A 114,337-nucleotide genomic window follows, 5' to 3' on the forward strand; every position below is an offset into this window, starting at 1 on the left:
GTCCAGAAACAGGGAGGATGTTGCATCCATGGCGGTGCCATTTGCCTTGCCGTGAGAAAGCGGGGAAGACGTTTCCCCGTAGGCAAACAGTTGGGGCACCGGAGCGCCCGCGCCCAGACCTGCTGGTGGCGCACCCCGCAAGGAGAATGGCGCGGAAAATCATACGATCAAAAGGTGTGCCGGGCGCTGCGGCCGACCGGGCGGAACCCGGCGAAGGGGGTGGTACGCCCCGGTGCCGGCACCCCCAAAGACGGCAGAAATCCGAACGATGGGAGGGGGATGGAAGGATGGAGGGGGGCGGAGGGATGGCACCTGCTCCATCCCCCCGGCGGATGAGGCGTCAGGCGTTACCCTCGTCGGCGCGTGTGCGGGCCAGCGGGATGCCGAACAGTTCCAGGCGGTGGCCCACCAGCTCGTATCCCAGGTCGCGGGCGATGGCGTGCTTGAGCTTTTCCAGCTCCTCGTTGGTGAACTCCACCACCTCGCCGGTCTGCAGGTTGATCAGATGATCGTGATGCTCGTCGCGCTTTTCCTCGTACCGGGCGCGGCCGTCGCCGAAATCGAGCCGGTCGATGACCTGCGCCTCTTCGAACAGGCGCATGGTGCGGTAGACGGTGGCGATGGAAATGCGCGGGTCGATGATGACCGAACGGCGGTGAACCTCCTCAACGTCGGGATGATCGGTGGCCTCCGACAGCACGCGTGAAATGACGCGGCGCTGGTCGGTCATCTTCAACCCTTTTTGGATACACAGGTCTTCGAGGCGGGAACTCATGCAAACCTCTTCAAGGGCGATGCCGTTTTTGTGATGGCGGCAGGTGGGTCGCTCGTTGTTTCCTCCGGTGGCAGGCCGAAGGATACCGTGTTGATAGCAGAGAACGGAACTAAACTAATATAGGGCCGTTGCGCACAGGCGCACGCCCCAGCCCCCGATAATTCCGCCCGCCCCTGCCCCCACGGCCACGCCGCCACCGTCCCCGGAGCCGCCATGACGATCCTCGAGGTCAGGCACACGACCATCTACCGCTATTCCCATCCCGTCCGCTTCGGTGAACACCGGCTGATGTTCCGCCCGCGCGACAGCCACGACATGCGCCTGCGCGAAGCGCTGCTGACCATCAGCCCGCCGCCGGCATCCATCCGCTGGCTGCACGACGTGTTCGGCAACTCCATCGCCATCGCCTCGTTCGACGCCATGGCCGAGGAGCTGCGGTTCGAAAGCGTGATCCGGCTGGAGCCGTTTCCCATCGACGGCCCCGAATTCCCCATCGAGGAGTACGCCCGCGCCTACCCCTTCAGCTATTCGGCCGAAGAGATCCCCGACCTGGGCCGCACCACCGAACGCCATTACCCCGATCCCGAGCACAAGGTGGACGCCTGGGCGCGGGATTTCGTGGTCAACGCCGGCCAGCCCGCCGACACCCTGGCCGTGCTGGCCGCCATGACCGAGGGCATCCGCAACGGCTTCACCTATGCCGCCCGCGAGGCCGAGGGCACCCAGACCCCCGTCGAGACCCTGGAATCCCGCAGCGGCACCTGCCGCGACTTCGCCCTGCTGATGATGGAAGGGGTGCGAAGCCTGGGGCTGGCCGCGCGGTTCGTCACCGGCTACCTCTACGATCCCGCCCGCGACTCCGGCCCGGGCGGGGCGGAGGAGGGAGACGCACCGCCCACCGTCGGCGGGGGGGCTACCCATGCGTGGGTTCAGGTCTATCTTCCGGGGGCGGGGTGGGCCGAATTCGATCCGACCAATGGTATTATCGGCAGCCGCAACCTGATCCGCGTGGCCGTCACCCGTGACCCGTCACAGGCGGTGCCGCTGGCGGGTTCGTGGATCGCCGAGAGTGAGGAGGCCCGCTTTCTCGGCATGACGGTCGATGTTCAGGTTAACAGTGCACCGGTTTGTGAGTAAGCTTGTCTTCTTTTCATGGTTGACGTTGCAACACATCAGGCCGGTGCCGTGCGGCTTGAGGGGCTGGTTTCCAGCAAGGGGCGGAACCCGTGACGCTGCAGGAGCCGTTGGAGTGCGCGATGGGCGGCGGTGACAGTGCCGCTCCCCAGGGGGGGGCGTCTCCCGTCGCGCGGCTGGCCCGGCCCGAACCGCCCGTCTCGCCCGAGATGTGGGGCATGGACGTCTTCGCCCGCTTCGAATCCGACCCCGCCCTGCCCGCCGTCGCGGTGACCGAGGGGGGGCGGATCGTCGGGCTGGTGGAGCGCGCCGCCCTGACCGCCACCTTCGCCAAGCCGCTGATGTCCGACCTGTACGGCCGCCGCCCGGTGCGTCTGGTGATGGACCCCGCCCCGCTGCTGGTGGAGGCCGCATCCACCCTGGCCGAGGTGGGGCTGCGCATCGCGTCGGAAAAGCCCGCGGCCATGGCCGGCGGCTTCATCGTCGTGCGCAACGGTGCCTATGTCGGCGTGGCCTCGGCCATCGACCTGATGACCGCCACGGTGGAGGAGACCGAGCTGCGCTCCCGCCAGTTGGAGGAGGCGCGGTTCCAGGCGGAAAAGGCCAACCGGGCCAAGACCGCCTTTCTCGCCAACATGAGCCACGAGATCCGCACGCCCCTGAACGCCATGATGGGGTTCGCCGACCTGCTGCACCAGGAGGTGCTGGGGCCGCTGGGCAACGATCTCTACCGCGACTATGCCGGTGACATCGTGGCCAGCGGGCGGCACCTGATGGACCTGATCAACGACCTGCTGGACCTGTCCAAGGCCGATGCGGACCGGTTGGAGCTGTTCGAATCCACGGTGGACGTGCACCGCGCCGCCCTGGTCTGCACCCGGCTGCTCAGCGAGCGGGCCATGCGCGCCAACGTCACCGTGCGCTGCGCCGTGCCTCCCGGCATTCCCGCCCTGCAGGCCGACGAACGCAAGCTGCGGCAGATGCTGCTGAACCTGCTGTCGAACGCCGTGAAGTTCACCCCCACCGGCGGCACCATCACGCTGGACGGGGCGGTGGACGCCGGCGGCGCGCTGGTGCTGTGGTGCCGCGACACCGGGATCGGCATGACCCCCGCCGACATGGAAAAGGCGCTGGAGCCGTGGGGGCAGGTGGACAGCGCGCTGGCCCGCACCCACATCGGCACCGGCCTCGGCCTGCCCCTGACCAAGGCGCTGGTGGAGGCCCACGGCGGGGCGCTGGTGATGGACAGCGCGCCGGGCCAAGGCTCGGTCATCAGCCTGCGCTTCCCGCCCGAACGGGTGCTGGCCCCGGTGCAGGACGCCGATTCGGCCCCGGTGCGCTGGACGGGGGACGGGGCCTGACATCCCGTTTCCCCCGGCGGTCTCAGAACGCCTTGCGCTTCGGCCCCTCCTGGGTGCGCTGTTCCAGCAATTCGACGAGCTGCATCAGGTCTTCGCTCTTCCAATAGCGGGAGCGGCCCAGTTCGGTGCGGGCGGTTTCCAGGAAATCCGCGGTCAGCATCTCTTCTTCCGGGTCCATGGCGGCACCGCTCTGGATGCGGTGGGTGATCAGCCGCACCATGCTCTGGCTGGTCGGGCCGATCCAGGCCGTCACCCGCTGGCCGAAGATGCCGCACAGCCGGTTGATGCGCAGCACGTGCGCCATGCGGCCGTCGAGCGGATCCTCCGCCCCGATCTTCATGGCGCGGTTCAACTGGGCCTGCATTTCCTCCAGGAAATGCTCGCGCCATTGGCCCATCTCCAGGGTGGAGCGGGAAAAGCGCTGGGCCATGGCTTCGAACGACGCCATGAAGTTCAGAAGCCATACCGTCTCGTCGCCGTCGGTGGGAAAGGACCGCCGGGCGCCCGCGGCCACCGCCGCCCGTTCCAGCGCCACCTCGGCCACCTTGCCGGTCACCGCCTTGTCCAGCGCGCTCCAGGCCAGGGAAAAGGCGGGCTCGGTGTGGCGGTTTTCCAGCAGGGTGCCGGCCTGGGCCGCCTCCATGATGGTTTCCACCCGCTGGCGCAGGGCGTCGATCTGCGCCATCTCCCGCGGCTTGGGCCGGATGGGGGAGCCGGGCAGGCGCTCCTGCAGCGCCAGAACCCGCCCCAGCACCGCCGCCAGCGCCCGGCAGGCGCCGACGAAGTGGGCGGTGAGGGCCGCGGCCACCGGGGCGCCCTGGGGGGTGGGGATGCCCTGGTCGGTGACGTAGAGCGACGCCGCGCCGTAAAGCTGCCGGCGGTGCATGGCCAGCAGCGGCAACAGGTGGGCCACCCCCTGCGCGCCCTCGGCGCTCAGGGCGGCCACGTCCTCGGCCAGCGCATCGGCGGTTTCCTGCCAGCCGCCGGTGCCGCCGCGGGTGGGCAGATGGTCCAGCCGTTCCAGCACCAGCGCCAGCGGGTGGTCGCCCGCGGCCAGCACATCCCGCGCCAGGCGCAGGGTTTCGGGATCGAAGGCGGGCGGGCGTTCCACCGCCGCGTCGGTCAGGGCCTGGCGCCGCAGCCGGCTGCGCGACAGGGCGGCCAGGAAGGCCGACGCCGCTTTCGGGCTGGCGTGAACGCCGTCCAGATGGCGCAGGGACGCCTCGCGCATGCGGGCGCGCAGGCCGTCGGCCAGGGGGGAGCGCATCACCCGGTCCAGCGGCTCGTCGCGGGCGGCCTCGTCCAGGGATTCCTGCGCCTCCACCGCCAGCAGGGGGAAGGCGTCGCGGCTCAAGACCTCCCACAGGGCGCCGGCGTCGGCGCGCTGGATCATGCCCGGCACCGGCAGCCCGGCGTGATAGAGCACCGGGTCGTCGATCAGCACCGCGTCGAACAGGGTGGTGAACAGGCGCCGTGCCCGCTGGATCCGCTGGCGGTTGAGATGGTCCACCACGAACCGCCGCACCAGCCGCAGCCGGGCCGGCGGCTGCCCGGCCATATCCTCGATCTCGCTGAGCAGGCTGTAGACCAGGGTGGGGGGGAGCCGGGCCACCAGATCGTTGATCTTGGCCCGGATATCCGCATCGCCCGCGCCCGGCTCGTGTCCGGCGGGGGGGCTGTCGGGTGGGGGCGGGGACCGTTGCGGCATGGAAACCCTGGTCGGTGAGCACCGGAAAAAGGCCGGCCCCCTTCCTTTGCGCCGGAAAGGGTTAAGGCCGCGGTAATGCCCCAGCCTATCACACCCGCCCCCGTGCCGGGTGGACGGTTCGTCTTACTTGTCCCCGCGGGTGCGGCTGACGATGGGCTGGGCGTATTGCAGCTCGATGTCCCAGGGGAACTGGATCCAGGTGTCCTGGCTGACCTCGGTGATGAAGGTGTCCACCAGCGGGCGGCCGGCGGGTTTGGCATAGACGGTGGCGAAATGGGCCTTGGGCAGCATCTTGCGCACGATGATGGCGGTCTTCCCGGTATCGACCAGATCGTCGATGATCAGCCAGCCTTCGCCGTCGCCGCCCTCGGTGCCCTTCAGCACCATGGATTCGCGCTGGTTCATGTGGTCGTAGGTGGACACGCAGATCGTGTCGATCAGCCGGATTTCCAGCTCGCGGGCGATGATGGCCGCCGGCACCAGCCCGCCGCGGGTCACGGCCACGATGCCCTTCCACGGTCCCTGATCGACCAGACGCCACGACAGGGCCTTGGCGTTGCGGTGCAGTTCGTCCCACGAAACGGGGAAGTGACGGGTGTACGACGCGGGATCGGCCATGGCCTGCCCTTTCCTAATAAGGCGTGTTGCTAAGAAGGGGATGTGAGGATGGGGCGCCTTATAGCCCACGCCAACGTATAGGGCAATGGGCGGGCATTCCTTTGTCGCATGCCTGTCATGCCCGTTTCCGGCCGGGAAGATGCGGCAAAGCCCTTGCGTATCTCCGGCGCTCTGGCTAAAAACCGCGCCACCCCGGCGGCGACGCCGGTGGTTCGGAGAAGCGCCCGTAGCTCAGCTGGATAGAGCATCAGACTACGAATCTGAGGGCCGGAGGTTCGAATCCTTCCGGGCGCGCCATCCTCCCCGATAAAAAGCAGGAACATGGAAGCGGGCGGCCGGTTGGCCGCCTTTGTCGTTTCCGGGTTTCCTTCGGTATCCCCCCGCGCGCTATCGGCTCCGGGACCGGCCTGCACGAGGACCGGCCCGCGCCCCTCCCGCCAGAACGGGGCGTCGTACCGAGGCTTGCCGATCTCGACGATCGGGCCGGACACGGTGACCTTCTGGCCCAGTTCCTCGAGCGTCGTCTGCCCGCGCGGCGGGCTGGGGAGGTTCAGCGTCATTGGCCGGCACAACGGGCGCGGCCTGCCGTGGCGTGGGAGCTTCTCCATCCCGATGGCTGCCCGGTGGGAATCATGAGGGAGATGCCGGCGTTCCCCCCAGGAGCATCACGGCATCCGTTCCAGCCCGATCCGCCAACGTCCGGTCGAAGGTGACCAACCGGGCTGCCTTGGCCTTCCCGGCTTCGAACAGGATCACCCCGTCGGCGAAATCACCCCCGGCCTCCAGCAACCGAAGCCCAGCCTCCGCCGCGACCCTCACCGCTCACCCGGTTTTTCGATGGCGGCCTGCATCTCTTCCAGGGATATCGGCTTTTGACCGGGGCGCCGCAGAACGCCGCGGAGGCCAGCCAAACCGGGCCGGGCGCCGGCGGGGCGCAATTCGGCCCGGCCATCGGGCAGCAACTCGACATCGACGCGCTCGCCCGGCTTGATGCCAAGATGGTCGAGCACGGCCTGCCGCAGCGTGATCTGGCCCTTGGAGGTCACCGTCAGCTCCACTCTCATGGCGTTGCCTTGCAGTAAGGATTGATCGGCCTTACTTCAAGGTGATGCCGTGTGGGATGGGGAGCCGCCAGCCCCCACCCTCGGGTCGATGACCCTCTCAGGCCCCTTCCATCCCCTCTTGGGTATGATAAGGGTCGGCCTGTCCGGCATCGCCGCGGGGACGGCGTCCACCCCCACGCGATGCCGGAACACGGCAGGCAGCCTCAATAGACCTCCGGCACCCAGTTCTGCTTGGACTTCTTGGGCCGGGTATAGCCGTCGTCGTTCTGCCGCGGCGGCAGTTCCAGTTCCACCGGGGCGATGTCCTGATAGGGGATCTGCTGAAGCAGGTGGCGGATGCAGTTCAGCCGTGCCTTCTTCTTGTTGTCGGCATCGACGATGTACCAGGGCGTCAGCTTCTTGTCGGTGTGCTCCAGCATGGCATCCTTGGCCTTGGAGTACTCGACCCAGTGCTTGCGGGATTCCAGGTCCATCGGGCTGAGCTTCCAGCGCTTGATGGGGTTGCGCATCCGCTCGGTGAAGCGCTTTTCCTGTTCCTCGTCGCTGACCGAGAACCAGTATTTGATCAGGATGATGCCGGACCGGACCAGCATCTCTTCGAACAGCGGGCAGGCGCGCAGGAACTCGTGATATTCCTCGTCGGTGCAGAAGCCCATGACATGCTCGACCCCGGCGCGGTTGTACCAACTGCGGTCGAACAGCACGATTTCACCCTTGGCGGGAAGCTGGGAAACGTAGCGCTGGAAGTACCATTGCCCGCGTTCCTTCTCGGTCGGGGTGCCGAGCGCCACGATCCGGCACACGCGGGGGTTCAGGCTTTCGGTGATGCGCTTGATCACCCCGCCCTTGCCGGCGGCGTCGCGGCCCTCGAACAGCACGCAGACCTTCAGCCCGTTGACCCGGACCCATTCCTGCAGCTTGATCAGTTCGAACTGCAGCCGGGCCAGCTCGTCGATGTATTTGACCTTCTTGCCGTCCTTGGGCCGCTTGGCGCCGTTGCCGACGGCGCTCCAATGATCCTCGATGGCGGCGGCCTCCCGGGCGTCGCGCAGGATCTCGCCGCCGGTGACCGGCGCGCCGAGCCCGAGGTCTTTCAGTTTCGGCGCCTTCTTCTTTTTCTTCGGCTTGTCGTGTGCCTCGGCTCCGGCCGTCTTGACCTCGCTCATCGCAGCATCCTTTGCGTGTCGTTTCCCCAACCGTCCGACGCTAGGGGAAGCCGGCGCCTCAGGCAACCGCCCGTGCGGGCGGTCTCCGCGACGAAGTGACCGGGGTGGCCGGCGAAGCCTTGCAAGGTCGGTTCAAGCGTTCGCCGGCATCATCCCTCCTTGCCGGCCCAGGCCACGCGCCACACGGCGCCGAAGCTGTCGGCGATCAGCAGGCTGCCGTCGCCGGCCGCCGCCACGCCCGCCGGGCGGCCCCACACGCGGGGACGCTGGCGCGCCGGGGTGGACAGGTGGAAGCCGGCGGCGAACACCTCGTACCCGCCGGTGGGTTTGCCGTTCTCGAAGGGGACGAAGGCCACGTGGTATCCCGTGCCGCTGGACCGGTTCCACGACCCGTGCATGCCGACGAACGCCCCCTGGCGGTAGCGCTCGGGAAAGCGCAGGCCCTGGCCGAAGGTCAGGCCGATGGGGGCGGAGTGCGCCTCGAACAGCACGTCGGGGGGGATGGTGGCCTTGACCTTGGCGGGGGCCTTGTCGGCGAACCGCGGCTGCGGGTGGGGGCCGAGATAGGCGTAGGGCCAGCCGTAGAATCCCCCGTCGCGCACCCGCGTCAGGTAATCGGGCACCAGCCGGTCGCCCAGCCCGTCGCGTTCGTTGACCACGGTGTAGAGGTCGCCGGTGCCGGGCCGGACGGCGATGCCCACCGGGTTGCGCAGGCCCGCGGCGAACACCCGCCCGCCGCTGCCGTCGCTGTTGAACCGCAGGACCGTGGCCCGCGGCTCCGGCTCCACGCCGATGTTGCCGCGCGACCCCACGCCCACATACAGGAAACGCCCGTCGGGGGAGATGGCGAGCGAACGGGTGGAGTGTCCCTCCGCCGGTCCCAGCGCACCCGGTGGGGTCACCCGCTGCCGTTCGCCCGTGGTCCGGTCCGCGCCCGGCGTCCAGGGCAGCCGCCAGATCCCCTCCACATCCCCCACCCACACGGCATCGCCGTGAAAGGCCAGACCGAAGGGCCGGTTGAAATCCACCGCCCACACCGACCGGTCGTCGGCCTGCCCGTCGCCGTCGCGGTCCACCAGCCGGGTCAGCGTGCCCGGACGCTGCTGCGCCACCAGAACGCTGCCGTCGGGCAGGGGCAGCAGGTTGCGCGCGTTGTCCACCGCGTCGGCGAACAGGGTGGCGGTGAAGCCCGGCGGCACCGCCAGCGGCATGCCGGCGGGCCGGTCCACCCGCTGCGGCGGGTTGGACGCGGCGGGTTCGTCATAGGGTTTGGGCAGATCCTGGAACCGCACATGCAGCTTCGTGCCCACGGGATGCCCGGCGGTCTGCGCCCACGCCGGTGGGGCAAGCACCGCCGCCAGAGCCAGCGCTGCGGGGATGATCCAGGGCGAGGATCGGTGCAAGACGGGTGATTTCACAGGACAAGCCCCCAGTCTGTTGCCAACCGCGTCGTCGGCACATGGGAAGCCGGGAAGGGGATGCCAAGGGGAAACCCGAAAGGGTGCGGGCATGAAAAAATCCGGCCAGGGCCGGATTGCAGCCCCCGGAAGGGGGGAGGATGGCGCGCCCGGAAGGATTCGAACCTCCGGCCCTCAGATTCGTAGTCTGATGCTCTATCCAGCTGAGCTACGGGCGCTTCATCGTATGGTCCGCCGCACGCTGTGTGGCGGGAGCCGTCTTGTAGCGGAACCGTGGGGGCGGTGCAAGCCTTTTCGTCATCGTTCCGTCACCCGCGCTCCGCCACCGTCGTGCCGCTGGTCTGCACCGCGCGGCGGTAGAGGTCGGGGTGGGTCAGCAGACGGCGGGCCACGCTCTCGTCCTGGGACGATTCATGCTCGCGCCACGGGCACACGGCGCGCAGGCGGGCCAGCGTGTCCTCGTCCTCGGCCGCACGGGTGCGCAGGGCGGCGTTCTGCACCGTGACCGTCGTGCCGTTGCGGTTCAGCTCGTCCAGCGGGTCGGCGCCGTCCAGGCTGGTGCAGATCACCGGCAGCACCCCCTGACGGTGCAGGGTGTAGCCGGCGGGCGTGACGATGCGGCTCCAGGTCAGGAACAGCTCGCCGTCGTTGGGCAGGCGGCTGACCGTCTGGACGCTGCCCTTGCCGTAGGTGGTCGCCCCCACCACCACCCCGCGCCCGCTGTCCTGCAGCGCCGCCGCCACGATCTCGGCGGAGGAGGCGGAGCGGCTGTCCACCAGCACGGCCAGCGGCAGCCCCTCGGCCACGTCCTCGGGCGTGGCGTCGAAACGCTGATGGCTGTCGGGGTGGCGCCCCTCGGTGGTCAGGATGCGGCCGTGGGTCATGAACAGGTCGGCCACCGCCACCGCCTGGTCCAGCAGCCCGCCGGGGTTGCCGCGCAGGTCGAGGATGATCCCCCGCAGCCCCGACGTGCCGCGGGCCAGCAGCAACGATTCGCGCAGGTTCGCCGTGGTGGCGGCGTTGAACCGGTCCACCTTCAGCACCGCGATGCCCTCGGCCACCGTCAGGGTGACCGTGTTGGGCACCATGCGCTCGCGCTTCAGCGGCAGGAACCGGGGCAGGGTGCCGTCCTTGCCCACCGTCAGCACCACGATGGACCCGCTGGGGCCGCGCAGCAGGTCGCGGATGGCCGATTCGTCCAGCGGCCCCGCCGGGGCGCCGTCGATGGCCACCAGAATGTCGCCCGGCTGGATGCCGGCACGGAACGCCGGGGTGCGGGGCAGCACGTCGCCCACCAGATAGCGGTCGCCCATGCGCGTCAGGGTCAGGCCGATGCCGCCGTACCCGTCGCGCTGGGCGCGTTCGCGGGTGGCGCGCTGGGCGCCGGTGTAGCGGGAAAAGCTGTCGAGGCCGCCGGTCACCCCGTCCAGCACCGCCTGATAGAGGCGTTCCGCCGGTGCGCTGCGCAGGGCCGTGGAGCGGACACGTACGGCGGCGATGGCCCGCGCGGTCAGAGCCGCCCAGCCCACGGCGTCGGTGGTGGGGGGCAGGGCGTACTCCCCGGCCAGCGATCCCGACACGTACACCCGCAGGATGGGGCCGGTCCGTTCCACCGACACCGCCGGGTCGATGGTGCGCAGGCCCCGCAGCCCGTCCACCCCCAGCCGGCCCAGGTCCACGGGCGTGAAATAAGCCTCCACCAGCCGGGAATAAGCCACCCCGAACACCTGTTCGTTGACGATGGTGGTCTGGGGGGGCGCCGGCTGGGCCGGGGCGGTGTGGGGGGCCGTCTGGGACGCCGCGGTGCTGGAGTGGGTGTCGCGGGCCTGGGCGCCGGAAAACGCCGTCATCAGGGCAAGGGCGTACACCCCCGCACGGAGCGGGGCCGCCCATCGGCGCCCGCCCATGCCGAGCACCGCTTTCCGGCTGCGAATCAGCGAAACGGCCCTCATTCCACCCTACCCGATGCGCTCACGCCCGGCCATGCCCGCGGCCCGTCGGCGGGATCTCTCAAAACGGGGTGGAACCGCGATTGCTGCCCAACCGAAACGGTTTTCCCCCGGCGGCTCTAGACATAGCATCACCGGGGCTGTGCCCGGTGGGACAATCTGCGTCTTTTTTTCGCTTGTTGTCTATTTCCCACGCAATGTTGCTTTTCTGCCTCTGTGCTTGTCCTTGCGGCTTTTCTTGGTTTCACCACGCCCGCCGACGGGGGCGTTGCCGGATTGCCACGGTATGTCGGCCCCCTCGGGCGCGTCCAGGCGGAACAGGGTGCTGCCGGTCAGCGGATCGGCCTCGGCCACCGTCACGGCCACCGCGGCCCCCAGGCGATAGACGCGGCCATGGCGCTCGCCCACCAGCGCGTGTTCGTGCTCGCGGTGCTCGTAGCGGTCGTCGGGCAGGGTGCTGGCCGGCACCAGCCCGTCGGCCCCGCTCTCGCTCAGCCGTATGAACAGGCCGAAGCGCGTCACCCCGGTGATGCGGCCCGACAGACGTACACCCACCCGTTCCGACAGGTACGCCGCGGCGTAGCGGTCCAGCGCGTCCCGCTCGGCGGCGGCGGAGCGGCGCTCGGTCACGGACACATGCTCGCCCGTGACCTCCAGCCCCGCCATCTCCTCGTCGCCCAGGCCCCCCGGTCCCAGCCCGTGGGCGCGGATCAGCGCCCGGTGGACCACCAGATCGGCATAGCGGCGGATGGGAGAGGTGAAATGGGCGTAGCGTTTCAGTGCCAACCCGAAATGACCCAGGTTCTCCGGGCTGTAGACCGCTTGCGCCTGGGCGCGCAGGATCACCTCGCTCACCAGTTCCGCTTCCGGGCGGCCGTGGGCGCGGGCCAGGATGCCGGTGAACAGCGACGGCGCCACCTCCGCGGTGCGCGGCAGGGTGTAGCCGATGCCGCCCAGGAATTCCCGCAGCGACTCCATCTTGTCCAGCGACGGGCGGTCGTGCACGCGGTAGAGCGGCGGCACCCCCGCCTGTTCCAGGCTTTCCGCCGCGGCCACGTTGGCGGCGATCATGAATTCCTCGATCAGCCGGTGGCTGTCCAGCCGGATGCGCGGGGCGATGGCGGCGATGCGCCCGTCCTCCCCCAGCCGCACCAGCCGTTCGGGCAAGTCCAGGTCCAGCGTGCCCCGCCGCCCCCGCGCCGCCCACAGGCAGGCGAAGGCGCCGTAAAGAGGGGCCAGCACCGGTTCCAGCAGCGGCCCCGTGGTGTCGTCGGGCACGCCGTCGCGGGCCGCCTGCACCTGTTCATAGGTCAGGCGGGCGGCGGAGCGCATCAATCCGCGCACGAAACGATGCCGGATCAGCCGGCCCTTGGCGTCGATCCACATCTCCGCCGCCAGGCACCCGCGATCCTCGCCGGGGACCAGGGAGCACAGGCCGTTGGACAGCGCCTCGGGCAGCATGGGCACCACCCGGTCGGGGAAATAGGTGGAGTTGCCGCGCTCGAATGCTGCCCGGTCCAGCGGGTCGCCGGGGCGGACGTAATAGGCGACGTCGGCGATGGCCACCAGCAGGTGCCAGCCGCCGGGGTTGGCAGGGTCCGCATCGGCCTCCGCCCACACGGCGTCGTCGTAATCGCGGGCGTCGGCGCCGTCGATGGTGACCAGCGGCACAGGCCGCAGGTCGGCGCGGGTGCCCAGCCCCGGCACCTTGGCGCGGGCGGCCAGGGCCTCCGCCGCCGGGGGGAAGGCCGTGGGAATGCCGTTGGCGTGGATGGCGATCAGGCTGGCCGACCGCGGTTCGGCGGTGGGGCCGATCACGTCGGCGACGCGCGCCTGCGTCATTCCCTGGCGGGCGGCGGGCAGGATGTCGGCCAGCACCAGATCGCCGTCCTGCGCATCGCCGGTGTTGAGCGGCAGCACCGCCATCTCGCCCTTGGCCCGGCGGTCGGTGGGGATCAGGCGCCCGCCGTCGGCGGTGCGGCGGAACACCGCCAGCACCCGGCCCGCGGCCCCGTCGATGCGGCGGATCAGGCGCGCCTCGTACAGCCCGTCGGTGACGCGGCTCAGCTTGCACAGCGCCCGGTCGCCGGGGGACAGCGCCGGGTGCCCCTTCGCCTCCCCGGTCAGGACGATGCGGGGCGGCGGGACATCGGTGTCCCAGGTCAGGGGCCGGGCCATCACCTCGCCGTCGGTGTCGATGCCGGTGACCTCCAGCACGCCGACGGCGGGCAGGGCGTCGGGCGGGGCCACCCGCTTGCCGCGCCCGCGCTCCACGGCGCCGTCGGCCTCCAGCTCCTTCAGCAGGTCTTTCAGCCATTCCCGCCCGGCGGAGCCGCTGAGACGGAAGGCACGGGCGATCTCCCGCTTGCCCACCGGGGTGGTGCTGGAGCGGATGAAGGACAACACCGCTTCCCGCGAGGGGAAAGCGGCGGACGGCGCGGTCGGTTTGGTCACGGGCGGGGAGGGGCGTCACGAAGATGAGGATCGACAGAAGATGGCGGCCCGCGGCGCCGATGCCAACCCATTCGTGAGGATGGGGCGGTTATGGCGGCTCCGGCGCGGACTGGGGGAACTGCTCCGCCCCGTCGGTGATGGCGTAATAGTCGGGTTTGCTCGCGGTGTGGATGTGGCGCACGGTGGTCAGGTCGGTGGGCTGGTCCAGCGCCCCCGCCGCCACGTCCATCAGCGGCCCGCCGTCGCCGCGCCAGAACAGCGACGACCCGCAGCGCCCGCAAAAGCCCCGCTCCGCCCCCGGCGACGAGCGGTACCACGTCAGCGTCCCGTCACCGTCCATCACCACCGCGGCGCGGGGCACGGTGATGTAGGCACCGGTGTGACCGTGGAACCGCCGGCATTGGGAACAGTGGCAGTCCACCACGCCGAGCGGCCGCTCGGTGACGGTGAAGCGCACCGCCCCGCACAGGCAGCCGCCGGGAAGGATGGCCGGGGCGTCACTCATCGATCGGCACTCCCGAGGCGTTGGCGGGATCGGTGCTGCGCAGGCGCGGCAGGCCGTCGTCGCCGATGTCGTAATAGTCGCCCTTGAACTCCACCCAGATATGGCGGTCGGCGTGCAGGCCGGTGGGGGCGTCCAGGCTGCCGGCGGTCACGTCGAACCGCGGCTCGCTGACGGGATCCCAGAACAGGGCGGTGCCGCAGCGGGTGCAGAACCCCCGCCGCGCCCGCTCCGACGAGGCGTACCAGCCCAGCGACTCGGTGCCGGTGATGGTGATGGCCGCGCGCGGGAAGGTGGTGTAGGCGCCCACGTGGGAATGCAGCCGCCGGCACTGCCCGCAATGGCAGAAGGAGATGGCCGAGGGTCGGGTGGCGATGGAATAGCGCACGGCGCCGCACAGGCACCCGCCCGTCCAGACGCGGTTCGGTTCGGCGGCGGTGTGCGGTGCGGTGTCGCTCATGGCTCACCCTTTCCAGAACGGCTTGGTGGCTTCGTGGTCGGCGTCGGCGCGGGACAGGCCGATGTCGCTCAGGATGTGGTCGGGCAGCGCTTCCAGCGCCAACCGCTGCCGGCGGCGTTCGTTCCACGCCCCCAGCGTGTCCATCATCCGGGTCAACAGCGCCAGCGGGGTCGGGCGCGTGCCGGCGGGGCGGGCGGTGGTGGTCCGGGTGTGGGAAAGATCGCTCATGGCCGCTGTCTCCCAGGGCTTGTGATCGGAATGTTTTTGGTTGTGATTGATGAGGGGATGGTGAGCCACCCGGTCCTTGCGCGCAAACGACGAATTCTCATAGAATCCATTAGGAAAACTAATCGACAGCAACCACGGGGACGGGGCCGCCCGCCATGAGCCGGAACCTGCCGCCGCTGAACGCGCTGCGCGCCTTCGACGCGGCGGCGCGCCACCTGTCCTTCACCCGCGCCGCCGCCGAACTGAACGTGACCCAGGCCGCCGTCAGCCACCAGATCAAGGGGCTGGAGGAGTGGCTGGGCACGCCGCTGTTCCGCCGGGTCAACCGCGCGCTGCTGCTGACCGAGGCGGGGCAGGCCTATGTGGTGCCGGTGCGCGAGGCGCTGGGCCTGATCGCCGACGCCACCGCCCGGCTGTTCCGCCAGGACGACGGCGGGGTGCTGACGGTCAGCACCATGCCGTCGTTCGCGTCCAAATGGCTGGTGATGCGGCTGGGGCGGTTCCAGGCGGCCAACCCGGATCTGGAGGTGCGGCTGCACACCTCGTCCCAGCTTGTGGATTTCACCGGGCGCAACGCCGATGTGGACGTGGGTGTGCGGCTCGGCCCCGGCCAATGGCCGGGGGTCGTTGCCGAGCGGCTGATGACCGAGGACGTGTTCCCCGTCTGCACGCCGTCCTTGCGCGACGGGCCGAAGCCGATCCGCACGCCCGCCGACCTGCTGCATCACACGCTGCTGCACGACGATTACATGATCACCTGGAGCACATGGTTCGCCGCCGCCGTGGCCGGGGGCGCCATGGCGGCGGCGGCGGTGCCGCCGGGGACCGAGGTGGACCGCGGCCCGCGCTACACCGACTCGGCCCTGCTGCTGCAGGCGGCCATGGGCGGGCAGGGGGTGGCGCTGGCCCGGCGGGTGCTGGTGGCCGACGATCTGGCCGCCGGGCGGCTGGTGCGGCTGTTCGACGTGTCCCTGCCGGGGGAATACGCCTATTACGTGGTGATGGCCCCCCACAGCCGCACCCGGGCCAAGGTGCGGCTGTTCCGCGACTGGCTGTTCGCCGAGGCGGCGGCGGACGCGGCGGCCGGCGGCTGAGGCAAAAGCCTCACGCCGTTTCCAGCGTCTTCAGGCGTTCGATGTCGTGGCGGATGGCGGCCACCCGCTCCGCCTGATCGCGCAGGCTGGACAGGCTGCGGGTCACGTCGGCGGACGCGCTGTCGGCGTCGTGCATCACCTGCGCCACCTCCGCCAGCATGCCCGCCACCTCGCCCGCCGCCTGATCCATGCGGCTGCCGGTGTCGTCCAGCTTGCGGCCCACGTCGCTGACGCAGCGCACCACCTCGCCGATGGCGCGGCGGGTGTTGTCCAGGGTGTTCTTGGTGTCGTTGGCCAGCTTGCGCACCTCCGCCGCCACCACGGCGAAGCCCTTGCCGGCTTCGCCCGCGCGGGCCGCCTCGATGGTGGCGTTCAGCGCCAGCAGGTTGGTCTGCCCGGCGATGCCGTCGATCACGCCCAGCACGTTTTCGATGCTGCGCACCACCTCGGTCAGCGAGCGGAAGTCGCGCATCAGCTCGTCCTTGCGCTCCGCGTGGCCGTCGAAGGAATGGGCGTGCTGCTGCAGGCTCTGCTGGATGGCGGCCAGCGACTGGGCCAGCCGCTGCTGGAACGCCGCCGTCTCCCCCACGTCGCCCGACATGCCGGCAAAGGCGGTGGCGTAGCTCATCAGGTGCTCGGCCACCCCGCGGCGCATGCGGTTCAGCTCGGTCATGCGGTTCAGCGCGCAGGCGGTGAAGCTGTTGCGGAAGGCGGCGTAGTGGATGGGGAAGCGGTCGGTGAAATCGTCAACGAAGCTTTCCCCCGGCGCCACCCGGAAGAACAGCAGCGCCGACAGGGTCTGGTTGATGTTGACGCCCAGAAGCTCGCCGAAGGTGGAAAAGCCGGCCATGGCCATGCCGTCGAACACCCGCAGGCCCCCAAGCTGGTCCTGGTTGTTCAGCCGGCGCAGGATGCAGTCGTTGAGGATGCCGCCCACCGGCTGCGGCTTGCCGCGCATGAAGGCGGCGAAGTCGTCGGTGGTCTGACGCACGAAATCGGTGGGATCCACCAGCCGCAGATCCTCCCCCGGCGCGATGTCGCAATAGAACGACACGTCGCCCGTCCCGTCGTTCACCCCGGCGACCGAGCGGACGAACATTTCCCCGTCGATGTCGATGGCGAAGGAGGATTTGCCCATGCGCGCCGTCACCTCGTCCGGGCGGCAGCGGTAATGGGCGGCCAGCGCGTCGATGAAGCGCACCGTCTCCATGGTCTTGGGATCGATGACGCTGCGCACGGTGCGCCGTTCGGGGTTGGCCTCGATCACCGTGAAGACGGTGGCGGTGGGGCGGAAGTTCTGCGACTTGAACACGCCGTAGCGCACGCCGGGCGCCAGCTTCAGGAACGCCACGACGGCCACGTTCTGGTGCACCCGCCCGCCGTCCGACAGCCAGGTGTCCTTGAAATCGAACGTGCCGCCCGCCGACCCGCCGATGAACAGGCAGGGGAAGCGGCGCGACTGGTACACCGCTTCCATGAAATAGCTTTCCGACGCCGACAGCCCGTCGATGAAGGTCAGCGCCACCGTGTCGCGGGCGTCGATGGCAAAGGGGGGCTGGGCGCGCTCCAGCTCCGCCGCGATGGCCGCCACCCGTTCGGCCCGCGGGGTCACCGGGCCGGGGCGGCGCAGGTCGGCGTTGTGCAGCGGGATCACCCGCAGGTCGATGGCGGAGAACAGCGATGCGTCGAACGCCTGAAGCACCACATCGTCCCAGCGGGTGCCGGTGGGGCGGTACAGCCCGCCGGTGCCCCCGCCCCCGCCCGCGCACAGCTCGCCCGCGGTGGACACCACCAGAACCTTGGTCGCGGGGGGAAGCGCCCGGCGCACGTCCTGGGCGGCGGCGGCGAAATCCACATGCGGCGACACGAATCCCACCACCAGGGCCGGCGGCTGTCCGCCCGCGGCCAGCTCCGCCGCGGCACGGGCCACCCCGGCGGCGGTGGTCACCGCGGTGCGGATGGCGGCGGCACCGGCCGGACCCGGCCCGGCCTCCAGGGCCGGCCCGGTTTCCGGGACCGCGGCGTGAGCCGTGGCCATGATGCCGTCGGACGGGGGCCGCGTGCGGAACATGTCGAGAAAAGCCATCGTCGATCCCCCCTTCATCCCGCCACGGTTCAGCCCGTGCGGTGTTGATTCATGTTCGGGAGCAGCATCACGGCAGTGGTTTGTTGTCTATACAATTAAACAAAAGTATTATAGCAAAGAACACCCTTTGCCGCATAGATCTGAAATCTTGCGAACTCTAAGGAAGCCGCCGGTATCCGGCTTTTGCCGGCATGATGTGGGTGCGCAATTATACATTGGCCGGCCTTTTCCAGCAAAGCCGAAGGTAGGGGGGTGCCGTCCGGGAAAGGCTCGTGCGGCAATTTTAACTGGTGCCGGAAAAGTTCGCTTTGGCAGTAAGGGTGGGGAAACGGTACTCTGACGCCGCTGTTTCCCGTTTTCCCGCCCCGGTGCCTGCCCCCATGGCCGACCAGCCATCCCGCGTGATGTCCTTTCTGCGGCTGCGCAATCTGCACGCCCGCATCCTGTTCATCGTTCTGGCGGCGCTGGTGCTCCCCCTGGCGGCGGCGCTGCTGTACCTGACCCAGCGGCTTGAGGCGGAGGTGGCGGCGCTGGGCGATCAGGCCACCTTGCTGGTGCAGGAGGGGGTGAGCCGGCAGGACAGCCTGATCGAGGAGGCGCGCAGCCTGCTGAGCATCCTGGCCAAGGTGCCCGACATCCGCTATGCCGAGGCGGGCGACACCGACGCCTGCGTGGCGATCATGAAGGAACTGCCCCGCCAGCGCCACTGGACCACGGGCGCCTGGATCACCGATCCCAAGGGCAACATCATCTGCGACACCTCCGGCCCCGGCGCCGGCATCAGCCTGGGCGAGCGGGAGTATTTCCAGCGCGCCATCGCCGAGCGGGATTTCGTCCTGAGCGGCTACATCGTGGGCAAGCGGTCCAACACCCCGATCATGCTGGGGGTGATGCCGGTGATCGAGAACGGCGAGATCGTGCGCATGATGGGCATCTCCATCTCGCTCGACTGGTACGGCGATCTGATCCGCACCACGGTGCAGGGGGGCGCCAGGGTGATGGTGCTGGACGGCAACGGCACCGTGCTGGCCCGCACGCCCGACACGGAAAAGCTGGTGGGCAAGAATCTGATCGGCCTGCCGCTCATCCAGCGCATCGTGCGCGAGGACCGCGGCACGTTCGAGGCGGGGGGGATCGACGGCCTGCGCCGGATGTGGAGCTTCCAGACCCTGCGCGGCACCGACACCACCTTTGTCATCGGGCTGCCGGTGGAGGAGCTGCGGGGCAAGGCCCGGCGCGACATGCTCCAGGGGGTGGGCGTGATGGCGGCGGCGCTGATGCTGGCGCTGCTGGCCATCTGGGGCATGATGCGCGTGTCGGTCCTGCGCTGGACCGGGGTGCTGCGCGATGCCGCCGAACGGCTGGGCGCGGGGGAGCCGGACGTGGCCATCGACACCCGCGGCGCGCCCGACGAGATCGTGGCCGTGTCCACCGCCTTCAACCGCATGGCCGAGCGGCTGGCCATCCGCGAGCACGAACGCGACGAGGCCCGCCACATCGCCGAAGAGGCCGAACGCCAGACCCGCGAGGCGTCGCAGCGGCTGAGCACGGTTTTGGAGGCCACGTCCGATCAGGTCTACGCGCTCGACCGCAACTGGCGCTTCCTCTACATGAACCGGCGGGCGGCGGCGCAGCTGGGCCAGAGCGATGCCGTGACCGGCGCCACCTTGTGGGAACGGGTGCCGGAGCTGCACGGCTCGCCGTTCGAAGCCGGGTTCCGCCGCGCCATGGACCGCCACCAGCCGGCCACCGTGACCGAGGTGTGGCCCCGCAACGGCGGCTGGTTCGAGGCGTCGGCCTATCCCTCGCCCGAGGGGATCGTGGTGTACGTCCGCGATGTCACCGCCGCCAAGAACGCCGAACAGGCGCTGGTCAACGCCAACCGCGAAAAGACCGAACTGCTGGCCCAGCTCAACGCGCTGCTGGAAAACGCGCCGGTGGGCTTCGCCTTCTTCGACCGCGACCACCGCTACGCCCGCATCAACGACACGCTGGCCGCCCTCAACGGCCTGCCCGCCGCCGACCATCTGGGCCGCCCGGTGTCGGCGGTGCTGCCCGCGCTGGGGGGGGCGTGCGACCCGCTGATCGAACAGGTCTTCACCAGCGGCGAGGCCATCGACACCACCGAGATCGTCGGCGGCACCCCGGCCCGGCCCGGTCTGGACCGCCATTGGCTGACCGGCTGGTTCCCGGTGGTGTCCAAGGACCGGGTGCTCTATGCCGGGTCGGTGTTCATGGAGATCACGGCCCTGCGCGAGGCCGAGCGCAAGCTGAAGGACGCCATGGCCGCGGCGGAGGCCGCCAACCGCGCGAAGTCGGAGTTCCTGGCCAACATGAGCCACGAGATCCGCACGCCCATGAACGCCATCCTGGGGCTGGTCCACCTGCTCCAGCAGACGGAACTGACCGGGCGCCAGGGGGAATACGCGCAGAAGATCCGCGCGTCGGCCCGGTCGCTGCTGGGCATCCTGAACGACATCCTGGACTTCTCGAAGGTCGAGGCCGGGAAGATGGATCTGGAACAGGTGGAATTCCGCCTGGACGAGCTGCTGGACAACCTGGCCACCATCCTGTCGGCCTCGGCCCATGAAAAGGACATCGAGGTTCTGTTCATGATCCGGCCCGAGGTGCCGCTGGGTCTGGTCGGCGACCCGCTGCGGCTGCAGCAGATCCTCATCAATCTGGCCGGCAACGCCATCAAGTTCACCGAATCGGGCGAGGTGGTGGTCACCGTCTCCGCCCGCCCGCTGGCCGGCGGACAGGTGGAGCTGGGCTTCTCCGTCCGCGACACCGGCATCGGCATCGCGCCGGAGCAGAAGGAACGGCTGTTCGACGCCTTTTCCCAGGGCGACAGCTCCACCACCCGCCGCTACGGCGGCACCGGGCTGGGGCTGGCCATCTGCATGCGGCTGGTCACCCTGATGGGCGGCGCCATGGAGGTGGACAGCGAACCCGGCAAGGGCAGCGATTTCCGCTTCACCGCCCTGTTCGGCACCGCCCGCTCCGCCCCCGACCGCCGCCTGCACGGGCGGGCGCTGCCCCGCGGCCTGCGGGTGCTGGTGGTGGACGACAACGAGGTGGCGCGCGAGGGGCTGTCGGTGCTGTCCCGCGGCTTCGGCTGGCACTGCGCCGCCGTGCCGTCGGGGGAGGAGGGCATCGCCGAGCTGGAGCGCGCCGCCGCGGCGGGGCAGGCGTACGACGTGGTGCTGATGGACTGGCGCATGCCGGGCATGGACGGCATCGAGACCAGCCGCCTGATCCGCCGCAACACCGGGCTGACGGCGCCGATCATCATCGTGGTCACCGCCTTTGGCCGGGACCGGGTGTCGCGGCTGGTGGCCGACGCCGGGCTGGACGGGCTGATCGTCAAGCCGGTCACCGCCTCGGCCCTGCTGGACGCGGTGGCGGCGGCCTATGCCCATTCCCACAACGGGCCGGCGCCCCAGCCGGCGGCGCTGCGCGCCAACCGCCGCTATCCCCTGGCCGGGCGCCGCATCCTGGCGGTGGACGACAACGCCATCGGCCGCGACGTGGTGCGCGAGGTGCTGCGCCGGTCGGGGGCCGAGGTGGAAACCGCCGACAGCGGCGAAACCGCCATCGATGCGGTGACCGGCACCGGGGTGCCGTTCGATCTCGTGCTGATGGACGTGCAGATGCCGGGCATGGACGGGGTGGAGGCCACCCGCCGCATCCGCGCCCTGCCGGGCGGCGACCGGGTGCCGATCATCGCGCTGACCGCCAGCGCCCTGCCCGCCGACCGCCAGCGCTGCCTGGACGCCGGCATGAACGACCACATCGCCAAGCCGCTGGACAGCGACCAGCTCATCGACACGGTGAGCCGCTGGCTGTCGCGCATCGCCGCGGGCGGGGAGGAGGAGGCCCTGCCGGCGGATCACGACCCGATCGTGCTGTCCACCGCCGCCGCCCCGCCGGGCGGCGGACGGCGGGCCGAGCCCAAAGGCGGCCCGGCTGCGGGCGGCCTGCCGCCCCTGCGCGGCATCGACACCGCCGATGCGCTGCGCCGGCTGGGCGGGGACGAGGCGCTCGTACGCCATTTCATCGTCAGCTTCGCCGATTCCTATGCCGGGTGCGCCGACGCCATCACCGACGCCTTCATGGCCGGCGACCTGCACCGCGCCGGCCAGATCGCCCACGATGTGAAGAGCGTGTCGGGCAACATCGGCGCCCGCCGCCTGTCGGCGGTGGCCGATGCCCTGCAGATCGCCGCCAAGCAGGGCCAGCGCGCCGCCGCCGAGGCGGCCCTGCCCGAGCTGCGCGCCCAACTTGAGATGGTTCTGGACAGCGCCCGGCAACTGATGGCTGAGGATGCGGCCGCGGCGGCCGCGGCGGCCGCCCCGCCCCCCGCGTCCCCGGCGCAAGCCCCGGCGGACGTGGCGGCGCTGGACGCGCCGTTGCGCCGCCTGCTCGACCTGTTGGCCGACAGCAACTTCGCCGCCGCCGAGGAATGGCCGGCGCTGGGCGAGGCTCTGGCCCCGCTGGTGGAGCGGCCCCGGTTGATGGGGGTGGCCGCGGCCATCGATTCCCTTGATTTTCCCCGTGCTCTTGCCATGCTTCGGCGAATTTCCGATGATCTCGGAACGGCTGAAAGCGGATCGTGACGGTATGTTTCACCAGCGCCCCAAGATCCTGATCGTCGATGACGTGCCCAGCAACATTCAGGTGCTGAGCCATATTCTGAAGGACGATTACGACATCTACTTCGCCATGGACGGGGTGAAGGCATTGGAACTTGTGGTTGCGCGCCAGCCGGATCTTGTTCTTCTCGACATCATGATGCCGGGCATGGACGGGTACGAGGTGTGCTCGCAGATCAAGGCCAACCCGCTGACCTGCGACATCCCGGTGATCTTCGTCTCCGCCCGCGGCGAGGTGGAGGACGAGACCCGCGGGCTTGAGGCCGGGGCCATCGACTTCATCACCAAACCCATCAGCGCCCCCATCGTGAAGGCGCGCGTGCGCAACCACCTGCTGCTCAAGCATCAGGCCGACCTGCTGCGCCGCCTGTCGTTCCTGGACGGGCTGACCGGCATCGGCAACCGCCGCCGCTTCGACGAGATCTTCAGCCGCGAATGGCGCCGCTGCATGCGCTCCAACCAGCCGCTGGCGGTGATCATGGTCGATGTGGACCATTTCAAGGCCTACAACGACCATTACGGCCATCATTCCGGCGACGAATGCCTGCGCGCGGTGGCGGCGATGCTGGACGCGGTGGCCCAGCGCCCCGGCGATTTCGCCGCCCGCTACGGCGGGGAGGAGTTCGTCTGCCTGCTGCCCGAAACCGACGGGGACGGGGCGCGCATGGTGGCCGAGCGGCTGCGGGAAACCGTGACGGCCCGCGCCATCCCGCACGCGGCGTCCACCACTGCGCCGTGCGTCACCATCAGCATCGGCTATGCCGCCGTCGTTCCCACTGAGAAGGCTGATCCTTATACCCTGCTGGCCGACGCGGACGAGGCGCTCTACGGCGCCAAGAAGTCGGGCCGCAACCGCGTTTGTGGTGCCGATATGGTGACCGAGACCGTGGCGGGGTAACCCGCCGCCGGTCCGGGGGACGGGGGGAAGTACCCGCACCGCGCCCCGTCCTGACGTCTTGCGCCGCTGCCCGCCGCCCGCCGCCCCGTGTTTCATGGGGCAGTGATGGATTTCGGCGGTGGACGGTTCGATGACGCGTTCTTTCCTGGACACCCTTCCCCCCCTGGATCCCTGGCGTCCGGCAACGTTCGAGGCGGCGGGCGTGCCCCTGCCCCTGGACGTGCCGGGGCTGGCCGGGGCGCGGGTCCGTCCCGCCGGGGGGGGCGCCGGTGCCGGGGGGCTGGAGGTGGTGGTTCCCGGCTGGTCCGGGGGCGCCGGGGTGCTGGTGCTGGCGTGGCCGTCGCTGCCGGTGCTGGGGCAGATGAACGCCGCGGGTCGGGCGCTGCACCGCGACGTGGCGCGCATGGACAATCCCACCCCCGAACGCATCCGGCTGGCTGCCGCCGTGCTGGCGCTGACCGCCCCGGTCACCGGCCCCGGCCGTCCCTTTTACACCGCCGCCGCCCGCGCCGCCGCCCGCCGCCGGGTCACCCGCGCGGCCATGGGCGAGGTCACGGTGCGCTATGCCCTGATGATGCGGCTGCTGCGGGCCGGCGGGGTGGCGCCGTTTCAACTCGACCCCGCTCCCGACCTGGAGAGCGTGGCCGGCAGAGCCCTGGTGCGGGATGCGTTCGAGGCGCTGGGCCGCCGTCTGGCGCTGGAGCCGGGCACCGTCCACGACCGGGCGCTGCGGCTGGGCAGCCTGCTCCAGCCCCTGGGCTTTCCCGCCCGCGGGGAGGAGGGGCGCCTGCGCCGGCAGATGGCGGTGGTGGAGGAGGTGTGGCGGGAGGCCGCCGCCGGCAGCTTCGGCCCGCTGTCGGCGCTGGTGGAGGGATCGGCGGCGGCCACCCTGGGCCGCGCCCGCCGTCTGCTGGTGGATCTCGACCGCGACCTGGCCGACCCGGTGGGGCTGCTGGCGGCCTGGGGGCCGCGGGCCCTGAGCCTGCGCCGCGGCCTGGACCGGCTGGGCTGGCTGCTCGACGGGTGGGAGGACATCCGCGCGCCGTGGGGGGAGGAGGAGGGGGACACGCCGCCCCGCACCCCGGCGGCACTCCTGGCCCGCCTGCCGCTGTTGCCGCGGACGGCGGAACCGGACCGCGGCCCGGCCTTCTCCGCCGCCCCCAGCCGCCGGGTGGGGGCCTGCCGCGACTGGCGCACCGGGCGTCTGGACGAGGAACTCGCCCGCCGCATGGGCTATCCCATCCCCGACGACCCGCCGTCCGCCCGGCCCGCCGACACGCCGGGCGAGCCGCTGTTTCCGGGGACGGTGCAATAGGGGCGGGGCAGAGGTTACTCCGCCGCCACCAGTTCCCCCATGCCCGTCATCGCCGCGGACCCATGGGGGCGGGCGCGGATGTGCTGGATGGTGAAGGGCGCGCGCACGCCGCCGCTGAACAGTTCGGCGCATTCCAGCGCCCGGCGCACCCGTTCTTCCGCCGACAGCCCGGCGGTGGAGGCCAGCGACCCCAGCGCATAGTCGGCGCCGCAGCCGATGGCGTGGTAGCCGCGCATGGCTTCCCCCACCTGATAGTCGGACTGGATGGCGAACAGCCGCCCCTCCGCCGCCACCAGGAACGTGCCGCCGGTTTCCACCTCGTTGGATTTGTGGGCGTAGCCGCCGTCTTTCAGCACCTGCCGCACCGCGTCCACGAAATCGATCACCATGTAGCGGAACAGATCCTGTCCCGGCTCGCGCGGCGGCGGCACCAGGCGGTGGGCCAGAAGCTGGCCCATGCGGAAGGAGTTGGTGAAGCCGATCAGCAGCTCCCCGTTGCGGAAGACCTTGGTGTCGGCGCGCACGGTGATATCCAGCCCCGATACCCCGGCGCTGTCGCCGCCCATCCACACCCGGTCCCCGTCAACCAGCCCCACGATGCAGGTCATGAACGCACCCCTTGTCCCTGTGTGCCAAGAAAACCGGGGACCAGCGTGCCGGGGTATGGTTAACGGTGTTTTGACGGGGCTGTGACCTTTTGCGGATCAGGAACCCGGGGACGCCAGCCCGGCGGCCAGGGTGCGGGCCAGGGCGGTGGCCACCTGCCGCAGCCGTCCGGGATCCTCGTCGAACACCACCTGATTGAGGAAGCCCATGCCGAAGCTGAGCGTCGCCAGCCCGGCGGCCAGCGCCGGCAGGTCGGCGGCCCCGTCGATCATCCCGCGCTCGCGGAAGCCTTCCAGCCGCTTCAGGATGCAGGGAATGCGGCTTTCCGACAGGGTGCGCCCCATCTCCGCCGCGATGGCCGGGTCCACCAGGGCGCGGTTCAGCACCACGCGGGTGAAATCGCGGCAGACCCAGGCATGGGCGATCTGCGTTTCCAGAATCGCCACAAGATCGTCCTCCAGCGACTCACCCGGCGGCGGCAGGGCGCAGCCCTGGCCCTCCGCAAGGCCGTAATGCTCCATCACCGCCAGAAGCAGGCCGTTCTTGCCGTTGAAATAGCGCTGGATCAACTGCTCGTTCACGCCCGCCCGCGCGGCGATCTCGCGGGTGGTGGCGGCGTCGAAGCCGCGTTCGGCAAAGGTGAATTTGGCCGCCTCCAGCAGAGCCGCCGTCGTCGCCTCCCGGCTGCGGCGGCGGGGGGCGGTGTCGTCCATGGTCATATCGCTGCTCCCTCCCCTCGATAATAAGGAGCCACGAGCGGGCTTGACAAGAGCGGCGGACGGGTAAAGTATGTACTCACATACATACAACGAGCGCAGGGAGCGTTCCCCTCATGACCACCGCCGATCTCTTCACCCCGATCCGCCTGGGCGATGTCGAACTGCCGAACCGCATGGCGATGGCGCCCCTGACCCGCAGCCGCGCCGGGGCGGGCAATGTGCCGACGCCGCTGATGGCGGAATACTACGCCCAGCGCGCCACCGCCGGCCTGCTGATCACCGAAGCGACGCAGGTCCACGCCACCGGCCAGGGCTACACCAACACGCCGGGCATCCACACCGCCGAACAGGCCGCCGGCTGGCGCACCGTCACCGACGCCGTGCACGCCAAGGGCGGGCGGATCTTCATGCAGATCTGGCACGTGGGCCGTATTTCGCACACCCTGTTCCAGCCGGGGGGGGCCGCCCCCGTCGCCCCCTCGGCCATCACCGCCCGCGGCGAGGTGTTCACCGGCGACGGCATGAAGCCCTTCTCCGCTCCCCGTGCGCTGGAGCTGGATGAGATTCCGGGCCTCGTCACCGCCTTTGCCGAGGCTGCCAAGCGCGCGGTGTTCGACGCCGGGCTGGACGGGGTGGAGGTCCACGGGGCCAACGGCTACCTGATCGACCAGTTCCTGCGCGACGGCACCAACCACCGCACCGACGCCTACGGCGGCCCGGTGGCCAACCGCGCCCGCTTCCTGCTGGAAGTGACCGAGGCGGTGGTCAAGGCGGTGGGGGCGGGCCGCGTCGGTGTGCGGCTGTCGCCCAACGGCGTCTTCAACGACATCCGCGACAGCGACCCGGCGGCCACCTTCGGGTACGCGGTCGAAGCGCTCAATCCCTTCGGCCTCGCCTATCTGCACATCATCGAGGGCAAGGACGGCACGCCGATGGCCCCGCCCGCCGGTGCCGCCCGTCTGGCCGGCGCCCTGCGCCGGGCGTACAAGGGCACCTTCATGCTGAACGGCGGCTTCTACACCCGCGCGGCGGCCGATGCCGCGCTGGCGGCGGGCGAGGCGGATCTGGTCAGCATCGGTATCCCCTTCATCGCCAACCCCGATCTGGTGGAACGCTTCCGCACCGGGGCGGCGCTGAACACGCCGGACCAGACCACCTTCTACGGCGGCGACGCCAAGGGCTACACCGATTACCCCGCGCTGGAATCGGTGACCGCGTAAGAAAAAAGGGCCGCATCCTTCGGGATGCGGCCCTTTTTCTTGTCCATGGGGGATCAGAAGATCACCTTGACCCCGCCGTAGAAGGCCCGCGGGGCGGACGCGCTGATGAACCGCGGGTTGGAGGCACCGGGCGCCTCGGCCAGCGGAACCTCCCGCACCCCGCCGAAGGTGCCGAAGGTGGCGTGCTTGTTGTTGGTGGCGTTCTGCACCAGCCCGAACACCTGCACCGACGGGGTGACGCGGTAGCTGGTGTTCAGGTCCACCGTGGCATAGCCCGGCACCTTGCCCGCGCTGCCCGACGGGTCGCCGGTGTAGGTCTGGCTGGTGTAGGCGCTGAGCGTTCCCCCCACCGTCCAGCCGTCCAGCACCATGTAGCTGCCGCCCAGCTTCACCCGGTGGGCCGGCACGCCCGGCAGCCGGTCGCCCGGATGGGCGGTCACGGTGCCGGTGGTGCGGTTGCGGTTGGGGTTGTCGGGGCTGTTCAGCACCAGATCGCTTTCGAACGTCGCCTCGACGAAGGCATAGTCGATGAAGGCGGTCCAGCCGCTGCCCGACAGGTGCGCCCCCGCTTCCACCCCCTGGCGGCGGGTGTCGCCGGCGTTCTGGAAGTACCCGCGCCCGCGCACGCCCGACGCCACGTTCAGGATGTCGTTGCTGAGGTCGGTGCGGAACAGCCCCAGCGACCAGTTCAGCCGCGCGTCCGCCGACAGCGCCACGCCGGACCCGCGCAGCCCGGTTTCCCACGTACGGCCCACCACCTGCTTCAGCGGCGGGTCGGACAGGAAGAAGTTGGTCAGGGTGCAGGGCCGGCTGGGGTCGGCGCACGACAGTTCCGCCGCCGTCGGCACCCGGTTGCTTTCGGAATAGCCGCCATAGGCGGTCAGCCCCTGGGTGACCTTATAGGTGGCGCCGGCGGCGGGGTTGAAGCGGGTGAAGTGGTGATCGCCGTTGAGCGCGGTGCCCAGCTTGTCTTCCATCTTGATGTGGGCGACGTTCAGCCGCCCGCCCACCGTGACCGCCAGCGCGTCCGTCACGTCCACCGTGTCGGAGACATAGGCCCCCACATAGGTGTTGGTGGCGCGCAGCGACACCGGCGCGATTTCCCCGTCCGGCTGGGCGATGACCAGCCCGATGGGGGCCACCGTGCGGTCGGGGGTCAGGGTGCCGATTTCCGAACTGGCGCTGAAGCGGGTCACGCCGTAATCCAGGCTGGCGCCCGCCACCAGGAAATTGCCGTGCCCGGCCAGAGGCTCCTTCACCGTCGCCTGCACCGTTCCCCCGCCCGAGGTGGACGACGTGGCCGTCCGGTTGAGCACGCCGCCGCGGGTGTCGTTCAGGAAATCGTCGATGGGCTGGCCATGGCTGTCGAACAGCACCGGGCCGGTGTCGTTCAGGCACAGGCGCCCGGTGCGCAGGGAAACCCGCTGGCCGGTGCGGTCGTCGGTGCCGTCGCGGTTGCGGTCGGTGGATTCGCAGGCTTCCGCATCCACCGTGTCGCCGTTCAACGTGTTGCGGCGGTAATGGCGGACATAGCCCATGGCCTGAAGCGACACGGTGTCGGTCACCTCCACGGTGGCGTTCACCGACGGCATGATCAGCCGGTTTTCCGTGCGGTCGGGGTAGGTGAAGACGTGGGACCGGGCCGCGGCCACCAGTTCCACCGGGGCCGGGCCGTTGCCGGTCAGGCTGTTGTCCGCCGCCGTCAGGTTCAGGTGCGCCTCGCCCCGGCTGCCGCGCCAGCCGATGTCACCGTACATCTGCCGCAGGGTGGAGGGGGAATGCTGGCGCCACCCGTCCTCGTGCAGCGCCTGGACGGCGGCATAGGCGGCGACGTTGCCCACCTGCTGTCCATATTCCGCCGCCCCCTGCCACCGCCCGAACGAGCCGCCCTGCAGCACCAACTGGCCGCCCTGATTGGTGAACCCGTCCTTCATGTGCAGGTTCAGCGCACCCCCCAGCGCGTTCAGCCCGAACGCCGGGGTGTTGGACATCACGTCGGTGTCGGCGATGGCGATATCGGGGATCAGGTCCATGTTGACCGTATCCCCGAACACCTCGTTCACGCGCACGCCGTTCTGATAGACGGCCAGCCCCTGGGCGTTGCCCACCAGCGGCGAGGCGGTGAAGCCGCGGAACTGCACGTCGGGCTGGAAGGGGTTGTTCTGCGCCTCGTTCAAATTCACGCCCGGCACGCGGCGTTCCAGCGTGCCCAGCAGGTCGGGCGCGCCCCGGGCGGCCATGTCGGCGGCATCCAGCCGGCGCAGGTTGACCGGCACCTTGTCGGCCTCCACCCCCGGCCCGGCCAGCGGCGCCGCCGTCACCTCCAGCCCCGGAAGCTCCACCGCCCCCGCGTCGGCCAGCACCGTTCCCACCGGGCAGGCGGCGGCACAGGTGCCCGCCACCCATGCCCCCAGCACGCCCCGGCGCCCCAGACGCCGCCCCTGTCTTTTCTTTGCCATTGTTTCCCCCCAGATCCAGGAATCGAAGGGGATATGACCGGGAAAAACAGGGTGGAACAATTCCACCATGGGCGGACGAGAAACCGGGACATGAATCGGGAATTGTTCCCGAATTTATCGGGAAAAATCGGTAATGCGCCGGGCAAAAGAAAAGGCCGCATCCCGAAGGATGCGGCCTTTTCGTTTCGGCGATGGGACGCCGGAACCGATCAGCGCGAATAGAATTCGATGACCAGGTTCGGTTCCATCTGGACCGGGTACGGCACGTCGGCCAGCAGCGGCACGCGCACGAAGGTGCCCTTCAGCGCCGAGGTATCGACGTTCAGGTAATCGGGGATGTCGCGTTCGCCGGACGCGATGGCTTCCAGCACCAGGGCCATCTGCTTGGACTTCTGGCGCACTTCGATCACGTCACCGGCCTTCACCTGGAAGGACGGGATGTTCACGCGGCGGCCGTTGACCAGGATGTGGCCATGGTTGATGAACTGGCGGGCGGCGAACGGGGTCGGCACCAGCTTCATGCGGTAGACCACGGCGTCCAGGCGGCGCTCCAGCAGGCCGATCAGGTTTTCGCCGGTGTCGCCCTTGCGGCGCACGGCTTCCTGGTAGATCTTGCGGAACTGCTTCTCGCCGATGTTGGCGTAGTAGCCCTTCAGCTTCTGCTTGGCCATCAGCTGCAGGCCGTAGTCCGACGGCTTCTTGCGGCGCTGGCCGTGCTGGCCGGGGCCGTATTCACGCTTGTTCAGCGGGCTCTTGGCGCGGCCCCACAGGTTGACGCCAAGGCGGCGGTCGATCTTATACTTGGACTCTTGACGCTTGCTCATATCGCCCTCGATCTGATGCGAGTGGTGTTGTCCCGGTAGTTCCCTGGGCAAAACCCAAGGACGGGGCGTTGACACGAAGGCACGCCCGCCTTCCCGGAAGTAAGGCCGCGCACTATACCCGCCGGACACGGTTTGTCAAACCGGAAGACGGACTTTTACACAAGGAGAGCGTCACGCCCATGAATGAAAATCAATGGATGGCCCTGACCGGGCTTTTGATGGCGGCGGTGCTGGTGGTGCCGGTGGCGTTGCGCCGCAACCGCGGGCGCATCCTGATCAACGCCGCCCTGTGGCTGGCCGCGGCGGTGGGGCTGGTGTGGCTGTACCAGAGCTTTGGGCCGTTCTGACACCGGCGAACGCCCTTCAAGCGTTCGCCGCCCGCCGCGACTGCGGCGGCGCGCCCACATGGGCGCGGGAAAGCCTGCGTGGCGTTTGAACGCAATACGTCACGCCCGTCATTGGCGTGGCGGTATCAGAGTCATTCCTCATCCCCGCTCAGGGTCATGACGCCGATGGCGATGGCGGCGCTGCCGAAGGTGACGATCAGCCCGCCGAACAGCATCAGGGTGGCCATCAGCCAGGAATCGCTGGTGCTCATCAGCGTGCGCAGGCTGGCGATGTCGAGGACGAGGATGCCGATCCCCACCACCACGCCCCCGGCACTGCCGGAGGCCAGATGGCGGAGCAGAAACCCGATCAGCGCCCGTTCGCATGGCAGCAGAGAGTGGAACATCCCGGTTTCCTCCCAAACCAAGGAATTGGGAGGGGCGGACGATCCGGCAATTCGGCATTCCGCCGTACGGCGGGAGTGGGAGCGGGGAAAAGTTCCGTCGGCTATTCGGCTGTACCGATGGTGACGGTGGGCGTCCCGCCCAGCGCCGTGACCATGCCGGCCACCTCGGCCGCCGCCGCTTCCACCGCGGATTCGTCGGTGCCGCGCAGCACGAGGCTGACGCCGAAGAAGCCGTTGCGGAAATAGGGGTAGCTGCCGATATCCACCGTGGGGAACCGGGCCTGGATGTCGCCCAGATCCTTGGCGATGGTGCCTTCGCCCAGCGAACAGCTCACCGTGCGGGCGTGGATGGCGGGTCCGCCCTGAAGCTTGGGCAGCAGCCCGTCGAGCATGGCCTGCATGATGCGCGGCACGCCGGCCAGCACATGGACGTTGCCGATGCGGAACCCCGGCGCCTGGCTGACGGGGTTGTCGATCAGCACCGCCCCGGCGGGAATGTCGGCCATGCGCAGCCGGGCCTCGTTCAGCAGGGCGGGGTCGTTGTAATGGCGCTCCAGCCGGGCCACCGCTTCGGCGTTGCGTTCCAGCGCCACCCCGAACGCCTTGGCCACGCAGGCCGAGGTGATGTCATCGTGGGTCGGGCCGATGCCGCCGGTGGTGAAGACATAGGTGTAGCGATGGCGCAGCGCGTCCAGTGCTGCGATGATCTCCGCCTCCACATCGGGGACCACGCGGGCCTCGCGCACCGGCACGCCGATGCCGGCCAGGGTGGCCGCGATGTGGGAGAGGTTGGCGTCCTTGGTACGGCCCGACAGCACCTCGTTGCCGATGACCAGAACGGCAGCGGTGGGGCTGGCGGCGGGGGCGTCCGTCATGGTGTTTCCTCGAAAACCGCGTTGGTCTTGGTGGCGGCGATTGTCGCCCCTTCGCGCGGCGTTGGGAAGGGGGTGGCGTCGATGCGGAAGTATGTGCCGCATGGAGCTTGACGGCGCCTGTTCCGCGAGCGACATAAGATGTGTTTCACTTATGGTCGGAAAAGTTCTCTGACGCCGAAGACCGAGGCCCGCTGTCTGCTACCAGCGGGCCTCAATTTTTTCAGGGTGTGTTGGGGTGCCCCCCGTCCCGGCATCACCGCTCTTGCCGTCCCCCGCATCCGCGTCTAGGGTCTGCGCCCATGCGCTTTCCCACCCCCCTGATTCCCGGCCGTCTCGTGCGGCGGTACAAACGGTTTCTCGCCGATGTGGAATTGGCGGGGGGCGAGACCGTGGTGGTTCATGTGGCCAATTCCGGCGCCATGCTGGGGCTGAACGCGCCGGGGTCGCCGGTGTGGCTGTCGGTGTCCGACAACCCCAAGCGCAAGCTGGCCTATTCGCTGGAACTGCTGGAGGCGGACGGCGGTCTGGTGGGCATCAACACCGGCCACCCCAACCGGCTGGCGGAGGAGGCGATCCGTGCCGGGGTGATCCCCGAACTGGCCGGCTATGACCGGCTGCGGCGGGAGGTGAAGTACGGGCGCAATTCCCGCATCGACATCCTGCTGGAATCCGGCGACGGGCGCCCGCCGGCCTATGTGGAGGTGAAGAACGTCCACCTGCGCCGCGGGGCCCCGGTGGCGGAATTTCCCGATTGCGTCACCCAGCGGGGGGCCAAGCATCTGGTTGAGTTGGCCGATATGGCGGCGGCGGGGGCGCGGGCGGTGATGCTGTATCTTGTCCAGCGCATGGATTGCGACCACTTCCGTATCGCCGGGGATCTCGATCCGGGGTACGAGGCGGGATTGGCCCGCGCCCTGGATGCGGGGGTCGAGGCGCTCTGCTGGGCTTGCACGATCAGCCCGGAAGGGATTGACTTGGACAGGCCGCTGCCGGTCATCAGGCCGGGCACGCAAACGGCGGCGTAACGGAAAAGGCACAGAACGGTGGAACACAACGACGTCGATTCCCATCGCATCCGCCTGCACGGGCCGGAGGGGTTCGAGGGGATGCGGCAGGCGGGCCGTCTGGCCGCCGAAACGCTGGACTTCATCACCCCCCATGTCCAGCCGGGCGTCACCACGGACGAGCTTGACCAGCTCTGCGCCACCTACATCCGCGACCACGGGGCGATTTCGGCGCCGCTGGGCTACCGCGGCTATCCCAAGTCGGTCTGCATTTCGATCAATCACGTGGTCTGCCACGGCATCCCCAGCGACAAGCGGCTGCGCGACGGCGACATCCTGAACATCGACGTGACGCCCATCGTCAACGGCTGGCACGGCGACGCCAGCCGCATGTATCTGTGCGGCGAGGTGGGCGTGAAGGCGAAGAAGCTGGTGGACGTCACCTATGACGCGCTGATGCTGGGCATTTCCAAGGTGAAGCCGGGCGCCACCCTGGGCGACGTGGGCTACGCGATCCAGCAGTTCGCCGAGGCCCAGCGGTTCTCGGTGGTGCGGGATTTCTGCGGTCACGGGGTGGGACGGGTGTTCCACGAACCGCCGTCGGTGCTGCACTATGGCCGTCCCGGCCAGGGGGTGGTGCTGAAGGAAGGGATGATCTTCACCATCGAGCCGATGATCAACGCCGGCCGGGCGGATGTGAAGATCCTGGGCGACGGCTGGACCGCGGTCACCAAGGACAAGTCGCTGTCGGCCCAGTTCGAACATTCCATCGGCGTCACCGCCGAGGGATGCGAGATCTTCACCCTGTCGCCCAAGGGTTTCACCAAGCCGCCCTATCCCGCAGCATAAGACGCCGGCAGTGTAGGGAGACAGGAAAGGCGCGCGGGGCCAGCCCGTGCGCCTTTTTTACTGGCTGGCCCAGATGATGCGGGCCATCCACGCCATGTCGGCGCGGGGGATCACCCGGTCGGGGTGGGCGCGGTTGATGGACATCAGTTCCACCCGCGTGGCGGTTTCCCGCGTCAATTGCTTGGCCATCACCTCGCCGTCGCGGGTGCGCAGCACCACGCGGTCGCCGCGGCGGATCTGGGCGGCGGGCGACACGATGATGGTGTCGCCGTCGCGGTACACCGGATCCATGCTGTCGCCGGCAATCTCCAGCGCATAGGCATGCGGGTCGCCCAGGCTGGGGAACATCAGCTCGTCCCAGCCGGTGCCGGCGGGAAAGCCGGCGTCGTCGAAATAGCCGGCGTTGCCGGCCTGGGCATAACCGATGACCGGCACCCGCTGCATGGCCGAGGGGCTGGCCGTGTCGCCCACCAGCGCCACGAATTCCCCGAACGAGGCGCTCGTCGCCTCCAGGATCTTCGAAATGCTCTCGGTGGACGGCCAGCGGAGTTTCCCGTCGCTGGTGGTCCGCTTGGACTTGTTGAAGGTGGTCGGGTCAAGCCCCGCGCGGCGCGCCAGCCCGGACGCCGAAAGTCCGCTCTGCGCCGCAAGCCGGTCGATGGCCCGCCATATGTCCGCGTGTTTGAGCATGGGACAATAGTCTCACAACAGGACGGGACCGTCGCTAGGAACATATTCATATTTTCCTTGACGCGGGGCTCAAAACTAGAACATAAAAAGAACGAACTTTCCACCAAACCGATAAAGACCGCCGTCATTGGATCGCCGAAAGCGGCAATACGCCGCAGAAGGCGGCCATTTTTCACGGCTGAGAGGAGATTGTTTCATGCAACAGGCATTCCCCGCCCCCCGCCCGTCCACGGCCCCGCCCTTGGCGGTCCGGGCGCCCTTTGCGATGGAAGGAATTCCTTTTCCCACCGCCGCCGAGGCGTGGTTCTGGGCGGTCCAGGCCCAGGTCGCCAAGAATGACGGGGCGCGGGTGGCCGCCGGTCTGGGGCTGGTGGTCCGCCCGTGCGAACCGGGGGACATCATCCGCGCCGTGGACCGGCTGCACCGCCGCCGGCAGCTCACCCGCGACCATCTGCACGTGCTGGTCCATTACGGCCGCCGGATGGACGCCCCCAAGCCCGACCGCTGGCGCGAGCAGCGCGCCGCGTCCCTGTGGCGGGAAGCCTTTGCCGTCATCGCCCCGGCTCTGGTGGAAAAGGGCATCGTGGCCGCGGGGACCGAATGACCGCCGCCGCGCCGCGCCGGGCTTGGGTCGCCTTTGACGGGCGGGCGGAGATCGGGTGGCTGCGGCTGCTGAAACCCGGCTTCCGCCACTGCTTCGTGGTGGTGGAGGACGGCGGGCGGTGGATCGTCGTCGATCCCCTGTCGCCCTTCACCCATGTGGCCCTGGTGACCCCGCCGGGCGGGGCCGGGGTGGGGGACTGGCTGGCGGGGCTGGGGCTGACAGTGGTGGAAACCACCCTGTGCCGCCCCGCCACGCGCCCGGCGCCGTGGGCGCCCTTCACCTGTGTCGAGGCGGTCAAGCGCGTGCTGGGGCTGCGCGCCGCCCGGATCGTCACGCCGTGGCAGCTCTACCGCCACCTGGTCCGGTGCTGACCTCCCCCGTTTTCCTTTTCTTTCTTTCCGATTGTCCGCTGCGAGCGAGAGGACCACCCATGAGTGGAAGTCAGACGACCGCGCACGCCACCCGTGCAGCACCCGGCCCGGTGCGCGCCCGTTCCCCGGATGCCGGGAAGGCCGCCGCCCTGCTGGACCGCTTCGCCCAGGCCAGCCGCCGGCGGGCGGGGTGGGAAAGCCATTGGCAGGATTGCTACGACTGCGCCCTGCCCAACGGCCAGCCGTTCCGCGCCGGCGGCACGCCGGGGGACCGGCGGGTGGACCGGCTGTTCGACGGCACCGCCCCCGACGGGGTGGAGCAGCTTGCGGCCAGCCTGCTGGCGCAACTGACGCCGCCGTGGTCGCGGTGGTTCGGCTTCGTGCCGGGGCCGGAACTGACGGATGTGGAGCGTGACCGTATCGCCCCCATGCTGGACCGCGCCGCCACGGTGGTGCAGGCCCATTTCGACCGCTCCAACTATGCGGTGGAAGCGCACCAGGCGTTTCTCGATCTGGTCACCGTGGGCACGGCCTCGCTGCTGCTGGAAGAAGCGCCGCCGGGGGAGCCGTCGGGCCTGCGCTTCACCGCCGTGCCGCTGGCCGACGCGGTGCTGGACGAGGGGCCGCAGGGCCGGCTGGACATCACCTTCCGCCGTGCGGACCTGACGGTTCCGCAGATCCGCCATCGCTTTCCCGGCGTCACGTTGCCCGCCGCGGTGATGCGGGCGGGAGCGCAGGAGCCCGACACCCGCTTTCCGGTGGTGGAGGCGGTGGAGCCCGACGGCGTGTCCTACCGCTGGACCGTGGTACTGGACGGCGGCGAGGGTGAACCGGCGATCCTGGCCGACGGGCGCTTCGCCCAGTCGCCGTTCCTGAACTTCCGCTGGTTGAAGGCATCGGGAGAGGTCTATGGCCGATCCCCGGTGATGAAGGCCCTCCCCGACATCCGTACCGCCAACAAGGTGGTGGAGCTGGTCCTGAAAAATGCTTCCATTGCCGTCACCGGCATCTGGCAGGCCGACGACGACGGGGTGCTGAATCCCGCCGCCATCCGGCTGGTGCCCGGCACCATCATTCCCAAGGCGGTGGGGTCGCAGGGGTTGACGCCGCTGGCCAATCCGGGGCGGTTCGACGTGTCGCAGCTGGTGCTCGACGACCTGCGCGCCCGCATCCGCCATGCGCTGCTGGCCGACCGGCTGGCCCCCCTGAACGATGCCCGCATGACCGCCACCGAGGTGATGGAGCGTGCTGCCGAGATGGCACGCCTGCTGGGTGCCACCTATGGCCGGCTGCAGGCGGAACTGCTGACGCCGCTGCTGCTGCGCGCCGTCGCCATCCTGCGCCGCCGGGGGGAGATTCCCGACATCGCCGTCGATGGCCGGCTGGTGGAGCTGCAATACCGCTCGCCGCTGGCCCAGGCCCAGGCCCAGCGCGACGCCCAGGCGACGCTCCATTGGCTGGAGTCCGTGCGCGGGCTGGGGCCGGAGGCGCTGGGCGTGGTGGACGCCGCCGCCACCGCCCGCTGGCTGGGCGAAGCCTTCGGCGTGCCGGGCCGGCTGATCCGCAGCGCCGCCGCCGCGGCGGATGCGGATCAGGCCAAGGCCGAACCACCGCCACCATCCGCACCATCCCCCCCCATCCCCCCTCCCGTCCTGCCGGAAGAGGTGATCCATGGCTGACCCCCGCGATTGGCCGTGGGAGGCACCATCGGCCCCCGCCGCCGGAGCGGCGCCCGCCCAGGACGCCGCGTCTTTCGCCCGCTGCTTTTCCACTCCCGACGGGGTGCGGGTGCTGGCGGTGCTGCGGGCCTTGACCCTGGACCGCGCGCTCGGCCCCGACGCCCCCGAACCCATGCTGCGCCACATGGAAGGCCAGCGCCATCTGGTCGCCACCATCCTGGCCCTGGCCGCCCGCGGCCATGGGCGCCCCTGATCCCCTCCCCCCTTTCGACGGAGACAGACACCATGCAGCCCGTCCGCCCCGACACCCCACCCGCCATCCCTGCCGTTCTTGCGCCGCCCGCGGCCCCGCCGGCTCCGGCGCCCGATCCCGCGCTGGCCCCCTTCATCGACCCGGCCACCGGCGCGGTGCAGGTGGAGGCGCTGGCCGCCGCCTACCGCGACCTCTGCCGCCGGGTGGGGGTGGTGCCCGAAACGCCCGACGCCTATGGCATCCAGTGCGGCCATGGCCTGTTCCAGCCGGACCCCGACATCAACGCCCGCCTGCACGGGGCGGGTTTCTCCGCCCAACAGGCCCAGCTCGTCTATGATCTGGCCGCCGAACGCATGATGCCGCTGATCCGGCAGGTGTCGGTGCAGCTCCACGCCGACCAGGAGATGGAGCGGCTGGCCGCCCAGTTCGGCGGCGAAGCCCGCTGGCGCGAGGTGTCGCGCCAGATCCTGGCCTGGGCCCGGCGCTCCCTGCCATCCCCGGTGGTGGAGGCGCTGTCCACCAGCTATGACGGGGTGATGGCGCTCTACCGCATGATGAGGGGGGAGGAGCCGGCCACCCTCAGCCCGCCCGCCGGAACCGGCGGGGCCGGCGATGCGTCGGAGGTCTATGGCCTGATGCGCGACCCCCGCTATTGGCGCGACCGCGACCCGGCGGTGGTGGCGCGGGTGACCGAGGGGTTCCGCCGTCTCTACCCCGGCGGGTGAGTGCGAAAAAGAGTGCCCTGCTGCCGGAATCTCGCGCTCCGGCAGCAGGGCTGCCGCATATGGACCTTGCGTGTCCTTCGGGGTCTAAGGCACTTTCGCCTCTATGATGCTGCGCCGGAAATTCCGCCTCGTTGCCTTGATCGGTCTGGCCGCCTGCCTTCTGGCGGCCGTGCCCGCGCTTTACCTGCTCTACAGCGGCCTGCTCGTCGAACGGGTGCGGCTGGCCGGCGGGCTGGTGGATTCCGCCCGCGCGGTGATGAGCGATTACGAGCGCGCCGCGGTGGACGGCGACCTGATCCGCACGGAGGCCAAGGCCCGCGCCCAGACCGCGCTGCGCGGGCTGGCCGGCGGGCCGTTCCAGCTTGTGCTGTTTCCCGACGGCACGCTTCCCCCCGGCTGGCCGGGGGAGGGGCGCAGCATCGCCGCGTCGGGCCTGTTCGAGCCGTGGGGGTGGATGGTGGCGGTGTCGGCCAACACCGCCGACCTGCGCCACGACTTCACGGCGGAGGCCGCGGCCTTCTTCCTGTTCCTGGTGGTGCTGCTGGCGGCGGCGTGGCCCCTGTCGGCCTTCGTCTCCGACCAGTTGGTGGGGCCGCTGGAGGATCTGGCGGCGCGCATGGGCCGCATGACCCGCGGCGAGATCGCCAAGCCGGTGCCGGGGCAGGAACGCGGCGACGAATTCGGCATCATGGCCCGCGCGCTGGAACATTTCCGCCGCAACGCCGCGACCATCCTGGACCGGGACGAGCGGCTGTCGGGCATCATGAACAACGTGGGCGAAGCCATCGTCGTGGTCAGCGAGGCCGGGGTGGTGGAGGAGCACAACCCCGCCGCCGAACGGCTGTTCGGGCGCGGCGGGGCGGCGCTGGCGGGGCAGGTCTTTTCCGGCCTGTTCACCACCGCCGACCAGGGCCGCGTGCTGGAAGCCCTGGTGGCCCAGCGCGGCGGGGACGGCGACGGCGTTCCGGCGGACAGCGCCGGCCAGCGCCCCGCCACCCGGATGGAGGCGCTGGGCATCGACGCCGACGGCCACCCCGGGCAGCGGCGGGAGGTGTCGCTGGCCGTCACCCGGCTGGAAGTGCAGGGCCGCCGCAGCTTCATCTGCGTTCTGGCCGACATGACCGACCGGCTGCGCCACGAACGCGAACTGCTGCGGCTGGCCACCCGCGACCGGCTGACCGGGCTGCCCAACCGGGCGCTGGTGGGGTCGCTGGTGGATGCGGCGGTGGAGCGGTCCCGGCGCAGCGGCCGGCGCTTAGCCCTGCTGTGCCTGGACCTGTCGCGCTTCAAGCTCATCACCGACACCCTGGGGCACGAGGCCGGCGACATCCTGCTGCAGGAGGTGGCCCACCGCATCCAGGGGGCCGTGCGCTCGTCCGACACCGTGGGCCGCATCGGCACCGACGATTTCGCCATCCTGCTGGACGAGGTGATGGACGGGGACGAGGCGGCACAGGTGGCCGGGCGCATCCTGGCCGCCTTCGAAACCCCGGTGGCGCTTTTGGGCACCGAGCATTACGTGCGCCCGTCGCTGGGCATCGCGCTGTACCCCGAACACGCCGACACCGGCGCGGACCTGCTGCGCGCCGCCGACACCGCCCTTTACGCCGCCAAGCGGCAGGGGGGGCGGCGCACCGCCTTCTTCCAGCGGGCCATGGCCGATCAGGCGCGCCGCCATCTGGCGCTGGACCGCGACCTGCGCGCGGCCCTGGTACGGCGGCAGTTCCAGCTTCACTACCAGCCCAAGGTATCGCTGCTGGATCATTCGCTCCAGGGGTTCGAGGCGCTGCTGCGCTGGGACAAGCCCGAACACGGCATGGTGCCCCCCGGCGACTTCATCCCGGTGGCCGAGGAAACCGGGTTCATCGTGCCGCTGGGCGACTGGGTGCTGGACGAGGCGTGCCGGCAGCAGCGTCAGTGGCTGGACGCCGGTGCGGACCCGCTGCCGGTGGCGGTCAACATCTCGCCGCGGCATCTGCGCCAGCGTACGGCGGCGGAATTTCTGGCGATGCTGGACCGCCACGGCCTGCCCCACGGCCTGATCGAGCTGGAAATCACCGAAGGTGCCGTGATGCAGGACATGGATCACGCGCTGGAAGTGCTGGAGGTGCTGAAGGCGGCGGGCGTCCGGGTGGCGGTGGACGATTTCGGCACCGGCCATTCGTCGCTGAGCTATCTGAAGCGGCTGCCCGTCACCACGCTGAAGATCGACCGGTCCTTCATCAACGGCATCCCCCACGGGCGCGAGGACGCCGGCATCGTGTCCACCATCATCGCCATGGCCGACATGCTGGGGCTGGAGGTGGTGGCCGAGGGGGTGGAGCGGCCCGAACAGGCCCATTTCCTGCGCCACCACAATTGCCTGATGGTCCAGGGCTGGCTGACCGGGCGCCCGGTCCCCGCCGCCCAGGCCGAAGCCCTGCTGGCCGACCGCACCCGCCAGCGGGCGTAAGGGGCCCCCCGGTATCAGCCGCGGCTGCGCCAGGGCGCCGGCGTCAGGCTTGAAGCCCGGCATCCGTTGCGAAGCACCCCCAAGTCTTACGTTTCGCGAGCCTGACGGGGCGGAAGAGGGGGATGGTCCGGCTTTACGCCAGTGTCAGCTCGTTGGTCCGGGTCTCTTCCAGGTGCCGGACCAGCCGGGCCAGTTCGGCGTGGTCCAGGGGCTTGGCCACATGGCCGTTCATGCCGGCGGCGGTGCATTCGGCCAGATCCTCATCCAGCCCCCCGGCGGTCATGGCATAGATGGGCAGGGTGCCGGCGGGCGGCGGCAGGCGGCGGATGCGCCGGGCGGCCTCCAGCCCGTCCAGCACCGGCATGTTCACGTCCATCAGCACCAGATCATAGGCGTGGTGCCGCACGGCATCCACCGCCGCCGCCCCGTCACCCACCACATCGACGGTGCAGCCCAGCCCGTTCAGCAGCACCATCACCAGCCGCTGGTTCAGGGGCTGGTCCTCGGCCACCAGCACGTGGAACGGCTGGGGCAGGGCGGTGCACAGGGTTTCTTCCGCCGCCGGCAGCGGCGTCTTGCGGGGGGCGGGCAGGATGGGGGTGCAGGCCGCCGCCGGCTCGTCCGCCAGCCGCCCGGCCACGCGTTCCAGCCGTTCTTTCAGTTCCACCGCCAGGAAGGGCTTGGAGATCATCGCGTACCCGCCTTCGGCCCCCGCTTCCCCCGCCACCGCGTGGCCGGCGAAGCCAGAGGTCAGCAGCACCGGAATGCCGGGGCGCAGCCGTTCGGCCTGACGCGCCAGCTCGGTGCCGGTCATGCCGGGCGGCATCACCATGTCGGTGAACAGAAGATCGACCGGCGCATCGCCGCGCAGGATGGTCAGCGCCTCGTTGGCGTTGGCGGCTTCCAGCACATGGTGGCCCCAGGTCTCCAGCAGTGCCGTGGTGCTCATGCGCAGCAGCGGATCGTCGTCGGCCAGCAGGATGGTCAGGGGCCGGCGGACCGGGGCCGGCTGCGGCGCCGGGCTGCAATGGGGCAGACGCTCCACCGCGCGCCACGGCGGCAGGGTGACGGTGACCGTGGTGCCGACGCCGAGCTGGCTGCGCAGGGTCAGCACGCCGCCGTGCAGTTCCACCAGCCGCTTGGTCAGCGGCAGCCCCAGGCCCGTGCCCTCCACCCGGCGGTTGCCGGGGCTTTCCACGCGGGCGAAGGCCTGAAGCACGCGGTCCATGTCCGATTCGGGAATGCCGATGCCGGTGTCGGTCACCTCGATCACCGGGGATCCGCCCGGCGCGTGCATCAGCCGGATCGTCACCTCCCCGCCCGAAGGGGTGTACTTCACCGCGTTGGAAATCAGGTTCAGCAGGATCTGGCGCAGCCGCTTCTCGTCCCCGCGCAGATAGCGCAGGCCGGTGGACCGCACCACGGTCAGTGTCACGCCCGCCCGGTTGGCGCGGGCCTGGAGCATGCGCACGGCGAATTCCACCGCGGCGTCCAGGTCCAGCGTGTCCTCATGCAGCGTCAGCATGCCGGCTTCGGCGCGGGCATGGTCCAGGATTTCGTTGATGAGTTCGAGCAGGTGCTGGCCGGAATCGCGGATGTTGACGGCGAAATCACGGTAGACCGGCGTGCCCACCGGTCCCTCCGCCTCCCGCGCGATGAGATCGGCGAAGCCGATGACGGCGTTGAGCGGCGTGCGCAGTTCGTGGCTGAGGCTGGCCAGGAAATCGCCCTTGGAGCGGTTGGCCGTTTCGGCCTGGGCGCGGGCGGCGGCTTCCTCCTCGCGGGCGGCCTGGAGTTCGCGGGTCAGCCGCGCCACGTCGGAGATGTCCATCAGCGCCACCAGCCGCAGCGGCTGGCCCCCCGCCTCCGCCATGGTGGTTTCGGTCATGGATTCGACCACGGATTCCACGGCAAGCACCGTGCGGGTGGTGCCGTCGCGGCGGGTCAGGTCGGCTTCCCACGATCCCGGTCCCTGGCGGGGGGGCAGCACGGTGGCCGCGTCCCGCCCTGTCAGGTCAGCGGACTCCCACCCGGTCAGCCGGCAGAAGGCGGCGTTCACCCGCACCAGCCGGTTGCCGCCGCCCACCACCGCCAGCGCCGCCTGGGCCTGTTCGAACAGCGCCTCGGCAAAGGCGTGGGCGGCTTCGGCGGCGCGGCGGGCGCTGTTCAGCTTTTCCTCCACGCCCACGCGCACGGTGATGTCGCGCAGCACCGCCACGTATTCGCTGTCCTCCCCCTCGGCCCGGCGGATGGCGGCTTCGACCCACACGGGGTGACCGCCGGTGTGGATCGCCCGGCAGCGCACCACCGCGGACGGCGCGTCGGGGGTCAGGGCGGCGATGCTGGCGGCGACGGTGCTGCGGTCGTGGGGGTGCAGAAGCTCTTCCAGCGTCATCCCCCGCACATCGGCGGGATCGCGGCCCAGGATGGTGCGCGCCGCGTCGGTGGCGTGCCGCACCCGTCCGCCGGCGCCGATGCGCATGATGACGTCCTGGGCGTTGTCGGCCAGAAAGCGCAGCCGCTCCTCGCTGGCGGCCACGCCCTGGGACGCGGCCAGCCGCATATGATCGCGCGACAGCATGATGCCCAGCAGCACGATGCCCACGGTGGTGGCCGGGAACAGCGCCGGCCCGCTGCGGGTGAGCACCAGCAGGGCCATATCCCACGTGGGCAGCAACAGCGCGCTGCACATCTGCGCCGCCGAGGCGATGCACCCCAGCGCCATCAGATGGCGCAGCGGCAGGCGTCCGTCCTTCCACACCGGAAACCGGCTGTACAGCAGCCCTGCCAGCCCCGCCAGGATCACCCCGGCCACGCCCGCGGGCGCCCCCACGCCGCCCAGCCACAGCCGGTAGGTCGCCGGCAGCACGATGGCCGGCAGGGCCGCCAGGGGGCCGCCGAACAGGGCGGCCAGCGCCGACATGATGGCGCGGGCGTCGGTGATGATGCCGGGCGCGACCTCCGCCGGCTGGAGCATGGACAGGACCGCCGCCGCTCCGAAGAACACGCCCAGCGTCAGGCCCCGCAGCCGCGGCCGCCGCGCCAGCCCGCGCAGGATCATGTCATAGCCCAGCGCCACCACCGCCAGAAGGCCGATGCCGTGCAGAAAGGTCAGCAACAGAGAAGGCGACAGAACGGGCATGGGAACGGGATACAGCGGCAATTCCAGAAGAAGCTATCGCCGTATTTCACGAAAATCTCAACGACTGGTTACCCGCAGGGTGGGCGAACAGGTTTCGGCCGGCGGCAGGGGTGGGCAAAATAGGAAAATAATCTTGACATCAAGGCCGGGTCTCCGTATTCCTAGGGGTGTCAACGCCCAAGGTAGGTGTGGCGTCCTGTCTTCCTCCTGATCCCGTCCTTGCGCGAAAGGCGCCGTTTTCTTCGGAGAACGGCGCCTTTCGCGTTTTTCCGTCCCGTTCCGTGCCGGCTCTGGTCCCGGCCCCGTCTTCATCGCCCACAAAGGGGAGATTATTCCCATGTCCACGTCGGTCGAGCAGGCCTTCGTCAAGCAATTCGAACGCGAAGTGCACGAGGCCTACCAGCGCACCGGTTCCAAGCTGCGCAACACGGTCCGCACCAAGAACAACGTCCAGGGTGCCTCCACCATCTTCCAGACGGTGGGCAAGGGCAAGGCGTCCACCAAGGCCCGCCACGGCGCGGTGCCGGTGATGAACGTGGAGCACGAGCCGGTGGAATGCGTGCTCTACGATTACTATGCCGGCGACTGGGTGGACCGGCTGGACGAGCTGAAGACCAACATCGACGAGCGCCAGATCATCGCCGGGGCCGGCGCCTATGCCCTGGGCCGCAAGACCGACGACCTGATCCTGGCCTGCCTGGACCGGTCGGAGATTCATGCCGGTGACGCCAGCGACGGCCTGCTCAAGGCCAAGGTGATGGAGGCGTTCGAGATCCTGGGCACCGCCGACATCCCCGACGACGGCCAGCGCTATGCCGTGGTCGGCTGGAAGCAATGGAGCCAGTTGCTGGCCATCGACGAATTCGCCCGCTCCGATTACGTCGGGTCCGACGATCTGCCGTGGCGGGGGACACAGGCCAAGCGCTGGCTGGGCACGCTGTGGATGCCCCATTCCGCCCTGACGCTGACGCCCGACGGCGTGCGGCTGTGCCACTGGTATCACAAGACCGCGGTGGGCCACGCCTCCGGCGCCGACGTCAAGACCGACGTCACCTGGCACGGCGACCGGGCGGCGCACTTCGTCAACAACATGATGAGCCAGGGGGCCGCCCTGATCGACCCCAAGGGCGTGGTGACCCTGCGCTGCCTGGAAAGCTGACCCCGCCCGCGACCGGAGATGTTCCCATGGCCTATCAACCCAAGGATCTGAGCGTGCTGGCCTATGCCAACGGCTTCACGCTCTGGCACTACACCTCCCCCGACAGCGGGCCGTCCGTGGCGGCGTCGGGCTATTTCGACGGCGCCGCCGACATGCTGCGGGTGGGGGATCTGATCCTCGCCAACGTGGCAACCGGTGCCGCCAGTCCCGCTGCCGGGGTGTTCGTGGTGCGCACCAACGCCGCCGGCACCGTGGATCTCAGCAACCTGACCCCCTTCGGCGCCGCCAACGACGGCTGATGCCGTCCAGCGTAAAGCCTGACGCATCAGGCTTTACGTCCGCCCTCAGACGGCGGGCGCGGCCATCCGGCCGCTTGCCTTCGCAGGCACGAGCCTGCGGGGCCGCAGTCGCGGCCCTTACCGCCTTACGGAAGGAAGACCCCATGGCCCTGTCCGCCATCGGCCTGTGCAGCCGTGCGCTTTTGAAGATCGGCGCCGCCCCGCTGTCGTCGTTCGACGACGGCACGGCGGAGGCGCAGGTGGCCCAGGCGCTCTATGCCACCACCCGCGACGCGCTTTTGTCGGCCAACGCCTGGAGCTTCGCCACCATGCAGGAGCGGCTGCCCCGGCTGGCCGCGGAGCCGGTGGCCGATTACACCGCCGTGTTCCAGCTTCCCGCCGGTTTCCTGCGGGCGCTGTCGGCGGGGGCGGGCCGCGGGCGGGGGCTGGAGTACCGCATCGCCGGGTGCACGCTGCACAGCGGCAGCGATTCGGTGGTGCTGACCTACATCGGGCGCCCGGCCGAGGCGGACTTCCCCGCCTTCTTCGATCAGGCGCTGATCGCCCGGCTGGCGGCAGAGTTCTGCCTGCCGCTGACCGAGAATTCCAGCCGGGCCGAGGTGCTGGCCAGGATGGCGGAGAGCGAATTCCGCCGCGCCCGCCTGATCGACGCCCAGCAGGACACCCAGCCGGGGCTGGAGGATTTCACCCTGATCGAGGCGCGGCTGGCATGACCCGCGTCCGTCAGATCAAGACCAATTTCACCGCCGGCGAGATCTCCCGCACCCTGCTGGGGCGGGGGGATCTCCGGGCCTACGACAACGGGGCGCTGTCCCTGCGCAACGTGTTCATCCACCCCACCGGCGGCGTCAGCCGGCGGGCCGGGCTGGCCTTCGTCGATCATGCCCGCGGACCGGGGCGGCTGGTGGCGTTCGAATACAACACCGAACAGGTCTATCTGCTGGTGTTTTCCGCCGGCACGATCGACGTGTACGGCAACGACGCCCGCGTCGCCACGGTCGCGGCCCCCTGGACCGCGGCCCAGTTGGCCGGCATCGCCTGGACCCAGAACGCCGACACGCTGCTGGTCTGCCACCCCGACGTGGCCCCCCGCGCGCTGACCCGGCGGGACGGGGCGTGGTCGCTGGCCGACTGGAGCTACACGGTGGAGTCGGGGGTGGTGCGCCAGCCCTTCTACCGCTTCGCCGACGCCGCCGTCACCCTGACGCCCGGCGGCACGGCGGGGGCGATGACGGTCACCGCCTCGGCGCCTGTGTTCGAGCCGTCGCAGCAGAACACCCGCATCCGCATCGGCGGCAAACAGGTGCTCATCACCGGCGTGGCGTCGGCCACCACCGTGCAGGCCACGGCGCTGGAGACGCTGGCCGGCACCCAGCCGACCACGGCATGGGACGAGCAGTCCTTTTCCCCCCGCCGTGGCTGGCCGGTGTCGGTGGCGTTCCACCAGGACCGGCTGGTGATCGGCGGCTCGCGGGATCTGCCCAACCGGCTGTGGATGTCGCGCTCGGCGGATCCCTGGAATTTCGACCTCGGCACCGGGGAGGATGACGAGGCCATCGAGTTCGGCATCCTGTCGGATCAGGTGAACGCCATCCGCGCGGTGTTCGCCGGGCGGCACCTGCAGCTTTTCACCTCGGGTGCCGAATACATGGTGACCGGCACGCCGCTGACGCCGCAGAACATCCAGGTCAGCCGGCAGACGCGCATCGGCTCCCCCGTTGACCGCACCCTGGCCCCGCGCGACGTGGACGGTGCCACCCTGTTCGTGTCGCGCAACGGGCGGGAAATCCGCGAATTCGTCTACACCGATACCGAACAGGCGTATCAGGCCAACGACCTGGCCCTGCTGGCCCGCCACATGGTGCAGGCCCCGGTGGATCAGGATTTCGACAAGGCCCGCCGGCTGCTGTTCGTGGTGATGGGCGACGGCACCATCGGCGCCGTCACCGTCTACCGTGCCGAGCAGGTGACCGCCTGGACCCGGCTGGTCACCGACGGGGCGTTCCGCTCGGTGGCGGTGGTGGGGGACGACGTGTACGCCCTTTTGAACCGCGCCGGGGTGTGGACGGTGGAGCGGCTGGACGATGCGGTCCACCTCGACGCCGCGCTGGTGGGCACCGCCGCCGCCCCCGCCGCCGTGTGGGGCGGGCTGGACCATCTGGAGGGGCGGGCGGTGACGGTGATCGCCGACGGCACCCCCGCCGGAACCGCCCCCGTGGCCGCCGGGCGCATCACGCTGGACACCCCGGCGCGCTCGATCCAGGCCGGGCTGCCCTTTTCCCACGTCATCGAGCCGCTGCCGGTCAACCCCGCCGCCGAGGGCGGGGCGGGGCGGGTGGTGCGGCTGGTGGAGGTGGGCTTCCGCCTGGAGGAGACCGCCGCCCTGCGCGTCGATGTGGGGGCCGGCCTGACCGACCTGCCGCTGCACCGTTTCGGGCCGCAGCCCGCGGGCGGCGTGCCCAAACCGGTGTCGGGCGACCGGCGCCTGCGGGCGCTGGGCTGGCGGCGCGACATCGACACGCCGCTGTGGCGCATCGAACAGGATGCGCCCGTGCCCTTCACGCTTTTGTCCGTGACCATGGAATTGAAGGTGAACGACTGATGGCCGGAATCACTCCCATCCTGTCGGCGGTCGCCCCGGTGGCGTCCACCGCCCTTTCCGCCGCCCAGCGGCAATCCCAGACCCAGGCCAGCACCGGCGTCCAGCAGGCGGAGCTTGATTTCAAGCGCCGGCAGGCCGAGGCGGACGCCCAGCGTGCCGCCGAACAGCAGGCGTACGAGCGTCAGCAGGCCGAATCCGCCGCCCAGCGCGCCGCCGAGCAACTGGCCTACGAACGCCAGCAGGCGGCCCTGAAGCAACAGCAGGAGCAGGCGGCCCTGGCCGCCCAGCAGCAGTACGACCGCGAGCAGGCCGACCGCAAAGCCGCCGCCGAGCAGGCCGCCCGCGAGCAGCAGGCCCGGCTGGAGCAGGAAGCCCAGCTCCGCCAGTGGCAGCACGACGACGAGGTCCGCCGCCAGCAGGCCGAAGCCGCCGCCGCCGAGGCCGAGCGCCAGCGTCAGGCCGAAGAGGCCCGGCGGCGGGAGGCCATGGACCTGTTTTCCCGCACCCAGGGGACCGAGATGGACCAGCTCCGCGCCCGCCAGAAACAGGCGGAGGACGCGGCCGATGCCTCGGCCCAGAGCCGTCTTGCCACCCTGGTGGCCCAGGCCGACGCCGCCGACCGCCAGCGCCGCGAGGCCCTGCGCACCGCCACCGCCCACAGCCGCGCCAGCCTGGGCGGCCAGGGGGTGAGTTCGGCGGACGGGTCGGGGCAGGCCATCATCCAGGGGCTGGCCGGCGCCGCCGACAAGGAACGCCAGGACGCCGACGCGTCGGACCGGATCAAGCGCGCGTCCATCCAGACCGAAACCGACAATCTGCGCCGCGCCAACCTGCTGGAACAGGCGCAACTGGCCGACCGTCAGCGGCTGGAGTTCATCGCGAAGTTTTATTGATGGAAGACCCCCCTCTCCCCGCCGGGGCTACGCACTGCACACATCGTATAACATTCTGATATAAAACAAGTTTTCATCGTCATCCCAGCGAAGGCTGGGATCCAGAAGGTGTTTCCATGGCCAAAACCTCAGGCGATTCATATCGCCGCTGATCGCGGCTCACGCCTGGATTCCCGCTTTCGCGGGAATGACGATGAAAACTTGTTTTATATCAATTTGTTAGAGATACGCGCAGTGCGTAGCCCCGCCGGGGAGAGGGAACATCCCCCCAAAAAGGAATCCCACGGCCATGACCGCCCTGCCCATCCCCCGCGGCACGCCGCGGGTGCAATACGTCGCCGACGGCGTTCAGACCGTCTTCACCTACCCCTTTCCCATCTTCGCGTCCGAGGATCTGCAGGTCTTCCTCAACGCCGGGCTTCAGAACACCGGCTACACCGTCATCGGCGCCGGGGTGGGGGCGGGGGGGCATGTCACCTTCGCCGTTCCGCCCGCCGCCGGCACCGCCGTCACCCTGCACCGCCGCGTGCCCATCGAACGGGTCACCGATTTCCTGGAAAGCGGCCCGCTGCCCGCCGTGGCGCTGAACCGCGAGCTGGACACGCTGACCGCCTGCCTGCAGCAGGTGGCGGGGGATCAGGAGGGGATGCTGCGCTACCCCGACACCGACCTGCCGGCCTCGCCGCTGCTGCCGGGACGGGCGGCACGGGCGGGGCGGCTGCTGGCCTTCGACGGCGACGGCAACCCCACCGCCCGCGCGCCGGTGGACGAACAGGCGCTGTCCACCTATCTGCCCCGCGGGCCGGGGGCGGTCGGGCGGCCCATCCGCGACAAGCTGGCGGACAGCGTGTCGGTCAAGGATTTCGGGGCGGCGGGCGACGGGGTGAGCGACGACACGCTGGCCTTTCACGCCGCCCTGACCGCGGCCAAGGCGGTGCAGGTGCCCGCCGGCACCTACCGCCTGACCAACACGCTGACGCTCGCCTATGGCCAGACGCTGGCCGGGGTGGGGCAGGCGTCGGTGCTGACGGCGGCGGGGGCCGGGTTCGACCTGATCCACCTGCCCGACGGCTACGCCACCGTGTCGGGGCTGCGGCTGGAGGGCGGGGCGGCGGGGGTGCGGCTGTTCGGGCGCGACGGGCCGTGCGTGCAGAACCTGCTGTCGGACCTGACCCTGTGGGAACCGTGCGACGGCATCGTGCTCGACGGCTACGCCACCCCGGATCGTCCCTGCTATTGGAACAGCGTCAACCGCGTGCTGGTGGCCCGCCCGTCGCGTCACGGGGTGTGGCTGACCACCAGCGGGGCGGGCGACAGCCCCAACGCCAACCGTTTCACCGGGGTGCGGGTCTATTCCCTGGCGGCCCCCACCGCCGGCTGCGGCTTCTTCGTGGAGCACGGGCGCTACAACAACGCCTTCGTGGATTGCGAGGCGAACCTGTCGCCCACCGCGGCGGCCTGTGTGCGGGTGGGGGCGGGGGGCGACAAGAACCTGTTCGTCAACCTGTACTGCGAAAGCCTGGGCGCCGTGCCCAACGTGCAGCTTGACGCCGGGTCGCGGGAAACGGCGGTGGTCAACCTGTTCTCCGCCGCCGCCGGGCCGGCGATTTATGACTTTTCCGGCGGCGCCTACACCGCGGTGAACGCCGGCTACCCGGAAAAGAACCGGCTGGACCGCACCCGCATCCGCGAACTGGTGGTGGAGGCGCTGCGCTACGACACCGAATACGTGGAACCCCAGGGCGGCGGCACCGTGGACCTGGATCTGACCAGTTCGGTCTATCTGGTCAGCGCCTACGGCGGGGCGGTCACCGTGCGGCTTCCCAGTTCCGGCAGCGCCAACGGCCACGCGGTCACCGTCAAGAAGACCGACGCCTCTCCCCACCCGGTGACGGTGGAGGAGATCGGCGGCACCGGGCCGGACGGGCGGGCGTGGGCGCTGGGCAACCGCTACGACTGGGTGACGGCGGTGTCCAACGGCGCCGGCTGGTGGGTGGTGGCCGGCAACACCCCGGCGGGCAACGCCGGGTACTGGACCCGGCCCGGCCTGTTCTCGCCCGACCTGAACCAGGCGCTGTATCTGGTCAGCGCGTGGTCGGGGGCGGTGGAGGTGCGGCTGCCCAGCCCCTCCGCCGCCCATGCGGTGGGGCGCACCGTCACCGTCAAGAAGGCCGACCAGAGCACCACCCCCGTCACCGTGACCACGGAGGGGGGCGGGGGGCCGGACAACCAAGCCATCGTTCTGTCCGACTTCGGACACGCCGTGACCGCCATGTCCAACGGGGCCGGCTGGCACATCCTGGGACGGAATCCGTGATGACCGACGACGCCGAACGCTTTTCCGTTTTCGTGGAGGTCTGGAACGGCCAGCAGCAGATGCCCACCCCCGCCCATCACCGCCGCATCGCCGGCTGGCTGGAGGACGCCTGGACCGCCGGCAACCGCCATCTGCTGCTGATGGCGTTCCGCGGGTCGGGAAAATCGACGCTGGTGGGGCTGTTCGCCGCGTGGCTGCTGCACACCGCGCCGGAACGGCGGCTGATGGTGCTGGCCGCCGATCTGGCGCTGGCCAAGAAGATGGTGCGCAACGTCAAGCGCATCATCGAGCGCCACCCCGCCACCCAAGGCTTGAAGCCGGTGGACCGCGACCAGTGGGCGGCGGAACAGTTCACCGTGGTCCGGCCCGTGGAACTGCGCGACCCGTCGATGATCGCCCGCGGCATCGACGGCAACATCACCGGCAGCCGCGCCGACGTCATCATCTGCGACGACGTGGAGGTGCCGCGCACCTGCGACACCGCACCCAAGCGCGCCGACCTGCGCGACAAGCTGGCGGAGATCGACTTCGTGCTGGTGCCGGGGGGCACCCAGCTCTATGTCGGCACGCCCCACACCTATTACACCCTCTACGCCGACACCCCCCGGCCCGAGGTGGGGGAGGATGCGCCGTTCCTCGACGGCTTCCACCGGCTGGTGCTGCCGGTGCTGGACGCAAGCGGCGCCAGCGCGTGGCCGGAACGCTTCCCCCCCGCCCACATCGAACGCATCCGCCGCCGCACGGGTGGCCTGAAGTTCGACAGCCAGATGATGCTGACGCCCACCAACCTGAGCGTGGGCCGGCTCGACCCCGACCGGCTGCGCCCGTACGACGGCGAACTGGCCTATCACGAATCCGGCGGGCGGGCGGTGCTGACCCTGAACGGGGTGCGGCTGGTCTCGGCCTCGGCGTGGTGGGATCCGGCGTTTGCCCGCGCGGTGGACGGGCAGAGCGTGGGCGATGCCAGCGTCGTCGCCGCCGTGTTCACCGGCGAGGACGGCAACGCCTATCTCCACCGCACGCTCTATCTGACCGCCGATCACGCGGCGGAAGAGGACGAGGCGACGCAGCAGTGCCGCGCCGTCACCGCCTTTCTGCGCGATTTCCACCTGCCGGGGGTGCATCTGGAAATCAACGGGCTGGGCCGGTTCCTGCCCGGCGTGCTGCGGCGGGAACTGGGCCGGGCGCGGCTGGCGGCGGCGGTGGTGGAGGTGGCGTCCCGCCGCCAAAAGGCCCTGCGCATCGTCGAGGCGTTCGACGCCCGGCTGGCCGGCAACAGCCTGTTCGCCCACCGCAGCGTCTGGGACACCCCCTTCGTCCGCGAAATGCGCGAATGGCGCCCCGATGGCCGCTACCGGGGCCGCGACGACGGGCTGGACGCGGTGGCCGGGTGCCTGTCCGCCGAACCCATGCGTTTCGACCGCGCCCCCCCGGCCCGCCCCCGCGGCGACTGGCGCCGGGCGGAAAGCGTGGTCGCCCCTTCCGAATGGCCCCTGTGAGGGGCCTTTTTGCTGACGGAGAAGACCGATGACCGATCATCTGCTGCGCATCGAGGAGACGCTGGAAGGCGGCATGCCCTGCCCCGACGGGGGTGGGCGATGAGCCGCCGGTCCCTGATCCCCGACGCTTGCGTGTCCGATGCGCCCCTGTCCGCGGCCCCGCCGCTGCCCTGCGGCGGCTCGGTGGACGCGGCGGTGGATACCCTGGCGCGCACCTTGTGGGGGGAGGCGCGCGGCGAGCCTGTGCGGGGAATCGAGGCGGTGGCCGCCGTCGTGGTCAACCGCGTGCGGCGGGCCGTGGCGGAAGGCGGGTGTTGGTGGGGCGGGTCAGTGATCGATGTCTGCCGCAAACCGCGGCAGTTCGCATGCTGGAATCCCTCCGATCCCAACCGGGCGAAACTGATGGCGGTGGGGCCGTCCGATCCGGTTTTCGCCACCTGCCTGCGCGTGGCGCGGCGGGCGATGGCGGGGGTGCTGCCCGATCCCACGGACGGGGCCACCCATTATCACCGCGTCGGCGTCCATCCCGCCTGGGCGGCAGGGTGCGTGCCATCGGCGGAAATCGGCAACGGCGTGTTCTTCAACACGGTGCCGTGACGCAACTTAAAAAGGCCGTTCCTGCGAAGGGCCGCCGCCCGCCGCCGTTCCGGCGGCACGCAGGCCGCCGGACCCTGACGGAGGAGGTCAGGCAAGAAGAGCGGGAGATCCCGCGCTTACGCCGCCTCGCGGATCATCGCCAGATAGATCTTCCACGCCACTTCGACGGAGACGCCGCCGGCCCGCGAGCCGGACGCCAGCATGGCCGCCGACGGCTTCAGCGGCACGGGGGTCATGCCCGTATCGCCCATGACGCCCACCACGTCGAGGGCGTAATTCAGCGACCCGGTGCGGGCTGCGGTGGTTTCGGTGTGCAGTTCGGCGGTCATGGCGTTCATGGTCTTCCTCCGTCCCAAAGGGGTTGTGTCCCCTTATCAGCAAACGGGATGCCAACTGTGCCAACGGGGTGGGTTCCCATTAAATGGTTGAAAATAAAGGGATTTGCAAAATGCGATTCTGTCTCGGCACGTGATATATATGCAAAATGCGGCTGATGGATTGTTTCGCGCGTTGCATTTTGCAAAGCGCAAAACGGGCGCACTGGCCGCATGGCCCCGTTTGCGGTAACGTGCTGCCGTCATGACCACACGCATCGTCTATCATATGTGCCGGCAGGCGGAATGGGACGCCGCCCAAGGCCCCGGCGCGTACCCCGGATCGTCGCAGGATGCGGCGGACGGCTTCATCCATTTCTCCACCGCCGCCCAGGTGGAGGAAAGTGCCGCCCGGCACCGCGCCGGCCAATCCGGGCTTGTGCTGCTGGCGGTGGACGCCGCCCGGCTGGGTCCGGCCCTGAGGTGGGAGCCGTCGCGCGGCGGGCAGCTTTTCCCCCATCTCTACGGCGCCCTGCCGGTGGCCGCCGTGGTGCGTGCCGACCCGCTGCCGCTGGGGCCGGACGGGCGCCATGTCTTCCCCCCTTCGTTTCCCCTTGATGACGCGAGCCTGCCGTGATCGATCTCTACCCCCTGGTTGGCCCGGTCCTGCGGTCGCTGGACGCCGAACTGGCCCACACCCTGTCCATCAAGTCGCTGGGGCTGGGCTTCGGCCCGGTGCAGAGCGAACCCGACGATCCCATCCTGCGCACGTCGGTGTGGGGGCTGGACTTCGCCAACCCGGTGGGGCTGGCCGCCGGCTACGACAAGAACGCCGAGGTGACCGGGCCGATGCTGCGCATGGGCTTCGGCTTCGTCGAGGCCGGCAGCGTCACCCCCCGGCCCCAGCCGGGAAACCCCAAGCCGCGGCTGTTCCGCCTGCCGGCCCAGGGGGCCGTGCTGAACCGCATGGGCTTCAACAACGAGGGTCTGGAGGTCTTTGCCCGCCGGCTGGAAGACCGCCGCGGCACGCCCTCCTCGCCCCCCGGCGTCGTCGGGGCCAATCTGGGCAAGAACAAGGACACGGTGGAGGCCGCCGACGATTACGTGCTGGGCGTGCGCCGGCTGGCGCCGCTGGCCGATTATCTGGTGGTCAACGTCTCCTCCCCCAACACGCCGGGGTTGCGCGCGCTTCAGGGCCGCGGGCCGCTGGAAACCCTGCTGCGCCGGGTGCTGGAGGCGCGCGACGCCTGCGCCACCGCCCGGCCGCCGGTGCTGCTGAAGATCGCCCCCGACCTGACCGACGAGGACAAGACCGACATCGCCGCCGTCGCGCTGGCCACCGGCATCGACGGTCTGGTGGTGTCCAACACCACCATCGCCCGGCCCAACGGCATCCCCGACCGCTTCCGCGACGAGGCCGGCGGGCTGTCGGGCCGCCCGCTGTTCGCCGCCTCCACCGCGCTCTTGGGCGAGATCTACCGGCTGACCGAAGGGCGCCTGCCCATCGTCGGCGTGGGCGGCATCGCGTCGGCGGACGACGCTTATGCCAAGATCCGTGCGGGGGCATCGCTGGTGCAGCTCTATTCCGCGCTGGTCTATGGCGGGCCGGGCCTGTTGTGGGCCATCAAGAGCGGTCTGGCCGGCCGGCTGCGCCGCGACGGCTTTTCCTGCGTGGCCGACGCGGTGGGGGCGGATCACCGCTGATTAAGAGGCCGGTAACCCCTGGCCCCCCACCCTGACGGGCAGGGATCGCCGCACCCGGAGTTGACACCGATGCCCCGCAAGAGCGCCGCCGTGACCTTGGTCCATGTGGTCTACGTCCTGGCCTACACCACCGCCGCCGTGGCGGTGGGGATGGCGGTGCCTCTGCTGTGGCCGGAATCCGCGCTGCCGGTGGCGGTTCTGGCGGGGGCGGTGGTGTTCCTGGCCGGGGCGCTGCTGCACGAGGTGGTGGCCCGCCGCGCCGCCGGACGCCGTGCCCGCCGCCGCCTGACCCATCTGGCCGCCGCCGCCACCGCGCTCCACGACGAGGTGCTGGACCTGCGCGCCCGCCTGGACCGGCTGGAGTCGGCGCCCGCGGCCCCCGCCGCCGCGTCCGCCCCCGGTTACGACACCGTGGTGCAGGAGGTGAAGCTGCTGCAAACCCTGGTGGGCCGCCTCTACACCGCCCGCACGGGCGAGGCATCGGCACCGCCCGCCGCCGCGGTTCCGGCGGTTGCCGCCCCGTCCCAGCCGCTGGACGATGCCGGTGTGCTGGAAGCGGTGCGGGATGCGCTGCGCGCCGACCGCATCGACGTGTATCTCCAGCCCGTGGTCAGCCTGCCCCAGCGCAAGCACCGGGGGTACGAGGTGTTCACCCGCGTGCGCTCCGCCGAGGGCGCGCAGATCATGCCCGACCGCTATCTCGACATCGCCGAGCGCGAGGGGCTGATCGCCACCATCGACAACCTGCTGCTGATCCGCTGCGTGCAGTTGATCCGCGAGACGGAGCGGCGGCAGCACCACATCACCTTCTTCAACAACATCTCGTCCGCCACCCTGGGCGATGCGGAGTTCATGCAGGACTTCCTGTATCTGATGCAGAGCAACCCGTCGCTGGTGCCCAAGCTGATCTTCGAACTGGGGCAGGAGGATCTGCGCAGCGGCCCGGCCACCACGCTGGCGGTGCTGGGGCAGGTGGCGCGGCTGGGCTTCCGCTTCTCGCTGGACCAGATCGTGGACCCGGACGCGGTGGATGTGGAGACGCTGGCGGCGGCGGAGTTCCGTTTCCTGAAGCTGGACGCCGGCCTGCTGCTGGCCCCCGCCACCGTCGATGCGGCGTGGTCGCTGCTCCAGCGCTGCCGCCGCCACGGGATCGACGTGATCCTGGAAAAGATCGAAACCGAACAGCAACTGGCGGCCCTGACCGAACTGGGAGAGGGCATCGACTTCGGCCAGGGCTACCTGTTCGGCGAGCCGCGGCTGAGCCGCAAGCCGGGCTGACGTTCGGCCGGTTTCGTGGCACAAAGGCGCCCTTGTGCCACCTTGCGAAGCGCTGTGCCTCATCATGACCGTGATTCCCGCCCTGACCGGCCTGTCCGCCGTCATCGACCGTTACGACGGGGTGATCCTCGACCTGTGGGGGGTGATCCATGACGGGACCAAGCCCTATCCCGGTGCCGAGGACTGCCTGGACCGGCTGCGGGCGGCGGGGAAGACCGTCTGCCTGCTGTCCAACGCCCCGCGCCGCACCGGCGGCGTCATTGCCAAGCTGGCCGGCATGGGCATCGGGCGCGGGCGCTACCACCACATCATGACCTCGGGCGAGGCCGCCTATGAGTCCATCGCCGCGCGGGACGCGCCGTGGACCCCCGCCATGGGCCGCAGCCTGTTCCACATCGGCCCCGAACGGGACCAGGATGTCTATCTCGGCCTGGACATGACCATCGTGCCCGAACCGGAACGGGCCGACGTGGTGCTGAACACCGGCATCGACGATTTCTCCGAAACGCTGGCCGATTACGAAGCCGTCCTGGCCCGCTGCCACGCCGCCGGCCTGCCCATGATCTGCGCCAACCCCGATCTGGTGGTGATGGTGGGCGATCAGATGGTCATCTGCGCCGGCACGCTGGCCGCCCGCTACGAACAGATGGGCGGGGCGGTGGTGTCCCACGGCAAGCCGCACCCGTCGGTCTATGCCCGCTGCCGCCATCTGATGGGGGATATTCCGGCATCGCGCATCCTGGCGGTGGGCGACAGCCTGCGCACCGACGTGGCCGGGGCCAACGCCGCGGGAATCGACGTGGCCCTGGTCACCGGCGGCATCCACCGCGAGGAACTGGGCGCCCCGTGGGGGGAGCCGGTGGACGCCGGGCGGCTGGCCGCCGCCGTCGCCGCCTCCGGCCACACGCCCACCTGGGTGGTGCCGCGCATGGTGTGGTGACCGCCGGCATCGGGGGCCGGGCATCCGGTCCCCCGCCGCCGCATCCCTTGTCCCCGCCGTCCGTCCGGTCCCGCCGTCACTCGCCGTTGAGGGGGATGGCGGTTTTCAGGGCTTCGCGCACCAGACGGGACGGGACGCCCAAGCCGCCGTCCTCCGGCGGTTGTTCGTGCAGGCCCATGCCCATTTTCGGCACGCTGCGGTAATAGCTGATGATGAACACCCGCAGGGCGGCGGTCAGGTTGGCCGCGCCCCGGCGGTGGTCAATTTCAGAGCATATCTGGTTTACGCTCATCCGCTCCCGCTCGCAGATATCCCGCAGCGAGTCCCAGATATACGGCTCCATCCGCAAGCTCGTCCGCCGGCCATTGACCGTGACGTTCCTGCACAGTAATGCCGGCTGCTCTTTCGAACCGCCTGTCTCCGCCATGTCGCCCTGCGCCTCTCGCCGTTCGGATGCTGCCAAGCCCTGGTGGGGATGCCGCCGTTTCCCGCCGCCGCCCCAGACATGGACCCAATACATCCACTTGTATGAATGATATTGCAAGCGGGGTGTGGCCGCCATGCAAAACTCGACCGATGGTCGCGCAAGACGCGGGCAGGCATTGCGCTTTGCGCGGTGGCCCGTCCCATCTCGCACGCATCCGCGGACGCCCTGGGAATCCCTGCCCGGCGGGGTGGGGGCGATTAAGCTCTTATCCTTCCCTCACGGATCTCTTATACCCATTCTCAAGCCGCCGGAGCGGGCACAGCCGGGCAGGAAAGGATGCGGGGAATGGCGAACAGGGTACGGACGGGGCGCGTATGGCTGCTGACGGCGCTTGTCCTGCCGCTGGAAGCCGGCCTCCAGGGGGCCGGGGCGGCGGGACTCGGGCTCTTGAGCCTCGGCGCCGCGGGGCTTGGGCTGCCCGCGGTGGCCGCCGCGCAGGAGCAGCAGGCACCCTCCCCCGATGGGGTGCGGCAGGAGGCGGCACGCCGGCTCCCCGCCCCCTGGGCGGTTCAGGATGTGACGCTCCATCCCGCCGGTGCCGACGGCGTGGCCGCCGTCAGCGTGCGGGTGCGGCTGACCCAGCCCACCTTTGCCGTCGAGCGCCGCACCGACGAGGTGGCGTTCCTGCGCCCCGTGGCCGACGCCGGCACGGAAAAGGTGCTGACCGGCACCGCCGCTCCCGCCGCCGGAAACGGGCAGGGCATCACCCTGGCGTTCGACAACGCCGAGGTGCTGGACAGCCTGGGCCGTCCGGCGGACCAGTTGCCGGGCCGGACCGTGGTGGCCGGCACGCCGGACGCCGCGGCGGCGGCGGAAAAACTGGCCGCCGCCGCCGCCCGCAAGCGCGAGGCCGACGAGCAGACCGCCGACAACGCGCTGGCGGAAACCGAACGCATGGCCCAGCAGATGAAGCTGATCGCCGCGCGCACGCAGCAGATGGACACCGTGCGCGCCCGCCTGTCCGGCGGCGAGCCGGCGGCACGGATCGCGGCGTTCGAAGCGGCGCTGGGCGGCGACGACGTGCCGCTGCGCCAGTTCGCGCTGGAAACCGCCTTCGCGGGCCGTGACCAGACGCTGCTCAATCTGGCACTGCGCGACTGGCTGGGGCGCAAGAAGGCGGTGCCGGTGCAGCTCTACGCCACGCGGGAGGAGCCGGCCAGCGAGACGGTGCTGCGCAACCTCGGCCCCCTGACCCTGGAGATCCAGGGATTCAACACCGTCAGCGGCAATCTGGTGGGGCGTCTGGGGGCTGCGGGCTACACCATCACCATGCCGTCGGCGGCGTCGGGCTATCTGGCCCAGAACGAGCTGACCATCAACAGCTTCGGCTGTTCGCTGACCCTGCGGCTGACCGAACACCGCACCTTCGACGGGCTTTACCGCTGCCAGACGCTGCCGGCGCTGGTGGCCCGAATCGTGCTGGATTGACCGGGATGACGGGCGGGCGGCTCATCGCGGCGTTCATCCTTCTGGCCGGGCTGCCGGGGGCCGGGCTGGCCCAGACGGCCGGCAAGCCGGCGACCCCCGTGTCACCCCCGACACCCGTCGCCCCCAAAATCACCCCCGCCGTCCAGCCAAAGGACGCGCCGGCCCTGGCGCCCCGCGGACCGTGGCTGCCGCTGCCGGTGCTGCCGAAACCCCTGTCGCCGCCCGTGCTGGCGGGCAGTACCGCTCCCGTGGCCGCCCCGGTGGCGGTTCCGGTCCCGCCGCCGGCCCCCCCCGTGGCGGAACAGCCGCCCCCGCCCGTATCCCCGGCCCCGCCGGCGGCGGGGCCGGGGGGGGACGCCATCGCGGCCGGGCGGGCTGTGTGGGCCACCGCCGGAATCTACATCCGCGCCGAACCCTCGGCCAACGGGCTGGTTCTCGACACCTTGGAAAAGGGGCAGCGGGCCACCGCGCTGACCGCCCCCGATTCCGCCGGCTGGGTGCGCATCGCCCGTGGCGGCAAACCGGCGGGCTGGGTTGCCGGCGCCTATCTGGCGGAGCACGACCCCGACTCGGGGACCGCGCCGCAACCGTCCGATGCCAAAGCCCCCGACGCCAAAACCCCCGACGCCAAAACCCCCGATGCCAAAACCCTGGATACCAAGGCGGCATCCTGCCTGGGGCCGTCGCCGGCGCCGGCGCGGGTGGCAGCACCGGGCACGAAGATGCGCATCACCACCGACACGCGCATCCGCCGCGAACCCTCGTGCGATTCGCCCGCTATTGACGTGATCGACGGCGGTGCCGTGGTCACCGTGACCGGCGGTGGAGACGACGGCTGGTACCGTATCCGCGGCGCCGGATGGGATGGGGTGTACGTGGCCGCGAAGCTGCTGGCCCCCCTCAGGCGGTGATGCCGCACGCGGGGGCTGTCCCTTGCGGCGGACGCTCCACCGTCTTACATTGGTATTCGGAGCAGGGGAGAGGCCGTAATCCTCTCCCCCGCTCCGAGCCTAACGGTCCAGAAGGTCAAGCAGGAGCTTGGTCACCTTCAGGATCAAGGCCAGGAGTTCGAGGATTTTTTCGAGCTTTCTTCATCCTCAAGACTCCCCGTCAGCGGGGGAGGGCCTATCCCTCCCCCTGTTCTCCCAGGGGTTGGGCACTGACACGCCAGGCATACGCTCCCGTGCCGCGGGTTACAATCGTATGATTGCGCGTGCCGCTTTGTTTGTCCGGCGGCATGATCAACCGCTGGGCGGTGTGTCCGTGTGGTCCGCGGGGGAAAGAAAGCGGATAAGCGGTGGGGTCCGTTGCACCGCTGTCGCTTGACAGGACGGTCCATCCCTTTAGAGTCCCGCTTCCCGTTCCCTTTTTTGGGGAATGGGCCACGTCAACCCTGCGAATACGGTGTTTGAGATGCCCAGCGTAGCCATCACGTTGCCCGACGGCAGCGTGCGTGAATTCGACGGGCCGGTGACGGGGGCGCAGATTGCCGCCTCCATCGGTCCTCGTCTGGCCAAAGATGCGCTTGCCGTCAAGATCGACGGCACGGTCCGGGATCTCACCACCACTCTGACCACCAACGCCAAGGTCGAAATCGTCACGCGCAGTCATGCCGACGCGCTGGAGGTGATCCGCCACGACGCCGCCCATGTGCTGGCCGAAGCGGTGCAGGAACTGTATCCCGGCACGCAGGTGACCATCGGCCCGTCGATCGCCAACGGTTTCTATTACGACTTTGCCCGCGCCGAGCCGTTCACGCCCGCCGATCTGGAAAAGATCGAGGCGAAGATGCGCGAGATCGTCGCCCGCGATGCCGCCATCGTGCGCGAGGAGTGGGACCGGGACGAGGCCATCGCCTGGTTCAAGGCCAAGGGCGAGCATTACAAGGCCGAACTGATCGAGGCCATTCCGGGCGGGGAGGCCATCAGCGTCTACCGCCAGGGCGAGTGGCTCGACCTGTGCCGCGGCCCGCACGCGCCCAGCACCGGCAAGGTCGGCACCGGCTTCAAGCTGATGAAGGTGGCCGGCGCCTATTGGCGCGGCGACAGCCGGAACGCCATGCTCCAGCGCATCTACGGCACCGCGTGGCGGGACGAGAAGGAACTGAAAGCCTATCTCCACCAGATCGAGGAGGCGGAAAAGCGCGACCACCGCCGTCTGGGCCGGGAAATGGACCTGTTCCATGTCCAGGAGGAAGCGGTCGGCTCGGTCTTCTGGCATCCCAAGGGCTGGACGCTCTACCGGACGCTGGAGACCTACATCCGCACCAAGCTGGAAGGCGCCGATTATGTGGAGGTGAAGACCCCGCAGCTCATCGACAGCTCGCTGTTCAAGGCGTCCGGCCACTGGGACATGTACGGCGACAACATGTTCAAGGTGGAAGCCGACCAGGGCGAGAAGATCCTGGGCGTCAAGCCTATGAACTGTCCGGGCCACGCGCAGATCTTCAAGCACAGCCTGCGCTCGTACCGCGACCTGCCGCTCCGCATGGCGGAATTCGGCGCCTGCCACCGCAACGAGCCGTCGGGCGCGCTGCACGGCATCATGCGCGTGCGCGCCTTCACCCAGGACGACGCCCACATCTTCTGCACCGCCGATCAGGTGCCGGAGGAAGCGGCGAACTACTTCAAGCTCCAGCTCGGCGTCTATCGGGATCTCGGTTTCGAACAGATCGCGGTGAAGCTGGCGCTGCGCCCCGACGTGCGGGCCGGCGACGATGCCACCTGGGACCGTGCCGAGGAAGCGCTGCGCACCGCGCTGCGGGCTGCCGGCCTGGACTTCGAGGAACTGCCCAACGAGGGCGCCTTCTACGGCCCCAAGGTGGAATTCCACCTGACCGACGCCATCGGGCGGACGTGGCAGTGCGGCACCTTGCAGTACGACGCCATCCTGCCCGAACGGCTGGATATCACCTACATCGGTGAAGACAGCGCGCGTCACCGTCCGGTGATGCTCCACCGTGCCATCCTCGGCTCGCTGGAACGCTTCATCGGCATGCTGATCGAGCATTACGCCGGCAAGCTGCCCCTGTGGCTGGCCCCGGTCCAGGCGGTGGTCGCCACCATCACCAACGAGGCGGACGGGTATGCCGCCGAGGTGGCGGCGACCCTGCGCAAGGCCGGCGTGCGGGTCGAGACCGACACCCGCAACGAAAAGATCAACCTGAAGGTGCGCGAGCACAGCCTGAAGAAGGTGCCCATCCTGGTGGTCGTCGGCCGCCGCGAATCCGAGGAACGCACCGTCGCATTGCGTTTCCTGGGGGGCAAGGATCAGGAAGTTCTTGCACTTGACGCCGCCGTGAATAAACTGGCAACTGAGGCACGGTCCCCGGCGGGTGACCGTGCACCCGATTTGCCGTTCTGATTTGATCCGTAGACCGGTCTTCCTTCCGAAGTGGGTTTCGTCCCTCCCCAGGGGCGAAACCCCGATCCGCGGGAAGCGGTCCCAGAGAGTGGAGACAGTTCCATAGCCAGGATACCGTCCGAAGCCGCCCCGACCCGCGATGGTCCGCGAGTCAACCGGGAGATTACGGCTCGTTCCGTCCGACTCATCAACGCCAACGGCGACATGGTGGGTGTGGTGTCGCTGCGCGACGCCTTGATTGCCGCTGAGGACGCCGGTCTCGATCTGGTCGAGATCGCCCCGCAGGCCGAACCCCCGGTCTGCAAGGTTCTCGATTACGGCAAGTTCAAGTTCGAAGCGCAGAAGAAGGCCGCCGAAGCGCGTAAGAAGCAGAAGGTCATCGAGGTCAAGGAGATCAAGCTCCGGCCCAACATCGATGACAACGATTACGACGTGAAGATGCGGTCGGCCCGCCGGTTCATCGAGGAAGGCGACAAGGTCAAGGTGACCATGCGCTTCCGTGGCCGCGAAATGGCGCACCAGGATCTGGGCATGAACGTGCTGATCCGTGTCCGCGACGAGCTGGAAGAGATCGCCAAGGTCGAGCAGATGCCCAAGCTGGAAGGCCGCCAGATGGTCATGGTCCTGGCCCCCCGCTAAAAGGCGTCCGTACACGGCTGTCTCTCGTCAAAAACCCCCTTCCACCGGCTGGTGGAGGGGGTTTTTGCATGCCGGCCCGTCCGCCTCCGCCTCCGTTCAGCCCGTCTCCGTTTCCGCCGCGTGCTTGTCCGCCGGGGCCGTCAGGGGGGCGGTGATGCGGAAGCGGCAGCCGGCGGTGCCGGGGGCCGGGGGCTCCAGGTCGATACGCCCGCCCAGCGTGCGGGTGACCAGATTGAACACGATGTGCAGCCCCAGGCCCGTGCTCCCCGCCCCGCGGCGGGTGGTGAAGAAGGGGTCGAACACCTTGTCGCGGTTGGCGGCGGGAATGCCGCGGCCGTCGTCGGCGTAGGTCAGTTCCACCGTGCCGCCGGTTTCCACGGCGCGGATGGACAGGGTGCCGGTCTGCCCTTCCTCATAAGCGTGGATCAGGGAGTTCATGACCAGATTGGTGATGGTCTGCGACCATGCGCCGGGCGGGCCGTCGATCTCGATGCCGGGGGGGCAGTCCACCGTCACCTGATGGCCGCCCTTGCGCCAGGCGGGTTTCAGGCTCTGCACCACCTCGTCCAGATACTGGCGCAGGTCGAAGCGGCGGCGTTCGTCGGTGCTCTGGTCCACCGCCACCTGCTTGAAACTGTGCACCAGATCGGCGGCGCGCCCGATGTTGGCCAGCAGGATCTCACCGGTTTCGGTGGCCGTTGACAGGTAGCGGTCGAAATCGGCCCGGCGCAGCGGCCCGCTGTGGAACGTCTGCTTGATGCGGCCGGTCTCGTCCGCCAGATAGGAGGCGGAGGTCAGGGCATTGCCCAGCGGCGTGTTGATCTCGTGCGCCACGCCGGCCACCAACTGGCCGAGCGCTGCCATCTTCTCCGCCTGGATCAGGCTGTCCTGGGTGCGGCTGAGTTCGGCCAGCGCGTGTTCGGCGGCGTTCTTGGCGGTGCGCAGATCCTCTTCCCGCCGGGCGATCTCGGCGAGGAAGAAGTCCATGGCGGCGCCGATGTCGGCGATCTCGTCCGCCGCCCGCTGGGGCTTGGCGGCGGGCGCGGACGATCCGTCCACATGGCTCAACACCCGGTCGCGTACCTGCACCAGCCGCCGCACCACGTTGCGGTTGATGTAGGCGATGGCCGCCGCCGCGGCCAACAGGCTGGCGGCGATGGCGGCGGCCAGCACCATGCCGGTGCGCGCCGCATCCCGGCTCAGCCCCTGGCCGATGCCGAGCGCGCGGGCTTCCACCCCGCGGGCCATGGCGCCGACCCTGGCGACGAAGGTGTTCGACAGCTCCCGGTTGGCCAGCAGCAGGTGCTGGATGGTGGCGGTGACGGCGGCCAGCTGCTCCTGCGTGGCGAACAGGCCGTCGTCCCCCTCGCTGACGCCGCGCATCTCGGCCAGAATGGCCGAGGCCGGGGTGATGGTGCCGGGGGGCAGGCCGGTGGTGCGGCGCTGGAGCTGGTCCAGGAGCATGGCGGTTTCCTGGCGCAGCCCTTCGAACCGCCGCCCGTTGGGGGTGCCCAGCGCCGACATCATCAGCCCGACCGCCCGCTGGGCGTCGCCCATCCACGCGGTCAGCGGCGGTGTTTCGCGCCCGTCCTCGGTGGCGAAGGCGGTCAGGCGGGTGGGCAGGCGGATCAGCCGGGCCATCATCGCCTGCACATGGCGGTTCAGCTCGATGCGCTGGCCGACCACCGCGTCCAGCCGGGCCAGATTGTCGATCAGATCCCTGTGCAGCCCGTCGATGCCGGCCAGTTCCTCGTCGCTGACGCCGTGGCGGCGCAGCCGTTCACGCAGTTCGGTCAGCGCCTGCCCCTGGTCGGCGATGCGGTCGGCCACGGACCGGCGGATGAAATCGCTGTCGGCCACCGCCAGCGACGGCGCGTTGGCGACGATGGAGTGGCTTTGCTGCGCCAGGAGGGAGGTGCCGATCAGCGTGGGGATGTAATCGCCCGACACCCGGTCCATGCCGTCGCGGAACTGCGCGGTGGTGATCAGCGACAGCGCCCCGCCCCCCATCATCAGCACGATCATGATGAACAGGCCGGCGTTCAGGCGCGAGGCAACTCCAAACCGCAAGAAAGGCATCATCTCCTCGACGGGCAGCGCTTCCGGGGGGAACAGGGCCGCGGCGGGCGGCGGTAGGGCATGGCCGGCTGCAGGCCGGAAGTATGCCGGAGGGTGCGCTAACGAATGGTTTCCTATACAACATCCTCCGGTATTCGTCACACCGGCTGTTGGGCCGGCTGCCGGGGAAAAAGCCATGGGTCGTTCCGATCCCGCGCGGCGGGCCGTCCGCCGCCTGGGGGCAGCCCTGCTGGGGGCCGCCGTTCTTACCGCCGCGGCATCAGGGAAAGGGCGTGCCGATGCCGGCACGCTGGACATGGTGCGCGAACGGGGGGTGCTGAATTGCGGCGTCGCCGACCTGGGCCGCTATCTGGCCGGCACCGACGCGCAGGGGCGCTGGGTCGGCTTCTACCCCGACCTGTGCCGGGCGGTGGCGGCCGCCGTGCTCAAGGACGCCGAGGCGGTGGCCTTCATGCCCGCGACCATGGGGGTGCGGCTCGACGGGCTGAGGACGGGGGAGATGGACCTGTTGATGACCCCCACCACCTGGACCCTGGAGCGGGAGGCGGACCAGGGCATCGGCTTTCCCGCGGTGGCGTTCTATGACGGCCAGGGTTTTCTGGCCGAGTCGCCCGAGGCGGCGGCGGCCATGACGGCGGGAAAACCCATGCGGATCTGCGTGGTGGCCGGCACCACGTCGGAACGCAATCTGGCCGACCTGATCCGGGCGGGCGACCGCCCCTGGACCCTTCTCACCGTCAAGACGCGGCAGGGCCGGAACGAGGCGCTGTTGCAGGGCCGCTGCGACGTGCTGAGCGCCGACCGCCTGGATCTGGCCGAAGCGCGGGAGGTGTTGCGCGTTCATGGCCGCGCGCTGGTGCTGCTGCCCGACGTGATGTCGCGGGAACCGGTGGGGCCGGCCGTGCGTCAGGACGACCCCCAATGGGCCGCCGTCGTGCGCTGGGTGATGTTCGCCCTGATCCTGGGCGAGGAAAAGGGGATCACCGCCGCGGCCGCCGCCCACCCGGCGTCGGTGCGGGGGGACGGTGAAACCATGCGGCTGCTGGGCCGGCAGGACGGGGCGGGCCAGGGTCCGGGTATAGGCCAGGGGCTGGGGCTGGACCCCGGCTGGGCGGCGCGGGCGCTGGCCGCGGTGGGGAATTACGGCGACGTGTTCGAGCGCCATTTCGGTGCCGGCGGGCTGAAGCTGGAGCGCGGCCACAACGCCCTGTGGCGTGACGGCGGGCTTCTCTACGCCCCGCCGTTCCGGTGAGGCCCGCCGCTTCGCCGTCCGTTTTTGTCGGCTTGGGTGAATTGCCGGGAAAGCGTGTGCCATGCTAGCTTCGGCCCGTGGCCGGGGCGCCTGCCGGGATGGTGCCGGCCCGCGCGAGAGCCGGGAGGGTCGGATCGTCTCCATGCAGTTTCCACGGCTTGGCGTCGCCTTCCGCATGCTGGCGGGCCTGGTGCTGATCGGCGGCTTGACCGCGGCGACCGGCGTGGTGGCCGTGTCGCTGTTCTCCCGTTTCCACAAGGGGTTCGAGCGCATCGCCACCGACCGGGTGCCCAATCTGGTCAGCGCGTCCCAGCTTGCCCAGCAGTCGGGAACGGTGGCGGCCAACGCGCCGGCCCTTGTGGCGGTGCAAAGCCAGTCGGTGCGCGAGGCGGTGATGGCCCGGCTGGGCGATCAACTGGCCCTGCTGGACGAGCTGATCGGCCGCCTGCGCCGGCAAGGCGGCGGGACCACCGATGTCTCGGAACTGGAGCGCCGCCGCAACGAGCTGGCCGACAACCTGACCGCGCTCAACACCCAGGTCGAACGGCACCTGTCCGTTTCCAGCGAGACCGATGCCCTGGTCGCCCGCATGGTCGGCCTGTCCGAGCGCATCCGCACCGTGCAGTCGGCGGGCGGAACACGCTGGCTGCACATGTGGGGGGAAAACGCTTCCCACGCGCTGACGGTGATGCTGGCCGCCGCCCGCGCCGACCACGAGGCCAAGGTGGAGCGGCTGCGGCGCGAATTCCGCGACGCGCTGGACCGTGCCGCCGGGGTGCTGGCCGACCAGCCGCGCAGCGCCGTGGCGGGGGTGGAGGCGCTGCACCGCGAGCTGTCGATCCTGGGACTGGGGGAGCGCAACCTGTTCTCCAACCGCCTGTCGGAAATCGCGCTCCAGCGCACCATCAAGGGGGCGGTGGCACGGAACCAGACCGTCTCCGACCGGCTGGTGGCGGCGGTGTCGGACTATTTCCTGACCATCGAGCAGGAGGTGAACCAGTCCGCCGGCCGCTTCGAACAGGACATCAGGACCGGCGAGCGCGCGATCCTGGCCATGGCGCTGCTGTCGATCCTGGGGGCGCTGGCCATCGTCGTCTACATCAACCGCTCGGTGGTCCGCCGGCTGCGGCTGCTCCAGGGGGCCATGCTGGCCTATGAGAGCGGGCGCACGGTGGAGGTGCCGGCCCGCGGGCGCGACGAGATCGGCGACATGGCCCGGGCGCTGCAGTTCTTCGTCGCCACCATCCAGACCCGCGAACAGGAACTGCTGGAAAGCGAGCGGCGCCTGCGCACCATCCTGGAGCAAAGCCCGGCGGGGGTGGCCATCGTCCAGTCCGACGGCACGGTGGTGTTCGCCAACGCCCGCGCCGCCGAGATGGCCGGCATGGACCGCCAGCGCCTGATCGGCGCCCGCCATCCCCTGACCCCGGTGATCGACGGCAGCCAGTCCCGGACGGCGGGTGCCCCGGCGCTGGTCACCGACCGCGGGCCGGAGGCCGGCGTCGTCGCCCGCGACGTGGAGGTGGCGGTTACCCGCCCCGACGGCCGCCGCGCCTGGGCCCTGCTGACCATCCAGCGCACGGAGTTCGAAGGGCGCCCGGCGGTGCTGGTGTGGAGCTACGACATCACCGAACGCAAGCTGGCGGAAGAGGCGCTGCGCTCGGCCAAGGAACAGGCCGAGGTGGCGGCCCGCTCCAAATCCGAATTCCTGGCGACCATGAGCCACGAGATCCGCACGCCCATGAACGGCGTGCTGGGCATGCTGGAGCTGATCGCGTTGACGCCGCTGAACGGCGAGCAGACCACCCTGTTGACCACCGTGCGCGACAGCGCCATGGCGCTCTTGCGCATCATCGACGACATCCTGGACCTGTCGAAGATCGAAGCCGGCAAGCTGGACCTGGAAGAGATGCCGCTGGCGCCGCTGGACCTGGTGGAGGGGGTGGCCGACCTGCTGGCCCCCCAGGCGCAGCACAAGCACCTGATGATGGTCTGCGACGTGGATCCCGAGATCCCGGCCCGCGTGCTGGGCGATCCCGGCCGGCTGCGGCAGATCCTGTTCAACCTGACCGGCAACGCCATCAAGTTCACCGAGAGCGGGCGGGTGGTTCTGCGCCTGCGCGCCGTGCGCGGGGCCCCGCGCGGGCGCGTGCGCCTGACCTTCGAGGTGGAGGACACCGGCATCGGCATCAGCCCGGCGGGGCAGGCCCGGCTGTTCCAGCCCTTTTCCCAGGCCGACAGTTCCACCACCCGCCGGTTCGGCGGCACCGGGCTGGGGCTGGCCATCTGCACCCGGCTGGTGGAGATGATGGGCGGGCAGATCGGGGTGCAGTCGTCGCCGGGGCGCGGGTCCACCTTCTGGTTCGCCGTCGATCTGCCGCTGGCGGCGCGGGAGGAGGAGGGCGGCGGCGTCCCGGATCTGGCCGGCATCACCGTGCTGCTGGCCGACGAGGATCCCGCGGAACGCACGGTGCTGACCCGCATGCTCCAGGGGGCCGGCGCCGTGGTCGCCGACGCCGACAGCGCGGAAGAAGCGCTGGATCTGTTCGATCTGGCCGCCCCCGACCTGCTGATGGTGTCGGCGGGGCTGCCGGGGGAACACGGCCCCGGCCTGGACATGCTGATGAGCGGCATCGCCGATTACCATCAGGTGGGGGGCACCACCCCGCCGCTGCTGGTGCTGGCCGACGGCCGCGGCATCGCCTCTCCCGCCGGGGCCGGGGTGCTGGTCCGCCCGTTGCACCGGCGCGACGTGCTGCGCGCCGTGGGCGACCGCACCGGGTGCGCCGTGCCCGCCGTGGACGCCGCCCCTTCGGTTCCCGACGCCGTGGACGAACCGGCGCTGCCGGTGACCGGTCAGCGCATCCTGGTGGCCGAGGATCACCCCACCAACCAGCAGGTCATCGTCCGCCAGCTTCGCCAGTTGGGATTCGAGGCCGACATCGTGGCCGACGGGGCGGAGGCGCTGGCGGCGTGGCGCGGCGGCGGCTACAGCCTGCTGATCACCGACTGCCACATGCCGCGCATGGACGGCTACGAACTGGCCCGCCGCATCCGGGCGGAGGAGCGGGCGGAGGGCGCCCCCGGTGCCGCCCCGCTGCCCATCATCGCCATGACCGCCAACGCGCTGGCCGGGGAAATGGAGCGCTGCACCGACGCCGGCATGGACGCCTACCTGCCCAAGCCGGTGACCCTCCAGCAACTGTCCGCCACCCTGCGCCGCTGGGCGGCGTGCGCCCCGGCCCCGGTGCCGGTGGTGAATGGGGGGGCCGTGCCGGCGGGCGGGGCGCCCATCGCGTCCGTCACCGCCGGGCCGGAACCGGGGGTGCTGGATCTGGATCACATCCGTGCCACCTTCGGCAGCCTGGACGCGGGCACGGTGGCGATGATGGGCTATTTCATCGAAACCACCCAGCCGCTGGTGGCCGAAACGGCGGCGGCCCTGGACCGGGGCGATCTGGAGGCGGCGCGGTCCGCCGCCCACGCCGCCGCCGGTGCCGCCCGCACCGCCGGGGCCGGCACGCTGGCCGCCGCCTGTTCGGCGGTGGAGTTGGCGATCCACCGCGGCGACCGGTCCGCCGCCATGACCGCCGCCACCGCCATGGCCGCCGCCTTTCCCCGCGTGGCGGCCGCCGTCGCCCGCCTGCGTCCCGACGGCGCCGAGACGCCCGTGGAAGCCGGGTCATGACGGGCCATGGCCGTTCGGGTGGCCCCGTTTCCGCCGGCTCTCCCGAAAAGGTGGTAATGCCTCTGTCTTACCGATCCAATTCCGCTCTGTGGGTGTCTTGCCGCTGGGTGCCCGCTGGTTTAGGTTGGGTCTTGTGACGACGTTCAACGGATATGCCCCACCGCTCATCGCCGTGGGGGTGGGTGCGGTGGCCCTGTTGGCGGGCGCCGTGGACCTGTCGCCGGCGGTGGCGCTGGCCGGTGGCGGCGGTCTCGCCGGGGCCACGGCCCTGGCGTGGCTGTGCCGTGGCCGTCAGTCGCGGTCCGACACCCTCGATGCCGTCCTGGCCACGGCCCCCCACCCCTGGTGCCGGGTCCGGGGGGGGGACATCACCGCCGCCGCGCCCGGTTTCGCCAGCCTGCTGGGCGGCAGCCTTCCAGCCCGTCTGGAGGCCATCGCCGCCGCGCTGGTGCCCGCGGACGCCGCCGCCTTCGCCGCCGCGTCCGAGGAGCTTGGCCGCTCCGGCATCGGTTTCCGCCTGGAGGTGGAAAGCCGGGAGGGCCGGCGGCTGGTGCTGACCGGGGCGGCCCTGGCGGAGGCGGACGAGGCCGGAGACGGTGGCAACGGAGCCATGGTGCTGTGGGCCGAGGACGGAACCGCCGCGGTCCGGGCGCACAGCGCCGCCGAACGGGCCCGGCACGCCGCCGAGAGTGCCGCCGGGGTGGCGGAAACCGAAACCGTCCGTCTGCGCACCGCGCTGGAGGCGCTGCCGCTGCCCGTGTGGATGCGCAGCGAGGATCTGGCCGTCATATGGTGCAACCGCGCCTATGCCCGCGCGGTGGAAGCCGAACCCGCCGCCGCGGTGGCCGAAGCGCGTGAACTGGTGCCCGACGGCGGCGCCCGCCCCATGGCCGCCCGCGCGCGGGCCGAGGGGGTGGCCCAGTCCCGCCGCTACACCGTGGCGTTCGGCACCGAACGCCGCCTGCTGGAGGTGACGGAGGTTTCGCTGCCCCTGCCGCAGGGGGATGCGCTGGCGCTGGGCTTCGCGCTCGACGTGACGGAGACGGAGACCCTGCGCAGCGAACTGGCCCGCCATCAGGCCGCCCACGCCGAGGTGCTGGAGCGGCTGGGCTCGGCCATCAGCGTGTTCGGCCCCGACATGCGGCTGAAGTTCCACAACCAGGCCTATGCCCGCCTGTGGGAACTGGACGAGGCGTTCCTGCGCACCGAGCCCACCCACGGCGAGGTGCTGGAGGATCTGCGCGCCCGCCGCAAGCTGCCGGAATACGCCGATTTCCCCAGCTTCAAGCGCGAGCGGCTGGCCCAGTACACCCGGCTGATCGAGCCGATGGAAGAGATGATGCACCTGCCCGACGGCACGACGCTGCGGGTGCTGCTGGCCCCCCATCCGCTGGGCGGGCTGATCATGATCATGGAGGACGTCACCAACACGCTGGCGCTGGAATCCTCGTACAACACGCTGATGGCGGTGCAGCAGGAAACCCTGGACAATCTGGCCGAGGGCATCGCCGTCTATGGCGGCGATGGACGGCTGAAGCTGTCCAACCCGTCCTATGCCCGCATCTGGAACCTGTCGGATCAGGATCTGCAGGGCGAACCCCACATCGCCGACATCCTGGAGCACATGCGCCCGTTCTTCGTGGACGAAACCGTGCCCGGCGGGCCTTCGGGCGGGGCGGTGTCCGGCGGCTTCGGCTTCCCGCCCATGGCCGGCTGGGGCGGGGACTGGGATTTCCTGAAGGACGAGATGATCGGCGCCACCCTGGAACGCGCCGTGCGGTCGGGCCGGCTGGAACGGCGCGACGGGTCGGTGGTGGAATTCTCCACCGTGCCGCTGCCCGACGGGGCAGTGCTGACCAGCTATCTCGACGTCACCGACAGCGCCCGGCTGGAACAGGCGCTGCGCGCGTCCAACGCGGCGCTGGAGGCGGCGGACCAGTTGAAGACCGAGTTCATCGCCAACGTCTCCCACCATCTGCGCACGCCGCTCAACAGCATCATGGGCTACGCCGACATGCTGGCCGGGCAGTATTTCGGCCCGCTGACCCCGCGGCAGGCCGAATGCGTCACCAGCATGCAGACGGCGGGGGAGCGGCTGCTGGGGCTGATCGACGATGTGGTGGATCTGGCCAGCATCGGCGCCGGGGTGACAGCCCTGGAGCGCGGCCCGGTGGATCTGGCCGATGTGGTGGAAACCGTCGCCGGGCTGACCCAGGAATGGGCGCGGCGGGAGGAACTGCGGCTCGACGTGACCATTGCCCCCGGCCTCGGCACGCTGGAGGGGGACGACAAGCGGCTGAAGCAGGCGCTGTTCACGCTGGTGGTCGCCGCCATCCGCAGCCGGCCCGCCGACGGGCGGGTGGTGCTGCGGGCCGAGCGCACCGGGGACGGCGCCCGGCTGACGGTGGGCGACCCCGCCGCCGACACGGGCGGGCGCCGGTTCGATTCCGCCCCGCCGTTCGACGCCGGGCGTTTCGGCACTCCCCCGTTCGACGGCGCGCGGTTCGAGCCGGCGGGCACCGACCCGGCCCTGGGGCTGGCGCTGGTGCGCAATGTCATCGACCTGCACGGCGGGCGGATGGAGGTGAGCGAGGCGCCGGGCTGCGGCCTTCTGGTGCGCTGCTCCTTGCCGGTGACGGCGGTGCAGGCGGGGTAGGGCTGCGTTTGCCGCGGGTGTAACGCCCCTTTGCCGCGACAACGGCGGGAACGGCGGTTGCGCCGATTCGCGTCCTTGGCTAGACTCGCCAGCCATTGCATGGGCCGTGCTGACATGCGCTGCTTCCAGGTGCCGCGATGACCGCTCCCGACGGATCCTCCATCGACAGCCTCGGGCCTTCGTCCGGGGGGGATGGGCCGTCGGCGCTCGTGCCCTGCTGCGGGCGGTCGGTGGTGGCCGGGCGCCGGGTGGCGTGCCCGCCGCTGTTCGCGGACGCGGTGCAGGGGCTGGCGGTGCGCCGCGGCTGCGACACGGGTGCGCTGGTGGCCGCCGCCCTGCTGCTGGGTGGTGACGAGCGGCTGGCGGCCACCGACGATCCCGGCGCGGGGGATGCCGGGCTGATGCTGGTCCTGCCCCCCGGTGCGGCATCCCTGGGCGACGGGGCGGTCCGCCGGCTGCTGGTGCTGGCGCTGCGGCTGGCCGATCCCGCCGCGTGGCGCCTGACGCCGCCGGACCCGGCGGAGGAGGAGCGGGCCCGGCTGTCCGCCCGCGTGGAAACCCTGGAATACCGCAACAAGGCCCTGGCCAACGCCCTGGAACGGGTGTCGTTCCAGCCCCTGAAGGAAGGGGTGCTGCACGTGCGCGATGCCGCCCAGATGTTCGGTTTCGCCAACGAATGGTGCTTCGACGAGGACCGGGTGGTCCGCCGGTTCCGCGAACTGGCCCCCGTCTACCATCCCGACACCGGGGTGGTCGCCTGCCGCGAGCGGATGGCCCAGTTGATCGAGGCGCGCAATGTGCTGGTCCGCCACGTGCGCACCGTCTATCCCGCCGGCCTGTGGCCCGGCCATCGCCGGGCGGTGTAACCCGTCCGCGTTCTTCTCCCTTGAAGACGTACCCCGTACGGCCAATCTATGACGCGGCCGTATCGGGCGGCCCGACTTCATCCGTGGGGGATACGATCCATGCCGACCAACCAGTCCCTGACCAACATTCTCGACAAGGCGTACGAGAACAAGCCGCTGAAGGAAATCATCGAAGCCTCGCCCGCCGCCCTTCAGGGCGTGTCGGAAAAGGATGCCGAGGCCCTGAAGCAGGCGTTCGACATCAAGACGATCAAGGATCTGGCGGACAACAAGTTCATCCGCTGGGCGCAGGCGCTGGTGACGCTGGCCGCGCAGGAAAAGTAATTCCGCCCGCCCCGTGCGCCGCCCTTTCCCCGCCAGCGGGGGACGGGTGGCGTCAGGGTTCGAACTGTTCCTTCAAGATCCGTTCCTCGAAATTGAATTCGGGGTCGAACAGCAGGGTCAGGGCGATTTCGCGGGCCTCGCGCACGTCCACCTGCACCACCTCGCGCACTTCGGTGAAATCGGCGACGGCGCTGACCGGGCGCTTGTGTGTTTCCAGCACGTCGAAGGTGATGGTGGCCGTGTGAGGCAGCAGCGCCCCGCGCCAGCGCCGCGGGCGGAACGCGCTGATGGGGGTCAGGGCCAGGATCCCGGCGGCCAGCGGCACGATCGGGCCGTGGGCCGACAGGTTGTAGGCGGTGGACCCCGCCGGCGTGGCCACCAGACACCCGTCGCAGATCAGCTCCTGCATGCGCACCTTGCCGTCCACGGTGATGCGCAGCTTGGCCGCCTGGCGGGTTTCGCGCAGCAGCGACACCTCGTTGATGCCGATGGCTTCCACCATGTCGCCGTTGGTGCGGGTGGCGACCATGCGCAGCGGGTGCAGGGTGACGCTCTGGGCGCGGGCCACCCGTTCGGGCAGGTCGTGGTCGCGGTAGGCGTTGAGCATGAAGCCCACCGACCCGCGGTTCATGCCGTAGACCGGCTTGGCGGTGCCGTTGCCCACGCTCAGCGACCGGTGCAGGGTTTCCAGCAGGAAGCCGTCCCCCCCCAGCGCCACGATGACGTCGGCATCCCCGATGGGGGTGTTGCCGTAGCGGTGGACGAGCCGGGTGCGGGCCGCCCGCGCCTCGTCGGTGTCGGCGCACACGAAGCTGAGGCGCGGCGGGTCGTCGGGATGGATGGGCAGGGTGTTCATCGGCGCGTCGGATGGTCGGGGCCACGGCGGGGTGCCGGCCGGTATGACCATAGCCTATCGGAGGGGAAAAAGCCCCCCTTAACACGGGGTGGGGGGGACTCAGCCCCCCGTCACGCTCATGTGGCGCGGCACGGCGGGGGCCTGGTGCCGGCGGTCGATGATGAAGTCGTGGCCCTTGGGCTTGCGGACGATGGCCTCGCGGATCGCCTGTTCCAGCAGCGCGTCGCTGTCGCTGACCCGCAAGGGGGTGCGCAGGTCGGCGGCGTCCTCCTGCCCCAGGCACATGTAAAGCGTGCCGGTGCAGGTCAGCCGCACCCGGTTGCAGCTTTCGCAGAAATTATGGGTCATCGGCGTGATGAAGCCGATGCGCCGCCCGGTTTCCCCCACCGTCACATAGCGGGCGGGGCCGCCGGTGCGGTAATCGCTCTCGTCCAGGGTCCAGCGCGTCTGCAGCTCGGCGCGCACCACGGACAGGGGCAGGTATTGGTCGCAGCGGGACAGGTCGCCCAGCTCGCCCATGGGCATCACCTCGATGAAGGTGAGGTCGTAGCCCTCCTGCCCGCACCATTCGACCATGGTGTGGAATTCGTCGTCGTTGACGCCCTTCAGCGCCACGCAGTTGATCTTGATGGCCAGCCCGGCGTCGCGGGCCACCCGGATGCCCTCCAGGATCTTGCTCAGCTTGCCCCAGCGGGTGATCGCCTGGAACTTGTGCGGGTCCAGCGTGTCCAGCGACACGTTGATGCGGCGCACGCCGGCCTCCACCAGACCGGCGGCGTGCTTGAACAGCATGGTGCCGTTGGTGGTCAGCGTCAGCTCGTCCAGGGCGCCGCTCTTCACGTGCCGGCCCAGCGACCGGATCAGGTTCATGATGTCCCGCCGCACCAGCGGTTCCCCGCCGGTCAGCCGCAGCTTGCGCGTGCCCAGCCGGACGAAGGCCGACGCCAGCCGGTCGATCTCCTCCAGCGACAGCACTTCCGCCTTGGGCAGGAAGCTCATGTCCTCCGCCATGCAATAGACGCAGCGCAGGTCGCAGCGGTCGGTGACGGAGATGCGCAGGTAATTCACCGCACGCCCGAACGGATCGATGAGCGGCAGGGTGTCGGCGGACGGCGAAGACATGGACGCGGCTCCTCCCTCGGACGGTTGGGTGCGGTTGAACCGGGAAGCACAGGTTCTCCGCATCTCGGCAACGGCCCTGTTTTTCCGCTCCCGGTCCTGGCCGGGAATCAGGAAATGGTCGTACCGCCGACATTATCACAGGGGGGCGCCCGGCGGAAATCGTTCACAAAGGAACGAAACGCCCCTGCCGTCCCCCTCTCCCCCCCGAGAGGGCCGGGGAGACGGCTCGCTTTTCGCGCATCAGCCCGAAAAGCGAGCCGTCAGGCTCTCCAAACCTCACGTTTCGGCGTTGCTTCGCAACGGATGCCGGGCGTTCCGCGCGGCATCCGGCCCTCACCCACCCCTCTGCCCGCCGGGGAGAGGGCTTCCCGTCCCCCGGCCTACGCGGCTTTCCGCCGCAGGTCGGCCAGGAAGCTTTCGATCTGGGTCTTCAGGGTCATCGCCTCCCCGTTCAGGGAGGTGGAGGAGGTGGCGACCGCCTCCGCCGTGGTCAGCGTGCTGCCGGCGCTGGACGACACCACGGCGATGTCCTCGGAAATGCGCTGGGTGCCCTGGGCCGCTTCCTGCACCGAGCGGGAAATCTCGCCCATGGCGGCGTTCTGCTGTTCGACCGCGGCGGCGATGGTGGTGGCGCTGTCGTTGACGCCGCGGATGGTGGCTTCGATGCGGTCGATGGCGGTGACGGTGGCGGTGGTGCCGCTGTCCACCGACTGGATGATGCGGGTGATCTCGTCGGTGGCCTGGGCGGTCTGGCTGGCCAGCGCCTTCACCTCCGCCGCCACCACGGCGAAGCCGCGGCCCGCCTCGCCCGCGCGGGCGGCCTCGATGGTGGCGTTGAGCGCCAGAAGGTTGGTCTGGGACGCGATGCTGTTGATCAGCGTCGCCACCTCGCCGATGCGCTTGGTGGAATCGGACAGGGTGCGCACGGTTTCCGACGTCTGCGCCGCCTCTTCCACCGCGCGGCGGGCGATGGCGGCGGAGTTTTCCACCTGCCGCCCGATCTCGCGGGACGAGCTGGACAGCTCTTCCGTCGCGGCGGCGACGGTCTGCACGTTGGTGCTGGTCTGTTCGGTGGCGGCGGCCACGGTTTCGCTGCGGCTGCGGGTGTTGCGGGCGCTGTCGGACAGGGCGCGCGACGCCCCGTTCAGCCGTTCGGTTTCCGTCGTCACCCGGTGCATCACGTCGCGCACGCGGGTTTCCATGTCGTCGGCCATGCGGCGCAGGGCGCGGGCCTCGTTCTCCGCCGCTTCGCGCTTCAGCCGTTCCTGGTCGTCCAGCAGGCGCCGGTTCTCGGCGGTGTTGTCCTTGAACACCTGCATGGCGGCGGCCATGGTGCCGAATTCGTCACGGGCGCCGGTGCTGGGGATGGTCACGTTCAGATCCCCCCGCGCCAGCCGGCCCATGGCGTCGGAAAAGTGCTGCACCGTCACCGCGATGTGCCGCCCGATGACGAAGGCGCCCCCCGCCACCACCGCCGTCACCAGCAGCACGATGGCGATCATCTCCAGCGCGTTGCGGCGGAAGGCGGCGTCCACGTCGTCGATGTAGACGCCGCTGCCGATGATCCAGTCCCAGCCGCCGGCCATGGTGGCGTACGACAGCTTGGGCAGGGGCTTGTCGCTGCCCGGCTTGGGAAAGCTGTAGTGGACGAAACCGCCCCCCGACGTGCCCGCCTTGATCAGCTCGCGGACGAAGGGCACCCCGTTGGGGTCGCGGGCGTCGGCCAGATCCAGGGTGTTTTCCACCTGCGGGCGCGGCGCCAGCACGACCAGCATGCCGTCGGGGCGGTAGACGAAGTGGTATTCGTTGCCGGCATAACGCATGCCGCGGATGGCATCGCGGGCCCTGGTCTGGGCCTCGGCCTCGCTCAAGCGGCCGGCGGCGGCTTCACCATGATAGTACTTGATCACCCCGGCGGCGGTCTGCACCGCCGCCTGCAGCTTGGCCTGCACCCCTTCCAATTGGTTGTCCCGCAGCCGCATGACGTCCAGCGTGCCGAGGACGATCATTCCCCCCGCAGCCAGAAACGTCAAAAGCAGCAGGCGGACCCGCGTTGACAATGCCGGCATCGTGTTTTCCCCCCGAAAAACGGCCCCACACAAATCGTGCACAGCACGAAATGTATAATGTCGAAAGCCGTCCGTGTAGCAGGGAAAAAAGAAAAGACCATTTTCGGGCGAGGGCCAGACTGTAAGTTACACCCAAAGATAACATTTGAGCAGGATTTTTCCAACCAAACCCTTTTCAGTGCCGGGTCGGGTTATCGGTTTTGAATGTATGCCCGGCTCCCGGAATCCCGTTGCGGCTGTCGCGTTCGCGCAGGTCGTCGTCGGTGGTGCGGGGCCGGCGCGGCGCGCCCAGCGCAAAGGGGTTGCCGCCCCCTTCCATCTGGTCGATCACGCGGCAGTCGTCGCACATGCGCAGGCGGTTGGCCGCCTCGGGCGTTGCGAACATGGGATGCTTGCCGGCCAGGGCGGCGACGATCTTGTCGATGGAGGATTTGGCCGCGAACGGCTTGCCGCAGCGGACACAGCAGAACGGTTCCTCCTCCTTCACCACCACCGCCCCGCGGGCGCTGTCGCGGAAGTCGATTTCCGGCACCAGGGTGATGACCTTTTCCGGGCAGGTGGCGCGGCACAGGCCGCACTGCACGCAGGCGTCCTGGGCGAAGCTCAGCATCGGCTTGTCCGGGTTGTCCAGCAGCGCGCCCGTGGGGCACACGCCGACGCAGGCCAGACAGAGGGTGCAGCCGTCCGCCGCCACCAGCACCCGCCCAAAGGGCGCGCCGTCGGGCAGCGGCAGCACCGCCGCCGGAGCCGGGGCCGCGGCGTTCAGGTGGCGCAGCCCCAGCATGGTCACCGTCCGCCGCCCGCCCATGGGCAGGAACAGCCGGGCCGGCGGTGCCGCATCGGCGGGCAGCGACCACAGCAGTTCCTCCACCGCATCCGGGTCGGCGGCGTCGATCACCGCCACCCGCCCGGCGCCATAGCCCATGCCGGCCATCAGCGTCTCGGCCAGCGCCACCTGCTGCGCCAGCCCCGCGGCCTCGTCCCCATGGTCCTTGGCCCGGTTGGCGGGGCCGGTCAGCACCCGCACCTGTGCGGCCCCATAGGCCCGGGCGGTGGTGAACAGCTCCAGCCCCACCTGGGTCACGGCGTTGACGGCAAAGGGGATGACGCGGGCCGGCAGGCCGCGGCCCAGCCGCGCCATCATCCCGATCATCGCATCGCCGTGGCGGGGGTCGTGGATCAGCAGCACCGGATCGGTACCCCCGGCGGCGGCGTAGGTCTCCATCAGCGTGCGCAGCCGCTCGAACAGGGTGGCCATGGGCGGCAGGGCATAGGTGACCGCCCCCGTCGGGCACACCGCCGCGCACGAGCCGCAGCCGGCGCAGACGTGCGGGTCGATGGACACGGCATCGCCGCGCGGGGTGATGGCGCCGGTCGGGCACAGGTCCAGACAGCGGGTGCAGCCGGTCCGGCCGTTGCGGGCGTGGGCGCACAGGTCGGCGCGGGTGTCCACGTAGCGCGGCTTTTCGAAGGTGCCGGTCAGGCCGATGGCGGTCAGCACCGCCTCGGCCACCGCCGCCGGGTTCCTGGGATCGGGGCGCAGGTAGCCGTCGCGCTTGTCGTGGGCGGGGAACAGCGGCGTGCCGCCGGTCAGGTCGAGGATGATGTCGCAGCGCGACGTCACCCCGTCCTGCCCCGGCTCGAACGCCAGTTCCCGCCGCGACGACGGGCGGGCCAGGGCGTAGCCGTCCACCACGACGTCGAAGGCGCCCAGCCACCCCCGCGCGCTGCGGATGGTGCCGGTGAACAGCGCCACGTCCATGGAGGCCGGCGGCAGCACATCGCGGGGGTGGGACAGCAGCACCGTCACGTCCAGATGGGGGGCGAGCGCGCGCGCCGCCTCCAGCGCCGTCTCGCCGGTGCCATAGACCAGACACGCCCCCTCCGACGTCAGGGTGATGGCGCCGGTGGCGGGCACGTCCAGGGCGGCCTCGGCCAGCAGGGCGGCCATCTTCGGCCCGGCCTGCCCCCCCTCGTCGGACCAGCCGGCGCGCTCGCGGATGTTGACGAAGGACAGGGATGCCTCTTCCGGCGCCAGTTCGGCGAACAGCGGCGCCTCCTGGGTGCAGGCCACCAGCAGCGGCTCGCCGGAAGCAGCGGCGGCCTCGAACCGTTCATGCTCGCCGCGGCACAGCGCCGTATGGACGGTGGGGGCGGCAGCGGACCCGCAGGCGCGGGCCAGGGCGGCGCCGTCCACGCTCATGCTGTTCTGACAGTTGCAGACCAGAACCGTGCGTCCGTTGCGTTTCATGGCCGTCCCGCTCCCTCGTCGGCGTGTGCTGGAAAGATGTTGGCCGTTCTAACGGTCCCGGCAGCGCGAGGCGACGGGAATCTTTTTCGGCCAATCCCTTGCCGTGGACGGAGCAGGGCGCCACACTGGGGGCATGAGCCGCGATATCCCCCTCGAGTCCTACATCGTCCGCCCCGATCCCGCCGACGCCCGCCTGACCCGCCGGGTGTCGGGGCTGGATCAGGACGGCGCCCCCATCGACACCGCCGTCACCGTGGAACGGCCCCTGACCCTGTATCTCAACGGGCAGGAAATCGTGACCATGATGACCATCGGCGATTACCCCGACTGTCTGGCGGTGGGGTACCTGCTGAACCAGAACATGCTGCGCGCCGACGACGTGGTGACCGGCGTGGACGTGGACGAGGAGACGGACACGGTGGTGGTCCGCACGGCCCGCGCCACCGATTACGAAGCCAAGCTGAAGAAGAAGACGCTGACGTCCGGCTGCGCCCAGGGCACCGCCTTCGGCGACGTGATGGAGGTGTTCGACACCGTGCGGCTGGACCCGGATGCCCGCATCCGCACCTCGTGGCTGCGCACCCTGTCCAGGACCATCAACCTGACCCCCAGCCTGTATCTGGAGGCCGGCGCCATCCACGGCAGCGTCCTGTGCCGCCAGGACGTGCCGCTCCTTTATATGGAGGACGTCGGACGCCACAACGCGGTGGACAAGGTGCGCGGCTACATGCACCTGAACGGCGTGGCACCCGAGGACAAGATCTTCTACACCACCGGGCGGCTGACCAGCGAGATGGTCATCAAGACGGTGCAGATGCGCATCCCCATCCTGGTGTCGCGCTCGGGCTTCACCGCCTGGGGGGTGGAACTGGCGCGGCAGGCCGGGCTGACCTTGATCGGGCGGGCCAAGGGCCGGCGGTTCATCGCGCTGGCCGGCACCGAACGCATCGTCTTCGACGCCCCCCCGGCGGACGGCACGGACGAGGACCGCCGCCACCAGCGCAAGGGAAGCCGCGATGACGACTGAGTCCGTCGCGGGCGTGCTGCTGGCCGGCGGCCTGTCCCGCCGCATGGGCGGGGGGGACAAGAGCCTGCTGACGCTGGGCGGCCAGCCCATCCTGTCCCGCGTCATCGCCGCCGCCCGCCCGCAGGTGGGGGCGCTGGTGCTGAACGCCAACGGCGACCCGTCCCGTTTCGCGGAGACCGGCCTGCCCGTCGCCGCGGATGTGGTGGAGGGATACGCCGGTCCCCTGGCCGGCGTGCTGACCGGGATGGACTGGGCGGCGGCCAACGCCCCCGGTGCGGTGTGGGTGGCCAGCTTCGCCACCGACACCCCGTTCCTGCCCGCCGATCTGGTGGAACGCCTGCTGCGCGCGGTGCGGGACGAGGGGGCGGATCTGGCCTGCGCCCGGTCGGGCGGGCGGGACCACCCGGTGTTCGGGCTGTGGCCGGTGCGTCTGGCCGGCGACCTGCGCCGCGCCATGGTGGAGGAGGGGATGCGCAAGGTGGACGCCTGGACCGCCCGCTACCGGCTGGCGGTGGCCGAGTTCGATTCGCATCCCGTCGATCCGTTCTTCAACGCCAACCGCCCCGCCGATCTGGCCGAGGCCGAACGGTTGCTGGCCCGAGTCCCGCCCCTGACCCGTCCCTGACCCGCCGTTATGCCGCCATCCGTGTGCGGCGGATGCGCGCACGGATGGCGGCGGTGCAGCACAAACCCGCTCATTTCCGTACCGGAAACCGGCGGCGGACCGCCCCCGCCGGGCGGTCCGCCGCAATTATTTCGATACCGAATGGTCTCCGGCGATGTCTTATGACTCAAAGGGTTGTTAACGGTCGCGCAACATTGATTCGCCCCCCGTGACGGGCCAATTCACGAATCCGCAATGCTTTTTCCGCTCCTGGGTTGGTTCGTAACCATGCGACAGGCTGTCTCTTTCCCTTGCTGCGTTTACCCCGTCATATTTATTTAAAAAAATTTACCGGAATTACCGGGCAATCACAAAGAACCCGGCCATGTGTGAGGAGCGCAACCCGTGCTTGAGCGTGTCAGCATCAAGGGGAAACTATCCATCATCCTCGGCGTGTCCGCCGCCGGGTTGGTGCTCGTGCTTTTGGTCAGCCTGTTCGGGTTGCGCGAAGAGATGATGCGCGACCGTCAGGACAAGACCCGCAGCGTGGTGGAGGTGGCCTATACCCTGGTCGCCCATTACGAAGCGCTGTCGCGGTCGGGCGCCATGACCCCCGACGCCGCCAAGGCCGGCGCCATCGCCGCGCTGAAGACGCTGCGCTATGCCGGGGACGAGTATTTCTTCATCAGCGACCTGACCCCCCGCATGGTGATGCACCCGTTCAAACCGGAACTGGACGGCAAGGATCTGTCGCAGAACGCCGACCCCAACGGCAAGCGGCTGTTCGTGGAATTCGCCGCGGTGGCCAGGGACGGCGGCCAGGGCTTCGTCGATTACATGTGGCCCAAGCCCGGTGCCGCGGAGCCGGTGGCCAAGCTCAGCTATGTCCGCGGCTTCCAGCCGTGGGGCTGGGTCATCGGGTCGGGCATCTACATCGACGACGTGGATTCGGCGTTCTGGGCGGCGGCGTTCCGGCTGGGGGCCATCGGGCTGGTGCTGACGCTGGCCGCCGCCGCGCTGGCGGTGATGGTGTCGCGGGTGGTGATCCACGGCCTGACCGGCATGACGGCGGTGATGCAGCGGCTGGCCGACGGCGACACGTCGCTGGAGGTGCCGGCCCAGGACCATCAGGACGAGATCGGCGCCATGGCCCGCACCATGGAGGTGTTCCGCCAGCACATGATGGAGCTTCAGCGCCATTGGGAGCGGCAGCAGATCGAACACCGCGTCACCGAACAGCGCGCCCGCGCCCTGGAACGGCTGACCGAACGCTTCGACCAGACCATCACCCGCATGGTGGGCACCGTGTCCACCGCGGTGGAGGGGCTGGAGGAGACGGCGGCCACCCTGACCAACACCGCCGACCGCAACATGCAGCAGGCGGCTTCCGTCGCCGGGGCCTCGCAGCAGGCGTCCGCCAACGTGCAGACCGTGGCCGCCGCGGCGGAGGAACTGTCGGGCGCCATCGCCGAGATCAGCCATCAGGTCACCGTCAGCTCCGAAATCTCCAACCGCGCGGTGGAGGCGTCGCACCGCGCCGACCAGCAGATCGCCCGTCTGGGCGACGCGGCCCAGCGCATCGGCGACGTGGCCGGCCTCATCACCTCCATCGCCAGCCAGACCAACCTGCTGGCGCTCAACGCCACCATCGAGGCGGCGCGGGCCGGCGAGATGGGCAAGGGCTTCGCCGTGGTGGCGGGGGAGGTGAAGAACCTCGCCGGCCAGACCGCCAAGGCGACCGAGGACATCCTGACCCAGATTTCCGACGTGCAGCAGGCGACATCCTCCGCCGTGGAGGCCATCCGCGAAATCGCCGCCATCATCGGGCAGAGCGACGAGATCGGCACCTCCATCGCCGCGGCGGTGCAGGAACAGGGGGCCGCCACCGGCGAGATCGCCCGCTCGGCCAGCGAGGCGGCGGTGGGCACCGAGCAGGTGTCGGTCAGCATCGGCGGCGTGTCGGCTTCGGCGCTGGAAACCGAGCAGGCGGCCAAGACCGTGCTGGGGGCGGCCCACAGCCTGACCACCCAGGCCGGCGCTCTGCAGGATCTGGTGGACAGCTTCCTGGTGAATGTGGAGGCCATCAACGCCGCCCGCATCGACGACATGCTGGTCGACGATGCCTCCAGCGTCTACATGCCCTGGAGCGACGCCCTGTCCGTGGGGCAGGAGGACATCGACAACGACCACATGATCCTGATCGGGCTGGTCAACCGCGTCCACGGCGCGGTCCAGGGCAAGCAGGGCAAGGACGCGCTGCTGCAGGCCGTGGATCAGCTGATCGCCTACACCGCCCTGCACTTCGAGCAGGAGGAAAAGCTGATGCAGGACGCGGGCTATCCCGGCCTGCCGGCCCACAAGAAGCTGCACGACGCCCTGACCGCGCGGGCCAAGGATCTCCGCCGCCGCCTGGACGCCGGCCAGCCGTCGGTGGGCGAGGAGCTGATGGCGCTGATCAAGGAATGGCTGTGCGACCACATCCAGCGCCACGACACCAAGGTCGGCGCGTTCCTGACCGGGCGCTCCGGCGGGGAGCGGATGGCCGCATAAGAAAGAAACCCTCTCCTCCCTTCCCTCTCCCCGCCGGGGAGAGGGTGGCCCGGAGGGCCGGGTGAGGGCCGATTTCCGCGCGGAACGCCCGAGAATCGAGCCGCAAGGCTCGTGAAATGTTAGAGTGTGATCGGTTCAAACGGAATCGTTTGAAGCGTGAATCACACGGGAAAACCAAAAGCTTAGAGTCCTTCAGGTGCTTCAATAAGCACCTGAAGGACTCTAAATCTTGCGTTGCCCGCAACGGTTTCCGGCCCTCTCCCCCCTTACCCGGTGGGAAGGGTGCCTTCCATCCGCGCCGCCGTCCGCAGGCGGCTGGGGGGCAGGGCGTGCAGCCGGTTCCAGGCACGGCGGAACTGGCGGGTGGAGGCGAAGCCGGCGCGCTCCGCCACCGTTTCCATGTCCAGCCGCGTGGCGGTCAGCAGGTCGTGGGCCAGGGCCACCCGCAGGCGGTTCACGTAATCGGTGACGCTCATCCCCGCATGCTCGTTGAACAGGCGCGACAGGTGCCGCGGGCTGGCCCCCGCCGCCCGCGCCAGCGCGCCGACGGTCCAGTCGCGGGCGGGATCGGCGGCCACCGCGTCCTGCGCCCGGTGAACGGCGGGGTGCAGGTGGTTGCGCCCTTCCAGCCAGGGGGAAAGCTGCGGGTCGCCGCCGGCCCGGCGGGCATAGACCACCAGATAGCGGGCCACCGCCGCCGCCACCCCGTGTCCCACCCGCCGGGCCACCAGCTGCAGCATCAGGTCGATGCCGGCGGTGATGCCGGCGCTGGTCAGCCGCTCCCCGTCCTCCACATAGAGCCGGTTGTCCAGCACCCGCGCCCCCGGCGCCAGCCGGGCGAGGTCGGCGGTGCAGCCGTGGTGGGTGGTGCAGTCGTGGCCGCTGAGCAGCCCGGCCCGCGCCGCCAGCAGGGCGCCGGAGCAGATGGTCATCAGCGTCACCCCCGGACGGACCACCGCCCGCAGCCACGCGGCGATGGTCTCCTCGTCCGCCTGGCCGTCCGCGGGTGAGGCGGTGGGGGCGCCCAGCGTCACCGCGGTGTTGCCCGGCACCACCACCAGCGCCCCGTCGGGCACCGCGGCGGGCAATGCCCCCAGCCCCGCCAGTTCCAGCCCCACCGAACTCAGCACCCGCGGTGACGGGGCGGCGTAGGTGACGGCGAAGCGCACCCGGTCCTGCTCCAGATTGGCCTTGCGCAGCACCTCCACCGGCCCCGCCACGTCCAGCAGCAGCACCCGCGGCGGGACGACGGCGACGACGGGAATGATGGTGGGGGCGGTGGAGGTGCTCATGGCGGTGCTCAGCCCTCCAGGGCCTGTTCGACGGTGGCGATGCGGGCGAAGCGCCCGGCCAGCACCAGTTCGGTGCGGGCGCGGATCTCGTCCGGTGCCCAGGTGCGGCCCGCGGCGTCGGTCATGGGGAAGGTCAGCATGGCCTCGCCCACGTAATCCGCCGTGTAGCCCAGGTCGGAGGCGTGCCGAGTCGTGGTCTCGCAGCACTGTTCGGTGCGGATGCCGCTGACGATCACCCGGCGGATGCCCCGGCGGGTCAGCCACACGTCCAGCCCCGTGCCCACCAGCGCGCTGTGGCGGGTCTTGCGGAACACCGCGTCGGCGGGGACCGACAGGGGGGCCAGGGGCGTCACATACCCGGACGCTTCGGAAAACGGCCCCGTCTCCTCCACGTGGAAGATCTGCACCACGGGGATGCCGCGGGCCTTGGCGCCGTCGATCAGCGCCTGCTGCCGCTCCACATAGGCGTCCAGCCCGTCCGCCTGCCAATAGGGGCGGTGGCGGAACGATTCCTGCGCGTCGATGACCAGCAGTGCGGTATCGGTATGGGACATTTCGGTCTCTCGTATCGGGGTGAAGAATGGCCCCAGTGTACGGCTCCGGTCAAAGGCCGAAAGGCGGCCAGCCGACAAAGATGGGACACTTCGCGCCATGACCGTTTCCGCCCCCGCGCGTCATGCTGACGTTTTGCCCCCTTGACCGCGCCGGGGGCGGCACGGTTCAGTTGCGGGCATGAAAAACGCCCGTCTGATCCGAATCGCCCTTGCGTCCCTCGTCGGTCTGGCCGTTGCCGCCGGAATCGCGTGGTGGCAAGTCAACTCCGCCGCGCGGATGACCTCCACCGGTCTGCCGCCGCTGGGCGGTCCCTTCACCCTGGTGGACCACACCGGGCGCACGGTGACCCAGGCCGATTTCGGCCCGGTGCTGCGGCTGATCTATTTCGGCTACACCTATTGCCCCGACGTCTGCCCGACCGAGCTGTCGGCTATGGCCGGCGCGCTCGACCGGCTGGGGGCGGACGGGAGCCGGGTCCAGCCGCTGTTCATCTCCATCGACCCGGCCCGCGACACCGTGCCGCACATGGCGGAGTATGTGCCGCTGTTCCATCCCCGTCTCATCGGGTTGACCGGATCGGCGGAGCAGGTGGCCGCCGCGGCCCGCGCCTACCGCGTCTATTATGCCAAGGCGCAGAATGGCGGGACGACGGACTATCTGATGGACCATTCAAGTTTCGTGTACCTGACCGCGCCCGACGGCACGGTGAAGACCGTTTTTCCGGCCAAGACCACGCCCGAAGCCATGGCCGAGGGTATCCGCAAGCAGTTGTGAGCGGGATCGCGCGGCGTTTGTGTCTTTTTTGCACGCGCGAGATCCCACAAAGGACGTAAGCCCTTGACCGGCAACGCTCAAGCGCCGGGTGCGCGGCCGGGCCGCACGGGCGGCGGAGGGTAATTAAGCTGCCGTTCCACACCGAAAATCGGGAACGGCAGCAGTATCAAGCACTTGTGTTTAAGGTTTTGCTTCTTGACAGGAAAGTGGCCTGTCCGTATGGTCGCGCCGCTTTCGCGTGGCGGCGAAACGGCCTGGGGGATGCTTAAAGCGTTATGACAGACGACCAGCACCCGCCCTCGTTGGATGACCTCGACGCCCGGTTGCGCAAGGCGCGGGAACGGGAAACGCCCTCGGCCAAGGCCGGGCGCTATCACCGTTTGCCGCAGTCGCCCCTTGGGGTTGCCTGGCGGATCGGGACCGAACTGGTCGCTGCCATGATCGTCGGCGTCGGCGGCGGACTTCTGTTCGACCGTTGGCTGGGGACTGCACCGTGGGGCCTGGTGGTGATGTTCTTCCTGGGCGCTGCGGCCGGAGTTTTGAATGTGTACCGGTCCGTGACCGGGCTTGGTTACGCACCCGGCTATCGCCGGACCCATAGGGAAGACCACGATCGCCCCCACGGCGACGGACAATAAGCGAGGACGGCCTTGGATCCGCTGCATCAGTTCCAAATCAACCCGATCCTGCAAATCATTATCGGTGGGTTCGACGTTTCGTTTTCGAACTCGGCCCTGTTCATGGTGATTGCGGTCGGCCTCATCTACGCCCTGCTGGTCCATGGCATGAAGGGGCGCGCGCTCGTCCCCGGCCGTCTCCAGTCGCTGGCCGAGATGTTCTACGAATTCGTGGCGAACATGGTGCGCGAGAACGCCGGCCATGACGCCCGCCCGTACTTCCCCTTCGTCTTCTCGGTGTTCATGTTCGTCCTGTTCGGCAACATGATCGGGATGATCCCCTACACCTTCACGTTCACCAGCCACATCATCGTGACGTTCGCCCTGGCGGCGACGGTGTTCGTGTTCGTGACGATCCTGGCGCTGGTGAAGCACGGCCTGCACTTCTTCACGTTCTTCATGCCCCATGGCGCGCCCATCGCGCTGGCGCCGATCCTGATCCCCATCGAGGTGATCTCGTACCTGATGCGCCCGGTCAGCCTCTCCATCCGACTGTTCGCCAACATGATGGCGGGCCACACGATGCTGAAGGTGTTCGCCGGCTTCACGGTGCTGATGATCTCCGGCCTGGGTGCGGTCGGGTTCCTGGCGGGGCTGGTCCCGGTTGCGATCAACATCGCGCTCACCGGCTTCGAATTCCTGGTCGCGTTCCTGCAAGCATACGTCTTCACGATCCTGACCTGCCTGTACATCCGCGATGCGCTGGAACTGCACTAAGCAGACCTAGGGTATCCCGGACGCTAAGTTGACGCCTATCCCATCATCCAGTTCACCTTTAAGACAGAGGATTGAGTACCATGGAAGCTGAAGCCGCCAAGTTCGTCGGCGCCGGTCTGGCCGTCATCGCCCTCGCTGGCGTCGGCATGGGCATCGGCAACATCTTCTCGACCCTGATCGGCTCGATCGCCCGCAACCCGGCCGTGCAGCCCAAGGTGTTCCCGATCGGCATTCTGGGCTTCGCGCTGACGGAAGCCGTGGCGCTGTTCGCGCTGCTGATCGCCTTCCTGATCCTGTTCGCCTAAGGCACCCGGTGCGGGGCCGGACGGGTTCGCCCGCCCGGTTCCGCCGGTCAGAACAAAAGCTATGCCGCCGGGACAACCGGCGGCACACGCTCTGACGCGGCGCCGGCCCATCGGGTTTGGCGCCGCACCTTTGCCTTGGGGGACCGATCAATGCCGAACCTGTTGGCCAAAGGACGGCTGGCCCGCTGGTCTGTTGGTGCGAGTGCTGTGCTCGTCACGATGACCACGGCGGCTGGTTCCGTTCTGGCGGCGGCTGCGGAACACGGCGGCGAACATGCCTCCGGTGGTCTGCCGCAGCTCAATCCCGCCAATTTTCCCACCCAGATTTTCTGGCTGGCGCTGTCCTTCGCCGCTCTCTACTACCTCATGGCCAAGAAGGCGCTCCCGCGCGTGGCCGAGGTGCTGGAAGAGCGTCAGGACCGTATCTCCCGCGATCTGAGCAAGGCCGCCTCCCTCAAGGAGGAAGCCGAAGCGACCCTGGCCACCGTGGAAAAGGCTCTGGCCGAAGCCCGCGGCGAGGCCCAGAGCGTCATTGCCCAGACCGTCGCCGAGATCGACGCCGCCAACCAGGCCCGTCAGGCCGCCCTGGCCGCCGACATCGCCGAACGCCTGCGCACGGCCGAAGTCCGCATCCAGGCCGCCAAGGATGAGGCCATCGCCAACGTCCGCTCCGCCGCCGCCGACATCGCCCGCGACGTCGCCGTGAAGCTGGGCGCCACCGATGTCGATCAGGCCACCGCCGACGCCGCCGTCGGTGCCGTCATCGAGGAGCGCCGCTCATGATGAAGCCCGAGTTCTGGGTCGCCCTTGCCTTCGTCATCTTCGCCGTTCTGGTGTGGAAGAAGGCCAAGGCCGCCATTGTGGGCGCGCTCGACGCCCGCGCGGAAAAGATCCGTGCGGAACTGGACGAAGCCCAGCGCCTGCGTGAAGACGCCCAGGCCGCTCTGGCCGCCTATCAGCGCCGCCAGCGCGACGCCCTGAAGGAAGCCGAAGCGATCATCGCGCACGCCCGTGAAGAGGCCGCCCGCATCCGTGCCCAGGCCGCTGCGGATCTGGAATCGTCGCTGAAGCGCCGCGAGACCCAGGCCGTGGACCGCATCGCCCAGGCCGAAGCCGCCGCGGTGAACGAGGTCCGTCACCTGACCGTCGATCTTGCCATCCAGGCCGGCCGCAAGCTGCTGAGCGAAGGCATCACGGCGAAGCAGGGCGACGCCCTGATCGACCAGTCGATCGCGGAACTGCCCAAGCACCTGCATTGATCGTTGCCCCCGCGGCAACAGTCTTTGGAGAACCCCGGCCTTTGCGCCGGGGTTTTTCTTTGCTCAAATGGAACCGTTCCACCGTCGCCCCCCTTCGGAGTTCCACGGCCATGGCCACCGGCACCTTTCCTGCGGTTTTCGTGTCCCACGGGTCGCCCACGCTCATTCTGGAGCAGGACTCGCCGGGCCGCGCCTTCCTGTCCGCTTTGGGCCAGCGGCTGGGGCGGCCCACGGCCATCCTGGCGGTTTCCGCCCACTGGATGACCCGCCGGCCCATGGTCAGCACGGCGGTGGCGCCGGAAACCATCCATGATTTCTACGGCTTCCCCGATGCGCTCTACCGCATGACCTACCCCGCGCCGGGGGCGCCGGAACTGGCGCAGCGGGCGGCGGCGCTGCTGACCGAGGCCGGCCTGACCGCCGGAACCGACCCGTCCCAGGGGCTGGATCACGGGGCGTGGGTGCCCTTGCGGCTGATGTACCCCGACGCCGATATCCCGGTGGCGCAGGTGTCGATTCTGCCGGGGCAGGGGGGCGGGGTGCATCTGGCCCTCGGCCGGGCGCTGGCGCCGCTGCGGCAAGAGGGGGTGCTGATCCTGGCCAGCGGCGGGGCGGTTCACAACCTGCGCCATTTCCGCTTCGGCGGGGAAGGGCTGCCGCCGTGGGCCGCCGACTTCGCCGGCTGGCTCGACACCGTGACCACCACGGGGGACGTGGAAGCGGTGGCCCGGTGGGAGACGGCCCCGGCCGCCACGCTGGCCCACCCGTCCGACGACCATTTCCTGCCGCTGGCGGTGGCCATGGGGGCGGGAATCGGACCGGGAGGCGAACGTCCGCACGGGGAACGGCTGCATGGCGGTTTCGAGCACGGCAGCCTGGGCATGCACGCCTACGCCTTCCGCGCGGCGGGGGACCAGTAGGGCGGAAGCAAAAGCCGGTCCCGGACGATGGCTGGGACATGATGGCTGTTTGCGTCCACCCGTGGGTGCCTGTACTATCGCCACGCTCCCGGACGGGGGTATCTCCTTGGATAGCCGCCCTTTTCGCGGCTGGAGTCTGGCGGCAAGGGCGGATGGTCGGCTCGAACAGCGAAACGGCGGCGGATGATCCGGTGACCCGCAAGGGCGGCCGGCGGCGCATCAGCAACCTGAAGGTGGGGCATCGCATCTACCTTGGGTTCGGCATCGCCTTTGCCCTGGTTGTGGCGCTGGCGCTCATTGGGCTGTTGTCCCTCTACGGTATTTCCCGTGGCGTGGGCGCCTTCTCGGCGTCCGCCGATGTGGCGCGGGTGGCGGCGGATGTGGACATCGGCATCCGCGACCTGCAAACCGCCGTGCGCGACTCCATGGCCGCCGCCGGCAACGACGCGGTGGCGCAGAAGGTCGCCGCCAGCCGCGCCGCGCTGGCCGCCTCCCTGTCCGCGCTGAAGGGGGTTCTGGACGACCCCGGCGACCGCCGGGCGGTGGGGGAGGCGGAAGCGGCGCTCGCCCATTACGCCGAAGGGGTGGAGAAACTGTCCTCCCTGCGGCGGGAGCGGGCGGAACTGCTGTCCAGCGTGCTCGACCCGCTGGTGATCCAGACCCGCGACAACCTCGCCAAGCTGAAGGATTCCGGCGGCATCGACTCCGCCACCCTGGTGGGGGAGGCCGCGATCTCCGTTCTGCTGGTCAAGGATCACGCGGTGCGTTTCAGCGAACGCCACGATCCTCTCGAAGCCCAGGCGATGCGCGAGGAACTGGACGCGGCCACCACCCGGCTGGCGGAGCTGAACCGCTATCTGTGGGTGGCCGGCACCCGCCAGATGATCAACGATGTCGAAACCATGCTGGGCAGCCTGGGTGGGATCATCGACCGGCTGGAAGGGGTGGTGGCGGAGGAGGAGAAACTCCGCGGCGACGTCCTGACCCCCGCCGCCGAAACCATCGCCGCCCGCGCCGCCGAGATCCGCCGGCACAACGCCTCCCTGGCCGAACGGCTGCGCACCGCGCTGGACGGCACCAGTTCCAGTTTCCTGACGCTGGCCCTGTGGGCCGGCGGGGCTGTTCTGGCGGTGGGGTTGCTGGCGGCGTGGCTGGTGGCCCGGTCGGTGGCCCGCCCGGTGGATGGCATGGCGCGCGCGGTGACGGCACTGGCCATGGGCGACGGCGCCCCCACGGCCACGCTGCCGGCGGACGCGCTGGAGCGGCGGGACGAAATCGGCGCCATGGCCCGCGCGGTGTCGATCCTCCAGACATCGACCGCCGAGACCGAACGCCAGCGGCGGGAGGCGGAGGCCGCGCACAGCGACCTGGCCGCCGCCCGCGACCGGGCCGAGGCCGACAGCACCGCCAAGACCCATTTCCTGGTCAATATGGGCCACGAGCTTCACGGCCCCCTGACCGCCATCGTGGACGGGGCGCAGTCGCTGATGACGGCGCTGCACCGCCAGGGCGCCAGCGATCTGGTGACCGAGGTGGAGATGATCCAGTGGTCCGGCGAACAGCTTGTCGGGCTGGTGGAGATGATCCTGGATTACGCCAAGATCGAAGCCGGCACCGCCACCTTGTGCCTGCAGGATTTCGACGTGGGGCGGCTGCTGACCGAATGCCGCGAACGGGTGATGCCCGCCGCCGACCTGCACGGCAACAGGGTGACCATCGCCCCGCTGCCCGCCGGGCTGGGGGCCATGCATTCCGATTTCGCCAAGGTGCGGCAGGCGTTGCTGGCCCTGCTGGACAACGGCTGCAAGTTCACACGCAACGGCACGGTCACCCTGTCGGCCCAGCGGGTGGAGAAGGACGGGCGGGCGTGGATCCGCTTCGTGGTCACCGACACCGGTCCCGGCTTCGCCCCGTCGCAGGCGCACCGCTTCTTCCAGCCCTTCGTCCAGGGCAGCAACCCCGACGGCGGCAAGGTTCCCGGCGCCGGTCTGGGGCTGACCCTGACCGGCTACACCGCGGCCCTGCTCCACGGCACGGTGGAGGTGGCCAGCGCCCCCGGCGCCGGCACCCGCATCACCCTGTCCCTGCCCGCCGTCCACCGCACGGACGATGCCGAGCTGGATTCCCGCAGCCTGACCGCCCAGCAGGCGCTGAAGGTCACCGAACTGCGCGCCCTGCCCAGCTCTTAGAGTGTGATCGGTTCAAACGGAATCGTTTGAAGCGTGAATCACACGGGAAAACCAAAAGCTTAGAGTCCTTCAGGTGCTTCAATAAGCACCTGAAGGACTCTAATGAAACGGGATGCAAGGACTCCCGCCCTTGCCGGGGGCGTCGGGGCAGAGCCCCGACCCCGACATGAAAACGGCGGCCCGAAGGCCGCCGTTCGTCTTTGCCATGGTTGCCCGCGCTTATTCCGGCGCAGCCGCATCCCCATCGGCTTCCGGCGTGCCCATCATGGCGTCGGCCACCAGCCCGGCGTTGGCGCGGATGCGGTCCTCGATGCTCTTGGCGGCGTCGGGGTTGTTGCGCAGGAAGGTCTTGGCGTTCTCGCGCCCCTGGCCGATGCGGGTGCCGTCGTAGGAGAACCACGCGCCCGACTTTTCCACCACCCCGGCCTGGATGCCGAGGTCGAGCAGCTCGCCCACCTTCGACACGCCCTCGCCGTACATGATGTCGAACTCGACCACGCGGAAGGGCGGGGCCAGCTTGTTCTTGACCACCTTCACGCGGGTCTGGTTGCCGACCACGGTGTCACGGTCCTTGATGGCGCCGATGCGGCGGATATCCAGGCGCACCGAGGCATAGAACTTCAGCGCGTTGCCGCCGGTGGTGGTTTCGGGGTTGCCGAACATCACGCCGATCTTCAGGCGGATCTGGTTGATGAAGATCACCAGGCAGCGCGACTTGGCGATGGAGCCGGTCAGCTTGCGCAGGGCCTGGCTCATCAGGCGGGCGTGCAGGCCGACGTGGCTGTCGCCCATTTCGCCTTCCAGTTCGGCGCGCGGCACCAGGGCTGCCACCGAGTCCACCACCAACACGTCGATGGCGCCGGAGCGCACCAGGGTGTCGGCGATTTCCAGCGCCTGTTCGCCGGCGTCGGGCTGGGAGATCAGCAGCTCGTCCACATTGACGCCCAGCTTGCGGGCGTAGGTGGGGTCGAGCGCGTGTTCGGCGTCAATGAAGGCGCAGGTGCCGCCGTTCTTCTGGGCCTGGGCGATGGCGTGGAGGGCCAGCGTGGTCTTGCCCGAGCTTTCCGGCCCGTAGATTTCGATGATGCGGCCACGGGGCAGGCCGCCGATGCCCAGCGCGATGTCCAGACCCAGGGAGCCGGTGGAAATCACCTCCGTCTCCACCAGATTTTCGCGCGCGCCGAGCTTCATGATCGAACCCTTGCCGAAAGCGCGTTCGATCTGGCTGAGGGCGGCGTCCAGAGCCTTCTGCTTGTCCATGGGGTCCTTTTCCACCAAACGGAGCTGCGGGGACATCATGCCTGAATTCCCTTCCCAGTAGTTAGATCACACGGCTTCCGTATCTGCAACGGCCGTCATCGTACTCTTTTTGTTCTCATGCGCAAGGGCTAATTTCACGGAACGTTCCGCTAACCCCTTTGCGTTTCCTTCCCCCTGGCGTTCGGCGGGCAACCCTGCCAGGATCGCCGCCTGCAACCGGCGGGGGAGAACGAGAGATGACCGGAACGACGCTGCTCGACCGCATGATCGCGCGGCTGACCGCCCAGCGCGACGCGCTGAACTGGGCGGTGGAACAGGTGCAGGGGCGCACCGGCCCGGTGCTGGAAATCGGGCTGGGCAAGGGCCGCACCTACGACTATCTCCGCGCCCGGCTGGGGGTGGATGCGGTGTACGCCTTCGACGATGGGCTGCGGGTGCCGCCGGGGTGCGAGCCGCCGCCCGAGCGCCGCTTCCTGGGCGACTTCCGCGAGACGCTGGCGGCGGTGCGCGGCACGCTGGGGGGCGCGGCACGGCTGGCGCACGCCGATTTCGGCAGCCCCGACCAGATCCACGACCGCGAGCAGGCGGCGTGGCTGGCGCCCATGATCGACGCGCTGATGCAGCCGGGCGGGGTGGTGGTGTCGGACCGCCCGCTGGCCTGCGCCGGCTGGCAGCCGGTGGAGCCGCCGGGGTCGGGGCCGGCGTGGCGCTGCTACGCCTGGATCGTCCGCCCCTGACGGGGCAGGGGATCGTCCGCCCCTGACGGGCGCGGGTGCATCAGTTTCACAAAATATAAACAAAACCTGATTTAGCATGGGGTTTTCTATGTAGGCAAAAACCACCGAAGGGAGTGACCATGCCCCCCGTCCTGCCGGCCCGTACCCTGTCGATCCGGTCCCGCATCCTGCTGGCATCGCTGTTCTGCGTGGCGCTGGCGGTGGCGGCGACCACGGTCAGCAACCTGTGGCTGGCCGGGGCCATGGTGACCCAGGCGGCGGACCGCGAACTCAGCACCCTGCGCCGCCATCTCGACGGCACGCTGGCGCAGGAAGCGCAGCGGGCGGTGTCGCTGGCCCAGGCGGTGGCGCTGAACGGGGCGGTGCAGGACCGTTTCGCCGCCCGCGACCGCGACGGGCTGGCGGCCATGCTGGTGCCGGGCTTCGCGGCGCTGAAGGCGCAGTACGGGGTGCGGCAGTACCAGTTCCACCTGCCCCCCGCCACCTCGTTCCTGCGGGTGCACAAGCCGGAGAAGTTCGGCGACGACCTCAGCGGATTCCGCGCCACGGTGGTGGAGGTCAACCGCACCCGCCGCCCGGTCTCGGGCCTGGAATCGGGGGTGGAGGGGCTGGGCATCCGCGGCGTGGTGCCGGTGACCAAGGACGGCGCCGCCCTGGGCTCGGTGGAATTCGGCCTGTCGTTCGACCAGAGCTTCTTCGACGCCTTCAAGAAGGCCACGTCGGCGGACGTGGCCTTTGTGCTGAAGAAGCCCGAGGGTGGATTCGCCCCCTTCGCCAGCACCTTCGCCGCCCTGCCGGCGGTGGATGACGGGGCGCTCTCCGCCGCCCTGCGTCAGCCGTCGCCGGTGTGGGAACTGCGCGCCGGGTCCACCGACATGGCCGCCCTGCTGGCCCCCGTCACCGATTACCGGGGGGAGGCCATCGGCGTGATGATGCTGGCGCTCGACCGCGGCTATTTCGTGGCCGCACTGGCCGAGGCGCGCAACCTGTCCCTGCTGATCGGGGCGGCGGCCATGGCGCTGGCGGCGGCGGTGGCGCTGCTGACCAGCGGGGCGCTGACCTCGGCGCTGTTGGCTCTGACCCGCACCATGAAGACGCTGGCCGGCGGGCGCACCGACATCACCGTGCCCGGTCTGGCCCGCACCGACGAGATCGGCGCCATGGCCCGCGCGGTGGAGGTGTTCCGCCATCACGCCCTGGAGATCGGCGAACTCCACGCCGAACAGGAACGCCGCCAGCGGCAGGCCGACCAGGAAAAGCACCGCCTGCTGGAATCCCTGGCCGGGCAGCTTGAGGAAACGGTGGGGGCGGTGGCCAACAGCGTGTCGGCGGGTGCCACCCAGATGCGGGCCAGCGCCCAGACCCTGACCGGCATCGCCGAACAGACCGGCCACCGCGCCGCCGCCGTCGCCGCCGCATCCCAGGAGGCCAGCAGCGATGTCGCCGCCGTGGCCGGGGCGGCGGACGCGCTGCAGGACGCCATCGGCGCCATCAACGAGCGAATCGGCCATTCCCTGTCCATGGTCCAGGCGGCGGTGGCGGAGGTGCGGCGCACCGACTCCACCGTTGACGGCATGTCCGGGGCCGCCGCCCGCATCGGCGACGTGCTGAAGCTGATCGGCGACATCGCCTCGCAAACCAACCTGCTGGCGCTCAACGCCACCATCGAAGCGGCGCGGGCCGGAGAGGCCGGCAAGGGATTCGCCGTGGTGGCGTCGGAGGTGAAGAACCTGGCATCCCAGACCGCCCACGCCACCGAGGACATCGCCCGCCAGATCGCCGGCATCCAGCAGACCAGCGCCGACGCCGTTGCCGCCATCCGCGGCATCGGATCGGCCATCGACGGGCTGGGGGCCGCGGTGGAGGGCATCGCCGGCGCCGCCCGCCGCCAGAGTGCCGCCACCCAGGAGATTCTGGGCCATGTGCATCAGGCCAGCAGCGGCACCCGCAGCGTCTCCGACACCATCGGCGGGGTGTCGCAGGCGGCGGGTCAGACCGGGTCCATGGCCGCGGACGTGCTGGGGGCCGCCAGCGACCTGTCGCATCTGGCCGACCGGCTGCGGCAGGAGGTCGTGCGGTTCGCGGCGGGCATCAAGGCGGCGTGAGCGCGGCCCGTCCATCCCGCGCATCCTGAATGCGGGGTGTATTGTGTATACGAACGGATGGTTGTTTTGTGCGTGCACGAAAGAAATAATAACAATTATGGGGTTTTTTGGGGGGGTGTGACATTGCTCACACCCCAAGGCGCGAAAAGAAAGGGTAAGGTGCGCGTGCGGGGTGCCGGAGCGGTCGATCCAGCCCTCCGGCGGATTGCCGGCACCCGCCGCGGATCAGGGTTCAGGCCCGGTCCGTGCCCGACCATCTTGGAGCGTCACGCACCAGGAACACTGACCGGGCCGCAGATATGCGGCCCGGTATTTTCGTGTCCCGGTATGGCCGGGTGTCAGTGGCTCATCAGCACCGGAACCGTCATGTGCTGGAGCATGTAGCGGGTCATACCCCCCAGAACCAGTTCGCGCAGGCGCGACCGGCCATAGGCGCCCATCACCACCAGATCGCACGAATCGTCGGCCACCGCGTTCAGGATGGTGTCCCCCGGTTCGATGGCGCGGGTGGAGATGTGGGCGGCTTCCACATGGTTGAAGTGGCGGGCCAGATGGCGGGCGATGTCCGCTCCCGGTTCGTCGCCCAGCCCGTTGGCGCCCGGCGCGGGGTTGACGGCCATCACGGTCAGCCGCTTGGACTTCGCCAGAATGGGCATGGCATCGCCCACGGCGCGGGCGGCCTCGCGGCTGGCGTTCCAGCCGATCAGCACCCGCTCGCCCATGGTGGGGAACGTGCCGGCATAGGGGACCACCAGAATCGGGCGCCCGGCGTCGAACACCAGGTCTTCGGGCAGCGGCACCGGCAGGTCGGGCACGCGGGCCGGGTTCACCTGCCCCACGATGATCAGATCGCTGTAGCGCCCGTGGACCGCGGTGATCTGGGTGGGGTCGCCGGCCAGCGCCCGCCATTCCGACCGCCCGCTCAGCCCGTTGCGCCGCACCGCCTCGTCGAACAGGCCCGCGGCCTTCTCGGCCATGGCCTTTTCCGTGGCCTGCTGCTGGAGCCGGACGCTTTCGGGGATTTCCGCTTCGATGAAAGCGGGGATGGGGGTGTGGGTGATGATGTAGAGCCCGGTCAGGTGGGCATCGTGGGCCACGGCGAGCCGGGCCGCCAGCGCGACACGCTCGGCGGATGCCGCGGTGTCGTCCACCACCACCAGAAGATCCTTCAATGCCATGATCCTTGAACTCCCTTATCCGATCGCCTGCAATCGTTGCGGCCCGGGGCTTGCCGTTGCCCCGGCGGTTGTTGCCGGCGCCGCCTCCGGTTGGGTTTTTCCGGCCGGTTCCGGGGGGGCCGTTTTGTGTAAACCACGGAACTATACGCCGGATTCCCGCTTCCGGCGATCCCTGTAACGGCGAAGCGGCCATCCCGTTATCGCGGTTGTGGTGATACCGCCGGGGGATAATCGACCCATGCCACACGGGATCGTCGGCAAAGCCATGGGCGCGGATGGGTTTGCTTTTGACGCGGCCCTTCAAGATCGCTTAATTGTTGGAACGACCGTTCCCGCCCCCAGACGCAGATCCCAGGTGCCCCTTCCCCCGATGACGCCGGATGCCCGCCTCGACGCGCTGACTGCCGCCCTGTCGGGCGCCGCCCCGACGAACGTCGGGCTGGACGCGCTGCTGCAGGTGATGGATTCCATGCCGGTCCTGTTCAGCCTGATGGACGGCAACCGCCGGCTGCTGCACGCCAACCGTGCCTATCTGTCGTTCATCGGGCAGCCGCTGGCGGAGCTGGTGGGCCGGTCGTGCGCCGAGATGCTGAGCGACGACCAGTACCGCCTGACCCAGCCGATGGTTGACCGGGCGCTGCGCGGCGAGGTGGTGCAGTCCGAGGGGTGGATGCCCGCCCCCGGCGGCGGCCAGCGCTATGTGCAGCGGGTCCACGCCCCCTACCGCCATGCCGACGGCACCATCGCCGGGTATTTCGTGCTGCTGGACGATCTGACCGACCGGCGCACGGTTCAGGACGATCTTTTCCGGCTGGCCTATTATTGCCCCGTGACCGGGCTGGCCAACCGGCTGCTGCTGCAAAAGCACATGGCCGATTATGTGGCGGTGGGCGAGCCCTTCACCCTGGTGATCGCCGACATCGACCGCTTCGCCGAGGTACGCACCAGCCTGGGCCAGGGGTTCGCCGACGAACTGCTGGTCGATCTCGCCCAGCGCCTGGGACGGGAGGTGCAGAGGGTGGACATGCTGGCCCGCGTCAGCGACCACGCCTTCGCCCTGCTGCTGGCCGGCCCGTGCGACCCGCCGTCGGTGGAACGCACGCTGGCGCAGGTGTCGGCGGTGGTGCGCTCGGCCCGGTCCCATTCGGGTGCGGCGGTGTTCCTGTCCTCGTCCATCGGCGTGGCGCCGTGGGCCGATGGGCACGAGCAGCCCGAGGATGTGCTGCGCGACGCCGAAATCGCCACATCTCGCGCGCGGGAAAGCGGCGGGCTGGCGTGGTTCGACCCCGCCATGCACGCCCGCGTGGTGGAGCAGGTGCGCATGGAGCACGACCTGCGCCATGCGTTGGAAAACGGTCATTCCCTGTGGGTGGCCTATCAGCCCATCGTCGATATGGTCACCGGCCGTCTGGCGGGGTTCGAGGCGCTGGTGCGCTGGAACCACCCGGAGCGCGGCAACATCCCCCCCGGCGTGTTCATCCCCATCGCCGAGAGCACCGGGCTGGTGGTGGCGCTGGGCACCTGGGTGCTGGAGGAGGCGTGCCGCCGCATCGCCGACTGGCAGGAAAAGCGCGACCCCGGCTCCGCCCCGCTGTTCATGAGCGTCAACCTGTCGCCGCGGCAGTTGAGCGACCCCGATCTGGTCGGCGTGGTGCGCGGCGTCCTGCGCCGCACGGGCGTGGAGCCGTCGTGGATCAAGCTGGAACTGACCGAGGGCGCGGTGATGGAAAAGGCGGAGCAGTCCATCCGCCTGCTGCGCGACCTGCGCGCCATCGGCATCAAGCTGTCCATCGACGATTTCGGCACCGGCTATTCGTCGTTGAGCTATCTGCACAAGCTGCCCATCGACAGCCTGAAGGTGGACCGCTCCTTCGTCTCGGCCATGCACCAGTCGGAGGAGAACCGGGCCATCGTGCGCATCATCGTCGATCTGGCCCGCCTGCTGGGCTTCGACGTGATCGCCGAGGGGATCGAGACCACGGCGGACGCCAACCTGCTGCGCGCACTCGCCTGCGACTTCGGCCAGGGCTATCATTTCGCCCGCCCGCTCCCCCCCGACGAGGTGGAACGGATGGTCGAAGGCAAGCTGCCCTGGCTGGCCGAGGGGTGAGCGCGCCTTACCGCGCCGTTTCGTGGCGCAGGTGGATCAGCGGATAGGGGCGGCCCTGCCCGTCGGTGTCCGACCGGCCCGTGGGGCGGAACCCCAGACGCTGGTAAAAGCCCACGGCCTGCGTGTTCTGTTCGTTGACGTCCGTGGTCAGGCCCGGATGCTGTGCCAGCGCGTGCGCCACCAATGCCCGTCCCACCCCGGTGCCCCGGTGATCGGGGTGGATGAACAGCGCTTCCATCCGCCCGCCGTCCAGCAGCATGAAGCCGATGGCGGTATCCTGCCCGTCCACCGCCAGCCACAGGGGCGCGTGGGGCAGGAAATCCGCCACCTCCGCGTCGATGGCACGGCGGTCGGCAGGGGACAGGAAATCATGGGTGGCATCGACGGCGGCGCGCCAGATGTCCACGGCTCGGGCGCCGTCTTCCGGGCGCGAGAGGCGGATGGTGATCATGGCACCGTTATGCCGCCCCCGGCCCGCCGATGGAAGCCCCGCCGGGGGGCTTCCCGCCGTCAGGTCAGCCCTTGCGCGCCTTGGCGACCATGGCTTTCATGTCGTTCAGCTTGATGGCGCCGGGGGCCATGTCGTCGCCGACGATGAAGGCCGGAGTGCCGCGGATGCCCAGCGCCTGGGCCAGGGCCAGGTTGGTGCCGATGGCCTGCTGCACCTCCGGCGAGTCCATGTCCTTCTTCAGCTTGTCGGTGTCCAGCCCGACCGACTTGGCCAGACGCTGGATGGTGTCGTCGTCGAGCTGGCCGCGGTGGGCCATCAGGGCGTTGTGGAACGCCTCGTACTTGCCCTGCTCGCGCGATGCCAGGGCCGCCTTGGCGGCGGTCACCGACGCCGGGCCGAGGATGGGGAATTCCTTGAACACCACGCGCAGCTTGCCGTCGTCCTTGATCAGCTTCTGCACGTCGGCCTGGACCGCCTTGCAGTAGCCGCACTGGTAATCGAAGAACTCCACCAGCGTCACGTCGCCCTTGGGGTTGCCCAGCACCGGGTCGGCGGGGTTGTTTTCCAGGGCCGCGCGGCTGGAGGCCAGGGCGTCGCGGTTGCGCGCCTCTTCCGCCACCTTCTCCCGCTTCTGCAATTCGTCGATGGCCTCGACGATCACCTCGGGGTGCTTCAGCAGATACTCGCGGACCACCTGCTCGATCGCCTGGCGCTGGGTGTCGTCCATGGCGGCGCGGGCGGGGGCGTTGGCGAACGTCAGCGCGGCCAGACCGGCGGAAACCGCGAGAGCGGCGAAGCGGAAGCGGACCATGGACCAGGAACTCCAATCAAGCGGTGTGGATACGGTGGATGGCACAGTGAACCGGCACGCGGGGCGGCGCAAGCGGAAGAAAGCGCGCCCCCGCCCACGGTACCACTCTGGGGTGTGGGACATCAGCGGCGGGACGGCTTGCCGTCGCCGTCCCGGCCGCCGTCCTTGTCGGCGCCGGTCTGGCCGCGGATGTCCTGGGCGCGCAGCCAGCCGGGGGAGCCGGCGGGCAGCAGCTTTTCCGCCCGTTCGGCCTGGAACCGCGCCACCGGCTTGTCGCCGCGGGCGAACGCCTCTTCGGCCGAGGCATAGGCGACCATGCCGGCGTTGCCCTTGGCGCTCCACGCCTGGGCCATCAGCCGCCACAGGAAGGCCGACTGCCCTTGGGTCTTGGCGGCGATCTGCAGGTTCTTCAGCGCCTCGTCCACGCCGCGGCTCCCCTGCTGTTCCAGCAGGGCGTGAGCCAGCGACACACGGATGGAATTGCCGTCGGGGGCCAGTTCCACCGCCTTGCGGTACGGCGCCACGGCGTCGGCGGGGCGCCCGGTCTGAAGCATCAGGTCGCCCTTCAATTCCTGAAAGAAGGCGTTCTTCGGTTCCTGCGCGATCAGCCCATCGACCAGGGGCTGGGCCTGCCGCACGTCGCCCTGGCGGAAATAGGCGTAGGCCCGGCCATAGCGGCCCACCACCGACCCGTCCTCGGGCCGGTAGCGGCGCAGCGCGCCGTTGGGGTCGAGATAGGCGTAGAGCTTGGCCTGGATGCGCTGATACTGCTCCACCTGATCGGGGGGCACGCCATGGCCGGTCCAGCGCGACCGCCCGACGGCGGTGCGCACGTTGTCGATGCGCTCGCGCGTCAGCGGGTGGGTGCGGGCATAGGCGCTGTCGCGGTCGGTCATGGTCGGTTCCTCCGCCCCCAGCTTTTCCAGGAAGGTCAGGAAGCCCTGGGACGACAGGTGCGACTGTTCCAGGAACGACAGCCCGGCCTGGTCGGCGGACGCCTCCTGCGTGCGGGAGAACGACAGGTAGCTGCGCTCGGCCAGATGCTGGCCCAGCATCATGCCGGCCAGCCCGGCCCCGGCGTTGCCCGACGCGATGCCCCCGGCGATGCCGATGCCCAGCCCGACCAGCGACGACAGCAGCGCGCTGTCCATGGCCTCGTTCCCGCGGACCAGATGGCCGCCGGCGATGTGGCCGGTCTCGTGCGCGATGACGCCCACCAGCTCGTCGGCGGTGGCGGTCAGGATCAGGCCGGTGTGCAGGAAGATGTTCTGCCCGCCCGAGACGAAGGCGTTCAGCGTGTTGTCGTTGACCAGGATGATCGACACGTCGTCGGGATTGACGCCCGCCGCCTGGAAGATTGGCCGGGCCATGCGGCGGATGATATGTTCCGTCTCCGCATCGGTCAGAAGCTGCAGCGCATTGCGCCGCTGCGCCCACGCCGGCGTCGAGACCAGCGCCATCATCATCACGGCCACACAGACGATGACCGAAACCAGCCTGTTGGGCTTCACCACGATTGCCCCCTCCGTCGCGCGGGACCGTTCCGCCCCCGCCTTGCGCCATAGCTGGCGACGCTGGGGCACGATTGCCATAGCTGCATCCCTCATCCCCGCCTGTGTCAACACCAAGTTCCAGACCAGCGCGGCGCCGCGCGCCTTTGTGGTGGCCGACGATCCCCATGCCGCCGCGGCGGGGCGCGACATCCTGGCCCGCGGCGGCACCGCGGCGGACGCCGCCGCCGCCATGGGTCTGGCCATGGCCGTCACCCTGCCGTCGCGGGCCGGGCTGGCCGGGGGCGGGGTCTGCGTCGCCTACAACGGCGCCACGCAGGAGGTCCGCACCCTGGATTTCCTGCCCCGTCCTACTGGTACGAACGGGGCGGCACTTCCCGGCACGCTGCGGGCGCTGTACGCGCTTCAGGCCGCGGCGGGTGCTCTGCGCTGGGAGCAGGTGGCGGTGGGGGCCGAGGCGCTGGCCCGCCAGCCGACCCCGGTCAGCCGCGCCCTGGCCCAGGATCTTCAGGCCGGGGCCGCCCGGCTGGGCAACGGGGCGGTGCGCACCGCCTTCGCCCCCGACGGGCGCCCGGTGGCCGCCGGTACCCCGGTGGCCCAGCCGGAGCTGGCCGCCATCCTGGCCGCCGTGCGCCGCGGAGGCTTTGCCGCCCTGCACAACGGTCCGGCGGCGGACGCGCTGGCGGCAACGCTGGGCACCGACGCCGCCGCCGTGCGCACCGCCGCCCCGCGCTGGGGCCTGACGCAGAAGGTGAGCCTGGGCCAGGGGGCGACGCTGCACTTCGCCGACCTGCCGGAAAGCGGCGACACCCTGGCCCGCGCCTGGACCGCCGCCGCCGAGGCCGACCCCGCCGCCCGCACCGCCCGTGCCCGCAGCCTGCTGGGCGCCGGTGCCGGGACCGCGGAAGCGCCCGCCGCCGGGTTCGCGGTGATGGACGCGGGCGAACAGGCGGTGGCCTGCTCCTTCACCATGGGCGGGCTGTTCGGCAGCGGGCGCAGCGTGCCCGGCACCGGCGTCCTGGCCGCCACCGGCGTGCGCAGTGCCGGCTTCGGCGCGCCCGCGGTGGTGGCGACCATGCTCAACCGCTCCATCTGGGCCGGGGCGGGCAGCGCCATCGGCACCGACGGGGCCGCCGCCGGCCCCGCCGCCCTGTTCGACGTGGGCCTGCCGGCGCTGGAGATGAAGAGCTTCCCCGCCCAGATCCAGGCCGCCCGCCCGGCCGCCGCCCCCGGTCATGCCGCGGTGGTGGGGTGTGTGGTGTCGCAGGAAAACGGCGTGCGCGCCTGCCAGTCCGCCCCCGATCCCCGCGGCGGCGGGGCCGGATTCGACGTGGAGCTGGTGCCGTGATTCACGGCCGGAATCAGGATGTTTCGTTGCGCAATTTGTGCGCGCAATGAAAAAATGCCAAAGATTTCGAATGTGATAATGATAAGGGAGGTCCAGGGATGGCCTCCCTTTTTCTTTTAGGTTTTCTTGCTGTTCGAAGATTGCGCCCCTAGCATTGACTTTATCGGAACATTGTCTTTTGCGATAAGGATTTGACTATGGCTACGGTTGTGCGCATGCAGCATCCTGAGACGGGTCTGGTGAAAAAGGGCTTCGTCGGCTTTAGCTGGACCACGTTCTTCTTTGGCTTCTTCCCGGCCCTGTTCCGGGGGGACTGGGGGTTCGGCCTCATCCTGATGGTGCTGAATGTGGTGACCGTTGGGATCGCCGGCTTCATCGCCGCCTTCCTCTACAACAAGAGCTACACCAACCGCCTGATCGAAAAGGGCTACCAGCTCGCCGACAACGAGGACGTGAACGCCCTGGCCCGCCTCAAGCTGGGCATCTCCACGGCGGCGACGGCTCCGGCCACGGCCTGAGTCCTCTTTTCCTGCATGGTTGCCTGATCCGCGCCCCCTCCTTATGCTCGTCGGCTCGAATTCCTGAGCCAACGAGCGGGGGCAGACGGTGATGCAAGGGTCCAAGCGCGGTGCCATTCCTCCCTTTTTCGTGATGGAGGTGATGCGCGCCGCCTTCGCCCGTGAACGGGCCGGGCTGGATGTGCTGCATCTGGAAGTGGGGCAGCCGTCCACCGGCGCGCCCCGTGGCGTGCTGGCCGCGGCCCACGCCGCCCTCGACGCCGACAAGCTGGGCTATACCGACGCGCTGGGCATCCCGCCGCTGCGCGCCGCCATCGCCACATGGTACCGCGGCCGCTACGGCGTGGCGGTGGACGAGCAGCGCATCGCGGTGACCACCGGGTCCAGCGGCGCCTTTCAGCTTGGGTTCCTGGCGGCGTTCGATCCCGGCGACCGGGTGGCCATGGCATCGCCCAGCTACCCCGCCTACCGCCACACCCTGACCGCCATCGGGGTGGAGCCGGTGGAGTTGCCCACCGGGCCGGAAACCGGGTTCCAGCCCACGGTCGCGTTGCTGGAAAAGCTGGACCGGCCGGTCCAGGGGCTGATCGTCGCCAGTCCGGCCAACCCCACCGGCACCATGCTGAGCCGGGAGGAGCTGACCGCACTCGCCAACTGGTGCGATGCCAACGGCGTGCGGCTGGTGTCGGACGAGATCTATCACGGCCTGACCTACGGCACCGAGGCGGTGACCGCCGCGGCGGTCAGCGAACGGGCCATCGTGGTCAACAGCTTCTCCAAGTATTTTTCCATGACCGGCTGGCGGCTGGGGTGGATGGTGCTGCCGCCGGAACTGGTGCGTCCGGTGGAATGCCTGGCGCAGAACCTGTTCATCTCCGCCCCCACCCTGTCGCAGGTGGCGGCGGTGGCGGCGTTCGCGTGTACGGAAGAACTGGACGCCCACGTCGCCCGCTACGCCCGCAACCGCGCCCTGCTGCTGGAGGAGCTGCCCAAGGCCGGCTTCACCAGGCTGGCCCCGGCGGACGGCGCCTTCTACATCTACGCCGACGTGTCGGACATGACCGACGACAGCGAGGCGTTCTGCCGCCGCCTGCTGGAGGACACCGGGATTGCCGCCACCCCCGGCATCGACTTCGACCCTGCGCGCGGGCGGCATTTCATGCGCTTTTCCTTCGCCGGATCGGAAGCGGCGGTCGCGGAGGCGGCGCGGCGTCTGATTGCATGGCGGCGGAGCGCCTGATTGCATGGCGGCGGAGCGCCTGAAGATTACGCGGCGGAGCGCCTGAAGATTACAGAGTGGCGGAGCGCCTGAAGAAAGAGGGCGGCAAAAGGGCTGAGCGCCGCCGCCGGGGGGTGATTGGGGCTTGTCCTGCCCCGGCGCCACCCCCCACATTGGCAACAGGCTCCCGTGGTGGAGCGGCGACGCGGACAGACCGGAGATTTTTGGATGACCTCTACCTCTACCCCGCCGGCGGGCGACGTTCTGGACCTGCTCGACGGCCTGATCGGACGGGCGCGGCGGGCCGGGGCCGACGCGGCGGATGCGGTGCTGTTCGATTCCGCGTCCCTGTCCCTGTCCCAGCGTCTGGGCCAGCCCGAACGGCTGGAACGGTCGGAATCGGGTGACCTGGGCCTGCGGGTGTTCGTCGGGCGGCGTCAGGCCATCGTGTCCACCTCCGACCGCAGCCCGGCCATGCTGGCCGAACTGGTGGACCGCGCGGTGTCCATGGCCCGCGTGGTGCCCGAGGATCCCTTCTGCGGCATCGCCGGGCCGGAGCAGATCGCCACGTCCTGGCAGGACATGGACTGCTGCGACCCCGCCGAACCGTCGTCGGAAGAGATGATCGCACAGGCCCGCATCGCCGAGGAAACCGCGCTTTCCATCGCCGGGGTGACCAATTCCGAAGGGGCGGATGCGTCGTGGAGCCGCTCCACCATCGCCATTGCCGCGTCCAACGGCTTTGCCGGTTCCTACGCGGTGTCGCGGCGGTCGCTGTCGGTGTCGGTGCTGGCCGGTACCGGCACGGGCATGGAGCGGGACTACGGCTTCGATTCCAAGGTCTACGCCGCCGACCTGCGCAGCGCGGAGGACATCGGGCGCGAGGCGGGGGAAAAGGCCGTGCGCCGGCTGAACCCGCGCAAGGTGAAAAGCTGCCGCGTGCCGGTGGTCTATGACCCGCGGGTGTCGCGCGGCATCCTGGGCCACCTGACCGGGGCCATCAGCGGTCCGTCCATCACGCGGGGCACCAGCTTCCTGAAGGACAGGATGGGGGAGGTGATCTTCCCCGAAACCGTCAACATCATCGACGATCCCTTCGTCCGCCGCGGCCTGCGCTCCCGCCCCTTCGACGCCGAGGGGCTGCCGGTGGTCCGCCGCAACCTGATCGAGAACGGGCGGCTGACCACGTGGCTTCTCGATCTGCGCTCGTCCCGGCAACTGGGGCTGGCGCCCACGGGACATGCGTCGCGCGGCACCTCCGGTCCGCCCGGCCCGGCGCCGTCCAACGTCACCATGGCCCCCGGCTCCCGCACGCCCGAGGCGATCATCGGTGAGATCGACGAGGGCCTTTACATCACCGAACTGATGGGGTCGGGGGTCAACGGCGTGACCGGCGATTACAGCCGCGGGGCCAGCGGTTTCTGGATCGAAAAGGGCCGCATCGCCTATCCGGTCAGCGAGATCACCGTGGCCGGCAACCTGAAGGACATGTTCTTGAACCTGGAGCCGGCCAGCGACCTGGAACTGCGCTACGGCATGGATGCCCCCACCATCCGCATCGACGGCATGACCATCGCCGGGATGTGACGGCACGCCGTCAGACGAGACAAGGGCCGCGGGGGTGCCTCCGCGGCCCTTGTCATGCCGGAGCCCTTCGTCTCAGAACCGCCCGCCGCCGTAGATGATGCTGCGCACCACCCCGTGCACGGCGTCGAGCACCAGAAGATCGGTGCCCACCAGGATGCATTCCACCCCCGTGCGGCACACCGGCGCCCGTTCCACCACCACCATCGGTGCGCGGTGATAGCGGATGCCGGGGGGCAGGGGGCGCCCGATCACCACGGGATAGCTGGGGTAGGGGTCAAGGTAATAGACCCGCGGCGGCGGCGCATAGACCACCCGCGGCGGCGGGGGCGGCATCACCACCACCGGCGGGCCGCGGCGCCAGTCGTCGTGGCGCCCGTGCCCCCAGCCGTGCCCGCGCGGGCCGTCCCAATCGCGGCCCGGCCCGCGGTCCCAGCCGGGCGGCCCGCGGTCGTCGTCGTGGCCGCGTCCCCCCCGGTCGGCCAGAGCCGGTGAGGCGGCGGCCAGAAGGCCGGCAAGGGCGGCGAGGAGCAGGCGATGCTTGACCATGGGGGTTCTCCAGAGGACGCGCGAAGGGGGAAGACCGTCCCTTCTGGAGAGATGAACAGCCGCCGCGCCGTTTTCATCCTTCGTGGGCGAAGCAAAAAGGGTTACCCCGCCGGGACGAGCACCGGCAGGGTGCGCGGGTGCAGGCCGATGTCCACCGGCAGCCGGGCGATGATGTCGCCGTCGCCCTGCACCGGCTCCCCCGCCGGCCCGTCGATGCGCAGGGCGGTGACGGGGGCGACGGGCACGTCGGGGAAACGGCGCACCAGCCCCGTGGTCACCCCCGCCACATAGCGCAGCGCGTTCCACCGCCCGAACCGTTCGAACCGGCACAGGTGCAGCGTGGGCTCGGCCAGCCGGGCATCGGGGGCGCAGACGAAGGTGCCGCCGTAGAAATGGCCGTTGGCGGCGATGGCCGCCGCCACCTCGTGCACCGTGTTCCCCACCGTGACGCGGTAGCGCCCGCCGCGCGGGCGGGCCAGCCGGCGGAGCGTTTCCAGCGCATAGGCGCCCTTGCCGATGCGGCGCTTCAGGGCGGGGTCCACCCCGTCCACCACATGGGCGTCGAGCCCCACCCCGGCCATCATGGCGAAACAGCGCCCGTTGGCGGTGCCCAGATGCACCGGCTGCACCCGCCCCAGCGCCAGCGTGTCGGCCACGCCCGCGGCGTCGAACGGCAGCCCCAGCTCGTGGGCCAGCACGTTGGCGGTGCCCAGCGGCACCACTGCGAAAGGCGGCGGGGCCCAGGGGGCTGCCGCGTTCCCGGCCATGATACCGTTGATGGCCTCGTTGATGGTGCCGTCGCCGCCGGCCACCGCCACCGCGTCCCACCCGGATGCCGGCGTAAGGCTGCGGCCCATGGCCTCCGCATCGCCGCGGCGGGTGGTGGCCCACACGGTGACCTCGGCGCCATGGCGTTCGCCCAGTGCGGCGATGACCGCGGCCAGCCGGCGGGCGCGGCGGGCCCCGGCGACGGGGTTGTGGATGACGAGAAGACGGCGGCGGTCGGTCGGCGGCAGGACAGTCACGGGACGGCGGGCCTCAAGTGATGGACGGTAAAGAATTGTTACCGCTTTGTTTCAGTAATAATAAAGAAATTTTTCAAGAACACGCACTCAGCATATAAGTACGCTCTCGTAAATTCAAAGGATTGCCAAGGGTTTTTCTTTTGTGTATAGGGGCGCTGTCTTGGTCTTTGTCCTGCGCAACAGCGGCGGAGCAGGTGCATGGGGGCGGCGTCCGTAAACCGGTACCGGAGCATCTGGATCTCCGACATCCATCTGGGCACCCGCGGGTGCAAGGCGGATATCCTGCTGGATTTCCTCAAGCACAACGAGTCCGACTTTCTCTATCTGGTCGGCGACATCGTGGACGGCTGGCGCCTGCGCAAGGGCTGGTACTGGCCCCAGGCCCACAACGACGTGGTGCAGAAGATCCTGCGCCGGGCGCGCAAGGGGGCCAAGGTCTTCTATGTCCCCGGCAACCACGACGAGGCGGCGCGGGACTATCTGGGCCTGACCTTCGGCGGCGTGCGCGTGGTGTCGGAGGCCGAGCACACCACCGCCGACGGCCGCCGCTTCCTGGTGATCCACGGCGACCAGTTCGACGCGGTGGTCAAATACGCCCGCTGGCTGGCGCTGATCGGCGACCACGCCTATGTGGCGCTGCTTCAGGTCAACACCGGCTTCAACTGGGTCCGGCGGAAGCTGGGTTTCCCCTACTGGTCGCTGTCCGCCTATCTGAAGCACAAGGCCAAGACGGCGGTGGAGTTCATCGGCCAGTACGAACACGCGCTGGCCGAGGAAGCCCGGCGGCGGCGCATCGACGGCATCATCTGCGGCCACATCCACAGCGCGGAAATGCGCACGATCGAGGGTGTCCTCTATTGCAACGACGGCGATTGGGTCGAATCCTGCACCGCCTTGGTGGAGCACGCCAACGGCTCGCTGGAAATCATCCGCTGGGCGGAGGTCTTGGCCGGGCGCTCGGAAGCCGCTGGCGCGCTGCCCGCGCTGCCCGCACCGAAACCCATGCCGGAACGGACGGAAGCGGCGTGAACATCCTGATCGTCACCGATGCGTGGACGCCGCAGGTCAACGGCGTCGTGCGCACCATCTCCACCGTCCGCGCCGAACTGGAAGCCATGGGCCACACGGTGGAGGTGATCGGGCCGGACCGTTTCCGCACCGTGCCCATGCCCACATACCCGGAAATCCGGCTGGCGCTGGGCGCCGGGCGGCGGCTGCGCGCGATGATCGAGGCCATGCGCCCCGACTGCATCCACATCGCCACCGAAGGGCCGCTGGGCTTCGCCGCCCGCCGCTGGTGCGTGAAGCGCGGCATCCCCTTCACCACCGCCTATCACACGCGGTTTCCCGAATATGTGCGCGACCGGGTGCCGGTGCCGCTGGCGCTGAGCTATGCGGTGGTGCGGCGGTTCCACAAGCCGGCCGCGGCGGTGATGGTCGCCACGCCGTCCATCGAACAGGATCTGCTGGCCCGCGGCTTCACCAACATCCGCCGCTGGACCCGCGGGGTGGACACCGACCTGTTCCGCCCGCGCGACAAGGGTTTCCTGGATCTGCCGCGGCCCATCGCGCTGTACGTGGGCCGGGTGGCGGTGGAAAAGAACCTGGAGGATTTCCTCAAACTGGATCTGCCCGGCACCAAGGTGGTGGTGGGCGACGGCCCGGCCCGCGCCGAGCTTCAGGCGCGATACCCCGAGGTCCATTGGGCCGGCGCCCGCCACGGCGAGGATCTGGCCCGCCATTACGCCGCGGCGGACGTGTTCGTCTTCCCCTCCCGCACCGACACCTTCGGGCTGGTGCTGCTGGAGGCGCTGGCGTCCGGCGTGCCGGTGGCGGCCTACCCGGTGCCGGGGCCGCTGGACGTGGTGGACGGGTCGGGTACGGGGTGCCTGAGCGAGGATCTGGCCGAGGCGGTGGAAACCGCCCTGACCATCCCGCCCGAACGCTGCCGCGATTACGCGCTGGGCTTCTCATGGCGCCGGTCGGCGGAACAGTTCCTGGCCAACCTGCGGCCGTTTACGTGAACGGACGAATCAGGCCGCGTTCTTCAAGGGCCAGTCGGCGGCACGGACGATGGTGAACCAGTCGGTCAACGGCCCTTCGCTGTCGCCCGTCCCGGTATTTCCCACTGTTCGCGCAGGCCTCGCCGCGAAATGATCCGCATGCGCCAATCACAGCGTGCTTCCACGCTGGGAGATAGCGTGCCCCCACGCCGGGAGCCAAGGGGACGCATCGCCATCACCGCCGCGCACCCGTACAGGACCGCCGGCAGAGCATAGGTGAAGGGCTGGGTCCAGGCGCGCAGGCTCGTCCCGCCGGCGTGCCACGCCATCGCCAGCGCCGCCGGCACCAGCATGATCCCCATCCCGGCGGCCAGGGCGGTGAAGAGACGGGCCGGGGTCAGAGGACGGCGGCACAGGATCGCCACCGCCCCGGCGGCCAGCAGGGGCAACACCTCCCCCAGGGAGCGGGCGCCGGGGGGCAGCTTGCCGGTGACGTGCAGCGGGGAAAAGCCGGCGGGATCATGCAGGTAGAAGGGCAGGGCCAGCGCCAGCGCCACCCCCGCCGCCAATGCCCCCGGCCCCAGCCCCGCCGCCGGGCCGCGCCGGTGCCAGCCGTGGGCGGCCAGGATCACCACGGCCACCCCATAGTCCGGGCGCGAACACACCGCCACTCCCAGCAGCGCCGCCGCCGCCGCCATCCGCCATGGTACCCCGCCGTCCACCGCCCGCACCGCCCCCCACAGGGCGGCACCCACATACAGGGCGTTGACGGCGTAATCGCCGCCGGTGACATAATCCTGCATGAAGCCGGGGTTGCCCAGCGTCACCACCCCCAGCAGCAGCCAGCGGGCCGGCGGATCCCGCAGCGTCCGGCCCAGCGCCAGAACCACGGCCAGCGTGACCGCCACGTTCTGCACCGCCACCGCGCCCAGCAGGTGAAACGGCATGCCGATCAGCAGCGCTCCCGGCAGCGGCGTGACCGGGCCGCCCAGATATGTGCGCCCGCCATAGGGGAAACGGCCGTCCAGCAGGGCCTGGATGGCGATGGACAGCGCCTCGTCCCGGTCGCTGCCGGGGCCGAGCAGGCCCGATTGGGCAAAGGGATAAAGGACGGCGAAGGCGGCGGTCAGCGCCAGGGCCAGCGCCGCGGCCTGCCACCGCCCGGCGGGAAGCCGTGCCCCCCGCTGGACCGCGGCGATGACCATGCCGGCGGCAGCCAAAACGGCGGCATAGGCCAGGGTCAGCGGCACGCCGCCGTATTTGACCGTCATGGGCATGGCGCCGGCGGCCACCAGCCCCAGCAGGAGCGTCAGGCGCATGGCCTCACCCGGCCTCGCCACAGGATGCCGGGACGGCGCTTGTCTTGCATGCGTTTGTATTACCACCCAGGGTGTAGAGCCGGCCAGGGATTGGCCCCAGCCGGCTTTACAAAGGAGATCGTGATGTCTCAACCCATCACGCTCCTGTTGCTGCGTCTTCGGTTCCGCCGGATCGTGATCCGGCTGACCATCGAGCGCCGCTAACAGGCACCGGGGGGTGTTAGCAGCACCTCCCGGACGCCTCTTGACGATACACCCTTGGGACGAGGCCGGCAAGATCACCCCTTGGGGGGCCAGGGTCATCGCATTTGCCCAAGGATGGATCTTGCGAAGTCGTCGGACCATCCTGAGCGTTTTCGCTTACGGCGGACGGAGACGTCAGGTCGGGCGCGGTTGAGGACGTTGAGGGCGAGCTTGCGCAGGGTAGCGAGGTTTTCCGGGCCGTGATCCTTTCGGTTTCTGGCGCGGTCCTCGTCGAAGGTAACGTCGAGAACCCAATGGAGGCCGTTCTCCACCGACCAGTGTGCCCGAGCGGCGTTGAGGTACTCTTCGGCGCCAAGCGGTCGCGAGGCGAGGTGATAGTGGCGGGTGACGGTGGTTTTGCCATTGCGTTCGATGGCGGCCTCGATCATGCCCAGGCAGGCCATGTCGGGGAGCAGAACCGGCTCCGAGCAAGCCGACTTGGGACCGCGCAGCCAACTCAGGTCGTGGCTGACCCAAGCCCGGCGGGTCTCGATACGGCCGTGATCAGCATCGGTGGTTTCGTACGTATTCAATTCGGCCAGCGTCAGCGGATCGGCGAAATAGTCCACCACCATGCCATGCAGGGCGGGGTGGTTGGCCTTGAGCCGCAGAAGGTAGTCGCCCCCTTGGTCGCGAATGATGCGCGCGGTGTCCATTTGGCAATGGATGGCGTCGGCGGTCACCAGCCATCCCGTCAGGTCCATGCATCCCAGCAAGGCCCGCGC

General features: G+C 69.9%; 96 protein-coding genes and 2 tRNA genes (2 of these 98 running past the window's edge). 58 read left to right on the forward strand and 40 right to left on the reverse strand.

What is annotated here, in order from left to right; translation table 11 throughout:
- A protein-coding gene (locus tag M2352_RS04600; protein WP_264663325.1) for a hypothetical protein crosses the window boundary here: on the reverse strand, window positions 1-30 show its start. The gene continues 222 nt to the left of window position 1, outside the view; the window shows 30 of its 252 coding nt (coding positions 1-30); its start codon is at window positions 28-30; its stop codon lies off the left edge, out of view.
- A 310-nt stretch (window positions 31-340) separates the two neighbouring features.
- Window positions 341-775 carry a Fur family transcriptional regulator gene (locus M2352_RS04605; protein ID WP_264663326.1) on the reverse strand — a complete coding sequence of 145 codons (435 nt, stop codon included), beginning with the start codon at window positions 773-775 and terminating at the stop codon, window positions 341-343.
- 213 nt (window positions 776-988) lie between these two features.
- Between M2352_RS04605 and M2352_RS04610 the strand changes: the two genes are divergently transcribed.
- Window positions 989-1,912, forward strand: coding sequence for a transglutaminase family protein (locus M2352_RS04610; protein WP_264663327.1), 924 nt, complete (start codon window positions 989-991; stop codon window positions 1,910-1,912).
- Window positions 1,913-2,001: 89 nt separating this feature from the next.
- Complete coding sequence (locus M2352_RS04615; protein WP_264663328.1) at window positions 2,002-3,270, forward strand: sensor histidine kinase; 1,269 nt, start codon at window positions 2,002-2,004, stop codon at window positions 3,268-3,270.
- Between the two features lie 22 nt (window positions 3,271-3,292).
- On the opposite strand, the gene M2352_RS04620 is transcribed toward M2352_RS04615, so the two are convergent.
- The gene (locus tag M2352_RS04620) at window positions 3,293-4,978 is read right to left on the reverse strand and encodes a hypothetical protein (protein WP_264663329.1); all 1,686 of its coding nucleotides are present in this window, start codon (window positions 4,976-4,978) and stop codon (window positions 3,293-3,295) included.
- A gap of 123 nt (window positions 4,979-5,101) precedes the next feature.
- A complete protein-coding gene (gpt, locus tag M2352_RS04625; RefSeq protein WP_264663330.1) occupies window positions 5,102-5,596 on the reverse strand; it encodes a xanthine phosphoribosyltransferase in 495 nt (164 codons plus the stop codon).
- 220 nt (window positions 5,597-5,816) lie between these two features.
- On the opposite strand from gpt, the gene M2352_RS04630 reads away from it, so the two are divergent.
- Window positions 5,817-5,893 (forward strand) — tRNA-Arg (locus M2352_RS04630).
- Window positions 5,894-6,411: 518 nt separating this feature from the next.
- Here the strand turns inward: M2352_RS04630 and M2352_RS04635 are convergent.
- The 9 genes from M2352_RS04635 to M2352_RS04675 form a co-directional block, all read right to left on the reverse strand.
- The gene (locus M2352_RS04635; protein WP_264663331.1) at window positions 6,412-6,654 is read right to left on the reverse strand and encodes an AbrB/MazE/SpoVT family DNA-binding domain-containing protein; all 243 of its coding nucleotides are present in this window, start codon (window positions 6,652-6,654) and stop codon (window positions 6,412-6,414) included.
- A 209-nt stretch (window positions 6,655-6,863) separates the two neighbouring features.
- Window positions 6,864-7,826 carry a polyphosphate kinase 2 gene (ppk2, locus tag M2352_RS04640; protein WP_264663332.1) on the reverse strand — a complete coding sequence of 321 codons (963 nt, stop codon included), beginning with the start codon at window positions 7,824-7,826 and terminating at the stop codon, window positions 6,864-6,866.
- A gap of 149 nt (window positions 7,827-7,975) precedes the next feature.
- Entirely contained in the window at window positions 7,976-9,229 is a 1,254-nt protein-coding gene (locus M2352_RS04645) for a PQQ-dependent sugar dehydrogenase (protein ID WP_264663333.1), read from the reverse strand.
- Window positions 9,230-9,385: 156 nt separating this feature from the next.
- Window positions 9,386-9,462: transfer RNA gene (locus M2352_RS04650), tRNA-Arg, on the reverse strand.
- A 90-nt stretch (window positions 9,463-9,552) separates the two neighbouring features.
- Entirely contained in the window at window positions 9,553-11,196 is a 1,644-nt protein-coding gene (locus M2352_RS04655; RefSeq protein ID WP_264663334.1) for a S41 family peptidase, read from the reverse strand.
- A gap of 180 nt (window positions 11,197-11,376) precedes the next feature.
- Window positions 11,377-13,647 carry a ribonuclease R gene (gene rnr, locus M2352_RS04660; protein ID WP_264663335.1) on the reverse strand — a complete coding sequence of 757 codons (2,271 nt, stop codon included), beginning with the start codon at window positions 13,645-13,647 and terminating at the stop codon, window positions 11,377-11,379.
- Between the two features lie 88 nt (window positions 13,648-13,735).
- A complete protein-coding gene (locus M2352_RS04665; protein WP_264663336.1) occupies window positions 13,736-14,152 on the reverse strand; it encodes a GFA family protein in 417 nt (138 codons plus the stop codon).
- Entirely contained in the window at window positions 14,145-14,609 is a 465-nt protein-coding gene (locus tag M2352_RS04670) for a GFA family protein (RefSeq protein ID WP_264663337.1), read from the reverse strand. The genes M2352_RS04665 and M2352_RS04670 overlap by 8 nt, the downstream gene beginning before the upstream one ends.
- A 3-nt stretch (window positions 14,610-14,612) precedes the next feature.
- Entirely contained in the window at window positions 14,613-14,837 is a 225-nt protein-coding gene (locus tag M2352_RS04675) for a DUF1127 domain-containing protein (protein WP_264663338.1), read from the reverse strand.
- 155 nt (window positions 14,838-14,992) lie between these two features.
- Here M2352_RS04675 and M2352_RS04680 point away from each other — a divergent pair, with 155 nt between their 5' ends.
- A complete protein-coding gene (locus M2352_RS04680; RefSeq protein ID WP_264663339.1) occupies window positions 14,993-15,931 on the forward strand; it encodes a transcriptional regulator GcvA in 939 nt (312 codons plus the stop codon).
- A gap of 10 nt (window positions 15,932-15,941) precedes the next feature.
- Here the strand turns inward: M2352_RS04680 and M2352_RS04685 are convergent, their stop codons facing one another.
- The gene (locus tag M2352_RS04685; RefSeq protein ID WP_264663340.1) at window positions 15,942-18,017 is read right to left on the reverse strand and encodes a methyl-accepting chemotaxis protein; all 2,076 of its coding nucleotides are present in this window, start codon (window positions 18,015-18,017) and stop codon (window positions 15,942-15,944) included.
- A 380-nt stretch (window positions 18,018-18,397) separates the two neighbouring features.
- Here M2352_RS04685 and M2352_RS04690 point away from each other — a divergent pair, with 380 nt between their 5' ends.
- From M2352_RS04690 to M2352_RS04700, 3 genes are all read left to right on the forward strand, one after another.
- Entirely contained in the window at window positions 18,398-22,636 is a 4,239-nt protein-coding gene (locus M2352_RS04690; RefSeq protein WP_264663341.1) for a response regulator, read from the forward strand.
- 4 nt (window positions 22,637-22,640) lie between these two features.
- The gene (locus tag M2352_RS04695; protein WP_264663342.1) at window positions 22,641-23,570 is read left to right on the forward strand and encodes a diguanylate cyclase domain-containing protein; all 930 of its coding nucleotides are present in this window, start codon (window positions 22,641-22,643) and stop codon (window positions 23,568-23,570) included.
- 130 nt (window positions 23,571-23,700) lie between these two features.
- Window positions 23,701-24,885 (forward strand): hypothetical protein, encoded by a 1,185-nt coding sequence (locus M2352_RS04700; RefSeq protein WP_264663343.1) that lies wholly within the window; start codon window positions 23,701-23,703, stop codon window positions 24,883-24,885.
- Window positions 24,886-24,899: 14 nt separating this feature from the next.
- On the opposite strand, the gene M2352_RS04705 is transcribed toward M2352_RS04700, so the two are convergent.
- Both M2352_RS04705 and M2352_RS04710 read right to left on the reverse strand, forming a co-directional pair.
- Complete coding sequence (locus M2352_RS04705; RefSeq protein ID WP_264663344.1) at window positions 24,900-25,493, reverse strand: hypothetical protein; 594 nt, start codon at window positions 25,491-25,493, stop codon at window positions 24,900-24,902.
- Between the two features lie 96 nt (window positions 25,494-25,589).
- Complete coding sequence (locus M2352_RS04710) at window positions 25,590-26,210, reverse strand: TetR/AcrR family transcriptional regulator (RefSeq protein WP_264663345.1); 621 nt, start codon at window positions 26,208-26,210, stop codon at window positions 25,590-25,592.
- Between the two features lie 113 nt (window positions 26,211-26,323).
- Here M2352_RS04710 and M2352_RS04715 point away from each other — a divergent pair, with 113 nt between their 5' ends.
- Window positions 26,324-27,430, forward strand: coding sequence for an alkene reductase (locus M2352_RS04715; RefSeq protein WP_264663346.1), 1,107 nt, complete (start codon window positions 26,324-26,326; stop codon window positions 27,428-27,430).
- Between the two features lie 53 nt (window positions 27,431-27,483).
- Here the strand turns inward: M2352_RS04715 and M2352_RS04720 are convergent, their stop codons facing one another.
- A complete protein-coding gene (locus M2352_RS04720) occupies window positions 27,484-29,889 on the reverse strand; it encodes a TonB-dependent receptor domain-containing protein (RefSeq protein WP_264663347.1) in 2,406 nt (801 codons plus the stop codon).
- Between the two features lie 209 nt (window positions 29,890-30,098).
- Window positions 30,099-30,713: a 30S ribosomal protein S4 gene (gene rpsD, locus M2352_RS04725; RefSeq protein WP_264663348.1), complete on the reverse strand. Its 615-nt coding sequence runs from the start codon at window positions 30,711-30,713 to the stop codon at window positions 30,099-30,101.
- Between the two features lie 179 nt (window positions 30,714-30,892).
- Here rpsD and M2352_RS04730 point away from each other — a divergent pair, with 179 nt between their 5' ends.
- Window positions 30,893-31,060, forward strand: coding sequence for a hypothetical protein (locus tag M2352_RS04730; RefSeq protein ID WP_264663349.1), 168 nt, complete (start codon window positions 30,893-30,895; stop codon window positions 31,058-31,060).
- 131 nt (window positions 31,061-31,191) lie between these two features.
- On the opposite strand, the gene M2352_RS04735 is transcribed toward M2352_RS04730, so the two are convergent.
- Both M2352_RS04735 and M2352_RS04740 read right to left on the reverse strand, forming a co-directional pair.
- Window positions 31,192-31,446: a hypothetical protein gene (locus tag M2352_RS04735; RefSeq protein ID WP_264663350.1), complete on the reverse strand. Its 255-nt coding sequence runs from the start codon at window positions 31,444-31,446 to the stop codon at window positions 31,192-31,194.
- Between the two features lie 101 nt (window positions 31,447-31,547).
- On the reverse strand, window positions 31,548-32,321 hold the full coding sequence (locus tag M2352_RS04740; protein ID WP_264663351.1) for a competence/damage-inducible protein A: 774 nt from the start codon (window positions 32,319-32,321) through the stop codon (window positions 31,548-31,550).
- Between the two features lie 299 nt (window positions 32,322-32,620).
- Between M2352_RS04740 and sfsA the strand changes: the two genes are divergently transcribed.
- Both sfsA and map read left to right on the forward strand, forming a co-directional pair.
- Window positions 32,621-33,346 carry a DNA/RNA nuclease SfsA gene (sfsA, locus tag M2352_RS04745; RefSeq protein WP_264663352.1) on the forward strand — a complete coding sequence of 242 codons (726 nt, stop codon included), beginning with the start codon at window positions 32,621-32,623 and terminating at the stop codon, window positions 33,344-33,346.
- 18 nt (window positions 33,347-33,364) lie between these two features.
- Window positions 33,365-34,174, forward strand: a complete 810-nt coding sequence (gene map, locus M2352_RS04750) for a type I methionyl aminopeptidase (protein ID WP_264663353.1) — start codon at window positions 33,365-33,367, stop codon at window positions 34,172-34,174.
- A 57-nt stretch (window positions 34,175-34,231) separates the two neighbouring features.
- Here the strand turns inward: map and M2352_RS04755 are convergent, their stop codons facing one another.
- On the reverse strand, window positions 34,232-34,864 hold the full coding sequence (locus M2352_RS04755) for a helix-turn-helix transcriptional regulator (RefSeq protein ID WP_264663354.1): 633 nt from the start codon (window positions 34,862-34,864) through the stop codon (window positions 34,232-34,234).
- A gap of 196 nt (window positions 34,865-35,060) precedes the next feature.
- On the opposite strand from M2352_RS04755, the gene M2352_RS04760 reads away from it, so the two are divergent.
- The 6 genes from M2352_RS04760 (at window position 35,061) to M2352_RS04785 (ending at window position 40,948) form a co-directional block, all read left to right on the forward strand.
- Entirely contained in the window at window positions 35,061-35,468 is a 408-nt protein-coding gene (locus tag M2352_RS04760) for a hypothetical protein (RefSeq protein WP_264663355.1), read from the forward strand.
- The gene (locus M2352_RS04765; RefSeq protein WP_264663356.1) at window positions 35,465-35,839 is read left to right on the forward strand and encodes a hypothetical protein; all 375 of its coding nucleotides are present in this window, start codon (window positions 35,465-35,467) and stop codon (window positions 35,837-35,839) included. The genes M2352_RS04760 and M2352_RS04765 overlap by 4 nt, the downstream gene beginning before the upstream one ends.
- 59 nt (window positions 35,840-35,898) lie before the next feature.
- A complete protein-coding gene (locus tag M2352_RS04770; RefSeq protein ID WP_264663357.1) occupies window positions 35,899-37,518 on the forward strand; it encodes a portal protein in 1,620 nt (539 codons plus the stop codon).
- Complete coding sequence (locus M2352_RS04775; protein WP_264663358.1) at window positions 37,511-37,771, forward strand: Bbp19 family protein; 261 nt, start codon at window positions 37,511-37,513, stop codon at window positions 37,769-37,771. The genes M2352_RS04770 and M2352_RS04775 overlap by 8 nt, the downstream gene beginning before the upstream one ends.
- Before the next feature lie 32 nt (window positions 37,772-37,803).
- Window positions 37,804-38,496: a capsid assembly protein gene (locus tag M2352_RS04780; RefSeq protein WP_264663359.1), complete on the forward strand. Its 693-nt coding sequence runs from the start codon at window positions 37,804-37,806 to the stop codon at window positions 38,494-38,496.
- 103 nt (window positions 38,497-38,599) lie between these two features.
- Window positions 38,600-40,948, forward strand: coding sequence for a putative bifunctional diguanylate cyclase/phosphodiesterase (locus M2352_RS04785; protein WP_264663360.1), 2,349 nt, complete (start codon window positions 38,600-38,602; stop codon window positions 40,946-40,948).
- Window positions 40,949-41,081: 133 nt separating this feature from the next.
- Here the strand turns inward: M2352_RS04785 and M2352_RS04790 are convergent, their stop codons facing one another.
- Window positions 41,082-44,090 (reverse strand): response regulator, encoded by a 3,009-nt coding sequence (locus tag M2352_RS04790; protein WP_264663361.1) that lies wholly within the window; start codon window positions 44,088-44,090, stop codon window positions 41,082-41,084.
- A gap of 337 nt (window positions 44,091-44,427) precedes the next feature.
- On the opposite strand from M2352_RS04790, the gene M2352_RS04795 reads away from it, so the two are divergent.
- From M2352_RS04795 to M2352_RS04830, 8 genes are all read left to right on the forward strand, one after another.
- Window positions 44,428-45,249 carry a phage capsid protein gene (locus M2352_RS04795; protein WP_264663362.1) on the forward strand — a complete coding sequence of 274 codons (822 nt, stop codon included), beginning with the start codon at window positions 44,428-44,430 and terminating at the stop codon, window positions 45,247-45,249.
- 26 nt (window positions 45,250-45,275) lie between these two features.
- Entirely contained in the window at window positions 45,276-45,548 is a 273-nt protein-coding gene (locus M2352_RS04800; protein WP_264663363.1) for a hypothetical protein, read from the forward strand.
- Between the two features lie 143 nt (window positions 45,549-45,691).
- Window positions 45,692-46,261, forward strand: coding sequence for a hypothetical protein (locus tag M2352_RS04805; RefSeq protein WP_264663364.1), 570 nt, complete (start codon window positions 45,692-45,694; stop codon window positions 46,259-46,261).
- Window positions 46,258-48,150 carry a hypothetical protein gene (locus M2352_RS04810; protein ID WP_264663365.1) on the forward strand — a complete coding sequence of 631 codons (1,893 nt, stop codon included), beginning with the start codon at window positions 46,258-46,260 and terminating at the stop codon, window positions 48,148-48,150. Before M2352_RS04805 ends, M2352_RS04810 begins: the two co-directional genes overlap by 4 nt.
- Window positions 48,150-49,043 (forward strand): coiled-coil domain-containing protein, encoded by an 894-nt coding sequence (locus tag M2352_RS04815; RefSeq protein WP_264663366.1) that lies wholly within the window; start codon window positions 48,150-48,152, stop codon window positions 49,041-49,043. Before M2352_RS04810 ends, M2352_RS04815 begins: the two co-directional genes overlap by 1 nt.
- A 289-nt stretch (window positions 49,044-49,332) precedes the next feature.
- Entirely contained in the window at window positions 49,333-51,360 is a 2,028-nt protein-coding gene (locus tag M2352_RS04820; RefSeq protein ID WP_264663367.1) for a glycoside hydrolase family 55 protein, read from the forward strand.
- Window positions 51,360-52,859 carry a phage terminase large subunit gene (gene terL, locus M2352_RS04825; RefSeq protein WP_264663368.1) on the forward strand — a complete coding sequence of 500 codons (1,500 nt, stop codon included), beginning with the start codon at window positions 51,360-51,362 and terminating at the stop codon, window positions 52,857-52,859. Before M2352_RS04820 ends, terL begins: the two co-directional genes overlap by 1 nt.
- A 99-nt stretch (window positions 52,860-52,958) precedes the next feature.
- Entirely contained in the window at window positions 52,959-53,456 is a 498-nt protein-coding gene (locus tag M2352_RS04830) for a cell wall hydrolase (RefSeq protein WP_264663369.1), read from the forward strand.
- 116 nt (window positions 53,457-53,572) lie between these two features.
- Here the strand turns inward: M2352_RS04830 and M2352_RS04835 are convergent, their stop codons facing one another.
- The gene (locus M2352_RS04835; RefSeq protein WP_264663370.1) at window positions 53,573-53,794 is read right to left on the reverse strand and encodes a hypothetical protein; all 222 of its coding nucleotides are present in this window, start codon (window positions 53,792-53,794) and stop codon (window positions 53,573-53,575) included.
- A gap of 241 nt (window positions 53,795-54,035) precedes the next feature.
- Between M2352_RS04835 and M2352_RS04840 the strand changes: the two genes are divergently transcribed.
- The 4 genes from M2352_RS04840 (at window position 54,036) to M2352_RS04855 (ending at window position 57,692) form a co-directional block, all read left to right on the forward strand.
- Window positions 54,036-54,407 carry a DUF952 domain-containing protein gene (locus M2352_RS04840; RefSeq protein ID WP_264663371.1) on the forward strand — a complete coding sequence of 124 codons (372 nt, stop codon included), beginning with the start codon at window positions 54,036-54,038 and terminating at the stop codon, window positions 54,405-54,407.
- Window positions 54,404-55,474, forward strand: coding sequence for a quinone-dependent dihydroorotate dehydrogenase (locus tag M2352_RS04845; RefSeq protein ID WP_264663372.1), 1,071 nt, complete (start codon window positions 54,404-54,406; stop codon window positions 55,472-55,474). Before M2352_RS04840 ends, M2352_RS04845 begins: the two co-directional genes overlap by 4 nt.
- 69 nt (window positions 55,475-55,543) lie before the next feature.
- Window positions 55,544-56,752, forward strand: a complete 1,209-nt coding sequence (locus tag M2352_RS04850; RefSeq protein ID WP_264663373.1) for an EAL domain-containing protein — start codon at window positions 55,544-55,546, stop codon at window positions 56,750-56,752.
- Window positions 56,753-56,816: 64 nt separating this feature from the next.
- Window positions 56,817-57,692: a TIGR01459 family HAD-type hydrolase gene (locus M2352_RS04855; RefSeq protein WP_264663374.1), complete on the forward strand. Its 876-nt coding sequence runs from the start codon at window positions 56,817-56,819 to the stop codon at window positions 57,690-57,692.
- Window positions 57,693-57,768: 76 nt separating this feature from the next.
- Here M2352_RS04855 and M2352_RS04860 read toward each other — a convergent pair whose 3' ends face one another.
- The gene (locus M2352_RS04860) at window positions 57,769-58,254 is read right to left on the reverse strand and encodes a ribbon-helix-helix domain-containing protein (protein ID WP_264663375.1); all 486 of its coding nucleotides are present in this window, start codon (window positions 58,252-58,254) and stop codon (window positions 57,769-57,771) included.
- 210 nt (window positions 58,255-58,464) lie between these two features.
- Between M2352_RS04860 and M2352_RS04865 the strand changes: the two genes are divergently transcribed.
- The 4 genes from M2352_RS04865 (at window position 58,465) to infC (ending at window position 63,609) form a co-directional block, all read left to right on the forward strand.
- The gene (locus M2352_RS04865; RefSeq protein ID WP_264663376.1) at window positions 58,465-59,607 is read left to right on the forward strand and encodes a hypothetical protein; all 1,143 of its coding nucleotides are present in this window, start codon (window positions 58,465-58,467) and stop codon (window positions 59,605-59,607) included.
- 5 nt (window positions 59,608-59,612) lie between these two features.
- Window positions 59,613-60,518: an SH3 domain-containing protein gene (locus M2352_RS04870; protein ID WP_264663377.1), complete on the forward strand. Its 906-nt coding sequence runs from the start codon at window positions 59,613-59,615 to the stop codon at window positions 60,516-60,518.
- Window positions 60,519-61,020: 502 nt separating this feature from the next.
- Window positions 61,021-62,970, forward strand: coding sequence for a threonine--tRNA ligase (gene thrS, locus M2352_RS04875; RefSeq protein ID WP_264663378.1), 1,950 nt, complete (start codon window positions 61,021-61,023; stop codon window positions 62,968-62,970).
- A gap of 111 nt (window positions 62,971-63,081) precedes the next feature.
- A complete protein-coding gene (gene infC / locus M2352_RS04880; RefSeq protein ID WP_264665304.1) occupies window positions 63,082-63,609 on the forward strand; it encodes a translation initiation factor IF-3 in 528 nt (175 codons plus the stop codon).
- Window positions 63,610-63,705: 96 nt separating this feature from the next.
- Here infC and M2352_RS04885 read toward each other — a convergent pair whose 3' ends face one another.
- Window positions 63,706-65,679: an ATP-binding protein gene (locus tag M2352_RS04885; RefSeq protein ID WP_264663379.1), complete on the reverse strand. Its 1,974-nt coding sequence runs from the start codon at window positions 65,677-65,679 to the stop codon at window positions 63,706-63,708.
- Window positions 65,680-65,863: 184 nt separating this feature from the next.
- On the opposite strand from M2352_RS04885, the gene M2352_RS04890 reads away from it, so the two are divergent.
- From M2352_RS04890 to M2352_RS04910, 5 genes are all read left to right on the forward strand, one after another.
- The gene (locus tag M2352_RS04890) at window positions 65,864-66,940 is read left to right on the forward strand and encodes a transporter substrate-binding domain-containing protein (protein ID WP_264663380.1); all 1,077 of its coding nucleotides are present in this window, start codon (window positions 65,864-65,866) and stop codon (window positions 66,938-66,940) included.
- Between the two features lie 142 nt (window positions 66,941-67,082).
- Entirely contained in the window at window positions 67,083-70,628 is a 3,546-nt protein-coding gene (locus M2352_RS04895; protein ID WP_264663381.1) for a response regulator, read from the forward strand.
- Between the two features lie 133 nt (window positions 70,629-70,761).
- The gene (locus tag M2352_RS04900; protein ID WP_264663382.1) at window positions 70,762-73,284 is read left to right on the forward strand and encodes a sensor histidine kinase; all 2,523 of its coding nucleotides are present in this window, start codon (window positions 70,762-70,764) and stop codon (window positions 73,282-73,284) included.
- Window positions 73,285-73,421: 137 nt separating this feature from the next.
- A complete protein-coding gene (locus M2352_RS04905) occupies window positions 73,422-74,150 on the forward strand; it encodes a hypothetical protein (RefSeq protein ID WP_264663383.1) in 729 nt (242 codons plus the stop codon).
- A gap of 99 nt (window positions 74,151-74,249) precedes the next feature.
- Window positions 74,250-74,474: a hypothetical protein gene (locus M2352_RS04910; RefSeq protein WP_264663384.1), complete on the forward strand. Its 225-nt coding sequence runs from the start codon at window positions 74,250-74,252 to the stop codon at window positions 74,472-74,474.
- 52 nt (window positions 74,475-74,526) lie between these two features.
- Here M2352_RS04910 and M2352_RS04915 read toward each other — a convergent pair whose 3' ends face one another.
- The 4 genes from M2352_RS04915 to M2352_RS04930 form a co-directional block, all read right to left on the reverse strand.
- Window positions 74,527-75,330, reverse strand: coding sequence for an NAD kinase (locus M2352_RS04915; RefSeq protein WP_264663385.1), 804 nt, complete (start codon window positions 75,328-75,330; stop codon window positions 74,527-74,529).
- Between the two features lie 99 nt (window positions 75,331-75,429).
- Window positions 75,430-76,452: a GTP 3',8-cyclase MoaA gene (gene moaA / locus M2352_RS04920; protein ID WP_264663386.1), complete on the reverse strand. Its 1,023-nt coding sequence runs from the start codon at window positions 76,450-76,452 to the stop codon at window positions 75,430-75,432.
- Between the two features lie 380 nt (window positions 76,453-76,832).
- A complete protein-coding gene (locus tag M2352_RS04925; RefSeq protein WP_264663387.1) occupies window positions 76,833-78,521 on the reverse strand; it encodes a methyl-accepting chemotaxis protein in 1,689 nt (562 codons plus the stop codon).
- Window positions 78,522-78,696: 175 nt separating this feature from the next.
- Window positions 78,697-80,772 carry a 4Fe-4S dicluster domain-containing protein gene (locus M2352_RS04930; RefSeq protein WP_264663388.1) on the reverse strand — a complete coding sequence of 692 codons (2,076 nt, stop codon included), beginning with the start codon at window positions 80,770-80,772 and terminating at the stop codon, window positions 78,697-78,699.
- Between the two features lie 133 nt (window positions 80,773-80,905).
- Here M2352_RS04930 and M2352_RS04935 point away from each other — a divergent pair, with 133 nt between their 5' ends.
- The 3 genes from M2352_RS04935 to M2352_RS04945 all read left to right on the forward strand — a co-directional run bounded on the left by M2352_RS04935 (window position 80,906) and on the right by M2352_RS04945 (window position 84,953).
- The gene (locus M2352_RS04935; protein WP_264663389.1) at window positions 80,906-81,799 is read left to right on the forward strand and encodes a formate dehydrogenase accessory sulfurtransferase FdhD; all 894 of its coding nucleotides are present in this window, start codon (window positions 80,906-80,908) and stop codon (window positions 81,797-81,799) included.
- Complete coding sequence (gene mobA / locus M2352_RS04940) at window positions 81,789-82,424, forward strand: molybdenum cofactor guanylyltransferase MobA (protein ID WP_264663390.1); 636 nt, start codon at window positions 81,789-81,791, stop codon at window positions 82,422-82,424. The genes M2352_RS04935 and mobA overlap by 11 nt, the downstream gene beginning before the upstream one ends.
- Window positions 82,425-82,808: 384 nt before the next feature.
- Window positions 82,809-84,953 carry a bacteriohemerythrin gene (locus M2352_RS04945; protein ID WP_264663391.1) on the forward strand — a complete coding sequence of 715 codons (2,145 nt, stop codon included), beginning with the start codon at window positions 82,809-82,811 and terminating at the stop codon, window positions 84,951-84,953.
- 266 nt (window positions 84,954-85,219) lie between these two features.
- On the opposite strand, the gene M2352_RS04950 is transcribed toward M2352_RS04945, so the two are convergent.
- Together M2352_RS04950 and M2352_RS04955 are read right to left on the reverse strand one after the other, a co-directional pair.
- Window positions 85,220-86,245 carry a GlxA family transcriptional regulator gene (locus M2352_RS04950; protein WP_264663392.1) on the reverse strand — a complete coding sequence of 342 codons (1,026 nt, stop codon included), beginning with the start codon at window positions 86,243-86,245 and terminating at the stop codon, window positions 85,220-85,222.
- An 8-nt stretch (window positions 86,246-86,253) separates the two neighbouring features.
- The gene (locus M2352_RS04955; protein ID WP_264663393.1) at window positions 86,254-86,799 is read right to left on the reverse strand and encodes an isochorismatase family protein; all 546 of its coding nucleotides are present in this window, start codon (window positions 86,797-86,799) and stop codon (window positions 86,254-86,256) included.
- A 178-nt stretch (window positions 86,800-86,977) separates the two neighbouring features.
- On the opposite strand from M2352_RS04955, the gene M2352_RS04960 reads away from it, so the two are divergent.
- The 8 genes from M2352_RS04960 to M2352_RS04995 all read left to right on the forward strand — a co-directional run bounded on the left by M2352_RS04960 (window position 86,978) and on the right by M2352_RS04995 (window position 93,641).
- A complete protein-coding gene (locus tag M2352_RS04960; protein WP_264663394.1) occupies window positions 86,978-87,574 on the forward strand; it encodes an SCO family protein in 597 nt (198 codons plus the stop codon).
- A 275-nt stretch (window positions 87,575-87,849) separates the two neighbouring features.
- Window positions 87,850-88,212, forward strand: coding sequence for an AtpZ/AtpI family protein (locus tag M2352_RS04965; RefSeq protein WP_264663395.1), 363 nt, complete (start codon window positions 87,850-87,852; stop codon window positions 88,210-88,212).
- 12 nt (window positions 88,213-88,224) lie between these two features.
- Window positions 88,225-88,968 (forward strand): F0F1 ATP synthase subunit A, encoded by a 744-nt coding sequence (locus M2352_RS04970; protein ID WP_264663396.1) that lies wholly within the window; start codon window positions 88,225-88,227, stop codon window positions 88,966-88,968.
- A gap of 80 nt (window positions 88,969-89,048) precedes the next feature.
- Window positions 89,049-89,273, forward strand: coding sequence for an ATP synthase subunit C family protein (locus tag M2352_RS04975; RefSeq protein WP_109120341.1), 225 nt, complete (start codon window positions 89,049-89,051; stop codon window positions 89,271-89,273).
- 150 nt (window positions 89,274-89,423) lie between these two features.
- The gene (locus M2352_RS04980; protein WP_264663397.1) at window positions 89,424-90,056 is read left to right on the forward strand and encodes a F0F1 ATP synthase subunit B family protein; all 633 of its coding nucleotides are present in this window, start codon (window positions 89,424-89,426) and stop codon (window positions 90,054-90,056) included.
- Entirely contained in the window at window positions 90,053-90,532 is a 480-nt protein-coding gene (locus tag M2352_RS04985; protein WP_264663398.1) for a F0F1 ATP synthase subunit B family protein, read from the forward strand. The genes M2352_RS04980 and M2352_RS04985 overlap by 4 nt, the downstream gene beginning before the upstream one ends.
- A 110-nt stretch (window positions 90,533-90,642) precedes the next feature.
- On the forward strand, window positions 90,643-91,452 hold the full coding sequence (locus M2352_RS04990; protein ID WP_264663399.1) for a DODA-type extradiol aromatic ring-opening family dioxygenase: 810 nt from the start codon (window positions 90,643-90,645) through the stop codon (window positions 91,450-91,452).
- A gap of 152 nt (window positions 91,453-91,604) precedes the next feature.
- A complete protein-coding gene (locus tag M2352_RS04995; RefSeq protein WP_264663400.1) occupies window positions 91,605-93,641 on the forward strand; it encodes a sensor histidine kinase in 2,037 nt (678 codons plus the stop codon).
- Between the two features lie 219 nt (window positions 93,642-93,860).
- Here M2352_RS04995 and recA read toward each other — a convergent pair whose 3' ends face one another.
- Window positions 93,861-94,940, reverse strand: a complete 1,080-nt coding sequence (gene recA, locus M2352_RS05000) for a recombinase RecA (RefSeq protein ID WP_319802017.1) — start codon at window positions 94,938-94,940, stop codon at window positions 93,861-93,863.
- A gap of 197 nt (window positions 94,941-95,137) precedes the next feature.
- Between recA and M2352_RS05005 the strand changes: the two genes are divergently transcribed.
- The gene (locus M2352_RS05005; protein ID WP_264663401.1) at window positions 95,138-95,638 is read left to right on the forward strand and encodes a class I SAM-dependent methyltransferase; all 501 of its coding nucleotides are present in this window, start codon (window positions 95,138-95,140) and stop codon (window positions 95,636-95,638) included.
- A 119-nt stretch (window positions 95,639-95,757) separates the two neighbouring features.
- Entirely contained in the window at window positions 95,758-97,743 is a 1,986-nt protein-coding gene (locus M2352_RS05010; protein ID WP_264663402.1) for a methyl-accepting chemotaxis protein, read from the forward strand.
- A gap of 338 nt (window positions 97,744-98,081) precedes the next feature.
- Here the strand turns inward: M2352_RS05010 and M2352_RS05015 are convergent, their stop codons facing one another.
- Window positions 98,082-98,921 carry a universal stress protein gene (locus M2352_RS05015; RefSeq protein ID WP_264663403.1) on the reverse strand — a complete coding sequence of 280 codons (840 nt, stop codon included), beginning with the start codon at window positions 98,919-98,921 and terminating at the stop codon, window positions 98,082-98,084.
- A 370-nt stretch (window positions 98,922-99,291) separates the two neighbouring features.
- Here M2352_RS05015 and M2352_RS05020 point away from each other — a divergent pair, with 370 nt between their 5' ends.
- Entirely contained in the window at window positions 99,292-101,031 is a 1,740-nt protein-coding gene (locus M2352_RS05020) for a putative bifunctional diguanylate cyclase/phosphodiesterase (protein WP_264663404.1), read from the forward strand.
- Window positions 101,032-101,038: 7 nt separating this feature from the next.
- Here M2352_RS05020 and M2352_RS05025 read toward each other — a convergent pair whose 3' ends face one another.
- From M2352_RS05025 to M2352_RS05035, 3 genes are all read right to left on the reverse strand, one after another.
- Entirely contained in the window at window positions 101,039-101,482 is a 444-nt protein-coding gene (locus M2352_RS05025) for an acetyltransferase (RefSeq protein ID WP_264663405.1), read from the reverse strand.
- 64 nt (window positions 101,483-101,546) lie between these two features.
- Complete coding sequence (locus tag M2352_RS05030; RefSeq protein WP_264663406.1) at window positions 101,547-102,293, reverse strand: DsbA family protein; 747 nt, start codon at window positions 102,291-102,293, stop codon at window positions 101,547-101,549.
- A gap of 122 nt (window positions 102,294-102,415) precedes the next feature.
- Window positions 102,416-103,807 (reverse strand): M48 family metalloprotease, encoded by a 1,392-nt coding sequence (locus M2352_RS05035; protein ID WP_264663407.1) that lies wholly within the window; start codon window positions 103,805-103,807, stop codon window positions 102,416-102,418.
- On the opposite strand from M2352_RS05035, the gene M2352_RS05040 reads away from it, so the two are divergent.
- From M2352_RS05040 to M2352_RS05055, 4 genes are all read left to right on the forward strand, one after another.
- Complete coding sequence (locus M2352_RS05040) at window positions 103,776-105,152, forward strand: gamma-glutamyltransferase (protein WP_264663408.1); 1,377 nt, start codon at window positions 103,776-103,778, stop codon at window positions 105,150-105,152. The genes M2352_RS05035 and M2352_RS05040 overlap by 32 nt on opposite strands.
- 197 nt (window positions 105,153-105,349) lie before the next feature.
- On the forward strand, window positions 105,350-105,670 hold the full coding sequence (locus tag M2352_RS05045) for a hypothetical protein (RefSeq protein WP_264663409.1): 321 nt from the start codon (window positions 105,350-105,352) through the stop codon (window positions 105,668-105,670).
- Window positions 105,671-105,761: 91 nt separating this feature from the next.
- Window positions 105,762-106,910, forward strand: coding sequence for a pyridoxal phosphate-dependent aminotransferase (locus M2352_RS05050; protein ID WP_264663410.1), 1,149 nt, complete (start codon window positions 105,762-105,764; stop codon window positions 106,908-106,910).
- Between the two features lie 207 nt (window positions 106,911-107,117).
- Window positions 107,118-108,476 (forward strand): TldD/PmbA family protein, encoded by a 1,359-nt coding sequence (locus tag M2352_RS05055; protein WP_264663411.1) that lies wholly within the window; start codon window positions 107,118-107,120, stop codon window positions 108,474-108,476.
- Window positions 108,477-108,548: 72 nt separating this feature from the next.
- On the opposite strand, the gene M2352_RS05060 is transcribed toward M2352_RS05055, so the two are convergent.
- Complete coding sequence (locus M2352_RS05060; protein ID WP_264663412.1) at window positions 108,549-109,022, reverse strand: hypothetical protein; 474 nt, start codon at window positions 109,020-109,022, stop codon at window positions 108,549-108,551.
- 101 nt (window positions 109,023-109,123) lie between these two features.
- Window positions 109,124-110,047: a diacylglycerol/lipid kinase family protein gene (locus tag M2352_RS05065; RefSeq protein ID WP_264663413.1), complete on the reverse strand. Its 924-nt coding sequence runs from the start codon at window positions 110,045-110,047 to the stop codon at window positions 109,124-109,126.
- A 198-nt stretch (window positions 110,048-110,245) separates the two neighbouring features.
- Here M2352_RS05065 and M2352_RS05070 point away from each other — a divergent pair, with 198 nt between their 5' ends.
- Together M2352_RS05070 and M2352_RS05075 are read left to right on the forward strand one after the other, a co-directional pair.
- On the forward strand, window positions 110,246-111,076 hold the full coding sequence (locus tag M2352_RS05070) for a UDP-2,3-diacylglucosamine diphosphatase (RefSeq protein WP_264663414.1): 831 nt from the start codon (window positions 110,246-110,248) through the stop codon (window positions 111,074-111,076).
- Window positions 111,073-112,071 carry a glycosyltransferase family 4 protein gene (locus M2352_RS05075; protein WP_264663415.1) on the forward strand — a complete coding sequence of 333 codons (999 nt, stop codon included), beginning with the start codon at window positions 111,073-111,075 and terminating at the stop codon, window positions 112,069-112,071. Before M2352_RS05070 ends, M2352_RS05075 begins: the two co-directional genes overlap by 4 nt.
- Window positions 112,072-112,136: 65 nt before the next feature.
- Here the strand turns inward: M2352_RS05075 and M2352_RS05080 are convergent, their stop codons facing one another.
- Together M2352_RS05080 and M2352_RS05085 are read right to left on the reverse strand one after the other, a co-directional pair.
- Window positions 112,137-113,369 (reverse strand): hypothetical protein, encoded by a 1,233-nt coding sequence (locus tag M2352_RS05080; protein WP_264663416.1) that lies wholly within the window; start codon window positions 113,367-113,369, stop codon window positions 112,137-112,139.
- 299 nt (window positions 113,370-113,668) lie between these two features.
- Window positions 113,669-114,337: the 3' portion of an ISAs1 family transposase gene (locus M2352_RS05085; protein ID WP_264663417.1), read on the reverse strand. The gene runs 459 nt beyond the window's last position; the window shows 669 of its 1,128 coding nt (coding positions 460-1,128); its start codon lies off the right edge, out of view; the stop codon is at window positions 113,669-113,671.

It is taken from the genome of Azospirillum fermentarium (assembly GCF_025961205.1).
GTDB classification, from domain to species: domain Bacteria; phylum Pseudomonadota; class Alphaproteobacteria; order Azospirillales; family Azospirillaceae; genus Azospirillum; species Azospirillum fermentarium.

What these genes read in the sequence shown, in the direction of transcription:
- M2352_RS04605 (WP_264663326.1), bottom strand. Translation starts at nt 775, where the DNA reads ATGAGTTCCCGCCTCGAAGACCTGTGTATCCAAAAAGGGTTGAAGATG.
- M2352_RS04610 (WP_264663327.1), top strand. Translation starts at nt 989, where the DNA reads ATGACGATCCTCGAGGTCAGGCACACGACCATCTACCGCTATTCCCAT.
- M2352_RS04620 (WP_264663329.1), bottom strand. Translation starts at nt 4,978, where the DNA reads ATGCCGCAACGGTCCCCGCCCCCACCCGACAGCCCCCCCGCCGGACAC.
- gpt (WP_264663330.1), bottom strand. Translation starts at nt 5,596, where the DNA reads ATGGCCGATCCCGCGTCGTACACCCGTCACTTCCCCGTTTCGTGGGAC.
- ppk2 (WP_264663332.1), bottom strand. Translation starts at nt 7,826, where the DNA reads ATGAGCGAGGTCAAGACGGCCGGAGCCGAGGCACACGACAAGCCGAAG.
- M2352_RS04655 (WP_264663334.1), bottom strand. Translation starts at nt 11,196, where the DNA reads ATGAGGGCCGTTTCGCTGATTCGCAGCCGGAAAGCGGTGCTCGGCATG.
- M2352_RS04665 (WP_264663336.1), bottom strand. Translation starts at nt 14,152, where the DNA reads ATGAGTGACGCCCCGGCCATCCTTCCCGGCGGCTGCCTGTGCGGGGCG.
- M2352_RS04670 (WP_264663337.1), bottom strand. Translation starts at nt 14,609, where the DNA reads ATGAGCGACACCGCACCGCACACCGCCGCCGAACCGAACCGCGTCTGG.
- M2352_RS04675 (WP_264663338.1), bottom strand. Translation starts at nt 14,837, where the DNA reads ATGAGCGATCTTTCCCACACCCGGACCACCACCGCCCGCCCCGCCGGC.
- M2352_RS04680 (WP_264663339.1), top strand. Translation starts at nt 14,993, where the DNA reads ATGAGCCGGAACCTGCCGCCGCTGAACGCGCTGCGCGCCTTCGACGCG.
- M2352_RS04685 (WP_264663340.1), bottom strand. Translation starts at nt 18,017, where the DNA reads ATGGCTTTTCTCGACATGTTCCGCACGCGGCCCCCGTCCGACGGCATC.
- M2352_RS04690 (WP_264663341.1), top strand. Translation starts at nt 18,398, where the DNA reads ATGGCCGACCAGCCATCCCGCGTGATGTCCTTTCTGCGGCTGCGCAAT.
- M2352_RS04695 (WP_264663342.1), top strand. Translation starts at nt 22,641, where the DNA reads ATGTTTCACCAGCGCCCCAAGATCCTGATCGTCGATGACGTGCCCAGC.
- M2352_RS04700 (WP_264663343.1), top strand. Translation starts at nt 23,701, where the DNA reads ATGACGCGTTCTTTCCTGGACACCCTTCCCCCCCTGGATCCCTGGCGT.
- M2352_RS04705 (WP_264663344.1), bottom strand. Translation starts at nt 25,493, where the DNA reads ATGACCTGCATCGTGGGGCTGGTTGACGGGGACCGGGTGTGGATGGGC.
- M2352_RS04710 (WP_264663345.1), bottom strand. Translation starts at nt 26,210, where the DNA reads ATGACCATGGACGACACCGCCCCCCGCCGCCGCAGCCGGGAGGCGACG.
- M2352_RS04715 (WP_264663346.1), top strand. Translation starts at nt 26,324, where the DNA reads ATGACCACCGCCGATCTCTTCACCCCGATCCGCCTGGGCGATGTCGAA.
- M2352_RS04720 (WP_264663347.1), bottom strand. Translation starts at nt 29,889, where the DNA reads ATGGCAAAGAAAAGACAGGGGCGGCGTCTGGGGCGCCGGGGCGTGCTG.
- rpsD (WP_264663348.1), bottom strand. Translation starts at nt 30,713, where the DNA reads ATGAGCAAGCGTCAAGAGTCCAAGTATAAGATCGACCGCCGCCTTGGC.
- M2352_RS04730 (WP_264663349.1), top strand. Translation starts at nt 30,893, where the DNA reads ATGAATGAAAATCAATGGATGGCCCTGACCGGGCTTTTGATGGCGGCG.
- M2352_RS04735 (WP_264663350.1), bottom strand. Translation starts at nt 31,446, where the DNA reads ATGTTCCACTCTCTGCTGCCATGCGAACGGGCGCTGATCGGGTTTCTG.
- M2352_RS04740 (WP_264663351.1), bottom strand. Translation starts at nt 32,321, where the DNA reads ATGACGGACGCCCCCGCCGCCAGCCCCACCGCTGCCGTTCTGGTCATC.
- sfsA (WP_264663352.1), top strand. Translation starts at nt 32,621, where the DNA reads ATGCGCTTTCCCACCCCCCTGATTCCCGGCCGTCTCGTGCGGCGGTAC.
- M2352_RS04755 (WP_264663354.1), bottom strand. Translation starts at nt 34,864, where the DNA reads ATGCTCAAACACGCGGACATATGGCGGGCCATCGACCGGCTTGCGGCG.
- M2352_RS04760 (WP_264663355.1), top strand. Translation starts at nt 35,061, where the DNA reads ATGCAACAGGCATTCCCCGCCCCCCGCCCGTCCACGGCCCCGCCCTTG.
- M2352_RS04765 (WP_264663356.1), top strand. Translation starts at nt 35,465, where the DNA reads ATGACCGCCGCCGCGCCGCGCCGGGCTTGGGTCGCCTTTGACGGGCGG.
- M2352_RS04770 (WP_264663357.1), top strand. Translation starts at nt 35,899, where the DNA reads ATGAGTGGAAGTCAGACGACCGCGCACGCCACCCGTGCAGCACCCGGC.
- M2352_RS04775 (WP_264663358.1), top strand. Translation starts at nt 37,511, where the DNA reads ATGGCTGACCCCCGCGATTGGCCGTGGGAGGCACCATCGGCCCCCGCC.
- M2352_RS04780 (WP_264663359.1), top strand. Translation starts at nt 37,804, where the DNA reads ATGCAGCCCGTCCGCCCCGACACCCCACCCGCCATCCCTGCCGTTCTT.
- M2352_RS04785 (WP_264663360.1), top strand. Translation starts at nt 38,600, where the DNA reads ATGATGCTGCGCCGGAAATTCCGCCTCGTTGCCTTGATCGGTCTGGCC.
- M2352_RS04790 (WP_264663361.1), bottom strand. Translation starts at nt 44,090, where the DNA reads ATGCCCGTTCTGTCGCCTTCTCTGTTGCTGACCTTTCTGCACGGCATC.
- M2352_RS04795 (WP_264663362.1), top strand. Translation starts at nt 44,428, where the DNA reads ATGTCCACGTCGGTCGAGCAGGCCTTCGTCAAGCAATTCGAACGCGAA.
- M2352_RS04800 (WP_264663363.1), top strand. Translation starts at nt 45,276, where the DNA reads ATGGCCTATCAACCCAAGGATCTGAGCGTGCTGGCCTATGCCAACGGC.
- M2352_RS04805 (WP_264663364.1), top strand. Translation starts at nt 45,692, where the DNA reads ATGGCCCTGTCCGCCATCGGCCTGTGCAGCCGTGCGCTTTTGAAGATC.
- M2352_RS04810 (WP_264663365.1), top strand. Translation starts at nt 46,258, where the DNA reads ATGACCCGCGTCCGTCAGATCAAGACCAATTTCACCGCCGGCGAGATC.
- M2352_RS04815 (WP_264663366.1), top strand. Translation starts at nt 48,150, where the DNA reads ATGGCCGGAATCACTCCCATCCTGTCGGCGGTCGCCCCGGTGGCGTCC.
- M2352_RS04820 (WP_264663367.1), top strand. Translation starts at nt 49,333, where the DNA reads ATGACCGCCCTGCCCATCCCCCGCGGCACGCCGCGGGTGCAATACGTC.
- terL (WP_264663368.1), top strand. Translation starts at nt 51,360, where the DNA reads ATGACCGACGACGCCGAACGCTTTTCCGTTTTCGTGGAGGTCTGGAAC.
- M2352_RS04830 (WP_264663369.1), top strand. Translation starts at nt 52,959, where the DNA reads ATGAGCCGCCGGTCCCTGATCCCCGACGCTTGCGTGTCCGATGCGCCC.
- M2352_RS04835 (WP_264663370.1), bottom strand. Translation starts at nt 53,794, where the DNA reads ATGAACGCCATGACCGCCGAACTGCACACCGAAACCACCGCAGCCCGC.
- M2352_RS04840 (WP_264663371.1), top strand. Translation starts at nt 54,036, where the DNA reads ATGACCACACGCATCGTCTATCATATGTGCCGGCAGGCGGAATGGGAC.
- M2352_RS04850 (WP_264663373.1), top strand. Translation starts at nt 55,544, where the DNA reads ATGCCCCGCAAGAGCGCCGCCGTGACCTTGGTCCATGTGGTCTACGTC.
- M2352_RS04855 (WP_264663374.1), top strand. Translation starts at nt 56,817, where the DNA reads ATGACCGTGATTCCCGCCCTGACCGGCCTGTCCGCCGTCATCGACCGT.
- M2352_RS04860 (WP_264663375.1), bottom strand. Translation starts at nt 58,254, where the DNA reads ATGGCGGCCACACCCCGCTTGCAATATCATTCATACAAGTGGATGTAT.
- M2352_RS04865 (WP_264663376.1), top strand. Translation starts at nt 58,465, where the DNA reads ATGGCGAACAGGGTACGGACGGGGCGCGTATGGCTGCTGACGGCGCTT.
- M2352_RS04870 (WP_264663377.1), top strand. Translation starts at nt 59,613, where the DNA reads ATGACGGGCGGGCGGCTCATCGCGGCGTTCATCCTTCTGGCCGGGCTG.
- thrS (WP_264663378.1), top strand. Translation starts at nt 61,021, where the DNA reads ATGCCCAGCGTAGCCATCACGTTGCCCGACGGCAGCGTGCGTGAATTC.
- M2352_RS04890 (WP_264663380.1), top strand. Translation starts at nt 65,864, where the DNA reads ATGGGTCGTTCCGATCCCGCGCGGCGGGCCGTCCGCCGCCTGGGGGCA.
- M2352_RS04895 (WP_264663381.1), top strand. Translation starts at nt 67,083, where the DNA reads ATGCAGTTTCCACGGCTTGGCGTCGCCTTCCGCATGCTGGCGGGCCTG.
- M2352_RS04905 (WP_264663383.1), top strand. Translation starts at nt 73,422, where the DNA reads ATGACCGCTCCCGACGGATCCTCCATCGACAGCCTCGGGCCTTCGTCC.
- M2352_RS04910 (WP_264663384.1), top strand. Translation starts at nt 74,250, where the DNA reads ATGCCGACCAACCAGTCCCTGACCAACATTCTCGACAAGGCGTACGAG.
- M2352_RS04915 (WP_264663385.1), bottom strand. Translation starts at nt 75,330, where the DNA reads ATGAACACCCTGCCCATCCATCCCGACGACCCGCCGCGCCTCAGCTTC.
- moaA (WP_264663386.1), bottom strand. Translation starts at nt 76,452, where the DNA reads ATGTCTTCGCCGTCCGCCGACACCCTGCCGCTCATCGATCCGTTCGGG.
- M2352_RS04925 (WP_264663387.1), bottom strand. Translation starts at nt 78,521, where the DNA reads ATGCCGGCATTGTCAACGCGGGTCCGCCTGCTGCTTTTGACGTTTCTG.
- M2352_RS04930 (WP_264663388.1), bottom strand. Translation starts at nt 80,772, where the DNA reads ATGAAACGCAACGGACGCACGGTTCTGGTCTGCAACTGTCAGAACAGC.
- M2352_RS04935 (WP_264663389.1), top strand. Translation starts at nt 80,906, where the DNA reads ATGAGCCGCGATATCCCCCTCGAGTCCTACATCGTCCGCCCCGATCCC.
- mobA (WP_264663390.1), top strand. Translation starts at nt 81,789, where the DNA reads ATGACGACTGAGTCCGTCGCGGGCGTGCTGCTGGCCGGCGGCCTGTCC.
- M2352_RS04950 (WP_264663392.1), bottom strand. Translation starts at nt 86,245, where the DNA reads ATGAGCACCTCCACCGCCCCCACCATCATTCCCGTCGTCGCCGTCGTC.
- M2352_RS04955 (WP_264663393.1), bottom strand. Translation starts at nt 86,799, where the DNA reads ATGTCCCATACCGATACCGCACTGCTGGTCATCGACGCGCAGGAATCG.
- M2352_RS04960 (WP_264663394.1), top strand. Translation starts at nt 86,978, where the DNA reads ATGAAAAACGCCCGTCTGATCCGAATCGCCCTTGCGTCCCTCGTCGGT.
- M2352_RS04965 (WP_264663395.1), top strand. Translation starts at nt 87,850, where the DNA reads ATGACAGACGACCAGCACCCGCCCTCGTTGGATGACCTCGACGCCCGG.
- M2352_RS04975 (WP_109120341.1), top strand. Translation starts at nt 89,049, where the DNA reads ATGGAAGCTGAAGCCGCCAAGTTCGTCGGCGCCGGTCTGGCCGTCATC.
- M2352_RS04980 (WP_264663397.1), top strand. Translation starts at nt 89,424, where the DNA reads ATGCCGAACCTGTTGGCCAAAGGACGGCTGGCCCGCTGGTCTGTTGGT.
- M2352_RS04985 (WP_264663398.1), top strand. Translation starts at nt 90,053, where the DNA reads ATGATGAAGCCCGAGTTCTGGGTCGCCCTTGCCTTCGTCATCTTCGCC.
- M2352_RS04990 (WP_264663399.1), top strand. Translation starts at nt 90,643, where the DNA reads ATGGCCACCGGCACCTTTCCTGCGGTTTTCGTGTCCCACGGGTCGCCC.
- M2352_RS04995 (WP_264663400.1), top strand. Translation starts at nt 91,605, where the DNA reads ATGGTCGGCTCGAACAGCGAAACGGCGGCGGATGATCCGGTGACCCGC.
- recA (WP_319802017.1), bottom strand. Translation starts at nt 94,940, where the DNA reads ATGATGTCCCCGCAGCTCCGTTTGGTGGAAAAGGACCCCATGGACAAG.
- M2352_RS05005 (WP_264663401.1), top strand. Translation starts at nt 95,138, where the DNA reads ATGACCGGAACGACGCTGCTCGACCGCATGATCGCGCGGCTGACCGCC.
- M2352_RS05010 (WP_264663402.1), top strand. Translation starts at nt 95,758, where the DNA reads ATGCCCCCCGTCCTGCCGGCCCGTACCCTGTCGATCCGGTCCCGCATC.
- M2352_RS05015 (WP_264663403.1), bottom strand. Translation starts at nt 98,921, where the DNA reads ATGGCATTGAAGGATCTTCTGGTGGTGGTGGACGACACCGCGGCATCC.
- M2352_RS05020 (WP_264663404.1), top strand. Translation starts at nt 99,292, where the DNA reads ATGACGCCGGATGCCCGCCTCGACGCGCTGACTGCCGCCCTGTCGGGC.
- M2352_RS05025 (WP_264663405.1), bottom strand. Translation starts at nt 101,482, where the DNA reads ATGATCACCATCCGCCTCTCGCGCCCGGAAGACGGCGCCCGAGCCGTG.
- M2352_RS05030 (WP_264663406.1), bottom strand. Translation starts at nt 102,293, where the DNA reads ATGGTCCGCTTCCGCTTCGCCGCTCTCGCGGTTTCCGCCGGTCTGGCC.
- M2352_RS05040 (WP_264663408.1), top strand. Translation starts at nt 103,776, where the DNA reads ATGACCGAAACCAGCCTGTTGGGCTTCACCACGATTGCCCCCTCCGTC.
- M2352_RS05045 (WP_264663409.1), top strand. Translation starts at nt 105,350, where the DNA reads ATGGCTACGGTTGTGCGCATGCAGCATCCTGAGACGGGTCTGGTGAAA.
- M2352_RS05050 (WP_264663410.1), top strand. Translation starts at nt 105,762, where the DNA reads ATGCAAGGGTCCAAGCGCGGTGCCATTCCTCCCTTTTTCGTGATGGAG.
- M2352_RS05055 (WP_264663411.1), top strand. Translation starts at nt 107,118, where the DNA reads ATGACCTCTACCTCTACCCCGCCGGCGGGCGACGTTCTGGACCTGCTC.
- M2352_RS05060 (WP_264663412.1), bottom strand. Translation starts at nt 109,022, where the DNA reads ATGGTCAAGCATCGCCTGCTCCTCGCCGCCCTTGCCGGCCTTCTGGCC.
- M2352_RS05070 (WP_264663414.1), top strand. Translation starts at nt 110,246, where the DNA reads ATGGGGGCGGCGTCCGTAAACCGGTACCGGAGCATCTGGATCTCCGAC.
- M2352_RS05080 (WP_264663416.1), bottom strand. Translation starts at nt 113,369, where the DNA reads ATGCGCCTGACGCTCCTGCTGGGGCTGGTGGCCGCCGGCGCCATGCCC.